94 protein-coding genes, 2 tRNA genes and 2 other annotated features (1 of these 98 running past the window's edge) are annotated in these 115343 nt (G+C 47.0%); of the genes, 58 read left to right on the top strand and 38 right to left on the bottom strand.

Features of this window, described 5'->3' with window-relative positions; genetic code table 11:
* The 5 genes from T494_RS0102955 to T494_RS0102935 all read left to right on the top strand — a co-directional run.
* On the top strand, nt 1-932 hold the 3' portion of the coding sequence (locus tag T494_RS0102955) for a metallophosphoesterase (RefSeq protein ID WP_028505004.1). The gene continues 259 nt to the left of window position 1, outside the view; 932 of the gene's 1191 nt are visible here — the last part of the coding sequence; the start codon falls outside the window, past its left edge; it ends in the stop codon at nt 930-932.
* A 45-nt stretch (nt 933-977) separates the two neighbouring features.
* Nucleotides 978-2471, top strand: a complete 1494-nt coding sequence (locus tag T494_RS0102950; RefSeq protein ID WP_028505003.1) for a diguanylate cyclase — start codon at nt 978-980, stop codon at nt 2469-2471.
* A 19-nt stretch (nt 2472-2490) separates the two neighbouring features.
* The gene (locus T494_RS12120) at nt 2491-3768 is read left to right on the top strand and encodes an ABC transporter substrate-binding protein (protein WP_051539966.1); all 1278 of its coding nucleotides are present in this window, start codon (nt 2491-2493) and stop codon (nt 3766-3768) included.
* 70 nt (nt 3769-3838) lie between these two features.
* Nucleotides 3839-4060 (top strand) — a binding site (T-box leader).
* 43 nt (nt 4061-4103) lie between these two features.
* A complete protein-coding gene (gene ilvA / locus T494_RS0102940; RefSeq protein ID WP_028505002.1) occupies nt 4104-5306 on the top strand; it encodes a threonine ammonia-lyase in 1203 nt (400 codons plus the stop codon).
* Between the two features lie 19 nt (nt 5307-5325).
* The gene (locus T494_RS0102935; protein WP_028505001.1) at nt 5326-5700 is read left to right on the top strand and encodes a RidA family protein; all 375 of its coding nucleotides are present in this window, start codon (nt 5326-5328) and stop codon (nt 5698-5700) included.
* A 346-nt stretch (nt 5701-6046) separates the two neighbouring features.
* Here the strand turns inward: T494_RS0102935 and T494_RS14260 are convergent, their stop codons facing one another.
* Together T494_RS14260 and T494_RS0102925 are read right to left on the bottom strand one after the other, a co-directional pair.
* Nucleotides 6047-7315, bottom strand: a complete 1269-nt coding sequence (locus tag T494_RS14260; protein ID WP_051539964.1) for a 2-hydroxyacyl-CoA dehydratase — start codon at nt 7313-7315, stop codon at nt 6047-6049.
* Nucleotides 7305-10265 (bottom strand): acyl-CoA dehydratase activase-related protein, encoded by a 2961-nt coding sequence (locus tag T494_RS0102925; RefSeq protein WP_028504999.1) that lies wholly within the window; start codon nt 10263-10265, stop codon nt 7305-7307. The genes T494_RS14260 and T494_RS0102925 overlap by 11 nt, the downstream gene beginning before the upstream one ends.
* Before the next feature lie 242 nt (nt 10266-10507).
* On the opposite strand from T494_RS0102925, the gene T494_RS0102920 reads away from it, so the two are divergent.
* The 5 genes from T494_RS0102920 (at nt 10508) to rpiB (ending at nt 15135) form a co-directional block, all read left to right on the top strand.
* On the top strand, nt 10508-12178 hold the full coding sequence (locus tag T494_RS0102920; protein ID WP_028504998.1) for a formate--tetrahydrofolate ligase: 1671 nt from the start codon (nt 10508-10510) through the stop codon (nt 12176-12178).
* 157 nt (nt 12179-12335) lie between these two features.
* The gene (locus T494_RS0102915) at nt 12336-13553 is read left to right on the top strand and encodes a DUF3810 domain-containing protein (RefSeq protein ID WP_028504997.1); all 1218 of its coding nucleotides are present in this window, start codon (nt 12336-12338) and stop codon (nt 13551-13553) included.
* 13 nt (nt 13554-13566) lie between these two features.
* A complete protein-coding gene (tsaE, locus tag T494_RS0102910) occupies nt 13567-14022 on the top strand; it encodes a tRNA (adenosine(37)-N6)-threonylcarbamoyltransferase complex ATPase subunit type 1 TsaE (RefSeq protein WP_028504996.1) in 456 nt (151 codons plus the stop codon).
* Nucleotides 13991-14698 (top strand): tRNA (adenosine(37)-N6)-threonylcarbamoyltransferase complex dimerization subunit type 1 TsaB, encoded by a 708-nt coding sequence (gene tsaB / locus T494_RS0102905; RefSeq protein ID WP_028504995.1) that lies wholly within the window; start codon nt 13991-13993, stop codon nt 14696-14698. The genes tsaE and tsaB overlap by 32 nt, the downstream gene beginning before the upstream one ends.
* Nucleotides 14695-15135, top strand: coding sequence for a ribose 5-phosphate isomerase B (rpiB, locus tag T494_RS0102900; protein WP_028504994.1), 441 nt, complete (start codon nt 14695-14697; stop codon nt 15133-15135). Before tsaB ends, rpiB begins: the two co-directional genes overlap by 4 nt.
* Nucleotides 15136-15171: 36 nt before the next feature.
* On the opposite strand, the gene T494_RS0102895 is transcribed toward rpiB, so the two are convergent.
* Nucleotides 15172-15531 (bottom strand): hypothetical protein, encoded by a 360-nt coding sequence (locus T494_RS0102895; RefSeq protein ID WP_028504993.1) that lies wholly within the window; start codon nt 15529-15531, stop codon nt 15172-15174.
* 422 nt (nt 15532-15953) lie between these two features.
* On the opposite strand from T494_RS0102895, the gene T494_RS0102890 reads away from it, so the two are divergent.
* The 14 genes from T494_RS0102890 (at nt 15954) to T494_RS0102825 (ending at nt 29638) form a co-directional block, all read left to right on the top strand.
* On the top strand, nt 15954-18086 hold the full coding sequence (locus T494_RS0102890) for a cell wall-binding repeat-containing protein (RefSeq protein ID WP_028504992.1): 2133 nt from the start codon (nt 15954-15956) through the stop codon (nt 18084-18086).
* Nucleotides 18087-18401: 315 nt separating this feature from the next.
* Entirely contained in the window at nt 18402-18713 is a 312-nt protein-coding gene (locus tag T494_RS0102885) for a hypothetical protein (protein WP_028504991.1), read from the top strand.
* 254 nt (nt 18714-18967) lie between these two features.
* Entirely contained in the window at nt 18968-19801 is an 834-nt protein-coding gene (locus T494_RS0102880) for an amino acid ABC transporter substrate-binding protein (RefSeq protein ID WP_028504990.1), read from the top strand.
* Nucleotides 19802-19927: 126 nt separating this feature from the next.
* The gene (locus T494_RS0102875) at nt 19928-20239 is read left to right on the top strand and encodes a hypothetical protein (RefSeq protein ID WP_028504989.1); all 312 of its coding nucleotides are present in this window, start codon (nt 19928-19930) and stop codon (nt 20237-20239) included.
* Nucleotides 20240-20278: 39 nt separating this feature from the next.
* A complete protein-coding gene (locus tag T494_RS0102870) occupies nt 20279-20596 on the top strand; it encodes a TfoX/Sxy family protein (protein WP_028504988.1) in 318 nt (105 codons plus the stop codon).
* A 19-nt stretch (nt 20597-20615) separates the two neighbouring features.
* Nucleotides 20616-20996 carry a TIGR04076 family protein gene (locus T494_RS0102865; RefSeq protein WP_028504987.1) on the top strand — a complete coding sequence of 127 codons (381 nt, stop codon included), beginning with the start codon at nt 20616-20618 and terminating at the stop codon, nt 20994-20996.
* Nucleotides 20993-22219 carry a class I SAM-dependent rRNA methyltransferase gene (locus T494_RS0102860; protein WP_028504986.1) on the top strand — a complete coding sequence of 409 codons (1227 nt, stop codon included), beginning with the start codon at nt 20993-20995 and terminating at the stop codon, nt 22217-22219. Before T494_RS0102865 ends, T494_RS0102860 begins: the two co-directional genes overlap by 4 nt.
* A gap of 2 nt (nt 22220-22221) precedes the next feature.
* On the top strand, nt 22222-23373 hold the full coding sequence (locus tag T494_RS0102855; protein ID WP_028504985.1) for a metallophosphoesterase: 1152 nt from the start codon (nt 22222-22224) through the stop codon (nt 23371-23373).
* A gap of 83 nt (nt 23374-23456) precedes the next feature.
* Nucleotides 23457-25229, top strand: a complete 1773-nt coding sequence (gene iorA / locus T494_RS0102850; RefSeq protein ID WP_028504984.1) for an indolepyruvate ferredoxin oxidoreductase subunit alpha — start codon at nt 23457-23459, stop codon at nt 25227-25229.
* Nucleotides 25230-25247: 18 nt separating this feature from the next.
* Nucleotides 25248-25826, top strand: coding sequence for an indolepyruvate oxidoreductase subunit beta (locus T494_RS0102845; RefSeq protein WP_028504983.1), 579 nt, complete (start codon nt 25248-25250; stop codon nt 25824-25826).
* Between the two features lie 15 nt (nt 25827-25841).
* On the top strand, nt 25842-27074 hold the full coding sequence (locus T494_RS0102840; RefSeq protein ID WP_028504982.1) for a phenylacetate--CoA ligase: 1233 nt from the start codon (nt 25842-25844) through the stop codon (nt 27072-27074).
* A gap of 9 nt (nt 27075-27083) precedes the next feature.
* Complete coding sequence (locus T494_RS0102835; RefSeq protein WP_028504981.1) at nt 27084-27554, top strand: hypothetical protein; 471 nt, start codon at nt 27084-27086, stop codon at nt 27552-27554.
* 168 nt (nt 27555-27722) lie between these two features.
* Nucleotides 27723-28949, top strand: a complete 1227-nt coding sequence (locus T494_RS13305; protein WP_028504980.1) for a DUF975 family protein — start codon at nt 27723-27725, stop codon at nt 28947-28949.
* Nucleotides 28946-29638: a putative ABC transporter permease gene (locus T494_RS0102825; protein ID WP_028504979.1), complete on the top strand. Its 693-nt coding sequence runs from the start codon at nt 28946-28948 to the stop codon at nt 29636-29638. Before T494_RS13305 ends, T494_RS0102825 begins: the two co-directional genes overlap by 4 nt.
* A gap of 42 nt (nt 29639-29680) precedes the next feature.
* On the opposite strand, the gene upp is transcribed toward T494_RS0102825, so the two are convergent.
* Nucleotides 29681-30310 (bottom strand): uracil phosphoribosyltransferase, encoded by a 630-nt coding sequence (gene upp / locus T494_RS0102820; RefSeq protein WP_028504978.1) that lies wholly within the window; start codon nt 30308-30310, stop codon nt 29681-29683.
* Between the two features lie 204 nt (nt 30311-30514).
* Nucleotides 30515-30741: a binding site (T-box leader), on the top strand.
* Between the two features lie 64 nt (nt 30742-30805).
* On the opposite strand from upp, the gene sstT reads away from it, so the two are divergent.
* From sstT to T494_RS0102800, 4 genes are all read left to right on the top strand, one after another.
* Nucleotides 30806-32083 (top strand): serine/threonine transporter SstT, encoded by a 1278-nt coding sequence (gene sstT / locus T494_RS0102815; protein WP_028504977.1) that lies wholly within the window; start codon nt 30806-30808, stop codon nt 32081-32083.
* A 50-nt stretch (nt 32084-32133) separates the two neighbouring features.
* A complete protein-coding gene (gene asnS, locus T494_RS0102810) occupies nt 32134-33504 on the top strand; it encodes an asparagine--tRNA ligase (protein WP_028504976.1) in 1371 nt (456 codons plus the stop codon).
* Nucleotides 33505-33754: 250 nt separating this feature from the next.
* Nucleotides 33755-34768, top strand: coding sequence for an aspartate--ammonia ligase (gene asnA / locus T494_RS0102805; protein WP_028504975.1), 1014 nt, complete (start codon nt 33755-33757; stop codon nt 34766-34768).
* A 10-nt stretch (nt 34769-34778) separates the two neighbouring features.
* Nucleotides 34779-35435, top strand: coding sequence for a deoxynucleoside kinase (locus T494_RS0102800; RefSeq protein ID WP_028504974.1), 657 nt, complete (start codon nt 34779-34781; stop codon nt 35433-35435).
* 35 nt (nt 35436-35470) lie between these two features.
* Here T494_RS0102800 and T494_RS0102795 read toward each other — a convergent pair whose 3' ends face one another.
* From T494_RS0102795 to T494_RS0102785, 3 genes are all read right to left on the bottom strand, one after another.
* Nucleotides 35471-37072, bottom strand: a complete 1602-nt coding sequence (locus T494_RS0102795) for a hypothetical protein (protein ID WP_155984020.1) — start codon at nt 37070-37072, stop codon at nt 35471-35473.
* Nucleotides 37069-37545 (bottom strand): RNA polymerase sigma factor, encoded by a 477-nt coding sequence (locus tag T494_RS0102790; protein ID WP_028504972.1) that lies wholly within the window; start codon nt 37543-37545, stop codon nt 37069-37071. The genes T494_RS0102795 and T494_RS0102790 overlap by 4 nt, the downstream gene beginning before the upstream one ends.
* 130 nt (nt 37546-37675) lie before the next feature.
* Complete coding sequence (locus tag T494_RS0102785; protein ID WP_028504971.1) at nt 37676-38863, bottom strand: reverse transcriptase domain-containing protein; 1188 nt, start codon at nt 38861-38863, stop codon at nt 37676-37678.
* Between the two features lie 397 nt (nt 38864-39260).
* Here T494_RS0102785 and metG point away from each other — a divergent pair, with 397 nt between their 5' ends.
* The 4 genes from metG to T494_RS0102765 all read left to right on the top strand — a co-directional run bounded on the left by metG (nt 39261) and on the right by T494_RS0102765 (nt 42793).
* Complete coding sequence (metG, locus tag T494_RS0102780; protein WP_028504970.1) at nt 39261-41216, top strand: methionine--tRNA ligase; 1956 nt, start codon at nt 39261-39263, stop codon at nt 41214-41216.
* 43 nt (nt 41217-41259) lie between these two features.
* Nucleotides 41260-41333: transfer RNA gene (locus tag T494_RS0102775), tRNA-Arg, on the top strand.
* A gap of 63 nt (nt 41334-41396) precedes the next feature.
* Nucleotides 41397-42587 carry a hypothetical protein gene (locus tag T494_RS0102770; RefSeq protein WP_028504969.1) on the top strand — a complete coding sequence of 397 codons (1191 nt, stop codon included), beginning with the start codon at nt 41397-41399 and terminating at the stop codon, nt 42585-42587.
* A 124-nt stretch (nt 42588-42711) separates the two neighbouring features.
* Nucleotides 42712-42793: transfer RNA gene (locus T494_RS0102765), tRNA-Leu, on the top strand.
* Between the two features lie 166 nt (nt 42794-42959).
* Here the strand turns inward: T494_RS0102765 and T494_RS0102760 are convergent.
* From T494_RS0102760 to T494_RS0102735, 7 genes are all read right to left on the bottom strand, one after another.
* Nucleotides 42960-44171 (bottom strand): site-specific integrase, encoded by a 1212-nt coding sequence (locus T494_RS0102760; RefSeq protein ID WP_028504968.1) that lies wholly within the window; start codon nt 44169-44171, stop codon nt 42960-42962.
* 101 nt (nt 44172-44272) lie between these two features.
* Complete coding sequence (locus T494_RS0102755) at nt 44273-44473, bottom strand: helix-turn-helix domain-containing protein (protein ID WP_028504967.1); 201 nt, start codon at nt 44471-44473, stop codon at nt 44273-44275.
* Nucleotides 44474-44573: 100 nt separating this feature from the next.
* Nucleotides 44574-44720 carry a hypothetical protein gene (locus T494_RS14100; protein ID WP_242836372.1) on the bottom strand — a complete coding sequence of 49 codons (147 nt, stop codon included), beginning with the start codon at nt 44718-44720 and terminating at the stop codon, nt 44574-44576.
* A gap of 96 nt (nt 44721-44816) precedes the next feature.
* Nucleotides 44817-46139 carry a relaxase/mobilization nuclease domain-containing protein gene (locus tag T494_RS13300; protein WP_051539961.1) on the bottom strand — a complete coding sequence of 441 codons (1323 nt, stop codon included), beginning with the start codon at nt 46137-46139 and terminating at the stop codon, nt 44817-44819.
* Entirely contained in the window at nt 46139-46450 is a 312-nt protein-coding gene (mobC, locus tag T494_RS12105) for a plasmid mobilization relaxosome protein MobC (RefSeq protein WP_051539958.1), read from the bottom strand. The genes T494_RS13300 and mobC overlap by 1 nt, the downstream gene beginning before the upstream one ends.
* A 369-nt stretch (nt 46451-46819) precedes the next feature.
* Nucleotides 46820-48697 carry a hypothetical protein gene (locus tag T494_RS13295; protein WP_051539956.1) on the bottom strand — a complete coding sequence of 626 codons (1878 nt, stop codon included), beginning with the start codon at nt 48695-48697 and terminating at the stop codon, nt 46820-46822.
* 1237 nt (nt 48698-49934) lie between these two features.
* Nucleotides 49935-50609: a hypothetical protein gene (locus T494_RS0102735; RefSeq protein ID WP_155984018.1), complete on the bottom strand. Its 675-nt coding sequence runs from the start codon at nt 50607-50609 to the stop codon at nt 49935-49937.
* Between T494_RS0102735 and T494_RS14320 the strand changes: the two genes are divergently transcribed.
* Together T494_RS14320 and T494_RS14315 are read left to right on the top strand one after the other, a co-directional pair.
* Nucleotides 50586-50873 carry a metallophosphoesterase gene (locus tag T494_RS14320; protein WP_347490850.1) on the top strand — a complete coding sequence of 96 codons (288 nt, stop codon included), beginning with the start codon at nt 50586-50588 and terminating at the stop codon, nt 50871-50873. The two genes, T494_RS0102735 and T494_RS14320, sit on opposite strands and share 24 nt — an antisense overlap.
* Before the next feature lie 9 nt (nt 50874-50882).
* Nucleotides 50883-51320 (top strand): hypothetical protein, encoded by a 438-nt coding sequence (locus T494_RS14315; RefSeq protein ID WP_347490847.1) that lies wholly within the window; start codon nt 50883-50885, stop codon nt 51318-51320.
* Nucleotides 51321-51752: 432 nt separating this feature from the next.
* Here the strand turns inward: T494_RS14315 and T494_RS12090 are convergent, their stop codons facing one another.
* From T494_RS12090 to T494_RS0102695, 7 genes are all read right to left on the bottom strand, one after another.
* The gene (locus T494_RS12090; protein ID WP_242836371.1) at nt 51753-52739 is read right to left on the bottom strand and encodes an AraC family transcriptional regulator; all 987 of its coding nucleotides are present in this window, start codon (nt 52737-52739) and stop codon (nt 51753-51755) included.
* 28 nt (nt 52740-52767) lie between these two features.
* Entirely contained in the window at nt 52768-55020 is a 2253-nt protein-coding gene (locus tag T494_RS0102720) for an ABC transporter permease (protein WP_028504965.1), read from the bottom strand.
* On the bottom strand, nt 55020-55721 hold the full coding sequence (locus tag T494_RS0102715; protein WP_028504964.1) for an ABC transporter ATP-binding protein: 702 nt from the start codon (nt 55719-55721) through the stop codon (nt 55020-55022). The genes T494_RS0102720 and T494_RS0102715 overlap by 1 nt, the downstream gene beginning before the upstream one ends.
* Nucleotides 55722-55916: 195 nt before the next feature.
* Nucleotides 55917-57755, bottom strand: coding sequence for a ferrous iron transport protein B (gene feoB, locus T494_RS0102710; protein ID WP_028504963.1), 1839 nt, complete (start codon nt 57753-57755; stop codon nt 55917-55919).
* Nucleotides 57752-57979 (bottom strand): ferrous iron transport protein A, encoded by a 228-nt coding sequence (locus tag T494_RS0102705; RefSeq protein ID WP_028504962.1) that lies wholly within the window; start codon nt 57977-57979, stop codon nt 57752-57754. Before T494_RS0102705 ends, feoB begins: the two co-directional genes overlap by 4 nt.
* A complete protein-coding gene (locus T494_RS0102700) occupies nt 57979-58164 on the bottom strand; it encodes a FeoB-associated Cys-rich membrane protein (protein WP_028504961.1) in 186 nt (61 codons plus the stop codon). Before T494_RS0102700 ends, T494_RS0102705 begins: the two co-directional genes overlap by 1 nt.
* Nucleotides 58165-58251: 87 nt before the next feature.
* The gene (locus tag T494_RS0102695) at nt 58252-58866 is read right to left on the bottom strand and encodes a TetR/AcrR family transcriptional regulator (protein ID WP_028504960.1); all 615 of its coding nucleotides are present in this window, start codon (nt 58864-58866) and stop codon (nt 58252-58254) included.
* A 332-nt stretch (nt 58867-59198) separates the two neighbouring features.
* Between T494_RS0102695 and T494_RS0102690 the strand changes: the two genes are divergently transcribed.
* Genes T494_RS0102690 through T494_RS0102665 form a run of 6 tightly spaced genes read left to right on the top strand, consistent with a single transcriptional unit; the run spans nt 59199 to nt 66376 of the window.
* On the top strand, nt 59199-59765 hold the full coding sequence (locus T494_RS0102690) for an MptD family putative ECF transporter S component (RefSeq protein ID WP_028504959.1): 567 nt from the start codon (nt 59199-59201) through the stop codon (nt 59763-59765).
* Nucleotides 59762-60736, top strand: a complete 975-nt coding sequence (locus T494_RS0102685) for an AraC family transcriptional regulator (RefSeq protein WP_051539953.1) — start codon at nt 59762-59764, stop codon at nt 60734-60736. Before T494_RS0102690 ends, T494_RS0102685 begins: the two co-directional genes overlap by 4 nt.
* Nucleotides 60736-62487 carry an ABC transporter ATP-binding protein gene (locus T494_RS0102680; protein WP_028504957.1) on the top strand — a complete coding sequence of 584 codons (1752 nt, stop codon included), beginning with the start codon at nt 60736-60738 and terminating at the stop codon, nt 62485-62487. The genes T494_RS0102685 and T494_RS0102680 overlap by 1 nt, the downstream gene beginning before the upstream one ends.
* Nucleotides 62480-64213, top strand: a complete 1734-nt coding sequence (locus T494_RS0102675; RefSeq protein WP_028504956.1) for an ABC transporter ATP-binding protein — start codon at nt 62480-62482, stop codon at nt 64211-64213. Before T494_RS0102680 ends, T494_RS0102675 begins: the two co-directional genes overlap by 8 nt.
* Before the next feature lies 1 nt (nt 64214).
* Complete coding sequence (locus T494_RS0102670; protein ID WP_051539950.1) at nt 64215-64958, top strand: energy-coupling factor transporter transmembrane component T; 744 nt, start codon at nt 64215-64217, stop codon at nt 64956-64958.
* Complete coding sequence (locus T494_RS0102665) at nt 64955-66376, top strand: ABC transporter ATP-binding protein (protein ID WP_028504954.1); 1422 nt, start codon at nt 64955-64957, stop codon at nt 66374-66376. Before T494_RS0102670 ends, T494_RS0102665 begins: the two co-directional genes overlap by 4 nt.
* 68 nt (nt 66377-66444) lie before the next feature.
* Here T494_RS0102665 and T494_RS0102660 read toward each other — a convergent pair whose 3' ends face one another.
* Genes T494_RS0102660 through T494_RS0102650 form a run of 3 tightly spaced genes read right to left on the bottom strand, consistent with a single transcriptional unit; the run spans nt 66445 to nt 70571 of the window.
* Nucleotides 66445-68208 carry an ABC transporter ATP-binding protein gene (locus T494_RS0102660; RefSeq protein ID WP_197021112.1) on the bottom strand — a complete coding sequence of 588 codons (1764 nt, stop codon included), beginning with the start codon at nt 68206-68208 and terminating at the stop codon, nt 66445-66447.
* Nucleotides 68195-70000 carry an ABC transporter ATP-binding protein gene (locus T494_RS0102655; protein ID WP_028504952.1) on the bottom strand — a complete coding sequence of 602 codons (1806 nt, stop codon included), beginning with the start codon at nt 69998-70000 and terminating at the stop codon, nt 68195-68197. Before T494_RS0102655 ends, T494_RS0102660 begins: the two co-directional genes overlap by 14 nt.
* Nucleotides 69993-70571 (bottom strand): TetR/AcrR family transcriptional regulator, encoded by a 579-nt coding sequence (locus T494_RS0102650; protein WP_242836370.1) that lies wholly within the window; start codon nt 70569-70571, stop codon nt 69993-69995. Before T494_RS0102650 ends, T494_RS0102655 begins: the two co-directional genes overlap by 8 nt.
* A gap of 253 nt (nt 70572-70824) precedes the next feature.
* Between T494_RS0102650 and T494_RS0102645 the strand changes: the two genes are divergently transcribed.
* Genes T494_RS0102645 through T494_RS0102635 form a run of 3 tightly spaced genes read left to right on the top strand, consistent with a single transcriptional unit; the run spans nt 70825 to nt 74996 of the window.
* Nucleotides 70825-71442, top strand: a complete 618-nt coding sequence (locus T494_RS0102645; protein ID WP_028504950.1) for a TetR/AcrR family transcriptional regulator — start codon at nt 70825-70827, stop codon at nt 71440-71442.
* Nucleotides 71443-71499: 57 nt separating this feature from the next.
* On the top strand, nt 71500-73263 hold the full coding sequence (locus tag T494_RS0102640; RefSeq protein ID WP_037343769.1) for an ABC transporter ATP-binding protein: 1764 nt from the start codon (nt 71500-71502) through the stop codon (nt 73261-73263).
* Complete coding sequence (locus T494_RS0102635; RefSeq protein ID WP_028504948.1) at nt 73263-74996, top strand: ABC transporter ATP-binding protein; 1734 nt, start codon at nt 73263-73265, stop codon at nt 74994-74996. The genes T494_RS0102640 and T494_RS0102635 overlap by 1 nt, the downstream gene beginning before the upstream one ends.
* An 89-nt stretch (nt 74997-75085) precedes the next feature.
* Here T494_RS0102635 and T494_RS0102630 read toward each other — a convergent pair whose 3' ends face one another.
* Entirely contained in the window at nt 75086-75907 is an 822-nt protein-coding gene (locus T494_RS0102630; RefSeq protein ID WP_028504947.1) for a class I SAM-dependent methyltransferase, read from the bottom strand.
* A gap of 109 nt (nt 75908-76016) precedes the next feature.
* On the bottom strand, nt 76017-77318 hold the full coding sequence (eno, locus tag T494_RS0102625; protein ID WP_028504946.1) for a phosphopyruvate hydratase: 1302 nt from the start codon (nt 77316-77318) through the stop codon (nt 76017-76019).
* A gap of 302 nt (nt 77319-77620) precedes the next feature.
* Between eno and T494_RS0102620 the strand changes: the two genes are divergently transcribed.
* Entirely contained in the window at nt 77621-78235 is a 615-nt protein-coding gene (locus tag T494_RS0102620) for an L-2-amino-thiazoline-4-carboxylic acid hydrolase (protein WP_028504945.1), read from the top strand.
* A 75-nt stretch (nt 78236-78310) separates the two neighbouring features.
* Here the strand turns inward: T494_RS0102620 and T494_RS0102615 are convergent, their stop codons facing one another.
* The 3 genes from T494_RS0102615 to T494_RS0102605 are packed head-to-tail and all read right to left on the bottom strand — an operon-like array spanning nt 78311 to nt 82415.
* Complete coding sequence (locus T494_RS0102615) at nt 78311-80047, bottom strand: ABC transporter ATP-binding protein (protein ID WP_028504944.1); 1737 nt, start codon at nt 80045-80047, stop codon at nt 78311-78313.
* Complete coding sequence (locus T494_RS0102610; protein ID WP_028504943.1) at nt 80044-81786, bottom strand: ABC transporter ATP-binding protein; 1743 nt, start codon at nt 81784-81786, stop codon at nt 80044-80046. Before T494_RS0102610 ends, T494_RS0102615 begins: the two co-directional genes overlap by 4 nt.
* 2 nt (nt 81787-81788) lie before the next feature.
* Nucleotides 81789-82415 carry a TetR/AcrR family transcriptional regulator gene (locus T494_RS0102605; RefSeq protein ID WP_028504942.1) on the bottom strand — a complete coding sequence of 209 codons (627 nt, stop codon included), beginning with the start codon at nt 82413-82415 and terminating at the stop codon, nt 81789-81791.
* Between the two features lie 249 nt (nt 82416-82664).
* Here T494_RS0102605 and T494_RS0102600 point away from each other — a divergent pair, with 249 nt between their 5' ends.
* The 8 genes from T494_RS0102600 to T494_RS12080 all read left to right on the top strand — a co-directional run bounded on the left by T494_RS0102600 (nt 82665) and on the right by T494_RS12080 (nt 92542).
* A complete protein-coding gene (locus T494_RS0102600; protein WP_028504941.1) occupies nt 82665-83276 on the top strand; it encodes a class I SAM-dependent methyltransferase in 612 nt (203 codons plus the stop codon).
* Nucleotides 83269-84288: an alpha/beta hydrolase gene (locus tag T494_RS12085; RefSeq protein ID WP_051539948.1), complete on the top strand. Its 1020-nt coding sequence runs from the start codon at nt 83269-83271 to the stop codon at nt 84286-84288. Before T494_RS0102600 ends, T494_RS12085 begins: the two co-directional genes overlap by 8 nt.
* A gap of 12 nt (nt 84289-84300) precedes the next feature.
* A complete protein-coding gene (locus tag T494_RS0102590) occupies nt 84301-85008 on the top strand; it encodes an ABC transporter ATP-binding protein (RefSeq protein ID WP_028504940.1) in 708 nt (235 codons plus the stop codon).
* 18 nt (nt 85009-85026) lie between these two features.
* Complete coding sequence (locus T494_RS0102585; protein ID WP_028504939.1) at nt 85027-87324, top strand: ABC transporter permease; 2298 nt, start codon at nt 85027-85029, stop codon at nt 87322-87324.
* Between the two features lie 299 nt (nt 87325-87623).
* Nucleotides 87624-88241 carry a TetR/AcrR family transcriptional regulator gene (locus T494_RS0102575; protein WP_028504938.1) on the top strand — a complete coding sequence of 206 codons (618 nt, stop codon included), beginning with the start codon at nt 87624-87626 and terminating at the stop codon, nt 88239-88241.
* 164 nt (nt 88242-88405) lie between these two features.
* Nucleotides 88406-89107 (top strand): ABC transporter ATP-binding protein, encoded by a 702-nt coding sequence (locus tag T494_RS0102570; RefSeq protein WP_028504937.1) that lies wholly within the window; start codon nt 88406-88408, stop codon nt 89105-89107.
* Between the two features lies 1 nt (nt 89108).
* On the top strand, nt 89109-91823 hold the full coding sequence (locus T494_RS0102565) for an FtsX-like permease family protein (protein WP_028504936.1): 2715 nt from the start codon (nt 89109-89111) through the stop codon (nt 91821-91823).
* A complete protein-coding gene (locus T494_RS12080) occupies nt 91820-92542 on the top strand; it encodes an ATP-binding protein (protein ID WP_051539945.1) in 723 nt (240 codons plus the stop codon). Before T494_RS0102565 ends, T494_RS12080 begins: the two co-directional genes overlap by 4 nt.
* 426 nt (nt 92543-92968) lie before the next feature.
* On the opposite strand, the gene T494_RS0102555 is transcribed toward T494_RS12080, so the two are convergent.
* The 5 genes from T494_RS0102555 to T494_RS0102535 all read right to left on the bottom strand — a co-directional run bounded on the left by T494_RS0102555 (nt 92969) and on the right by T494_RS0102535 (nt 98891).
* Nucleotides 92969-94156 (bottom strand): site-specific integrase, encoded by a 1188-nt coding sequence (locus T494_RS0102555; protein ID WP_028504935.1) that lies wholly within the window; start codon nt 94154-94156, stop codon nt 92969-92971.
* A gap of 103 nt (nt 94157-94259) precedes the next feature.
* Nucleotides 94260-94787, bottom strand: coding sequence for a helix-turn-helix domain-containing protein (locus tag T494_RS14095; protein ID WP_242836369.1), 528 nt, complete (start codon nt 94785-94787; stop codon nt 94260-94262).
* Nucleotides 94788-95517: 730 nt separating this feature from the next.
* Nucleotides 95518-96816, bottom strand: coding sequence for an AAA family ATPase (locus T494_RS12075; protein WP_037343765.1), 1299 nt, complete (start codon nt 96814-96816; stop codon nt 95518-95520).
* A gap of 157 nt (nt 96817-96973) precedes the next feature.
* A complete protein-coding gene (locus tag T494_RS0102540) occupies nt 96974-97579 on the bottom strand; it encodes a sigma-70 family RNA polymerase sigma factor (RefSeq protein WP_028504933.1) in 606 nt (201 codons plus the stop codon).
* A 175-nt stretch (nt 97580-97754) separates the two neighbouring features.
* Nucleotides 97755-98891 carry a site-specific integrase gene (locus T494_RS0102535; protein ID WP_028504932.1) on the bottom strand — a complete coding sequence of 379 codons (1137 nt, stop codon included), beginning with the start codon at nt 98889-98891 and terminating at the stop codon, nt 97755-97757.
* Nucleotides 98892-99155: 264 nt separating this feature from the next.
* Between T494_RS0102535 and T494_RS0102530 the strand changes: the two genes are divergently transcribed.
* The 5 genes from T494_RS0102530 to T494_RS0102510 all read left to right on the top strand — a co-directional run bounded on the left by T494_RS0102530 (nt 99156) and on the right by T494_RS0102510 (nt 107449).
* A complete protein-coding gene (locus T494_RS0102530; RefSeq protein WP_028504931.1) occupies nt 99156-101000 on the top strand; it encodes a toll/interleukin-1 receptor domain-containing protein in 1845 nt (614 codons plus the stop codon).
* Nucleotides 101001-101035: 35 nt separating this feature from the next.
* Nucleotides 101036-102880: an SPFH domain-containing protein gene (locus tag T494_RS12070; RefSeq protein ID WP_037343762.1), complete on the top strand. Its 1845-nt coding sequence runs from the start codon at nt 101036-101038 to the stop codon at nt 102878-102880.
* Nucleotides 102881-102882: 2 nt separating this feature from the next.
* A complete protein-coding gene (locus T494_RS0102520) occupies nt 102883-103575 on the top strand; it encodes a hypothetical protein (protein ID WP_028504930.1) in 693 nt (230 codons plus the stop codon).
* 5 nt (nt 103576-103580) lie between these two features.
* Entirely contained in the window at nt 103581-106526 is a 2946-nt protein-coding gene (locus T494_RS12065; protein WP_037343760.1) for a DUF6273 domain-containing protein, read from the top strand.
* A 71-nt stretch (nt 106527-106597) separates the two neighbouring features.
* Nucleotides 106598-107449 (top strand): DUF2971 domain-containing protein, encoded by an 852-nt coding sequence (locus T494_RS0102510; RefSeq protein ID WP_028504929.1) that lies wholly within the window; start codon nt 106598-106600, stop codon nt 107447-107449.
* A 501-nt stretch (nt 107450-107950) separates the two neighbouring features.
* Here T494_RS0102510 and T494_RS0102505 read toward each other — a convergent pair.
* From T494_RS0102505 to T494_RS0102490, 4 genes are read right to left on the bottom strand one after another with little or no spacing between them, the layout of a single operon-like run.
* Nucleotides 107951-110845 carry a S8 family serine peptidase gene (locus T494_RS0102505; RefSeq protein ID WP_028504928.1) on the bottom strand — a complete coding sequence of 965 codons (2895 nt, stop codon included), beginning with the start codon at nt 110843-110845 and terminating at the stop codon, nt 107951-107953.
* 26 nt (nt 110846-110871) lie between these two features.
* Entirely contained in the window at nt 110872-111663 is a 792-nt protein-coding gene (locus tag T494_RS0102500; RefSeq protein WP_028504927.1) for a zinc ribbon domain-containing protein, read from the bottom strand.
* Nucleotides 111664-111708: 45 nt separating this feature from the next.
* A complete protein-coding gene (locus T494_RS0102495; RefSeq protein ID WP_028504926.1) occupies nt 111709-113061 on the bottom strand; it encodes a hypothetical protein in 1353 nt (450 codons plus the stop codon).
* An 8-nt stretch (nt 113062-113069) separates the two neighbouring features.
* Nucleotides 113070-114479, bottom strand: a complete 1410-nt coding sequence (locus T494_RS0102490) for a helix-turn-helix transcriptional regulator (protein WP_028504925.1) — start codon at nt 114477-114479, stop codon at nt 113070-113072.
* Nucleotides 114480-115171: 692 nt separating this feature from the next.
* Here T494_RS0102490 and T494_RS12060 point away from each other — a divergent pair.
* Nucleotides 115172-115343: transposase (locus T494_RS12060; protein ID WP_037343757.1), on the top strand; the 172-nt coding region annotated here is incomplete at its 3' end.

Below are 115343 nucleotides of genomic sequence, written 5' to 3'. Positions count from 1 at the left end.
TGTTTGAGGTGCTGCATCTTATCGCAAAGCACACAAAGCTGAAAAATACCAGGCTCTTTTCCAGAGGCGGAAAGATAACCGTAGGGTCTTTGCTTACGATCCTTACCGTGCTTGTGTGCATTTTCGGAGGCGTAAACGCAAGAAATATCAGAACGACCAAGTATGAGGTGAACGTAAATAAAAGCTGTGAGGGCATAAGCGATATGAACGTAGTCCTTGCGGCAGATCTTCACCTTGGCTACTCCATTGGCGTGAACCAGATGAAGGTGATGGTGGACAAAATAAATGAACAGGATCCGGACCTTGTGGTTATTGCAGGGGACATCTTTGACAACAGCTATGACAGCCTTGACGACCCGGAGGGGATCAAGGAGCAGTTTCACAGAATAAAAAGCAAGTACGGCGTTTATGCCACAATGGGAAACCATGACATCGAAGAAAAGATACTTATGGGCTTTACCTTCTCCTGGGGGGAGTCACCAGCATTGTCCCGTCAGATGCAGGACTTTGTTGAGGACTGCGGAATAAAAGTGCTTTATGACGATCACGTGCTTGTGGACAACAAGTTTTATCTTGTGGGCAGACGGGACAGAGATAAGCCAGGCACCGATGACGGAAGCAGAGCATCTATTGCAGAGCTGACAAAGGATCTTGATAAAACAAAGCCTGTATTTGTTATTGCCCATGAGCCGGACGAGCTTCAGGAAACTGCGGACGCAGGAGCGGACATAGATTTCAGCGGACATACCCACGACGGACAGCTGTTCCCTCTGACGGTCATAGTGAGAAATATATGGGAAAATCCATGCGGCGTGCTCCAAAAGGGGGATATGACAAGCGTGGTAACATCTGGCATGGGTGTTTACGGACCGTATATGCGTGTGGGCACCCGTGCGGAAATATGTTCGGTAAAAGTCAGATTCAAAGGATAGAACAAATCGGAGAAGGGCTATATCTGCGTAAAGGGGAGAGGTGTGATGAAAAGCAATAAGGCTAAAGCGGTGAGCGCAGTTGCATCTGCAAGACGGCGCACGGGCATCATCAGCGGTACGATCATAATCCTTGCCTTTGTGGCAGCTGTGATCGTGGCGGTGTACTTTGTGCTTGACCAGAATACAAGTATAAGCCGCCAGAATGTCTATACCATGAACTCCCAGCTTTCCAACGGGATCCAGAGCAGACTTGAAAAAATGGAAGAGGTCACCACCCGAGTGATCCAGAGCGAGAGTTATAAAAATTTTGAAGAGTCGGTCTATAAAGGCAATAGCAGAAACTATGATATCCGTATGGAAAACGAATTGAAAGAGTTTATGCTGTATATGAGCACTACGGATAATTATAACGACTTTTTCCTGCTGTATGACGACAACCATACTGTGGGCAGAGTGTCAAACGCTACCAACAGTTCTTTTGAAAATGATATATATTCCAAGCTCAGCGGCTATCTTAAGGATCAGCAGAAGCTTTGGCTCACAGGAGTTAAGGGGGACTATGACAGATTGTATTTCGTGCGCCGGCTTAATTCGGGAACGATACTGGCAGGATCCATTTTTACAAATGCCCTGAAATCTGTTTTCCCGGAAAATGATGCAAAGCATCTTAGCTTTATACTGGTGGACGACGGCGGAAACGAGATATTCTCCGTGAACAGGTCCTCCGTTACGGACGAAGCTGTGAAAAATCTGAAAGCAGTGTGGAGCGACGGCGAGCCTGTGGCAGTGGATAGTCTGAAGTATGCCGCAAGCTCTGCAAGGTGTGCAAACAACTGGCACATTATCTCGGTAAGTGATTTTTCATCACGAAACAGCCGCTATCTGAGAATACTCATATATTGCACAAGTATCCTGGGTGTTGCGGTGGTGATAGTGTTCTTTGTGGGCTTACTGCTTTCGTCGTCAAAAATGCCGGATAATATAATCTACCGTGGACATTATTCTACCGAGAGTATTGATAAGCTCACCGGGCTTATAATGAATGAAGCACTGGAAAATGTGATCGTAGAAAAAATAGACAGATGTATAAACGGAACCACCATGGTGCTTATGCTTGTGAGCATTAAGAATTACGACCTTATAAATGAAAACTACGGAGAAAATGCTGTGGATGAAGCTCTGGTAAAGGTCTCGGGAGTGCTGCGTGAGTTTTACGGAAAGAAAAACACCGTGGGCAAAACAGGTGAAAACGAGTTTGCCGTGCTTGCGGACTTTACCGATTTTGACCTTTTCAAAGCCCATGACAGAATAAAGGATAACGCACGTCAGCTGGAGGGAGAGCTTGATAAGCTGGAGCTGGAAAACGAACGTGGAATTATAATGTGTGCCGTGGGCGCAGCCATATATCCCGACGACAACGACGATTACGACGTGCTCTACGAGCAGGCAAAGACCGCCCTTGAGGACAGTATGAAGACCCGTGCCTGCAAGTGCAGGTTCTATAAGGACCTTCCTAAGGAAAAACAGGGAGATAAGTGATACAAAGGGGGAAACGGACATGAAAAAACGAGTGTTGAGCATTCTGATCGTGTTTGCTGTTCTTGTGTCCTTTTCCTCTTGTGAACTTGTGGATCAGACTAACGTCACCAAGCAGAGCCACAATACCGGCATATCCTTCAGCTGGTGGGGCAACGATATGAGAAGCAAGTACACCCTGGAGTCGATAAAAATATTCGAGAATAAAAATAATATCGTTGTAAAGCCCAGTTACTGCGAGCTCTCCGGATATAAAAGCTGGCTCGATGCAAAAATCATCTCCGATGAGATACCGGATGTTATGCAGATAAACTACAACTGGCTGTATGAGTATAACTCACAGGGATACGAGTTTTATGACCTTGAGACTTTGAAAGACGAAATAAGACTTGATAATTACACCCCACAGCAGCTTGATCTGGGAAGGGTCAACGGTAAGCTCCAGGGGATACCTATTTCCCTTAACAGCATAAACTTTTTCTATAATACCAATACGCTGAGAAAGTACGACATTGCTGTGCCCACCACATGGGATGAGCTTTTCCTGGCGGCACAGAAGCTGAAAAAAGAGGGAGTATATGTGCTTGAAATGGGAGAAAAAGCTTTCTGGCTGAGCTGTGTGGCATATGCCGAGCAAACAACAGGCAAGCCTCTTTTTGACAGCTCAAACCATATGCAGTATACAGCGCAGGACTTTAAGATAATGCTGGAATTCGGCAGGAAGCTGCTTGACAGCGGCGTTACCCCCCGTCCCGACGGTTTCAGACATACAGACTTTTTTAACGGTAAAACGGCAGGACTGGTATGCTGGATATCGGACGCAAAAAGCTATTTCAACGATAACTCCGGAGTAAACGCCCGGCCGGTGAATATTTCCCTTGGGGATCTTATTACCGTAAACAAAGGCAAGTCCATAGGGTGGTATAAAAAGCCAATGGCTCTTTACTGCATAAGCAAGAATACCAAGGAGCCGCAAAAGGTTGCGAAATTTGTGGACCATCTGCTCAACAGCGAGGAAATGGCAAAGCTTCAGGGTACCGAAAAAGGCATACCTCTGAGCAAGTCAGCCCAGGAGGTGCTTGAGTCAAGGGATATGCTCAGCGACCTTCAGGCGGTGGCGGACAGAAAAATGAACGCCGATACCTCAATAAAAGCAATGAGCAGTCACCTGGAGAACGAAAGCTTTTTCAAGCTGTTTTTGTCAAAATGCTATGATGTGACATATAATGGCTCTGACCCTGCGGAAAAGAGTGAGGAGTTTGTGAAGGAGATAAGATCCATCAAGGTGCTCTTCAAATGAGAATGATGATGTTTTTTGTATGGTGAGTGCTTGACAATTTCCCTCTGCGGTGATATAATCTTAGTATATTTGAAAGACTTTGACGGAAAAGGTGTAAGGGCAGTGCCTTTCAGAGAGCGGCGGGTCGGTGCAACGCCGTAAGGAAAACCCATGCAGGATCATTCCCGAGTCGGTCTGCCGAAATAAAGTAAGCGGGCACGGTAACTCACCGTTATGGAGTTTGAGCGGCAGAGAATACGGATTTTCTGCAATCAGAGTGGTAACACGGAGAAACTATGTCTTCGCCTCTGTAATAGAGGCGGAGATTTTTATTTTATTAAAAAGAGGTTGGAAATATGTTGACATTAGACAAGGTTTTTGACGCATCAAAGGTTCTTAAAGAGGTCATCAGACCTACCGCCTGCATCTATGCGCCCCAGATCAATCCCCAGGTGCATACCTACCTGAAAACCGAGAATCTTCAGGTTACAGGATCTTTTAAGGTGAGAGGCGCTTATTACAAGATATCTCAGCTCACCGAAGAGGAAAAATCCCACGGTGTTATTGCCTGCTCCGCAGGAAATCATGCCCAGGGCGTTGCTCTTGCCGCTACAAAAAACGGCATCAGCTCCGTGATCTGCCTGCCTGACGGCGCACCTATCTCCAAGGTAGAGGCTACAAAGAGCTACGGCGCACAGATCTGCCTTGTGCCCGGAGTTTACGACGATGCCTATGCCGAGGCAATCAGACAGCGTGACGAAAAGGGCTATACCTTTATCCACCCGTTTGACGACGAAAATGTTATCGCCGGTCAGGGAACTATCGGTCTTGAGATACTTAACGAGGTATCCGACTGTGATGTGGTAGTTGTACCGGTTGGCGGCGGCGGACTTATCTCAGGCGTTGCCTTTGCCATTAAACAGCTCAGACCAAGCATCAGAGTTTACGGCGTCCAGGCAACAGGTGCACCTTCAATGGTGGAATCCCTTGAAGAGGGGAAGATAAAGTGCCTTGACAATGTCCACACCATTGCAGACGGTATCAAGGTAAAGGAGCCGGGTGTGAACACGTTTGAGTACTGCTCAAAGTATGTTGACGGCATGGTAACAGTTACCGACGATGAGGTTTCCTCGGCAATACTCCACCTGATAGAGAACCAGAAGCTTATTGCTGAGGGCGCAGGCGCAGTTTCCGTTGCGGCTGTAATGTTCAATAAAGTCCCTGATATAAAAGGCAAGAAGGTAGTCTGCCTTGTTTCCGGCGGAAATATCGACGTTACTATCCTTTCAAGAGTTATCAAGAGAGGTCTGCTCAAGTCCGGCAGAAGCGACACGATGACCATTCAGCTTGAGGATAAGCCGGGTCAGCTCAAGGGCGTTTCGGCTATCATCTCCGACATGGGAGGAAACGTTGTTTCTATCCACCACGAAAGAGCAAGCGAGGACAGCGACATTACCGACTGCCTGCTTCGCATTGTGCTTGAAACAAGGGATTACGAGCACATCAAGGAAATAAGACAGTCACTTGCCGATAACGGCTTTAAGATAGTTAATAAATAAGATAAAGGAGTAATGTAAAATGGCACAGACGATCTACACAAAAAATGCCCCGGACGCTATCGGACCTTATTCGCAGGCAAAGGTAGTTGGAAACCTTGTTTTCACATCGGGACAGATAGCTATCGACCCCGCAACAGGAAATGTTGATGCGGCAACTATCCAGGAGCAGACACATCAGGTATGCAAGAACCTGAAAAACCTCCTTGAGGCAGCAGGCAGCGACATCACCAAGGCTGTCAAGACAATATGCTTCCTCAAGAATATGTCAGACTTTGCAGCTTTCAACGAGATCTACGGTGAGTATTTCACCTCAAAGCCTGCACGCAGCTGCGTAGCAGCAAAGGAGCTTCCAAAGGATGTTCTTGTTGAGGTCGAGGTCATCGCAGAGCTTTAAAACTGATAACAGAAAAAAACAGACAGTGCTTTTGTGTAAGCATTGTCTGTTTTTTGTGTTAGTGCTATGCTGTTTTTTTGAGGGCAACCCTCTTGAAAAGAATTTTTCTTAGATTCTCTCGGTGCCCTTACTCATTTTCGGCGGTCGGGAGCAAAGCTCCCAGCCGCCGAAAATCAATAAAAGGTTTCTGAAAGGGGGATAAGCGACCTTTGGTCGCTTGCGAGGATACCCGTCGGGTATCCTCGGGGGGAACAGAGTAACCGTTACCACGGTTACTCTAAAAAAATGGAGAAGTCAAAAAGACTTCTCCATTTTTTGCTTCTTCCAAAAGAGTTGCCCTCAATAATTACAGCCTTGCGTTTGCAAGCATCAGCTTGATGCGGTTTTCCTGGTTTACCTTTGTTGCGCCCGGGTCATAGTCGATAGCAACGATGTTTGCGTTGGGGTACGCCTGCTTGATAACTCGTGCGCTGCCCTTGGCAACAATGTGGTTAGGCAGGCAGCCAAAGGGCTGTGTACAGATGATATTTTCTGTGCCCGTTTCGGCAAGAGCTGCCATTTCAGCGGTGATGAGCCAGCCCTCACCCATTTTTACGCCCTGGTGAATGTACTTGTCGGCACATCTGCGCAGGTGCTCGAAATCGTGGGGAGGCTGGAAAACGCCGTGCTCCTCAATGACCTTTATCTGCTGCTTCTGGAACTTGTAAAGGATATCGTAGCCGATAGTGTAAAGCACAGTTGACTTGTCAAAGATGCCGTACAGCAGGCGGTCGTTTATCGGGTCGGATGCGCAGTAAAGCACGAAATCCAGCAGTCCAGGAACGTTCGGCTCGCAGCCCTCTTCAAGCAGAAACTCGTTGAGGTGATTGTTTGCAAGGGGGGAGTACTTTACGTATATCTCGCCCACAATTCCTACCTTTGGCTTTTTCTCGCTTGTTCTTTCAAGTGCCGCAAAATCACGCAGCATCGCCTTGTAAATGCGCTTCGTGTGAGTGTATCCTGTCTTTGTGTCAAACAGCTTTCCCATTCTGTGCTGCCAGCGGGCAAGCAGCTTGTCTGTGGAGCCGGGCACCACTTCATAGGGCTTGCACTGGTTGTAAAGCAGCATGAGCATATCGCCGTAAAGCACCGCATAGATAAGCCTCAGAGCGATGGCAGGTGTCATGGGGAACGCAGGGTTCTTTTCAAGACCGCTGAAGTTAAGTGACAGCACCGGCACCTGTGGAAACTGGCTTGAAACAGCCTTTCTGATAAGGTGTATGTAGTTTGATGCACGGCATCCGCCGCCTGTCTGCGACATTATAAGTGCCACCTTGTTAAGGTCATACTTGCCGCTTTTGAGAGCGTCCATAAACTGACCGATAACGATAAGTGCAGGATAGCAGGTATCGTTGTGGGTGTTTTTCAATCCCTCGTCGATAACGTTGCGTGAGGTGTTTGTGAGAAGCTCCATTTTATAGCCGTACTTTTCATATATCTTGATAATGAGCTTGAAATGTATGGGAAGCATATCCGGCACAAGAATGGTGTAGTCCTTTTTCATCTCCTCGGTGAAAAAGGTCTTTTGAACTCTTGTTGAAGGCTCTTTAGGAGCGAGCTTTTTCTTATCCGACATATACCCTTTCCTCCTTTTCCTCAAGAGCCGCAGCCAGTGAACGCAGCCTTATCTTTGCCGCACCCAGGTTGGTTATCTCGTCTATTTTCAGCTGTGTGTACAGCTTGCCTTTTTCCTCAAGTATCGCCCTGACCTCGTCGGTGGTCACCGCATCGATCCCACAGCCGAAGGAGACCAGCTGTACCAGCTGCATATCCTCATTTTCGCACACATACTCCGCAGCCCTGTAAAGTCTTGAATGATATGTCCACTGATTTAGAACGTCAACGGAAGGTGTGTCCACCAGTCCCGAAACGCTGTCCTCGGTGACGACTGCAAATCCCAGCGAAGCGATAAGCTTGTGGATACCGTGGTTTATCTCCGGGTCGATGTGGTAAGGTCTGCCTGCAACAACGATTATCTTCTGTCCCTTGCTGCGTGCATCGGCGATTATCTCACGAGCTTTCTTTTCAATGTTCCTGCGGTAGCGAAGCTGTGCGGTGTATGCCTTGTTGAGCACGCCCAGCACCTGCTTTTCGGTAATGCCGTATCTTGCAAGGCACTTTGACACAACGTGGGCAACGTGCTTTTTCATGTTGATGTCAAGATAGGGGGCGATAAAGTTTTTGTCGTTGAGCTTGTCGTTGTTAGCCTTCAGAAGCTCCGGATAGTAAGCAACAACAGGGCAGTTGTAATGGTTATCCGAGCCGCCCTCGTCAATGTTATAGCTCATACACGGGTAGAATATGAAATCCACCTTCTTGTCCAGCAGACTTTCAATGTGTCCGTGGCAAAGCTTAGCAGGATAGCATACCGTGTCCGAAGCGATAGTCTGCTGTCCCTTGTAGTAGGTATCCCTTGTGGATTCCTCTGAAAGCACTACCTCAAATCCAAGCTCGGTGAACAGCGTGTGGAAATACGGCATCAGGTCGTAGAAACTCAGTGCGAGAGGGAATCCTACCCTTGCCTTCGGCTTGCCCTGTGGCTTTGTCAGCTCGTAGTCCTTTATCAGCTTGTATTTGTATTCTATCATGTTCTCTGCACGGTCGGTGACTTTTATGCCTGCACCCTTTTCGCAGCGGTTGCCGGAAACGAAGCGGTGACCGTCATTGAACCTGATTATCGTAAGGTTACAGTGTGCGCCGCAGCCCTTGCACTGAACAGCGGTTGAGTTGTATGCAAACTCTTTGAGCTGCTGCGGGGTAAGAATACCTGAGGTGCAGTCCTTATGCTTTGTCTTTTCCATGGCAAACAGTGCACAGCCGAAAGCACCCATAAGTCCTGCTATTGCAGGTCTTATAACGTTTCTGCCAAGCTCTGTCTCAAACGAGCGCAGCACCGCATCGTTGAGGAACGTTCCGCCCTGAACGACGATGTTCTTTCCAAGCTCCTCTATGGTTTTTGCTCTGATAACTTTGTAGACCGCATTTTTGATTATGGATGAGGACAGACCTGCGGAGATGTCCTCCACCGTTGCACCGTCCTTCTGTGCCTGTTTTACAGAAGAGTTCATAAACACTGTGCACCGTGAGCCAAGCTCCACAGGAGCCTTTGCGAAAAGCCCCAGACGTGCAAACTCGGATATGTCGTAGCCCATAGCCTGAGCAAAGGTCTGTATAAACGAGCCGCAGCCCGAAGAGCAAGCCTCGTTGAGCATAATGCTGTCAATGGCATTGTTCTTTATCTTGAAGCACTTGATATCCTGTCCGCCAATGTCGATGATAAAGTCAACATTCGGGCAGAAGTATGCCGCCGCCTTGTAGTGCGCCACTGTCTCAACTATGCCGTAGTCCACTCCCAGACCTGCACGGATAAGGTCCTCGCCGTAGCCTGTAACTGCGGAAGATTTTATGTTAAGTCCCGGACCGGCAAGATTATATATCTCCTCAAGCTTTGCTGCAATAATATCCAGAGGCTGTCCCCTGTTGGAACAGTAATGCTGATAAAGCAGCTTGCCCTCGGGTGTTACCAGCACCAGCTTGGTGGTGGTGGAGCCGGCATCTATTCCCAGGTATGCGTCGCCCTCGTAGGTGCGTATATCCTCGTATTTAAGGTCGGACTGTCTGTGTCTGTCAACAAAAGCAGCATAGTCATCCCTTGACTCAAACAAAGGCTTGCCTGTGGTTATGCTGTCGTTGGTCTTTGCGTTTGCAATACGCTCAAGGGTCTCCTCAATGGTCGCCTCCTGGGCAAGGGTATGTGCGTGCAGCGCAGCACCGTATGCCACATAGCAGCTGGACTTTTCCGGGAGTATAGCGTGTTCGTTGTCAAGAGAAAGTGTTGTTTTGAATGCCTTGCGCAGTGCGCTGAGATATGTAAGCGGTCCACCCAGGAACAAAACCTTTCCTGCTATCTTTCTGCCCTGTGCCAGTCCCGATACCGTCTGGTCAACAACAGCCTGGAAGATAGATGCGGAGATGTCCTCTTTCTTTGCGCCCTGGTTCAGCAGCGGCTGAACGTCTGATTTAGCAAAAACGCCGCAGCGTGAAGCTATCGGGTAGGTCTTTGTGCTTTGCAGCGCAAGCTCGTTCATCTCGTCGGGAGTGATGTCCAGCAGGCTTGCCATCTGGTCGATAAATGCACCCGTACCGCCTGCGCAGGAGCCGTTCATTCGCTGTTCCACACCGCCGGTGAGGAAGATTATCTTTGCGTCCTCACCACCCAGCTCTACCACAACGTCAGCGTCGGGATATGTCTTGTTGACCGCAACAAAAGCCGAGTATACCTCCTGCACAAAAGCGATGTCGCTTGCCTGGGCGATACCCAGACCCGCCGAGCCGGTTATGGCGATCCTGAACCTGTCGCCTTTGAATTTTTCGCCGATAAGCTTCAGCTGCTGTGCAACAGTTTCACGCACCTTTGAAAAGTGCCTTTCGTACTTGTTGTAAATGAAGTTTCCGTCGTCGTCAACAATGACCGTCTTGACGGTAGTTGAGCCAACGTCTATACCTAAATCGTAAATCTTTTCCATAAAAATCTCCCTTACAGAAATCATGCTCCTTTGCGGTTTTTCGTCAATATCCGCAGGATAGAACGTATACATAGATAGTATAGCATATTTGCTGCAAAAATACAAGTGCTTTTTAGAGGTAAGATGTAGGAGGTAAGAAGCAAGAGATTTGACGGCAAATTTGCTATTGCAAAAACCGGGGGTTTGTGGTATAATTTATTCGTCGATTATTTCATTATTATTACTGAAAGGATTTGATTGAAATGCTGTCAGATATCGAGATCGCAAAGCAGGCGAAAATGCTGAAAATAGGCGAGATCGCCGCTAACCTCGGCATAAGCGAGGAGGACTTTGAGCCTTACGGTCACTATAAGGCAAAGCTGAGTGAGAGCCTTTACGAAAAGACCAAGGATAAGCCCGACGGAAAGCTCATTCTTGTCACCGCTATAAACCCTACCCCTGCCGGCGAGGGCAAAACAACTATTTCCGTAGGTCTTGCAGAGTCTATGGCGAAGATAGGCAAAAACGCTATCCTTGCGCTGCGTGAGCCGTCGCTGGGACCTGTGTTCGGAATAAAGGGCGGTGCCGCAGGCGGCGGATACGCACAGGTAGTGCCTATGGAGGACATAAACCTGCATTTCACGGGCGATATGCACGCTATAACAGCGGCTAACAACCTGCTGTGTGCGCTGATAGACAACTCTATCCACCAGGGCAACCCCCTGCGACTTGACCAAAGACGCATTCTCTTCAAGAGATGTATGGATATGAACGACCGTGCGCTGCGTGAGGTAATTGTGGGTCTGGGCGGAAAGATAAACGGTTTCCCAAGACAGGACGGATTCCAGATAACCGTCGCTTCCGAGATAATGGCTATCCTTTGCCTCGCAAGCGACCTCGACGACCTCAAAAAGCGACTGGAGAGCATTCTTGTGGGCTATGACCTTGATGGAAATGCGGTGTATGCAAAGCAGCTCGGCGGCTGCGGCGCAATGACAGCTCTGCTGAAGGATGCCCTCAAGCCTAACCTGGTGCAGACGCTGGAAAATACCCCTGCTATAATGCACGGCGGTCCGTTTGCAAATATCGCTCACGGCTGCAACTCGGTAAGGGCAACAAAGCTGTGCCTTAAACTTGCTGATTACACTATCACCGAGGCAGGCTTCGGTTCCGATCTGGGCGCAGAAAAGTTCTTTGACATCAAGTGCCGTTTTGCAGGGCTCAAGCCAAGCTGTGTGGTTCTTGTTGCAACTATCAGGGCGCTCAAATACAACGGAGGAATGGCAAGAGCAGAGCTGACAAATGAAAATGTGGACGCTTTGAAAAAGGGCGTTGTTAATCTTAAAACGCATATTGAGAATATGCAGAAATTCGGCGTGCCCGTAGTTGTGGCTATCAACCGCTTCCATACAGATACCGATGCCGAGATAGAGGTCATCAAGCAGACTTGCGAGGAAATGGGCGTTGAGTATTCGCTGGCAGAGATATTCGCAAAGGGCGGCGAAGGCGGAAAGGATCTGGCACAGAAGGTTTGCGATACTATCGACAGCAAGCCTTCAAACTACAAGCCGCTTTATGACGAAAAGCTGCCTATAAAGGAAAAGCTGGGCATACTTGCCAAGGAGATATACAGAGCCGACGGTGTTGTATATACCTCCCAGGCTGAAAAGGCTATCAAGGAGATTACCGAGCTGGGCTTCGGAGATATCCCCGTGTGCGTAGCTAAGACCCAGTATTCTCTTTCCGACGACCCTGCAAAGCTGGGCAAGCCGGAGAATTTCGAGATAACTGTCCGTGACGTAAGACTTTCCGCAGGCGCAGGCTTTGTGGTGGCTTACACAGGCGATATAATGACCATGCCGGGACTTCCCAAGCACCCTGCTGCTTTTGATATCGACTGCGATAACAAGGGAAATCTCTACGGACTGTTCTGATAACTGCTGTAAATATCACCTATCCGGCGAGGGCATTTCTCTGTCCTCGCTGTTTTGTGTCCATACTTTCCCACTGCCTGCTGTTGTTGACAAACTATGCGGTGCGTGGTATATTTATAGTTGTAGAAAAACACATAAACACCGCAGGAGAACGCATATGCCGACCGATACCGAGCTTATCACTGCCGCCGAGGAGCAGCTTGCGCAGGAGGAAAACTGTGCCGAGGAAAGCTCTGCCGAAAAGGCGGAAAAGAAAAAACGAAGATATCCCTTGAGCATACAGACCTGCGTCTGCCTGGGGCTTATTCTCGGTGCGGTCATACTGGAAATAACAGCCGTAAACAGCACCGCTTTCAGCGACTGGTACCGTGAGCATATCTTCCCGTTCTGGGTGAGTACATACGGCAGACTGACATCGGTTTTCCCCTTTTCTTTCGGCGAGATACTTATTATGATAGCCGTTTTCGGCATACCTGCGTCGCTTGTGGCAATGATAGTTCTGCTTGTGATAAAAAAGGGCAGACGCAAAAAGATCGGCAAGGTGTTCGGCTATATTTATCTGTGGATAATAACCTTTGTGGTGGTGGTCCAGGTGAACAACTGCTTTGTGCTTTACAGAACCTCCAATTTTGCCAAAACCAACGATATACCGGAAAACACCCATACCAATGAGCAGCTTGAACAGCTGGGAGATGCAATAGTTGCTGAGATTAACAAGGCAGCCGAGAAGGTGGACAGGGACGAGAAAAACCGCATAGTCATGAAGTGCGACTATGACCGCACGGCTAAGGAAGCGATGCAGGCGCTTGGCAAGGAATTCAAGAACCTTGACGGCTATTATGTTACACCAAAGCCTGTTGCCTGCTCCTTTTTTATGAGCCAGATGAACCTTACGGGGATATATTTTCCCTTTTCCATGGAGGCTAACTATAATAACCACTGTTACAAGGCAAAGCTGCCCTGCACCGTCTGTCATGAGCTTGCCCATACAAGGGGTTACATACAGGAGGACGAGGCTACCTTTATTGCCTACCTTGCCTGCATAAGGAGCGACGACCCTTATTACAGATACGCAGGCTATCTTACCGCTCTTTCCTATGTGCGAAATAAGATATTTGAGTATGCAGACGATGAGAAAAAGATAAAGTTCGATAACACCATTTCGGATAAAGTCTGGGCGGATATAGATGCCAACAGAGAGTATTGGGACAGTGTGAAAAAAGCAGAGGACACCGTTTTTGATACCCAGACCGTGAGCAAGATATCCTCTGACTTCGTGGACGGCAACCTTAAACTCAACGGAGTGCCCGACGGGAGCAAGTCCTATGGCAGAATGGTGGATCTGATGCTTAATTATTATATAGACAAAAAGTGAGGTATAGCTTTTGATATACGAATTTGAAACTGCCTCTGCCGCACAGACTATCGCCCTTGGTGAGGAGATAGGAAGACGCCTCACAGGGGGAGAGGTCATCGCATACAGCGGAGGACTTGGAGTGGGGAAAACCACCATTACAAGAGGCATCTCTCTGGGAATGGGACTGGGCGACGAGGTCACAAGCCCCACCTTTGCCCTGGTGAATGAATATGCCGGCAGGGACAGAAGCCTTTGCCATTTTGATATGTACCGGATAAACGGAGGCGTGGATCTGGAAACAACAGGTTTTTTCGATTACCTTGACGGAAACAACGTCCTTGCGGTGGAGTGGAGCGAGAATATCGCCGACGAGCTGCCGGGGGACTGTATAAGGATAAACATTGAACGTGTGGACGATAATACACGCAGGATAACATTGGACGGAGATGAACGATTTGCGGATATTGGGGATAGATACCAGCGGTAAGGTGGCGTCTGTGGCTGTAATGGACGGTACACGGCTGCTGTGGGAGAAATCTGTGTATACCACCCTTACCCACTCCCAGGTGATACTGCCAATGGTCGAGCAGGCGCTTAAAGAAAGCGGGCTTGAGCTTTGCGGCATAGATTGTGTGGCTGTTGCCAACGGTCCCGGGTCTTATACAGGGCTTCGTATCGGCATAGGTGCAGTAAAGGGAATGTGCATGGGGTGCGAAACATTAAGATGTGCAGGGGTCTCAACGCTGCTTTCACTTGCCTACAACTGCGCTGCGTTCAAAGGGAGAATAATCCCGGTCATGAGAGCAAGACCGGGTATATCCTATGTGGGAGTGTTTGAAAGCGACAGCAGGAGAGTTACAAGAATAAGCGAGGATACCGTGGCAAAGGACAGCGACATCTTTGAAAGCCTTGATACCTCGGTGCCTGTAATGCTTACCGGAGATAATGCTCAGGCTGTAAAGCAACAGTTTTTTAAGGACAATGATAATGTGCTGACTGCAAACGCTGCCTGCGAGCTGCAAAGAGCAGGTTCTCTCTGCCTTGCGGTAAATGACCACATTAGCCTTATTACGGAGGCGGACAAGCTTGAAGTGTCGTATCTTCAGGCTACAAAAGCAGAAAAGGATAAAGCCCATTCAGATAAACAGGAGGAAGAAAAATGAAGATAGCAATAGGAAATGACCACGCAGGTCCACAGTTAAAGCAGGAGCTTATCGGGTATTTTCAGGAAAAGGGAATAGAATATGTTGACCTTGGAGTGGCTGAGGGAGAAAAGTGTGATTATCCCGACAAGGCGGCTCAGGTCTGCGAAAAGGTTACAAGCGGTGAGTGCGATATGGCGGTGCTTGTGTGCGGAACAGGAATAGGAATGTCCATGTGCGCCAATAAGATAAAGGGCATAAGGGCAGCCTGCTGCTCCGACTACTTCTCTGCAAAGTTCACAAGAGCACATAACGACGCAAACGTCCTGTGTCTGGGCGCAAGGGTCCTGGGAGCGGGACTTGCTGCGGAGCTTGTGGATGTATTTCTTAACACCCCATTTGAGGGCGGAAGACACCAGCGCAGAGTGGATAAGATAACCGAATTGGAGAACAGATAAGCATAAAAATAGTCCGGGAGCTTTCCCGGACTTTTTCTATCGTCTGAAACGAGTGAATATATACACGCCCACCAGCAGCAGGATAAATCCCCAGACAAAAAAGATTATCACCTTTTTGAGTATTCTCCATACCAGCCACAGCACCAGCAGCATGATTATCATGGTAAGCACACCGACCAGCTTTATGCCAAATGGGGTGGACAGCAGACCTCTGCCCTTGCTTACGGCAATTACCTCCCCGTCCTCCACCGTAATGTGTACCGTGTCGCCTACGCTGACCTTTATTCCGCTTGGCGGAAGGGATGATATCTGAACAAAGCCTGCTGTATCGGCATATTCGTATGTGACCTGTGTGTCGCTTGCGCTGATTATCCTTGCTTTGTAGATCCTTTTCATGCTATCCTCCTTGAAAGTTCTATCCTGCCTTTATTGTAACATATTCCATGCGTTTTGTATATACCTTTTTCAGGAAATCTTCAACTGGGCAATTTGACGGACAATTAGGGCATCCGGCACCCCTCAAACCCTTTATTTATAGGTTTTCGGCAAAATGTAAAATTTTTTCTGTATTTTTTACTCATTTGAAAATTTTTCCGCCGCCCTATATATTGTGGTAGAAGTGAAACAAAAGCCTATAATTAGCAGTTGCCGAAATTGCGGTTTTGAATTGCCCCCTGTGCAACGGCAAAAGGTTACAAATTGATAACAAATCGTCGATTTGCTCTATTGACAAATCAGACAATTATTGTTATAATGTTATAAATAATCGGATTATGCGTAGTTTTTTTGTTAAATGATACACAAATCGGAGGGTGACTATGAATATCGGTAAAAAGATATTGGGAACTGTATGTGCAGCAGTTCTTAGCATACAAGCTGCCGCAGCAGTCACCGCAGCAAGCGAAAAAGACTATAGTACAGGCGGAGCTGCGGTGGTAAGCGTTGACGGTGAGGTGCAGGACACAAGTGCCGCACTTGAAAAACTGGGCATTGATGAGGACTATGCTGAAAAGTACCTGGACGAAAATGTTGCTCAGGACCCCACGTACTCAAAGCTTATCAATGAACGTGGAAGGGTGGGTCTTACGGACTTTAATTCCCTGGTAACTCACCAGAGCAGATTCAACAGCTTCAATAAGATATACGGCATAGACGTTTCCGTGTTCAACGGAGATATTGATTTCAATCAGGTCAAGAAAGAGGGCTATAGCTTTGTTATCGTCCGTGCAGGTGCAAGAGGATACGGAAGCGCAGGCACGCTCATTGACGATTCAAGGTTTGCCGAGCACGTGGATAATGCTCATAAAGCCGGACTTATGGTAGGCGTTTACTTCTACACTCAGGCTGTTAATAAGACCGAGGTAAAACAGGAAGCAGACTATACTCTCAAAAAGATAGCCGGCAGAAAGCTTGAGCTTCCCGTTTACTTTGATATCGAGCCTGCATACGACTACCCCACAGGACTTCCCGGAAGACTGGTTGCAGCAAAGCTTTCAAAGGCACAGAAAGCAGATCTTTGCGATTATTTCTGTACATATATAAAGAGCAAGGGCTATGATGCAGGTCTGACCTCATTCTACTCCTGGTTCTATACCGATATTGATATGAGCAGACTTGAAAACAAGCATGATATCTGGCTGGCTCATTATGTAAGCAATACCAATTACGGCGGACAGTTCAATATGTGGCAGTTCGCAAGCACAAGAAAAGTTCCCGGCGTTGCGTCACCAAGCACCGACCAGGACGTAAGATATGTTGAGGTTAAGAAGCCTACCGGCGATCACAATCTTAGATACGAGGTAATTGGCAATACGGTTTATCTCAGATGGACAGCAACAAATAACACCACTGGCTATTATATCTATGAGGTAGGGAGTGATGGAAAAGCAAAACTTCACGGACAGACCACAGCGACGAGGACATCAACTGCTCTAAAGGATGGAACAACCAAGTATTATGTGGTTTCATACAATGTGAGCGGTGGAAAAATCTATTACTCTGCGAATTCCAATATTGTAAGCGTTACAAAGTATAAGGTTTCCGACAACGCAAAGAAGGTAGTCCTTGCAGGACTTAACGAGTTCACTACTGCGACCGCTGTTTCCAAGCAGGCATATCCAAACGGAGCATACAGCGTAGTGCTGGCATCCAATACTTCTTTTGCAGATGCACTGGCAGCTGTACCTCTTGCAGACGGATTGTCAGCACCTATACTTCTTACAGGGCCCCAGTCCCTGCAGCAGGATACAATGAACGAGATCAAGCGTCTTAAAGCTCATTCAATATTTATTATGGGCGGAACGCTGGTTGTTTCCAAGGACATAGAGGACAGCCTTAAAAAACAGGGTTATGATGTGTTCAGAATAGGCGGAGAAACAAGATTTGCAACAGCTGCACTCGTTGCGGAAAATACCGACTATGTGCGCAAGAATAACGGCAAATCGGAAGCCAAGGAGCTGTTCTTCGTAAGCGGTGAGAATTTTGCCGATGCACTTTCACTTGGTAATATCGCCGCAAGAAGAAATGCAAACATCCTGTATATGACCAAGTCGGCACAGTACGACGGAAAAACTCAGCAGTACCTTGAAAAGATGAAGGGTAAGCTGACAAATATCTATATCGTGGGCGGACCTCTTGCTATATCCGAGGACGCAGAGAAGGTGCTTGCACCGTATGCGCCGAAGATAACCCGTATCGGCGGAGTAAACAGATTTGAGACAAGCGTTAAGCTCAACGAAGCTTTTGCATCCGACCTTACAGGCGACGCTCTTTGTACCACCACAGGTCTTAACTTCCCGGATGCGCTGGCAGGCGGAGTCCTGGCAGCAAGCCTTAAAGCACCGATCGTTATCGCAGATAACGGATATACCAGCTGGCTGGAGAATTACAGCAACAAGAGAAAGCCAAAGACAGTCTATGTTTTCGGCGGCATAACCAAGGATATTATCTGATCTTAATATGATATCAGCAGAGCGGGCAGGTCGTCCGCTCTGTTTTGTTTTCAGTATTCTTTCTTTGGACTTTCACCTGTTTATCATATTAAAAGGGTAATATATGTACAAGGTTACAGGGACACCGCAGAAAAGCTTGGACAAACAGTCAAAGAGATTTTGAAAGCTCCTGTCAAATAATAAGATTCACCTTCATATAAATACGGTTTGCTGTTCCCGGAGCCCCGGGGACGGTTATGCCGTAGAATCTCCACAAAGGCAGCAAGGAACGTTTGCTCCTTTTTCATCTTATACTTCATTGTGGGAAGCAGGCTGTTGATACAGCCGCTTTCTTTTTTGTTATTAGCAGATATCGAAAATTTCGTAAAGTACAGAAAAGAACTGCGGTTTTTTAAGGCGGTAAGATCATCCACCGAAAAAGCGTTTTCGGTGAATGTCGGTCATTTTCAGATGTTACAAAAAGGTAACAGGAGATTTTTCGGACAGTTGAAAACCCGGGCAAAAGCATACAGTTTTGTTGAAAACTCGGTTGAAAATGTTAAAAATGCAGGTTTTCAAGGCTCTTTTTGCCCAAATTCTTCAAAGTTTTCAACATTGGTACTGTTTTTGACACTGTTTTTTGTTTGAAAACGATGATTTAATATCTTCGATGTGTACGTTTTTTTGTATCTCAAAGAGTTGGGAGAGCAGCGAAATTTTAAAGGCAGCATTTTCGTAATTGAGAAGAATGTGCAAAGTGCGCAAACATAATTTGAAAATACAGAAAAAATTGCTAAAAGAGTGGAAAATGGCAGAGCGCTATTTACAATATGTGTTTTTTATGTTATCATATCAGTGTATTAAAGTGCCGTGTTAACGGCGTAAGAAAGGACAGTAAGAACATGAAAAAGAGTATTGTGAAGAAAATAGCTTGCGCAGCTATGGCAGCAATGATGCTGTTTTCTGTAGGCTGCGGCAGCTCTTCCAGCAGCAGTGACAGCAAAAGCAGCTCAGGCAGCGACGATTCCCTGAAGAAAGTTCAGGACGCAGGCAAGCTGGTTCTGGGTCTTGATGCTACATTCAAGCCTATGGGCTACACCGACGAGAACGATAAGATCGTGGGCTTTGATATCGACCTGGCGGAAGAGGTCTGCAAGAGAATGGGCGTTAAGCTTGAGACCTACAACGTAAACTGGGACACCAAGGAGCAGGACCTTAATGCAGGTACCATCGACTGCATCTGGAACGGTCTCTCTGTCAGTGACGAGAGAAAGAAGCAGATGCTTATGAGTGAGCCTTACATGAACAACAGCATGGTATTTATGGTGAACAAGGACAGCGGCATCAAGTCCAAGGACGACCTGAAGGGCAAGAAGGTTGCGGTACAGAACGGCTCCACCGCACAGGAGATATTGAAGGATTCAGATATCGGCAAGGAAACAACCATGACAGAGCTGGCAACCAACGTTGAAGCTATCCAGCAGCTGGAGCTGAAAATGGTAGACGCAGTATTTCTTGACTCTGTTGTGGCAAACTACGAGATAACATCAACCGGCAAGAGCTTTGAAGTGCTTTCCGACGGGCTTTCTGAGGAACAGTACGCTATCGGCTTCAAGCTTGGCGCAAACGAGCTTTGCAAGAAGATCGAGGAGACACTCAAGGAGATGAAGAAGGACGGCAAGGTAGAGGAGATCTCCAAGAAGTGGTTCGGAAGCGACGTAACTACTATCAAGTAATATTTGAAGATAAAACCGTTCGGGCTTGTGCTCGGGCGGTTTTTTTGTGCGCAAATCGTTGACAATAAAGCCGCAGGCGGTTATAATTGTATTATTACAAATCGGAATTTGTGGGGAGGGATGAATATGTGGTTTAAATTACATCCATGGGTTTTTCCCGCAATTTTAGGTGCTATTGGCTTATTCTATCTTTTGGTACAGATCCCTTTGATTTTCGGAAAAACAAAAGATGGTCATAGTCATTCCGCTGTACCTTTTATTGGCGGTATCCATTTTCTGATAGCAGGTCTTATATCACCTTGCAAATGGCTCGCATTACTTTGTTTATTAGATTATTATGTTATTGGGTCTATATACTGGCATTTTAATCCGGACGCATTAAATTGTAATGATGAAACGAATAATGAAGACGATGAGCAAAGTGACTCTTCGGAATAACTGAACAAATTCTGATCTATGTGCTTGGAGGTTAAACATATGGCATCAAAGAAAGGCTACCTTGACTTTATACTTGAACAGCTTTCGGGACTGGATGGCATCACTTACAAGGCGATGATGGGGGAGTTTATCCTTTACTATCAAGGCAGGATATTCGGCGGGGTGTACGACGACAGATTTCTCGTCAAGCCCACCCGGTCAGCCAAAAGGCTGATGCCGACAGCACCGCTTGAGCTTCCCTACGAGGGCGCAAAGCCGATGTTGCTCGTTGATGATATAGACGACAGAGATTTTCTGTGCGGACTTGTCAGGGAGATGTACCCCGAGCTTGACGAACCGAAGAAAAAGAAGAAATAGCAGCGCAAAGGAGACAGCTATGAAAAAGTGGTATGATGAAGAATACGAGTTCACCGTTGAGGTAGCGGGCTTTCTGCACGGTGACAAGACCGAGAGATACTGCCGCAACGGCGAGGAGATAGGCGATGTATATACCTGCACCTACGGCTGTCCCGTGAATAAGCAGGGATTTGGTATCTGCTCAAAGACGATGATGATGCTTTATCCGCTAATGGAAGCGGTGAGAAGCGGCGGCGACCTTGAAAATCTCGGCGGCGATGGAAAGTACAGCAAAACTGTCGTCTGCCCCGACGGGTGCGTGATATTCAGGCTGACGGCAAAGCCGCTTGGCAATGAGAATTTCCACAAGGGCGGGTTCTGGGATTACCCCGACGATAAAACTCAAGGAGAGGACAAATGAAGATAAAAAGAGAGTTCCCTGCGTTCACCGTTTCAAAAAAAGGCGAGCGTGAAATAAAGAGCGGACACCCGTGGGTGTACGACAACGTGATAACCGACCAGCCGGGCGAGTGCGAAAACGGCTGCATCGCCGATGTTTTCTCACAGGGCGGAAAGTATCTGGGCAGCGGTTTTTACAGCGAAAAAAGCAAGATACGCATTCGTCTGCTTTCAAATAATACAAACGAGACTTTTTCCGACAGCTTTTATCAGCGCCGTGTGCAGTACGCCATTGACTATCGAAAGACTGTTATGGGCGATGACTTTTCGGCGTGCAGGCTTATTTTCGGTGAAGCCGACGGACTGTGCGGACTTACCGTGGACAAATACGGTGATATTCTCGTTTCCCAGGTGCTTTCCTTTGGCATGGACAGGAAAAAAGATGTGATATACAAAGCGCTGTGCGACTGCCTTTCCAAAGATGGGATACAGGTAAAAGGGATAATGGAGCGCAACGACGTGGCTATCCGTGAGCTGGAGGGCTTGCAGCAGTATAAAGGCTGGTATAAGGCGGATTTTCTTCCCCAGCCGCCCTCACCGGTCACCGAGATGACAGAGAACGGGATAGTGTATACCGTTGATGTGGAAAACGGACAGAAAACAGGCTTTTTCCTTGACCAGAAGTATAACCGCCTTGCCGTTGCAAAAATCGCAAAGGGCAAGCGTGTGCTTGACTGCTTTACCCACACAGGCTCCTTTGCTCTGAATGCCGCAAAGGGCGGTGCGGCGCACGTTACTGCGGTGGACGTTTCGCAGTTTGCCGTTGATACCGCAAAGGAAAACGCTGTGAAAAACGGTCTTGACGGAAGCATGGATTTTTTGTGTGCAGACGTGTTTGACCTGCTGCCGCAGCTTGCGCAAAAGGGAGCGGACTACGATTTTATAATACTCGACCCGCCTGCATTTACCAAAAACCGCAAAACGGTGGACAGTGCCAAAAGGGGATATAAGGAAATAAACTACCGTGCAATGAAACTGCTGCCAAGGGGAGGATACCTCGCCACTTGTTCCTGTTCCCACTTTATGGACAATGAGCTGTTTGTGAAAATGCTTATGTCCGCAGCTGCCGACGCAGGGGTCAGCCTTAAAATGATAGAGTCCAGAAGACAAAGCCCCGACCACCCGATAATGCTCAACGTTCCGGAAACGGACTATCTCAAATTCTATCTCTTCCAGGTGGTTTGAGAATGAAAAAAGGGGTATATATTATGGTGTTTGTGATTTTCGCAGCAGTGGTATTTGTCCTTGGGATAGGCGTTGTGAGCTGCCTTGACTGGTGGAAAAATAACGTTGCGGCATCAAAGGTCTATTTCTGGCTTATTGTAACATTGCTGATAACAAATATGTTCTACACTGTGTTCAACATAAAGAGCATAACTTTCAAGCCGCTTAAAGAGGTAATGATATTCCTGTCGGCGGTGACATTCATCGTGCTTATCTACACCTCGGTCATTATGCTGCTCAAATACGTTTTTGGCTTTTTGCTTGGTGCATTCCTCAAACCGGAAAACCGCTTTCTTCACTTTATCAAGGAAACCAGGATAACCGTCCCGGTGCTGCTTATCGCCACAGCTTTGCTTGGCGTGGTGGGTTATATAAACGCAGGCATAGTACGCACATCAGATCATGAGATAAACGTTCAGAAGGCTTCAAAAAACAAGAGTCTGACCGCTGCGGTGGTGTCCGATACCCATATAGGCATCTCTGCCCACAAAAGTACAATAGATACTATCGTGGAAAAGATAAACGGAATGCAGCCCGACGTTGTGTTCCTGCTGGGTGATGTTTTCGATGAGAACACAACCACAGATGAAATGGAGTATTTCAGCGAGAAGTTCAAAAGCGTAAAAAGCAAATACGGCTCTTTCTATATCCTTGGCAACCACGAGGGTATGCAGGGGGGCGATACAACAGAGTATTTCACACAGGCAGGTATCAGGGTGCTTCAGGACGAAAGCGCAGTTATCGCCGAAGACATAACTCTGGTTGGTATGCGCTCGGAGTACGACACCGTGGGCTATTCCATAGACAAACTGCTTGAAAGGACAAAAGCGGATAAGACAAAGCCTCTTATCGTACTTAAACATGAGCCTCACGGTATAAAGGAGATCGCTGCCGCAGGTGCAGACGTTTCCATGCACGGGCATACACACGGGGAGCAGTTCCCCCTTACCTATCTGCCGTTTTCATTTATGAACGATATGATGTACGGCACACAGCAGTTTGGCGACATGACTGCATTCACCACACAAGGTGCAGGCGGCTGGGGCTTTCATTTCAAGTTTCCTGCAAAATGCGAGGTGGCAAAAGTAACTATAAATTTTGCAGAGAAAAAATAAAAAAGCGGCAATGAATAACGCTTATATACAATACAGAATACCATGAAACGGTGGGATAAAAATTGAAGGTCAAAAAATTCTTAATGGGTAACGAAGCTATCGGACTGGGTGCTATCCACGCAGGTGTGAACCTTGTGGCAGGCTATCCCGGTACTCCCTCTACGGAGATACTTGAAACTGTGGCAAAAAACAACGACGGCTCTATCCATGTGGAATGGAGCGTAAACGAAAAGGCAGCTCTTGAGGTGGCTGCAGGAGGAGCCTATGCAGGGGCAAGGGTTCTTGTCACCATGAAACAGGTGGGACTGAACGTGGCATCCGATCCGCTTATGAGCCTTGCCTACGTGGGCGTCAAGGGGGCAATGGTCATAGTTTCCGCCGACGACCCGGGTCCGATATCTTCCCAGACAGAGCAGGATACAAGGCACTTTGCACACTTCTGCAAGCTGCCTGTGTTCGACCCCTCCTCGCCCGAGGAGGCATACGAGATGATAAAGGATGCCTTTGACTTCTCGGAAAAATACCAAACCCCTGTCCTTTTCAGACCTACCACAAGGATATGTCACGGATGCGCTGACGTGCAGGTGGATGAAAGCTATGAAAGGCATATCCCCGATGGATTTGTAAAGGACACCATGCGCTGGGTTATATTCCCCAGAACATCTTTCCTCAATCATCAGAAAATCGAAAAACGCAATCCGCTGATCGGTGATGAGTTTTCCTCTTACCGCTTCAATACCCTTACAGGCAGCGGTAAAAAGGGTATCTGCACCCATGGGGCAAGCTACGGATATGTAATGGAAAGCCTTGAGGACAGCGGACAGGAGGTCAAGGTATTTAAAGTTGCAACGCCGTTCCCGTTTCCCGAAAAGCAGGCTCTTGAGTTCCTTGAGGGACTGGATGAGGTAATGTGCTTTGAGGAGCTCGACCCTGTGCTTGAAAGAGAGCTTGTATACATCTGCGGAAAGTACGGACTTAACGTTAAGATACACGGAAAGATAGATTCCTGCGTTCAGAGCGCAGGTGAGAATTCTGCCGAATCAGTGGCTAAGGTGCTGGAAGGCTTTTTGGGTATCAAGCCCGCAGAAAGCTCTTTCCCAAAGCCGCCTGAGCTTCCCGTAAGACCCCCTGTGCTTTGCGCAGGCTGTCCCCACAGAGCTTCCTTCTATGCGGTAAAGCAGGCTGTAAAGGGCAGAAAAGCCGTGTTCAGCGGCGATATCGGCTGCTATACCCTTGGCAACGCAATGCCCCTTGATATGGTGGATACCTGTCTTTGCATGGGTGCAGACGTGACTATCGCCCAGGGACTTCATATCGTGGAGCCGGATACTCTGAACTTTTCATTTATCGGCGATTCCACATTTTTCGCCTCGGGCATTACCGGCGTGATAAATGCGGTGTATAACCAAAACGATATGATCCTTATTGTCCTTGACAATTCCACCACCGCCATGACAGGTCATCAGCCACACCCTGGTACAGGAGTCACTATGATGGGGGAGGTGGCACAGAAGGTGTCCATTGAAGCCATACTTAAAGCCATAGGTCTTACAAGCGTTGAAACTGTGAACCCCCTTGACCTTTCCGCAGCCACTGCGGCTGTTCAGAGAGCGGCTGAAAAAAGCGGCGTAAGAGCAGTCATCTTCAAGTCGCCCTGTATCGCCGTTACAAAGTCTGCAAAGCAGTACGAGATAACCGACAAGTGCGTGGGCTGTAAAAAGTGCATAAGCCAGCTTGGCTGTCCTGCAATAGTTATAGACGACGGCAAGGTCACTGTGGAAAAGAGCCTTTGCTTCGGCTGTTCCCTGTGCGCACAGGTCTGCCCTGTGGGTGCAATAGAAAAGCGTGAGGGATAATGAAAGGGGTGGCTTGAAATGAATAATACACTTTTGTGCGGAGTAGGAGGACAGGGTACGGTCCTGGCTTCGAGAATAATAGCCCTCTCGGGCATGGAGGCAGGCTTTAATGTGAGAACTGCCGAAACTATCGGAATGTCCCAGCGGGGCGGCTGTGTGGTCAGCCATGTGAGAGTTTCCGACAAGCAGATAAATTCGTCCCTTATCCCAAAGGGCAAGGCGGACGTGATAATCGCCTTTGAGCCTGCTGAGGCGGTAAGGTGTATAGACTATCTGAAAAAGGACGGCACAGTTGTGGTGAACACCAAGGCGGTCCGACCGGTCACCGCATCACTTTCCGGTTCCTCATACGACGGAAGTGAGATGCTTGAATACCTCAAAGCTAACGTTAAGAACCTTACCGTGATAGACGGGGAGGAGATATGTGCACGCTGCGGCTCGCCAAAGGTGCTGAATATCGCCCTGCTGGCAGGTGCGGCAAAAACAGGTGCTCTGGGCATAGACATCCAAAGTCTTAAAAATGCCATAAAAAAGCGTGTCCCCGAAAAGTTCCACGAAATGAATTTAAAAGCGGTCGACGCTGTGGTAAACGGGTAAAGGGAGGAAAAGACAATGAAGATGAAAGAAGAACAGTTCAGATTTATAAAGCAGCAGCTTAAAAAGCTGACCTCGCAGGATTGCTTTTACAAGAGAAAGCTGGAGGGCATAGACGTTGATTCTATACAGTCACAGGAGGACTTTGAAAAACTGCCCTTTACCTGGAAAGGGGACCTGCGTGAGGCTTACCCTCTGGGACTTATGGCAGTGCCCGAGGAGGAGATAGTGCGCATACATTCCTCATCAGGAACTACCGGCACGCCCGTTATAATCCCCTACACAAGACAGGACGTTGAGGATTGGGCGGAAATGTTTGCAAGGTGCTATAAGACCGCAGGTATAACTGATCTTGACAGGATACATATTACCCCGGGATACGGACTCTGGACAGCAGGCATCGGCTTTCAGAACGGTGCGGAAAAGCTGGGTGCAATGGTAATTCCTATGGGTCCGGGAAATACCGATAAGCAGCTGCGTATGATGGTAGATATGAAGTCCACTGTGCTGTGTGCAACCTCAAGCTACGCTCTGCTTCTGGCAGAGGAGATAGCAAAACGAGGAATAGGCGATCAGATATGCCTCAGGAAGGGCGTTATCGGCTCCGAGCGCTGGGGCAAAAAGATGAGAAAGCGTATCGCTGATGAACTTGGCGTTCAGCTTTACGATATCTACGGTCTTACCGAGGTTTACGGTCCGGGAATCGGAATAAGCTGTGACTATGAGTGCGGAATGCATATGTGGGACGATTTTGTATACTTTGAGATAGTTGACCCCAAGACAGGAGAGGTACTCCCTGACGGACAAGTGGGAGAGCTTGTTATAACCACGTTGAAAAAGCAGGGTGCCCCGCTTATAAGATACCGTACCCACGACCTTACAAGGATAATCACAGGCGACTGCCCATGCGGAGACCCGCACCCGAGAATAGATACTATCCTGGGCAGAACGGACGATATGGTGAAGGTCAAAGGCGTAAATATCTTCCCAAGCCAGATAGAGGAAATGCTCTCCGGGGTTGACGGCGCCTCAAGCGAGTACCAGTTCATGATAGACCATATGTACGGCAAGGATATCTGCACGCTGTTTGTTGAGATAAATCCCTACGCAAATGCTTACAATATGGAAATGGCTATACAGTCTGCATTCAAGTCAAAGATAGGCATAACCGTCAACGTTAAGCCTGTGGCTATCGGCGACCTGCCAAGAAGCGAGAAGAAGTCCACAAGAGTGTTTGATAACAGATATTAAGGAGAAACTATGGCACATATAGATAATCCACGAGAGGAGTTTACCAATAGCACGGGCATAGGGATCCCCATATTGATAATGGCGATATTCTATATTTCCAACATCGCCATGGTGGTGTTTGCCGTGCTGGCTTTTTTCAGCTTTAAAAGCGACTACAACTGCCAGCAGGAGCTGATGTTTTCCACCATGAAGGGGGAGGAAACAGCACTGTCCCGTGCCATTGAAAGTGACGGCGGAAGATACAGCGTAAACTACGATAAACTTGACCAGGAGTATCAGAAGTATTTTGATAAGGATAAGCTCAGCTCAAAACGTTCCGATGAAGGACAGTCACAGCAGGCGTTCATTATCTCTCTTCTGGAGGATAAAGACATCTATTCGCCCATAAGCACCAAGACTACCGTTTTTGGTGTAATAAGCGTAGGACTGCTGGCATGGCTCATACTCCGCAGCCTCAGACAGATACGTGCTCTTTATTAAAAACCGCAAAAAGCCTACCCGGAAAGGGCAGGCTTTTTTTGTGCGGAAAATATGGCAAAAGAGGCTCAAAAGGGAGATTTGCTTGACATTTTGTCTGTATTTGTATATAATAACTGTGTGTATGGTTGAAACGAGGTAAAATGAATTACAAAAAACAGAGGGGAAGAAATGAAGGATAGGGTTTTGAATCGCAGGGAGCTGAAGAAAAAAGCCCGCAGTGCGCTGAAGCTGAATTATTTTGCCTGCATTGCGGTGTGTTTTATAATGGTCTTCCTTGCCGGTGAATACAGCACTACGGTGCAGGGCATATCCATGTGGGATATGACCCACGTTGCCGACCTTAAATACAGTCCCGAACAGAAAAAAGAGATTGTGCAGGATATGGTCGCCAACGGTCTGACTGCCGAGGAGACGGACAAAAAATGGCATATAAATAATGTTGATGCGGTAAAGAAGTGGAAAAAGACTTTTGAGGATTTCGGACTTGAAGGGCTGAACTCAAAGGAGGTCACGTTCTTTGGCACAACAGGCGATGGCTCAACGATAAACACCCTGCTTGGTGCATTTTCTATAACCAAGAGCGCAAAGGAAAGGCTGGACCAGCTGACAAGCAACAGCTTTTTTGAGAACCTGCCGGACAATGCGATATTGTATATTGACGGGCTTACAAGGAGCAAGTCGTACAAGTTTACATTTGTAGCGTCCATTGCTGCTGCGTTTTCGGAAAATAAGTCCTTCAAGGAATCCTTTGACATTTTCGCAAACTTCCTGGTATCCCTTTTGAGAGCACTGTTCGTTACAAATCTTCTTGTGGTGTGCGAGTGCAGATTTTTTATGGAAAGCAGAACATACCACAAAACAAAGGTGGGACGGCTGGGATTTCTGTTCCGAGAAAGGACCCTGCACCCCATAAAGACAATGCTCATCAAGGATCTGTTTCTTACACTGTGGACGTTTACTATCGGCGGATTTTTTGTAAAACAGTATTCCTATGCTATGGTGCCCTGTATCCTGGCAGAGAATCCCAATATGCCCTCAAAAGAGGCGATAACCCTGTCACGGAAGATGATGGACGGGCATAAGTGGGAGCTTTTCAAAACGGACTGTACCCTTCTGGGTTGGACCATGCTTTCCATGCTTTCTCTGGGTGCGGTGGGAATATTCTTCTCAAATCCCTATCGTGCAGCCATATACTCCGAGTATTATATCGCTTTGAGGCGCAAGGCAAAACAGGAGGGGATCCCGGGTGCGGAAAAACTGAACGATGAGTATATCGACCTTGAACTGCTGCGTGAGGAGATAAAAAACAGCGGCGAGGAAAAGATGTTCAAGATAAGCATTCCCGACAGCAGCGATGATACGCCTGAAGGAGAGAAAGGGGGCGCACAGCTTTGACAGAAAAAACTTATACCATTGATGAATTGTGCCAGCTGGACGAGTACCCCGGGATCGCCTACGAGCAGAAATATCACTTCAGCCGCTTTACCGGAAAGGTCATCAAACACCGGGATTATCACAGGGATTATACTATTCTGGGATATATCCTTCTGTTTTTCTCGTTCTCTATCGGCGGCTGGATCTGGGAGGTGGGTATCCACGTTATCGAAGACGGGGTGTTCATTAACCGAGGCACCATGCACGGTCCATGGCTTCCTATCTACGGCTGCGGCGGCGTAAGCGCAATACTGGTTTTCAAAAAGCACGTGGACAAGCAGGTAGCTGTATTTGTGGGCTCGGTGGTAATGTGCGGTATTGCCGAGTACATAACCAGCGTGGTCATAGAAAAAATGCAGGGGCTGAAGTACTGGGACTACAACGGATACTTCCTCAACATTAACGGCAGGATCTGCTTTGAGGGAATGGTAGTGTTCGGGTTTGCCTGCATACTGGTGATATATCTGCTTTCACCGTTTCTGGATAATATTTTCCAAAGGGTATCCAAAAAGCTGCTTACGGTGGTTGCGATCATACTGTGTGTCGGGTTTGCCATAGACCTGGTCTACTCCGTAAAGGTACCAAACCAGGGCAAAGGAATTACCGATTACAGCGCAAGCATTGTTCGGCAGATAGATATTGACAAATAAAAAAACCAAATGTTCCCCAAAGGAGCATTTGGTTTTCTCTTTTTATTTTGTGCCGAAGATCCTGTCGCCTGCATCTCCCAGCCCGGGAACGATATAAGCGTTTTCGTTGAGCTTTTCGTCAACACAGCCCACATAGATCTTTATGTCCGGGTGTGCCTCTTCAAGCCGTTTCAAGCCCTCCGGTGCAGCGATGATGCACATGAATCTTATGTCCTTGCAGCCCTTTTCTTTAAGCATATTTACTGCGTCCACCGCAGAGCCGCCTGTGGCAAGCATAGGGTCGGGCACGATGGTAAGACGCTCGTCCATATGCTCGGGAAGCTTGCAGTAATACTCGTGGGGTTCGTGAGTGACCTCATCACGGTAAAGACCGATATGACCAACCTTTGCCGAGGGACACATTGCAAGTATGCCGTCAACCATACCCACGCCTGCACGCAGGATAGGTACAACAGCCAGCTTTTTTCCCGCAAGAACAGGCTGCATAGACTGGGCGACCGGGGACTTTACAAGGACAAGCTCTGTGGGCAGGTCACGCAGTGCCTCGTATGCCATAAGGCTCCCTATCTCGCCAACAAGGGTGCGGAAATCCTTTGTGCCGGTGCGTTCGTCTCTTAAAAGGGTGATCTTGTGTTTTACAAGAGGGTGATCCATGATAAATGTATTGCTCATTTTTTAAGCTCCTTTGAGATTATTTTACAATAACCATTATATCACAGTTTTATGCGTTTTTCAACTCGATCAGCCATAAAAATCCCATTGTATTTGTGGGAAAAGACAAAAATGTGTTTTCAAGCCCGGCGCAGGCTGTGTTATCTGTATAAAAAACAGCAACGTCTTGACTTTTTTGTGACGAAGTGATATAATGTGTCCATGATAAATGCCATGACGAAGAGAAGTAGCATGAGATTTCGTTCAAAGTGAGTGCGGGACAGTGAAAACCGCATATCAGAGCTTGTGTGAATAACACTTCTGAGCAGCGACCTGAACCCGTTAGCAAGTAGGGAAGACGTTTACCGTGCGTTAAGCGGTGAGAGTGACCGCAGAAAATGCGGTAATTCAGGTGGTACCACGGGTTTTTGTATATTATCCCCGTCCTGTGTAAATGCAGGACGGTTTTTTTATTGCACAAAATTGGGTATCAGACGAAGAAAGGGAGTGTATTCAGTGCAGAAGAAAAGTTTTCTTACAAGGGTCGTTTACCGCTATACCCATATAAGTTTGATACTGCGCATATTTATCGGACTTGTGATAGGCGCATTGCTGGGCATTGCAGTGCCAAAGGCAACGGCGATAGGACTTTTCGGGACGCTGTTTGTAAGCGCGCTCAAAGCGATAGCACCGGTGCTGGTGTTTATCCTGGTCATTTCGTCGCTTGCAAACGGACAGTCAAAAATCGACAGGCGGTTCGGGTTTGTAATATTCGAGTACCTGTTTTCAACACTTATGGCAGCGCTTGTTGCTGTGGGATTCAGCTTTGCTTTTCCTATAACGCTCAAGCTGTCAGGCGAGGCTTTCAGCGCGGAATCGGTACCGTCAGACGTGGCGCAGGTGCTTGAAAATATATTGACTAATATGCTTACAAATCCTGTAACTGCTATATCTTCGGGCAACTACATATCCATACTTTTCTGGGCGGTCATCTTTGGCATACTGATGAAAAAGCTGGGCTCTGATCCGTCAAAAAGACTTTTCAGCGACCTGTCGGATATCCTTTCAACAACAGTCAAAGGAGTAATACATCTTGCTCCGTTTGGAATAATGGGACTGGTGTTCACAAGCGTTTCGGAAAACGGAGTTTCCATATTCTCCGATTACGGTATGCTGATACTGGTCCTTGTGGCATCAATGGCAACGGTAGCATTGATAGTAAACCCGCTGATCGTATTTGTCGCGCTGCGGAAAAACCCGTACCCGCTGGTTTTCAGATGTATCCGCGAAAGCGGTATTACGGCGTTTTTCACAAGGTCGTCTGCGGCGAATATCCCTGTGAATATGCGTTTGTGCGAAAGGCTTGGGCTTGACCCGGACATCTATTCGGTGTCCATACCCCTTGGCTCCACAATAAATATGGACGGCGCAGCGGTTGTGATAACGATAATGACGCTTGCAGCGGTGCACACACTGGGCATCTCGGTGAGCCTGCCGTCAGCGATCGTTCTTTCGGTGCTCAGCACGCTGGCAGCCTGCGGCGCATCGGGCGTTGCTGGAGGATCGCTGCTGCTGATACCAATGGCGTGCTCCCTTTTCGGGATACCGACCAATACTGCCATGCAAGTGGTGGGTATCGGATTTGCCATAAGCGTTATTCAGGATTCAATGGAAACTGCGCTTAACTCCTCGGGAGATGTGCTGTTTACCGCAGTGGCAGAGTATCGCAGCTGGCAAAAGCGAGGCAAAAGCCTGCCCACATTTCTGGGCGGAGAAACAAAGGTCGATATATGACCTGTTATAAACAAAATTTATAAACATAAAATAAACGGAGGTAAGGGCTTATGAAGCACATGGACATCAAGGAAGTATTTGCCCGCAAGGAGCTTGCAGGGGAAAAGGTCACGGTTTGCGGTTGGGTAAGGACTGCACGAAATTCAAAGAATGTAGCTTTTATCGAGCTTAACGACGGCACAAGTCTGAAGCATATACAGATAGTTGTGGATAAGGAATCGGGAATAGATTTTGAGGATGCTCTCAAGCTGGGCAGCTCTTTGAAGGTAGAGGGAACTGTGGTCGAGGGCAGAAACGGCGTGCCGGAGATAAATGCGCAAAGCATTACCGTAATAGGCACCTGCCCTGCGGAGTATCCTTTGCAGAAGAAAAGACATACCCTTGAGTTTTTAAGGACCATGCCTCACCTGCGTGGCAGAACAAACACATTCAATGCCGTTATGAGGGTGCGCTCGGTGCTGGCACAGGCTATACATAACTATTTCAAAGACAGAAACTTTGTATATGTGAACACCCCGCTTATCACAGGCAGCGACTGTGAGGGCGCAGGAGAGATGTTTCAGGTAACGACCATAGGCTACTCCACCGAGTATAAGAACGAGCAGGAGTACTATGAGAACGACTTTTTCGGCAAAAGAGCCGGTCTGAGCGTTTCCGGACAGCTGGAGGGCGAAATGGCTGCTATGGCAATGGGTAAGATCTATACCTTCGGACCAAGCTTCAGAGCTGAAAACAGCAACACTCCAAAGCATCTTGCGGAGTTCTGGCACGTTGAGCCTGAGATAGCCTTTGCAGAGCTTCCCGAGGTCATAGAAACAGCTGAGGATATGATAAAAACAGTTATAAGGACCCTGCTTGATACCTGCCCCAACGAGATGAAGTTCTTTGACGAGCATTTTGAAAAGGGACTTATCGACAGACTGGAGGAGCTTATCAGCCATGAGTTCGGCGTAGTTACCTACACCGAGGCTATAAAGCTGCTGAAGGAGTCGGGAGAGAATTTCGTTTACCCTGTTGAGTGGGGCTGCGACCTGCAAACAGAACACGAGAGATATATCTCCGAAAAGGTGTTCAAAAAAGCAGTGTTCGTAACCGACTATCCCAAGGAGATAAAGTCTTTCTATATGAAGCAGAATCCTGACGGAAAGACCGTTGCGGCAGTTGACCTGCTGGTTCCGGGTGTGGGCGAGATAATCGGCGGAAGCGAAAGAGAAGCTGATTATGACAAACTGGTGGCTACAATGAAGGAAAGGGGAATGAACCTGGACCTTTACACAGACTATCTTGAACTTCGCAAGTACGGAAGCGTACCCCACGGCGGTTTTGGTCTTGGCTTTGAAAGACTGATAATGTATGTAACAGGTATGCAGAATATAAGAGATGTTATCCTGTTCCCGAGGACTGTTGGAAGCATCAGATAAACCACAAAGGCTTGCTGACAGTTGAGGGAAACCCTTTTGAAAAAGGGTTGTCCCTCAAGCTCCCTTCCTAAAACTTTTAATGATTTTTCGCCATCGGGGTCAAGACCCCGATAACGAAAAATAACCAAGGGCTTCAAAAAGAGAATGAAGAAGAATCCTTTCTCATAAGGATAGCCTTAATTATCAACAAACCTTGGGGTTCATTTGATGTTCCAAGGTGCTTGAAAACAGATAACAAGGAGTGAGTATTATGTCAAAAGAATTATATATACCAAAGGGCTATAAGTCCAAGCTGACACTGAGGGAAACTCAGCACGCAATAAAATATATCAAGGACGTTTTTCAGCAGGCTCTGGCGTTTGCACTGACGCTGGACAGAGTTACTGCGCCGCTTATCGTGCGCAAGGGAAGCGGTATAAACGATGACCTTAACGGCGTTGAGCGCAAGGTGGAGTTCACTATCAAGGAGATAGATGACGGCGAGGCTGAAATAGTCCAGTCACTTGCAAAGTGGAAGAGAATGGCTCTTTACCGTTACGGCTACAAGGCAGGCGAGGGTATCTATACCGATATGAACGCCATTCGACGTGATGACGATACAGACAATACCCACTCTGTTTTTGTGGACCAGTGGGACTGGGAAAAGGTCATCACTCGTGAACAGAGAAACGAGCAGTTCCTTAAAGATGCTGTAAAGTCCATTGTAAAAGCAGTGGCTTACACCAAGCGCAAGGTTGGACTGCGCTACGGCGTGCTGGAGGGGAAGATATGCGAGGAGCCTTTCTTCATCACCACTCAGGAGCTTGAGGATATGTACCCCGATAAGACCCCAAAGGAGCGTGAAAGGCTTATCACCAAAGAGCACGGCACGGTGTTCCTTATGCAGATAGGCGGCGAGCTTAAAAGCGGGAACAAGCATGACGGCAGAGCTCCGGACTATGACGACTGGTCCCTCAACGGCGATATCCTTATCTGGGACCAGGTGCTTGACAACGCTCTGGAGATTTCCTCAATGGGCATAAGAGTTGACGAGAAGTCCCTTGAAAAGCAGCTGGAAATATGCGGTGCACAGGGCAGGATGAAATACGACTACCACAAGATGATAGCAGACGGCACACTGCCTCTGACGATAGGCGGCGGTATCGGTCAGTCAAGACTTTGTATGCTGCTGCTTGAAAAGGCGCATATCGGCGAGGTGCAGGCATCTATCTGGTCTGACGAGATGACTACAAAGTGCAAAGAAAACGGCATTATTCTGCTGTAAAACGGAGGATATGATGAAAGGCAGGCTTATTGTTATCGAGGGACTTGACGGCAGCGGAAAGGCTACCCAGGCAAAGCTTCTGGCAAAGACATTGCAGCAGCAGGGGGAAATGGTCAGGGAGATAACCTTTCCCGACTATGAAAGCGATTCCTCGGCGCTTGTAAAAATGTATCTCAAAGGCGAATTCGGAAGCCGTCCGGGGGACGTGAACGCCTATGCGGCTTCGGCATTTTATGCCGTTGACAGATACGCAAGCTACAAGAAAGACTGGGGTGAGCTTTACCACAGCGGTGCGACCATAATCGCCGACAGATATGCCACCTCAAACGGCATACACCAGTGTTCAAAGCTTGAACGTGAGCTGTGGGACGAGTATCTTGAGTGGCTTGATGATTTTGAGTATAAAAAGCTTGGTATCCCCGCACCTGACCTGGTGATATATCTCAAAGCGGACACCGACGTGAGCCAGAAGCTTATGACAGGCAGATATAAGGGCGACGAAAGCAAAAAGGATATCCATGAGGGCGATATCGAGTACCTGAAGCGCTCGCAGCAGGCTGCGGCATACTGTGCACAAAAGCTGGGCTGGAAAACGGTGGAGTGCGTCAAGGACGGACAGATGCGCAGCATAGAGGATATCCACGCAGAAATAATGACGCTTATATAACAGAAAAAACCACCTCAAACGAGGTGGTTTTTTGTTCATTGCGGTGTGTATTGTGTTCCGTTAAAGGTCACGGATACGACTTTATCGGCGGCAATATCTTTTTCAAAGTATATTGTTGCACTTGTTCCTTTGTTATTTGGGTTATCGATACTGCCTCCGAGCATACCGATATCAGTATCTGTCAGAGTAGTTCCGTCTGCATATTTTACGGTTATGTTTTTCACAGAGATCGTTGATCTGATATTATGTGCTGTCAAATGGAAATCGGAAAGGAAGAGGGTCTTGCCGTCTTTGGAACGCAAGGTTCTTTCTTTTTTGTTTTTGTTTATGGTTATTTCTATATGTCTTCCCTCTGCTGCCATCGCTGATTCCATACTTTCACTTGTGCCCTGTGCATCAGCACCGGTGATCGGGAGTCTGAACAAAGCGCTCACCGTGTCACCGTTTGCGACCTTATCGTTTTCATCATGACCGGCAAAGCCCACGTTTGCTATCAGCGTATTATCAGACACAATGTCAACGTTGCATCCTATCAATCTGTTCATCAATGCGTCGTTTGATGCCTGATAGCTAACACTAAGGTCTTTATTCATATATTTTTTAGCCTCGTCGTTCAAAGCAGTAAGCTTGACAGTTGCGATCATTCCGTGGTCAGATGCTTTTGTCTGGACAAGCTCTGTCTTGAACTTCTCATTTCCCTGCTTTGCAGGCTTGAACTCAATGCCATCATAGGTGATGCTTTCAATGTCTGCGGTGTTCAGCTTTACTCTGAAATAGCTCAGCGTATAACTCAGATAGTCTGAAGCTCCTGCGGCGTTGATGTTGTCACTATCGGTGAGTTCTTTGACCGTGCCGTCCTTGTATTTTATTGTATACAGATACCTTTTCTGAGAATCGTTAGGATTGTGTCCCGATGCAATATATTGATCGGTGAGCCAGATTTCTTCTCCCTTGTCGCTTGTGAAGCGCTGTTCACAGGGTGTGAGAGGAATGTTAAACGATACTTTTCTTCCCGGATCGTTTATCTCACCCTTTGGATCGGAGGGGAACCTTAAAAATATATCCACTCCAAGGTTGCTCTCAAATCCCGTGAATTTCTGCGGCACAAAGCTTACCTGCATGGTGCAGCTGTCGCCGCTTGCAACGGGAGTGGAAAAGGACATAGCTGCTATGCCTGTGCCAAAAAAGCTCTGATCCGATGAGAGCTGGTCGCCCTGCTCTTTGATAAGCGTCTTTCCCTTTTCGGTAAGTCCCGTAAGCTTCAATGTGGCGCACATACCGTGGGTGCCGCCGATAATATCGGTGACCTCTGTCCTGAAGTCACCCTGAGCTGAGGGAGTTATGCTGGCGGGCTGCTGAGCCGTTGTTACCTTCGGGGTAGCTGCGCCGGCAGAGGGCGAGCTTTGGGTGTCATCTGAACCGAAAGACGAAAAACCTATCCCTGCACATATTGCGATAGCAGCTGCGGCAGTGGTCACGGCAGCAACTTTACCTGTGGAGTGGTGCTTTATCCTTGCACCGGGGTTTACAGGGCTTCTTTCGCCGTTAAGCAAGCTTTCCAAAGCTGTGCTGTCGGCGTGGATGTCTGTGATATATTCTTTATACATCTGTTCTGCACTTGTTTGTTTGTTCATCATAATTCCTCCTTTTCATAGGCTTTCTGAAGCAGCTTTTTTCCCCTTCTTATAAGGGACGCAGTGGTGTTCATGCCTTTGCCGATGATTTTTGCGGTGTCTGCGATAGTTCGTCCTTCACCAAGGTGCAGCATAAGGGGTATGCGGTACTTTTCCGGCAGACAAAGCATCGCTCTTGCGGCTGCACGGCGTGCAAGCACAAGCCCGTCGGTCTGCCCGTCCACAGCCTGCTCGTCAAAGGGATCGGTGCATTTTCTGTGAGATGATTTCAAAAGGTTTTTGGCTATGTTCACCGTGACACGTATAAGCCAGGGAAGTATCCGCTCATCAGGCATATCCTCCTGAGAAAGCAGCCGCAAAAAAGCTTCTTCGGCACAGTCCTGTGCGCTGTGCATATCGCCTGTGTAATGCCATGCGGCACGCACTGCGGTATCGGAGTAACGTTCATACGCCTGTGCTACACGCTGTTTATCCATTGTGCTTTCTCCTTCCTTGAACCCGGTTCACTATATATACAACTCACAGGGCAGAATTTGTGCATAATAAAATTAAAAAATTCAAAAAGACCGAAAGTTGAAAGATGCCGGGCATCCCTTTTCGGTCTTTTTATCCCTTTCGGTACTTGTAATATTCGTTCACAAGGCTGCGCAGCCCCAGGGCTTTCAGGTGCCCGTAGCTTATCCTGTAGTTGCCTTTGTAATGCCGCCCGGTGTAAATATAACGGATATATTCCACAAGATACCTGTCTATCTCCTCAAGCCCCTTGTGTGTGGTGAGCACAGGGAAGAACCAGCGGCTCCAGGTAAAATCTTTTTCGTCCGCAGGGGCAAAGAACTTGCGGTCAAATATCTTTATCATGTTTTTTGCCGCCTTGTCATCCGCTGTGCCACGCCGGCATTTGCGGCGGTATACGGCGGCAGCCTTGCGCTTTATCTTGGCTTTCATTTTGTCCACTGATGCCTGCGAAAGGTCTATCTCACCATTGTGATATTTAAAGCCGAGAAATTCCCACGGTTCCCCGGGAGGGGTGAGGGAGAACTTCTTGCTGTTAAGGGTCAGTCCCTTGCTTTCAACGTGCTGCTTTATCGTCCGGTAGTATTGCATGGCAAGGCTGCGGCTTTGGGCAAAGACAAGAATATCATCGGAATATCTGAAATATGGCACGCCCATACTTTCAAAAAGCCTGTCCAGGTCGGTGAGATAAAGATTGGCGCAAAATGCCGACACAGGCACGCCTGCCATCGCTCCTCGGTCCTCGGTGATGACCTGTCCGCCGCACATGGATATATCTGCGGTGAAAAGATCCGTGAGGAAGCTCAAAAGCTGCGGGTCGTCGGTTATGACCCTCTCAAACTCCTTTACCAGCCTTTTTGACGGCATGGAGTTAAAGTAGTTGTGGATATCCAGCTTCAGCACCCACAGACTGTCTTTGTTTTTCAGCCCCATAACGTCTTCCATTGCCATCCGGGCGGTGATGCCCTTGCGGAAGGAATAGCAGCTTTTACAAAATGCCCCGTCATATTTATACAAAAGGTGAGTGAGCAGCTTGAGCACCTGGGTCTGCTGGGGCGGGAACATATATATCACACGCTTTTTCTGTGTGCCGCTTTTGTTTATGGTCTTTTTTTCAGGCGGTGAAAAGCAAAGGTCCTTTGCGGTGGGAAGATAGAGCCTTCGGCTGATAAACTCCTCCAGCTCCTGCTGTCTGCGGGGAGAGATATGCCCGTGGGAAAGCTTGTACTGTTTGTATTCCTCCCATGTCTGCGGGTCGTAAAGACTGTCGAGCAAGGACACGCTGCCACCTCCTTAAAAAATAAAAAGAAGAAGAGAATATGCTTTCAATTAAGCATCGCTTAATGTACCGGGCTGAACGTGCAACGGCTGTCTGCAAAGCCTTTTTAAACGAAACACGCTTCACCTTTCGCAGACGCAGCAAACGCTGCTTTCTCTTCTTCTTATTTACCGCTTTATTGTAGCACACAAAAAGTACGCTGTCAATAGCATTTTGCGTATTAACCGCTGATCCATGCACCCCGAGCCAAAGAAAATGAGGAGTATGTGCCGTACCTATTGGCGAGGGAATTGCGTTCCGCCGCAGCGGTGCTTGACTATGGCGGTAAAAAGGTGTATAATACAAAGAGTGTTCTGCAAGCTTGTTTGCAGAAAAACAAAAAAACAGGAGGAATAGAAAATGTCCAAGAAACCCTATTATATCACCACGGCTATTGCCTACACCTCAAAAAAGCCCCATATAGGCAACACATATGAGGTAGTGTTCACCGATGCGATAGCGAGGTTCAAGCGAATGCTCGGGTATGATGTTTTCTTCCTTACCGGTACCGACGAGCACGGTCAGAAGATCGAAGAGCTTGCCCAGCAGGAGGGCATAACCCCCAAGGAGCACGTTGATAAGGTAGCTGGAGAGATCAGAGAGATCTGCGACCTTATGAATACATCATACGACAAGTTTATAAGGACCACCGACGAATATCACGAGAAGGCTGTACAGAAGATATTTAAAAAGCTGTACGACCAGGGAGATATCTATAAGTCCGAGTATGAGGGTATGTACTGTACCCCGTGCGAGAGCTTCTGGACACAGAGCCAGCTGGTGGACGGGAAGTGCCCCGACTGCGGTCGTGAGGTAAAGCCGGCAAAGGAGGAAGCATATTTCCTGAAGCTTTCCAAGTACCAGAAACAGCTTGAAAAATATGTCCTTGAAGACAACCCGGAGTTCATATATCCCGAGTCCAGAAAAAAAGAAATGTACAACAACTTCATCAAGCCGGGTATCCAGGATCTTTGCGTTTCAAGGACAACTGTAAAGTGGGGAATACCCGTAACCTTTGACGATAAGCACGTTATCTATATCTGGATAGATGCCCTGTCAAACTATATCACCGCACTTGGCTATGACCCCGACGGCTCGGGAGAGCTTTATAAAAAATACTGGCCTGCGGACTGCCACGTTATCGGCAAGGACATAATGAGGTTCCATACCATTTACTGGCCAATAATCCTTATGGCACTGGGCGAGCCTCTGCCTAAAAAGGTGTTCGGACACCAGTGGATGCTTTTCGGCACAGAAAAGATGTCCAAGTCAAGGGGCAACGTTATCTATGCCGAGGACGTTGTAAAGGAGTTCGGCGTTGACGGCGCAAGGTACTATCTGCTTTCGGAGATGCCTTACAGCTCGGACGGCTCGGTGACATATGAATCTCTTATCGAAAGATACAATACCGACCTTGCCAACACCCTGGGCAACCTGGTGAACAGAACTGTGGCAATGCAGAAAAAATACTTCGGCGGTAAAATAATGCCTCCGTGTGCAAAGCAGCCGCTTGACGACGAGGTCATCAGTAAGTGTGAGCAGACACCTAAAAAAGTGGAGCAGCTCCTTGAGCAGTACAGAATGGCTGAGACCATGGACACAATTATGTCGCTTGCCAAAAGAGCAAATAAGTATATCGACGAAACAGAGCCATGGGTGCTGGGCAAAGACGAGGCGCAGAAAGACCGCCTTGCAACGGTGCTTTATGTGCTGCTTGAAACAATAAGATATCTGGGCGTGCTGTTAAAGCCCTTCCTCCCGGAGACCAGCGAAAAAATAATGCAGCAGATAAACTGCGATATCGACACATGGGAGAGCCTTGAAAGCTTCGGAAGATTACAGGTGGGCGTAACGGTAAACGACCCTGTTCCGCTGTTTGCAAGAATAGACGGAGAAAAGCTCCTTGAGGAGATAAACAAGAGGATCCAGGAGGCTAAGAAGGCAGCCGGAGAGACAGATGAGCCGCAGGCGGAGGTGCTGCCCCAGCTTGACCAGATCACCATAGACGATTTTGCAAAGGTGGATCTTAGGGTCGCTCTTGTAAAGAGTGCCGAAAAGGTCAAGAAAGCAAAGAAACTGCTTTGCCTGCAGCTGGACGACGGAATGGGCGGAAGACAGGTAGTTTCAGGCATCGCCAACTGGTATGCTCCCGAGGATCTGGTGGGCAAAAAGGTTATTATTGTTGCCAATCTCAAACCTGTGACCCTGTGCGGCGTTGAGTCCCAGGGCATGATCTGCGCAGCAGATGCACCTGACGGTTCGGCAAAGGTGATCTTCCCCGACCAGTCACTGCCCTGCGGTTCAAAGATAAGGTAATATGTTTTATTCGGAGTACAGCTTCGGCTGTGCTCCGTGATATGTGCCTGTAGCTCAGCTGGATAGAGCGTCAGACTCCGACTCTGAAGGTCGTGCGTTCGAATCGCATCAGGCATATCAAGCCCCGCAGCATTAGCTGTGGGGTATTATTGAATATACATCTGTGGAGGATGGATAACTGTGTATTTAAGAAAGAAGCTTATAACCGCACTGCGGATAAAAAACGTGCTGCTTATACTCTTCAGCGCTTTTGAGTTTGTTCTCAGCACCACATATATAATCTCTGAGTTTTCTACATACAGCGATAAACCCGAGTATGCCTGGGGTGCAGTGTCAATGAAAAGCGCAATAGTAATGACCTGTGTGGCTGTGGTGCTGCTGATAGCTGCGCTTTTGTCTATTAAGCACGTCGGCAATGCCGTGTTCTATTCGAGCTTTTTAGAGGGTGACCTTGACGGCTTTACGACCTATGCGGACTTGTCGCAGGTAATGGGCAAAAGCCGGGCTGCTGTGCGCAGACAGATGCATATCTACCGTGTGCTGTATATGAAAAACTTTAGCTTTGTCCAAAGCAGCGGCGAAGAAATAATTGAGCTGTACAGCAAAAAATGCTTGTGCGAGTGCCGCAGCTGCGGTGCCCACATAGAGAAAAGAGTTTTCTTTACAGGCACCTGTCCTTATTGCCACAGCAGTGACCTGCACGCAAAGGTGCTTTCCGATGACCATTTTTACAGCGTTTCAAACCGGCTTGGCTCGGGAAACGGCAGACCTGATTTCTATAAATCCCCGACAACAGGTCTGAGAAAAGGTCTGTACTTTGTTCTTTCGATAATAGGGCTCTCGCTCGGCGTCATCTTTCTGATATACACACTCAGTCAGGTCAGCAACTATTTTGATGAGGAGTATCAGAAAAAGATGCTGCTGGACCCATCGAACCACCTGTTTTCATACAAGCTGATCAAAGATCATATCCGTGACGGCATCATCTACGGAGGAGCATTTGCACTTGTACTTTTACCGCTGGGTCTGCTGCGCTTCAGAAAGACGATGGCACTGTTTTCCGCTGCGGATTGGGCAAATTATTTCTCACGTTCGACCAAGCCGTTCGTCAACGCAAATACTCTGCCTGATCTGGGCTTTGCATCAAGCGGAAAAAGTAAGCTCAAGCGCATAAGATATGCCATAAAAAACGGATATCTCAAAAACTGCACTCTTGAGGTGCATGATGGGCAGCTTGTTGTAGCACTTGCAAAAATGGTCGTGAAGGACAGATGTCTGTCCTGCGGCGCACCGCTTACAGGTGTTACGGACGAAAACAGCAGGTGCAGCTATTGCGGAAATCTCATCATGGGCGTGCTTGAAAAACGTTAGTGATAAGCCTCGGAAACGTGTTTTCGGGGCTTTTTAATGAGGATAAGATTTTTCATAAAAAAGGCTTGACAAACATAAAGAGAAGTGATATAATAATTAAGCTGACTACATCAGCGGAATATATGCGGCAGTGCTGGAACTGGCAGACAGGCACGTTTGAGGGGCGTGTGTTTAACGACGTACGGGTTCAAGTCCCGTTTGCCGCATAAATGAAAAGCTCGCAAACACGGCGTTTGCGAGCTTTATTTTTGTCCAAAACTGCCCTGTGGACCTTATGATGGACCTTATTGATAAAAGTCAAACGACGGGAGACTACGCATCTGCGCAGTTTCCCGTCTTTGTTTTGGGTGCTGTCTGGGTGTTATTTGTATTTTACCCTGCCGTTTTACCCTCAATAATGTCCGCTATGACGTTGCTTGCCCTGCGTTTGCTATCGGCAAAGAAGTGGCTGTAAGTGGTCAGCGTGGTCTGTGGGGTGCTGTGACCTACCATAGCTGCTATGGTGGTCGGGTCAATGCCTGCCTCGATCTCAAGCGATACGAACAGATGCCTGAATGTATGCACTCCGTAGAACGGAAATCCTCTGCGTTCACATTCCCGCATCAGCCATGAGTACGGAGTGTTTGGATGCATCGGCTCGCCGTCCCATTTGGTGAACAGCCTGTCGTGCTCGTGCCACTTGCTGCCCAGCTCTGCCTTGTAGTAGTCCTGATCGTGCTTGTATGCTTTGAGCAGCTCGACCACTGTCGGCGGCAGGTCTACAAGCCTTGTGCTTTTATCCGTCTTGGTGATATCTGTGTAAATTCCCTTGCCTGCTGTGTAGTTTGATGTGTGGTCTATCATCAGCGTTGCTTTTTCAAGATCTATGTTCTTCCACTCAACACCGAGCAGTTCACCTCTGCGGCAGCCTGTGTAGATAGCGAGCGTGAAGAACACCTTGTATTTCATCGGAGCTTCAGCGAGGATCTGCATGAACTCCCTCGTTTCCTCTTTGGTGTAGATGTGTTTCTCGGGCTTTTTGTAGACATTACCGTTGGCATCTATCTTTGGTATTGTGACTCGTGAACAAGGATTTGTTGTCACCATATCGAGTCGTATCGCATACTCGAATATTGAAGATATGAACGACAGGTGGTGCCGCATTGTCTTTTGAGACAGTGGCTGACCTGTCCTTTTGTTTGCACCCGGTTGTGCAAGTGAGTTTATGAATTTCTGAATGTCACGAGCTGATATTTTGTCGATACGAAGATGACCGAGTGCAGGATAGACCCTTGATGCTATGAGGTGTTCTCTCTGCAATGTCGTGCTGCGGTGGTTAAGTTCAGCGTACTCACTGAACCATTGCTCACAAAGTTTTTGTAGCTTTACCGCCGCCGTGACCTGTCCGTGTGAACATTCCTCATCGAACAGAACTGCAAGCCGTTGCACTTCTTTCTCTGCCTGACGAGGAGACATATCCTTTGGCGGCGTCCAGCTTTTGTACTGCACCATCTGCTTGCCATTGACATCGTATCCGCTGTACGCACGAATTCGGTATCCAGCGAACTCACCCTTGCGATTTTTTCTCTTTTCAATATACGCCATATATTTCACCTTTCCTTTCTGTATACTACCTGACAGCTTACCACATACTTACGGGCATAGCTATCAGGCAGCCATACATTTCATTTCTACAACATACTTTTCTACCTAACCGCCATACCTCCGCTGAGGAATTTGTACAATGTATCTTTGTTTATCAAATACTTTTTGCCCGCCATTATGCAAGGCAGCGCACCCGTCCTGCACAGCTCTCTGACTCTGAACTCTGTAAGTCCCTGAAAAAGCTCGGCAGCTTCCTTAATGGTAAGCATAGTGATTTTCGTTTCTGTTTTGTTTTCAGCCATTCTATTATCGTTCTCCTTCCTGATTTGATGTTGTTCCGATTTCTGATTGCATTGTTCAATTTAATCTGTCCTTTCGATTTAGATTTTTACCCACCTTATTTCAGGTCGGGTCGCTGTGGGATACCATATGCGTACCCCATATCCATACGGTGAACAATTCGTTCACCGTCAATGGGGTGTCCGTTTTGTCCACTCCCTTGGACGAGGTGGTGGTTTGCCACCCCATGATGACGGGATGTTCTGTCACGTCATGGTGAGAGATGTAGTCCTGTTTTGGGGCTCCACTGATACCGAAAGCCCGTTTCGGGAACTCGGTACCGTTTCGGTATCGAGTCACGTTTCGTTACCCCATATGCATTCCCAGCGACTCTTTCTTTTCCCATTCCTCTTTGAGCCGCTTGCGGTCAACTGCGGAGTAGTGCTTGTCCTCGTCCTCATCGCTGTCCTCTATCAACGTAGCCAGAGCAGTAATCCCGTCAACAAGCCCAATTGTATCAATTGCGAAGCTATCAGAATTTTGCACAGCTTTGAGCTTACTTTCTGCCGCCAGCTCTCTTGCTCTTTCAGCTTTGATGAGTATTCTGCGCTCATGCTCCCAACCTGTTTCAGCAGGTCGCTGCTCATTTCTTTCATCTCCTGATGTATCTGCTGACGGTTCTGTTCGCTCTCCTGCTGGTATCTGCCAAGCAGTATCGACTGGTTCTGCTCGTACCTCGTCATCTGTTTGCCGGTCGGCAGCTCTTTTAATTCTTCTCTGACCTCGTCCTGCGACTGACAAATCGAACTGAGGATTTTCAACACCGCCGTCCAGTTCTGCTCCTGAACTACCACCATAGGAGCGGTTTCCGAAGCCTCCCGAAAGCTCTCCTTGTTCTTCTCCATTAAAGATTCTATCTCTGATCTCGAATTCATATTCCATCATCTCCTTTGTAAATCTTCTGTCGTGCAGTTTATTGCACCTGCATTTCTTTCCTTTGGGCGTGGTGTAGGTGATGTACTTTCGCTGCTGCTCCCACCGCACATGGTAACCTTTGCGTTTCATCAAAGCTATGAACTGCTTTTGGGACTTTGCTTGTTTCATACAGTCTGTGATTGCGTTCATCAAAGCGAACTTGAAGCTCTCGCCACGCACAGCACTGCGGTACTCCTTGTCGCCGAGTATCTCTTTATGACTATCCTTACTAAAGGTAGGCTCTTGCAATGTGTGAACACCATACTTTTCACAGATCTCATCGGACAGTTTCATTAGCTGTTTGACATCATTAAGGTTGGAATGGAACTTTCGTCCGTTCTGAAAGCTGACCGAGTTGAACACTATGTGGCTGTGGATATGCTCTCGGTCTATGTGAGTTGCCACGACACATTCAAAGTTTTTGAGGGCTTTCTCTGCAAGTTCAACTGCAATTTTGTGTGCAAGCTCTGGCTTGATGTCATAGCCTTTCGGGAAACTCTGCACCAGATGATAGTACAGTCTGCCGCCTGTCTTTTTGTGCATCTGCTTGGTTAGCATCATTTCGTTGTAGGCATTCTCGGTTGAACAGTTCACACCCGACACAAACCGCCTGTCCTCCAGCTTGGTTTTCTTCTCTCTGCTGACATACCCGAGCAGCTTTTTCAAGCCGCCCGTTGTCTGATTCTTGCTGTTTGCAAAGTGGATTATCGGCATCACTTCACCTCCTTTAGCATTTCGCCCAGCCGACCGTAGATGTCCATAAGCAGACCTCTGCACTCTTTCAGCTCGGCAACTTTCACTCTGCCCTCGTTGCAAAGCCTGGTCAGCTGATTGAGATTGTTGCCCACAGCTTTGAGCTGCTTGCTCAACTCGTGGAAGCCGTCAAGCACAATTATCTTCTTTCCAAGCGCCGACCGCAGAACGAAATCGGACAGCTTCAGCCCTCGGCTTGCAGCTCGCTCTCTGATCTTTCTCCGCTCGTCCTCGGTACATCTGACTGTGATAGTTACATCTCTTGTTCTCAATTTCATCACTCCTTTCTTTTCGCTATGAGGGGGTCCGGGGTCCTCCCCGAGCCGGCAATGCGGGAGGCAAGTTCGAGCCAGCTTGCTGGGTTGTGGACTGCCGCCTGCGATGCTGGCGTGTCCGAATCCCTGCGGTTTTCGGACTGCCGTTTGCATCCCTCAATTTGACCTTTTCTTCTTTCGCTATCATTGGCAGAAGAGAGAAAAATACTGTGTGGCTTGACCTGCCGACTGATACTTGGAACAGTTTAATTCAGCACCTCTGTGCCGCAAAGCACTCATTCTCGGGCGTTTGTCTTTTTTTGCAATTTTGGAGTTACTATACAGATAGTAAACTCTGCGGCGAGAGTTCCTTACTCTGCCATTCGCTCACACTTGCGCCACGTTGCCCTGTGGGGCGTTCTGTGTCTGCGGCTCGGGTAAACTCTCCACCGAGGTGGAGGGCGGGCACAAATCGCGCGACAGTCGCTGGGCTATCTTCTCCTTGTCGAGCATAGTCACATTGATGACCCCGCCGCTATCTCTTATCGAGACAGTGTTGCGGTTGGTCTTTGAAACTATCAGACCGTCTTTCCTCATCTGTTTGAGCAGCTCTTTCTTGCTTATCGTGAACTGCTCACCCTGATTGCTGCACAGCTGTCTGACCTCAGAGTGCGCACTGTCCATGAACAGATAGTAGTATCTGTCGTCCTGAAGTCCTATGCAGTTCTTCTGTCTTATTGAGTAGTCAGAGCCTCTTGTTTCAACATAGCACCTGCCGCTGTCGAGTAGACTGGTGAGCTTTTCGCAGAACTTTGTCACAGGATCTTCCTCAAGGATAAGCTCGGCGCTGCTCTGAACATTCTCAATGAGTATCTCATCAAGGTTGTCAAGATACCTCTTCTGATCATCGCTGCCTATGAACTCTGTATCGAGCAGGAACTCAAGCAGCATCACAAGTCCTATCCGCAGATGCGAAAGCATATCCGGAACTCTGCTGTGGAATGCTATCTGTTTCTCAGTCAGACTGACAAGATAGTCTTTCCTGAATTCCAGGAACATCTCCGAGAGTTTCGTTTCAAAGCTGTCTGCGTCTTTCAGATATTTCTCCTTGAGCCAGTCAAGGTATGTCATCATTATTCCCGAGAGTATGTTCTGCTCTGCGCACCGCTGGTACACCGACAGCTCTTTAAGGTCAACATCATCGCTGTTGAGTTCAAGGCAAAAGTATCTTGCACTGCCCGAAACAGAGATGCTCGGTGCGAACTCAGCAGTGATGACTGCGTTGCCTGCCGGCGGCTTTGAGGCTTGTATCTCAATCTTTGAGTTGAGCCTTCCTCTGCCTGTGCGGTCACCGTAGTATCTTGAAATGTTCTGTGCGATAGTGTTCATTTCTTTTTCCTGATAGCTGCTTGACGGGTGAAAGTCATCTATGCAGGTCAGCACATCTTTGAGATAATAGCTGTTGGCAAGTATGCTGTTTGCGGTGTCGTGGAAGGACATCGGCAGGTCGCTCGCCGTGAACCTTCCGAAGAAGGACAGGAACAGTGCTGCGAGTGTTGACTTTCTCGAGCCTGTCTTGCCTATGAGTGCAGTAACAAACTTTGGTTCACAGCCAGCGTTTTTGAGAAAGTGTCCGAGCGGGGAGAGGAAAGTAACCGCTGTCAGAGGCAGCATAACTCTCTCGGGTGCAATAGTGTTGTCGAGCATATCACAAAGCAGCACAGGCTCATCGGGCGTACACTTTGAAACAAAGCGGTACCGTTTGAGCTTGCCTTGAAGTTCAACAGTGTACTTGCTGTTCTCATTCGGCATCAGGAACACATACTCTCCGTCGATAAGTTTCCAGCCTGTCTGTGTGTATATCGATTCACGGACTGGTTTTTCTTTGGGTGACATTATAGCGTGGCATATCTTCTGATGCACATTCTGTCTTGGCTGTGCAGCGCCCTGCTGCCCCCACCTTTGCAGCAGCCATTTCATCGTCTGCATATCGTCAGCAGATACCAGCTGCTCGGTGAGAACATCACCGCTTTTGTGAACAGCGGATATGAGGAACTTCTTTTTTTCTTCTGTTCCGTCATCGTAGGTGACCTCTGCTTTGAGCACGGGAACGAAGTCGGCGAGCTTGACATACTCGGTCTTGTTTTTGATCTTCACCTCCTCGTAAAGACAGCCGTCCTTTACAAGATAGGGCTGCTCATAGACGGTGTCGTCAATCTCGCTTAGGGTTTGTTCGATCTGGATTTCGTTCAATGTTTCATTCATTCTATCTCCTCCTATTCTTTTTACGCATTACACGCATTACAACTGCCGCAGAGTCAATAACCAAAGGGCTTTGCGGATTTTTCCTCGTATTACACACAGCATACGCTCGCATTACAGGTATTACACGCATTACACACGCATTACAGCTTTCAGCTCGAAACTACGCCGTTTGCGATGAGTGTAAGGCGTGTAAGACGAAATTGAGAGCAGGGTAGCTGCTTTTGTCGCACTCCACTATAGTTCCTGCCGATTTCTTTCGGCGTATTGTCCCGACTTGGTACGCTCCGAGTCCTCCAGGCTCATCATGGCTGTACTTCCCCGTGGGGTATCCTTCGTGTGTGCGGATTCAATTTTCAAGATGCTGAGATCTTTCTTCCTACTTGTATAAGGGAGAGATGTTGGGGTTTTGATAACCTTATTTTTGAGATCTGTAATAAATTTTGTTGGCTTGCACAGTAAACCGTACTTTCATTTAGTGAAAAGCACAACAGTTTTTGTTTTTTGCACATTCCTCCTTTGATCTGTCTATGGTTGTTGGCTTGTGGTTTTCATTTTACATTGGACTCACTCCTTTGACGATATATGTAGATCGTTTATTGCAAACAAAAAAATCCTTCCTCCGAAAACTTCGGAAGAAGGATCTGATATCAGTATTCAATTCTTTCAAGTAGCGGAGTTAAGTTGTCTTACTGTCATCAGGGTATAACAACCCCTTGGTTCAACCGGACACATTTTTGTCCATTGGTGAAGTAAAACATTTTGCGGTCACAGTAGTACTCAGTCAAATTGACCGGTCTCCGTATACTCGATTTGACGGCAAGCTGCTTCGTCACATAAATGCAGCTGTGTTATTCGTCAGTGTATACTTCACACGTTGACAGATAAAACACCTATGCGTTGCTTTGTGAATCAACACCCTTTCGGATGCCGCCCCCGCTTGGTAGCCAGCCTGGCGATACCTACCCGCTGCTCCGCTTGCTCGTTTTGTTAAGATTCCTGTTGTATCTGTGATTAAGTATAACCGATTCTGTGACCGATGTCAATACCAAAATGACCTATGTCACAAAATTTCAGCGCTTTAACAATAAAACCGAACATTGAAAAACGACACCGTGTTGATTATCTGTCACATTGTCACATTCTAAACGCTGTGAGACATCCGTCGTTTTGACGAAACATATGGTCGGGAAAAGTTTGGGCGGGAGAATTCTTTTGGATACTCAATAAAGTATAAATACTAATCTCTCCACTTTATCTCGCCTCTTTTGATTTCTTTACCATGGTAGTAGGAACACCACCACATCTTTTCTGGTATATTATCCTTTGTAATTCTTAGTTTTTGACCTGGCTTGATTTGAGATAAGAATTGTTTGTAATCTCCTATAGAGAACGAATCGACTGTGGCAAACTCTATCCCCGTAATAATATTTCCGGATTCGTCATACTTAGTTTCATTTTGATCATACAGGCGTATATTATTAAGGTGTTTTTTTAACTCGTTTTGTTTAGTTTTATCTGGAATGGGTTTCTTTAGTGATTCAAAAGATACGAAACTTTTGTGCGAAATGCTAATTGGTTTGTCAACCCAGTCGGGCCTTTTGCCCAGCGTAGGTTTTTCATAAACTTCTACCCCATATAGTTTTTTTACAAGTCTTGAATACTCTTGGTCATATTTATCTGAATCAGTTAAATCAAAATGTAATCTGCTTTGTAGATAAGTTGGTTTACAAATGTTGCCGTTCTCATCACGTTTCATTATTATAGGAATAAATCTATCTTGTGAAACCTCACTATAAACTCTGGCTGAAATAATCTGTGTTTCAGTCCCTACACCTCCACTATGATTGTCTGCTTTTTGTGCATATAGTGGATCAAGTAGCATTAATACATTTGTGATAGAATCATCATTCACACATTTTTCCATGAAAGCATCTACATTACAGGCGACACGCACGGCGATTTCAGGCGGGTGCATGAGTTCTGCCGCAGGTTTGAAACAACACAGGACGACATTCTTATTATCCTCGGCGACGCAGGCATCAACTACTATGGCGGAAAGAGAGACCAGAAGCTGAAAGCTATGCTTTACTTTCTGCCGATAATACTCTTCTGTATTCACGGCAACCATGAGATGCGGCCGCAGAACATCGACACATATAAAGAGGTGAAGTGGTAGGGCGGCACGGTGTATCGTGAGAACGAGTTCCCCAATATCCTGTTTGCAAAGGACGGCGAGGTGTACGACCTTGACGGCATCAGTGCGATCGCTATCGGCGGCGCATACAGCGTTGACAAAGAGTACCGCATTGAGAACGGCTGGGGCTGGTGGGCAGACGAACAGCCGAGCGACGAGATAAAGGCTCGTGTTGAAAAGACTCTTGCGGAAAGGGACAATAAGATCGATGTTATCCTCAGCCACACCACGCCGCTGAAGTACGAACCGACAGAGGTGTTCTTGTCCTGTATCGACCAGTCAACAGTTGATAAATCCACGGAGCAGTGGCTTGACAAGATAGAGGAGAACGTAGAATACAAGAAGTGGTACTGCGGACATTATCACACCAATAAGAAGATCGACAAGGTCAGTATTCTGTTTGAGGATATTGCTGCGTTCGGGGTTTAAAACTTAAAACGTACCCTCGGAACCTTAAATTTTACTTTAAAAACTTAGAATATCGACTCTAAAACTTAAAATATGCGCTTGAAACTTTAAATTTCGACTTTAAAACTTAAAATTCAAACCCGAAACTTTAAATTTTAGCATTAAAACTTAAAATTCTCGGTTGAGGTTTAACACTTGGATATAACGGGGAGCAATGTTATTGCTGCTACCGATTTCAGAACCTGACGTTTATTTGACGCTTATCGGGTTTTCAAATCGGGTAAAATTCAGCAGAGATCACAACAGGCAGGCAATCGGGAAACTTTGCAAAACCGCTGTATTTGCGCTATTTGACGGGTTTCGAAAAGCCCTCGGACGCTGTTCAAGCCCGTTTGCCTCACAAATCAAAACGCCTTGCAAATAGAGCGACTGCACAGCTTGCAAGGCGTTGTTCTATTGCCGGTTCGGAGTGGTCTTGTTATGTTCGGAATACTTTCGGTAATCGAGCGGCGTGCTGCCTGTTTTCTTGCGGAAAGCCGCCGAGAATTTGCCTGCGCTTTCGTATCCGACCGCTGCCGCAATATCAGCGACCTTCATCGACGGCTCGTTTTTCAGCAGATATGCCGCACGGTCAAGGCGGCAGTTTTTCATATAGGTATATATCGGGCTGCCGTAAATGCTGCTGAAACACTTTTTCAAAGCGGTCGGTGCGATATCGAATCTGTGCGACAGCTCTTCTATGGTGTATGATCTTGTCAGGTCAGATGTCATCAGTTCGCAGATGGCGTGTATCTTTTCGACCTGACCTTTGTAGAAATACGGCTTTTCGGTCTTGTACCTGTCTATTTCCAGTGCATCGAGAAACAGCAGCAATTCGAGTATCTTGATGCGGAAATAATCACGCCTTATCTTTGAGGGCACATTGTAAAGCTCGGAAAAGATATGGGCTATTTCGGGACACGAGGATATGACATACGGCTCTTTGTCGGTGCAGTATTTTTGCGAGATATCCGAGAGCCTGACTTTGAAATCGCTGATGTAGCTGTCAAGGGCAGGCTGGGCTGTATCAAGGTCAAAGGCGATAGTCAGCCCGTAATAGTGCTTGAGAGGAAATCTTGCTGTGCCGTTGTTGTGTCTGCCGTCGTCGATCCGCAGTTCGCCCGATGACAGACAGCAGACCGAATCGTCCTTCACGCTCGTTTCGATCCTGCCCTCACGGCAATGATCTATGCAAAGGAAATTGCCCTTTGCTGCAAAGTCAGAATCACAGCTTTGCATATGAAAGTTGTTGTGCATGATTATAACGCCGTCAAAAACATGATACAGCGTCATTACGCCTTCACCTGTTTCAGAGGTCATGCGCATTATGCGGCAGTCCTCTTTTTCAAAAACATCGGCAACATTTGTGCCAAAGGCAATGCCGTTCATATCGTGATCCACACTATCACCCTTTCGCAAAAAATCAGTATCATTCTCTGTTTTTCAGCACCTCGGCAGGTGTTATCTTATTGAGCTTTCTTGTCAGCAAGGTACTGCTGATAAAGTACACCGCCAGCACTGAAACATAAACCGCCAGATATATCAGCGGGGAAAATTCAAGCACCATCGAGCAGGCGACATTTGACACGAAGCTTGGGTAGATGCCGTCCATAACGAGCTTTGCGAGCGGTATGCAGACAAGTGCGCCTATTGCAACGATCATCAGGTTGCCGCTCGTGTAGAGCTTGCGTATCTCGCTGCGGCGGTAACCGAATATCTTTATCAGTGAGATGCCGAACGAGCTTCGGTCTATCATTACGCCCATCATCAGATACATAACCACGATGAATATCACCACGCCGACGATAAGCATAGTCCAGATGAGCGAACTCATCTGCTGTACAAAAACTCCTGCGCTTTTTTCAATGTCGGCTTTGCTCGTTGTGCTGTAAAGTCTGCTTTCGTCGATATCGAGCTTTTCGCCCGAGAACACGGCATTGAAATAGTCCTTATCCTCACCGAAAAGCTCACGCATAGAGCCGATGTCCATAAATATCGTGAAACCCGGCGAATACTGCGCTGTGCCGCTGACAGTAAAGGTGTAGTCTTTGTCGTTTGCAGTATCTGTGAATGTCACCTCGTCGCCCGTTTTATAGCCAAATCGTTCAACAAGCGAGTTGTTCACGACGGCTTTGGTTTTGTCCTTTTCGGGACGGGCATCAAAGTATCTGCTGCCATCGGTCAGACCTATCACGGTCACATCGAGAGTGTGCCCTTTGCACTCTGTGGAAAGCGTCCTGACAAATGCTTGCTCGCAGCCTTTGGGTATCTCTTTATCGGGGAATTTATACAGGTACATATACTCATAGTGGGTATCATCTGCGTTGTCAGTTTTTAATGCCGAGCACATAACGAGGCAGTCAAGCCCGAGCATGACCACAAGCATCGAGACAAACATTCCGAGCACAACGGTTATCGCAGAGCGAAGCTCACGCACCGTCTGCCTTATGCGGAAAACGGTGATAAAGCTCTTTGAGCGTATGTTGAACCGGCGATAGCTCGATGCGCTTTGTTCGTTCTTTATAAGCGAGAGCGCAGTGCGTGAGAGCCTTTTGTTTATGACTATCGCATTGACGGCTGCTGAGATTATCGGCGGCAGGATAAGCCCGTATATCAGCAGGTAAGGAGCATAGTATATGTCATACTGCGGCAGTGAGAAATGGTCGTATGCATCGTGCAGCTTTGAGCCTATGCCGATAGGTGAAAAGCCCATGCCCGTGCCGATAAGTCCGCCGATGAAAGCGACTATCGTAGGCAGTGTGATGTAGTGGCGCAGCAGGTCTTTCTTTTTAACGCCGAGCGAATAGAGTGCGCCAATGACAGACGATTCACTATCAATACGGTGAACGACAAAGACCGAGATGACATAGCCGAACAGTATCAGAATGATTATGCCTGCGGCAAGACCTGCACTGCGGTGCATCAATCTGTTGCCTGCGGCAGCCTCGATGCGCTTGTTGTCATCGGCAGTCACAAACGAAAGCAGATTCTCGCTGCCCGTGTCGGTCTTTATCGACTTAAGCTTTTCTTTGAGTTCGCTGCCGGTCACGCCGCTGCCCAGCTTGTAGGCGCAGACATAGTCCTGCGCAGGCATTCCGTCGTGAGAACGCACATTTTCATAGCACTCGTCAGTTACAAAGATAAGCCCGAAATACTCCGACTGAACCGCCGTGTCGGAAAGCTTGTCCTTCGGCTGTTCATAGTCGGATACGCAGCCAATGCCCGTGACGGTGAAGCTGATGCCGCCTGCGGTCAGCTCATCACCGACGGATATTTTGTTGCACTCGGCATAGCGCTTTTCAAGCACGCACTCGCCGTCCTTTTCGGCAAGCCTGCCATCGCTGAGTATCAGTTTGTCGATGTTCTCACGATTTTTGAACATGCGAAGTTTCGTTTCGTGATTGACTGAAAGGTCGGTCGAAAACTCTTCCTGAAGCTGTGTGCCGTCTTTTGTAAGCTCTTTGATATCATTGTCGCTCAGCGGTTGGAACACTGTGAAAAAGCCGTCCTGTGTGTTGAATTCCTCACGTTTTTCGTCTGTGCCGTGAATAACCGTTTCAGCTGCACCGACGATGCCTATAACGAGATAGATTCCCATGGCTATAACAAGCGTTAATGCCAGATAGCGTCCCCAGCCTGCCTTTAGAACACGGGGCAGGCGCTTTCTCAATACCTTTCTCATCACAGATCCTCCAGCTCGGCAGCGGGTATGCGTTCCTCGTTTTCGTAGTCCTTGAGTATCTGCCCGTCCTTGACGATGATGACCTTATGTACCATATTCTTTATGGAGTTGTTGTGGGTGACTATCAGCATCGTTGTGCCGTATTTGCGATTTATCTTTTCCAAAAGTATCAGAATATCCCGTGAGGTCTTTGAATCGAGCGCTCCCGTCGGTTCGTCACAAAGCAGCAGCTTGGGGTTCTTGATAAGTGCTCTTGCTATCGCACATCTCTGCTGCTGACCGCCCGAGAGCTGAGCGGGGAACTTGTTCTGGTGTTCGGTAAGACCGAGCACATCAAGCAGTTCGTCAATATCCAGAGGCGAGTCGGTGAGGTACTCGCAGACTCTGATATTTTCCCGAACGGTCAGGTTCGGCACAAGATTGTAAAACTGAAAGATAAAGCCGAGATAGTCACGGCGGTAGTCTGACAGCTCTGCAGGCTTCAAGCCGGATATCTCCTTGCCGTCAACTTTTACAGAGCCGGAGTCCATCGTATCAAGTCCGCCAATGCAGTTGAGCAGGGTCGATTTGCCCGAACCGCTCGTGCCCAGAATGACGCACATCTGACCTTTGCCGACCACTGTGCTGACACCTTTGAGCACCTGTATGTAGCTTGTATCCTTGCCGTAGCTTTTCTTCACATTGCTTATCTGCACAAACATAATATCTGCTCCTTTTCACAAGTTAGAAATGACTAACCATTTGCTTTGATATTGACATTATACATTACTGTTCGCAGATATTCAAGAGCCAAAAAGACAAAACTGTTCCATTTGGTCAGAAATGTGCAGGGGAGCGATTAATACGCCAAACAGCCCGACAGATTATCTTGCCGGGCTGCTGAGGCCGGTTAGGTTTTATAAAAAGATAGATGCGACGTGGTAAACGATGCAGGAGAGCAGCAATGCGCACACGATATAGAACGCTGCGACTTTTGCTGTCCATTTGAGCGAGTGAGATTCTCTGTATGTCGTGGAAAGTGCCATAACACAGGGAACGTTGAATGTTATCGCAAACATGAATGCAAGTGCCTCTGCCTGAGAGATAACTCCCTTCATACTTTCTGCAAGCGTTGCGCTGTCAACACCCGAATGTGCGCCGAATGTTGCATCGAGCATAGAGTGCTCACCGACAAAAACAGAGTTCAGAACGCCGAGCACCGATTCCTTTGCAAATGCAGAGCCGATAAAGCCTGCAAATGTTCTCCAGCCCATACCGAAGAATTTGGTCACAGGCTCAATGGCAGTTCCTATCTTGTAAAGCAGACTGTCCTCAATGTTTCCTGTGCTTGTGTACTGCAGCAGCCAGAAGATGAATGAGATGATAAACACAGTTCGCAGCGCTCTTTTGAAGATGTCCAGCGACTTGAAGCCTGCCTCTTTGAAGATGTGCTTCCAGTGTGGCTTGTGATATGGAGGAAGCTCCATTATCATTCCCGTTCTTGTCTCGGCGGGAGCGAGCTTTTTGCCGAATATCTTTGATACTACCCACATCATAAAGAACACATAGACAAGTATGCCGAGTATCACCAGAGCCATTGCCCATGCAGGGAAGAACATTCCCGAGACAACAGGGATGATAGACCATATAGATGCACAGGGAACTGCCCAGACGACAGCCATTGTGAGCATCTTCTGTCCCCAGTTGTCCATGACTCTTGTTCCGCTTGTTGCACCAATGGTACAGCCAAAGCCCATAAGCATCGGAGCTACAGCTTTGCCCTGAAGACCGAGCCTCGAAAGCACTCCGTCAAACTGATAAGCCATTCTTGCGAGGAAGCCTACTTCTTCAAGATAGCCGAAGACTATGTTGACCGCCAGAACAAATCCGCCCATTGCAACGCAGAAATACAGCGTGTTTGGTATGATGAGGCTGAACACCGAGATGAGCCACGGGTGAACATTCAGGCTGCTCAGACCGTTTGATATCGGCTCGCTGAGCAGTTTCGGTATCATTGCGCCAACGCCCATTATAGGTGCAGCGGCGAACATCGACACGATAAAGGCAAGAAGAACGATGCCTATGCAGGCTATCTTTCCCTTTCGGGGACTTGTTATCATCTTGTCGAATTTCGACAGCTTGTATTCTTTCTGTTTTGTTTCGCAAACGCCATCGAGCTGTTTGCTGATCCATTCGTACTTTGAATTTACTGCATCTTTGATATCATCATTGCTGCCCGTTTCGGGAACGCTGATGAGCTTATGGGGGTCTTTAAGCTCGGATACTATCAGCGACTTAAGCTTGTCATAATCCTTGTCATCGGCTGCCGTAAATGGCAGCACGGGTATGCCAAGACGCTCAGACAAAAGCTCGGTGTCTATCGTTACTCCCTGCTCTTTTGCAACATCCATCATATTCAGTATAAGCGCCGCAGGTGCATCGAGCTGTGCGAATTCGGCGAGCATGAACATACTTCTTTCGAGCTGTGAGGCATCTACCAGCACGAGCACCAGGTCAGCACTGCCGTCCTTGATGAATTTCTCGGTGATGACCTCTTCGTCGGAATTGCCCGAAAGGCCGTAGCTTCCCGGCAGGTCGGTGATAGAATACTTTTCGTTGTTGTATGTGAACGTTCCGTCTTTCTTTTCGACAGTCTTTCCCGGCCAGTTGCCGACATGCTGTCTTGAACCTGTGAGGTGATTGAACACGGTGGATTTGCCCGAGTTGGGCTGTCCGAGAAGTGCTATGGAATTCATGCGCCTGCCTCCTCTATCTCAATCTTTTCACAATCGGCACGGTTCAGTGCAAGCAGTGTCTGCCTTGCGTAGATGAGCACAGGCATTTTCCTGTCATTTCTTACGACCTGAAAAACTGTTCCCTCTGTCAGACCGATAGATGTGATGCGGTTGAGAAAATGAGTATCGCTTCCCAACGCACACACCCTGCCGAGCTTGTCAGCTTTTAATTCACTCAGCTTCATTACTTTTCCTCCTTGTTTTTCTCTGTGCTGCAATGCGGACAGCGCCCCGAGCATCCCGGACAGCCGCAGCTGCAGCCTCCCTTTTTCTTCTGCCTTACCGCACTTCGCAGTGCCAGGGCAAAGATAATTATTACAACGGCTGCCGCTATGACAGTACCGATGTTTTCTGATAACCAGTCTATCATTGAACTGCTCCCTTCGTCAGTTAGCCGCAACTAACCAAACATCAATAATTATGCAGCAGTTTCCTGCTGCAGTGTGTATATTTCCGCTCAGAGCCCGAGTGCTTTGGATGCTCCTGCGGAAAAGAAGGTCAGTATGACCCGTATGTTTTCAAGCATTTCAGTTTTTTCGATGTTGTGCATAACAGCCTCGAACAAGCTGGAAACATAGGCGTGACATATGATGTGCAGCTGCCTTTCCGTTGGCAGGGAGATGTCACAGCCAAGCTCCTGCGCCAGACGCAGAACGCTCATTGAAACTCTTGTTTCCATACAGACAACATCGTCAGTAAAATTGCTGTAAGGCGTGCCGTTTGAACAGCACAGCAGCAGCTTTAGCGCATCGAAATTATCATATATAAAGTCAACGATGCTTTCCGCACTTACGGCTGACCACATCTGTGCTGCTCCGTCACTGCGAAGCCTGTTGGCGATATCTGTTTCTGCCTGGCTATACATCTTTTCAAGCTCATCGACAGTCGGCTGGACCAGTGCGGAGAACAGCTCCTCCTTGCTGGCAAAATGCCGATAAAGCGCACCGGTCGTAATGCCTGCATCACGGCACAGGTCACGCAGATTTGCTCGCTCAAAGCCGTTTTCAAGAAAGAACTGATAGGCGCTGTCGATTATTCTTTTGTGCGTTTCGTCATAAGTTCCACGAGCCATGATACAGCCTCCTGTTATAAGATAACATTGTTCGCTAACAGCGTTATCATTATAGCACACGAGTTTGGTGCTGTCAATTGGTAAAATGATATTTAACGATTTTTTCATAAAAGCAAATGCAGTCAGTTCGCTGCTTATCGACCATATTCAATCGCCTGAACTGCCGTATCATCGCATTATAATACCTTTTGTCAACTTGCGAACAAAATAGAGCTTTTGGAAACAAAATGGAGTTGAAATCCGCAGGAATATGTGATAGAATACTCATCGGGCCCGTAAACGGGCTTTAATTCAGAGTAGAGGTTAGAAAGAACTAACCGACGGAGGTAATTATGAAGGGAAAAGATCTTATCAACATCGGAATATTCTCGGCGATATATTTCGTTATCGTCTTTGTGGTGGCAATGCTCGGGTTTGTGCCGATATTGCTGCCAATGCTCGCAGTGCTCGTGCCGATCATCGGCGGTATACCGTTCGAGCTGTTTCTGACACGCACGAAAAAGTTCGGTATGATCTGGATAATGAGCGTTATAATGGGACTGCTGATGCTGCTCACGGGTATGAGCTGGCCGCCGCTTGCTGTGTCGGCTGTTACGGGTCTTCTCGCAGAGCTTGTATTCAAAGCTGGCAAGTACCGCAGCGCTGCTATGGCTGTGCTGACAAATGCGGTGTTCAGTCTGTGGGTGGCAGCAAACTATCTGCCATTGTTCTTTGCGGCGGAGAAATACTGGGAGTCACGCAAGGATTACGGACAGGACTATATAGACAAGGTAAACAAGCTTATGCCGACCTGGATGTGCCCTGTGATGTTTGCATCGGCTTTTGTGTGCGGCATCATCGGCGGACTGCTCGGCAGAAAGCTGCTCAAAAAGCACTTTGAAAAGGCGGGGATAGCGTGAATACAGATATCTTTGAGGCTCTTGACAAAGCGGGTTTCGGCTCGAACGTTCACGAGGTCGCCGCACAGGGCGAGTGTAGGGTACTGCGCCTGGAGGACGAAACGGGCGAGGGATTTATGACGATGTACCGGGTCTTCGACGGTGTTTATCTGATGTATAACGACTTTCATCTGAGAAAATGTGTTTCGGAGTATCAGAACGCCGAAACAGTTCTGTGCGTCGATCATTGCCGTGAGGGACGCATCGAGCACGAGAATCCCGAAGGGTGCCGATACTATATGGAGGCAGGAGATATCCGCATCGACACCCGTGTTCACCACGCAGGCAGAGTCAGCCTGCCGCTGTCGCACTATCACGGCATATCATTAGGATTTATAAAAGGTGCTGCAGACGAGTCGCTGAAAAATGAACTGCCGTTTTTATCACTGAGCCTTGAAAGTATTGCCGGAAAGTTCTGTCCCGACAGCAAGGAGTTCCTGCTGCGTGACTGCGAACAGCTGCAAACTGTTTTCTCACAGCTGTATCATCCGCCGAAAACAAACAAGCTTGAGTTTTTCAAGGTCAAGACTGCAGAGCTTTTGCTCTTGCTGTCAGAAACAGACGCACGCAGCCATACAAAGCAGCGGCAGTATTTCCCTGCAAAGCAGACCGACAAGATAAAGCAGATGCACGAGCTGATGACAGGTTCTCTTGATCGCTCGTTCACGGTGGAACAGCTTTCCGAGCGGTTCGATATGCCGCAGGCAACTCTTCGCAAAGTGTTCAGGGCGGTGTACGGCGTACCAGTTTATCAGTACATAAAAAACTATAAAATGAATGCGGCAGCCTCGCTGCTGATATCCGACCCGACACTCACGGTCTCGGACATCGCACAGCGCATGGGCTATGACAACGCATCAAAATTCTCTGCGGCATTTCGTGATGTTATGGGGTCGTCGCCGCAGGAATATCGCACTAAGGAGGAGACATAATGGGAAAGGACAAAAACGGCTCGTTCGGGTGGCTGCTCAGCCAGTCGGGTGAGCGAAAAGGAAAGTTCACGGCAAGCGTGATACTTGCGGCATTGAGCATGATATGCGGTATCGTGCCGTATTATTTCGTCGCAAAGATAGTCCGCATGCTGCTTGACGGCAGCAGAGACACAAGCGGATACATCATCAACTGTGTGATAATATTTGCGCTGTGGCTGGGTCACTCGTTGTTCCACGCAATCTCAACGGGCTGCTCGCACGTTGCGACTTTCCACACGCTCGCAGTTATCCGAAAGAAAGCTCTCGACAAGCTTTCAAGAATGCCGCTGGGCGATGTTATAAGTCAGCCGTCCGGCACGCTGAAAAGCACGATAGTCGAGCGAATCGACAGCATCGAAACGACGCTTGCACATATCCTGCCCGAGTTCACCACGGGCATCGGCGCACCGATAATCATTCTCATCTATGCGTTCTGCATCAGCTGGAAACTCGGTCTTGCCGCACTTATCACCGTGCCGCTGGGTATCGTGTGCTATGCGCTGATGATGTTCGGATACGAAAAGAGCTATAACAGAACGGTCAAAGCGACTAAGGAGCTTAATGCCGTGACTGCTGAATATATCGGCGGCATCGAGGTCATCAAGGTGTTCGGCAAGGCGCAGTCGAGCTATGACAAGTTCGCAGATGCCGCAAAGGAAAGCGCCGCAAGCTTTGTTGACTGGATGCGCAGCTGTAATGTGTATATGACATTTGCAATGTGCATAATGCCTGCAACGATGATTTCTGTTCTGCCGATAGGTGGTATAATGGCTATGCACGGCACTATCCGGGCAGCCGATTTCATCACGATGATAATTCTCACCGTCGGGCTTATCGAGCCGCTGCTGAGAGTTATGGCGTATTCCGATGACATCGCACAGATGGATACTATCGTCAGCGAGGTCAGAGGCATCATCGACGCACCCGAGATGGTGCGCCCCGAAAAGCTGACAAAGCAGTTTGACGGCGGCGACATCGTGCTTGACGATGTGCATTTTGCATATAAGGACACAGAGATACTGCACGGCATCTCGATGGCGATAAAACAGGGTGAGTTCGCCGCACTTGTCGGTCCGTCAGGAAGCGGTAAATCAACAGTCGCAAGGCTTATCGCAAGCCTGTGGGATACAGGCTCGGGCAGCATAACCTACGGCGGCGTGAACATCAAGGATATACCGCTTGACGATTACAACGACAGGATAGCTTTTGTTTCGCAGGATAACTTCCTGTTCGATATGACGGTGCGGGAAAATATACGTCTCGGCAGGCAGAGCGCCACCGATGCAGAGGTCGAAGAAGCTGCAAAGCGCTGCGGCTGCCACGATTTCATCATGAGCCTTGAAAACGGATACGATACCGTCGTCGGCACAGGCGGCGGACATCTCTCGGGCGGTGAGCGCCAGCGCATCTCTATCGCAAGGGCGATGCTCAAAAACGCAGATGTTATCATTCTCGATGAGGCAACTGCATATACAGACCCCGAGAACGAAGCGATAATCCAGCGCAGCGTTGCAAAGCTTGTTAGCGGAAAGACGCTTATCGTTATCGCTCACAGGCTCTCGACGGTAATGAACGCAGACAATATATTTGTTATCAAAGACGGAAATATCGAGGAGCAGGGAACGCACGGACAGCTGCTTGAAAAGCAGGGGCTTTACAGCAGAATGTGGACTGCACATATCAGCGCAAAGGACGGTGAGCAGGATGTTTAAGATACTTAAAAACTTCTTCGCTTTCTGCGATGAGGGCGACAGGAAACGCTTTTATGTCTCCATCGTTCTCAGTCTTGTGCAGGCGATGTTCGAGGCGCTGAAAATACCGGCAATCGCAGTAATGGTCAGGGCACTTATCGACGGAAACGTCACATCAAAGACCTGTCTTGCCTGCCTTGGCATAATGCTCGTGAGCATCATCGGAGCAGGCATCGCAAAGAGCAAGGCGACGATGCTTCAGACAGAGGGCGGATACAACACCTGCGCACAGAAGCGTATGAAGCTTGCCGAGCATCTGCGCTATCTGCCTATGGGCTACTATAACGAAAACAGCCTCGGGCGCATAATGTCGGTTACGACAAACACGATGCAGAACCTTGAAAACGTAGCGACAAGAGTCGTTATGATAGTCTGCTCGGGACTTCTCTCGACAGCTGTCATCACGCTGATGATACTCTTTTTTGACTGGCGCATCGGGCTTATCCTCTGCGCAGGTCTGATAGTCTTTTTCATCATCAACACGGGACTGATGAAAGCAAGCGCCGAAATGGCGAAGAAAAAACAGCAAAAGGACAGCGCACTTATCTCAAAGGTCATCGAGTACATTCAGGGCATCTTTGAGGTCAAAGCTTTCAGGCTTACGGGCAAGCGCAGCGGCGAGCTCAACAGAGCGATCGACGAGAACGAGCATGCAAACTCCTCAATGGAACTCAGACTTATACCGTTTATGACACTGCAAAGCTTCTGGCTCAAGGTGCTCGGCACGGTGATACTTATGACATCGGTGCTGCTTTACCTCGGCGGTTCGATGGACCTTTTCACCTGCATCATAATGATAATCAGCTCATATCTCATCTATGCACAGCTTGACAATGCAGGCACATATTCGGCACTTCTTCGCTCGGTCGATGTCTGTGTAAAGCAGGCAAACGAGATACTTGCCACACCGCAGATGGACATCAGCGGCGAGGATATCAGACCGCAGAGCTTTGACATCTGCGCAAATAATATTTCTTTTGCATACGAACAGAGAAAGATAATCGACGGCGTAAGCCTTTCGATCCCGCAGAGGACAACGACCGCAGTTGTCGGTCCTTCGGGCGGCGGAAAGACCACGCTCACCTCGCTGCTCTCACGTTTCTGGGACGTTGACGAGGGCAGCGTGACGCTCGGCGGAAAAGACGTGCGCAAATACAGTATGGATTCACTGATGAAGAATTTCAGCTTTGTGTTCCAGCGTGTGTACCTGTTTGAAGATACGGTAGCAAACAATATCCGTTTTGGTCAGCCCGATGCGCCGATGGATAAGGTCATCGAGGCTGCAAAGAAAGCTTGCTGCCACGATTTCATCATGCAGCTTCCCGACGGCTACGATACCGTGATCGGCGAGGGCGGTGCATCGCTTTCGGGCGGTGAGAAACAGCGCATCTCAATTGCCAGAGCGATAATGAAAGATGCACCGATCATTGTGCTTGACGAGGCAACTGCAAACGTTGACCCCGAGAATGAGGCTGACCTTATGAACGCTATCGACGCACTGACAAAAGAAAAGACGATAATCATGATCGCACACAGATTAAAGACCGTGCGCAAGGCGGATAACATCGTCGTTATCGAGTCGGGCAAAATTGCACAGCAGGGCACTCACGAACAGCTCATGCAGCAGGGCGGCATCTATAAGTCATTCGTCGAGAGCAGGCGTGAAGCGGCATCGTGGAGATTGTAAAATGAAAGGTATGTTTTCGACAGACATCGAGAACCGTGGGCTTGTCCTTGACCCCAGGACAAAGCTCACGGTAGTGATCGCACTGGTCGTGTTTTCACTCGGCGGTGCAGGCAGCGGCTTTTATTGCGTAAGAGCCGCTGTAATTGCGTTGTGCCTGCTGCCGATAGTTTTGCTGTTCACCGCAAGGCGATATAAAAAGGCGCTGTTGCTCGCTGCATTGTTCGTACTTGTCAAATCGGCTGAGATATGGCTCGTGCCGCAGTTTACAGGTGCGGCGCTGAGCATATCGAGCATCGTGTGCATGTTCATCGTGCGCCTTATGCCGTCGCTTGTTATGGGCTCATATATGCTTTCCACCACAACGGTCAGCGAGTTCACCGCCGCAATGCAGCGTATGCATATACCGCAGAACATAACGATACCGCTTTCGGTGATGTTCCGATTTTTCCCGACCGTGACAGAGGAGTTTTCCTCGATAAATGCGGCAATGAAAATGAGGGATATCCGCATAGGCGGCAAGGGTGCAGGCAAGCTGATAGAATACAGGCTCGTGCCGCTGATGGTCTGCTCGGTCAATATCGGCAGTGAGCTTTCGGCTGCGGCTCTCACACGGGGTCTTGGCACAAAAACAAAAAGAACGAACATATGCAAAATAGGATTTCGCCTTCAGGATTTGACAGTGCTGCTGCTCGTGCTGTCGGTGTTTGTCCTGTGGGTGCTTGGCATGGCAGGAGTGATAAAATGACAGACATCGCAGCACAGTTAAAGGGCGTTTGTTTTCAGTATGCAAACGGCGACGGCGGTGCGCTCAGCGGTCTTGATATGGATATAATGAAGGGCGAGTGCCTGCTTTTGTGCGGCAGCTCGGGCTGCGGCAAGACCACGGTGACGAGACTGCTCAACGGGCTTATTCCGCACTTTTTCGAGGGCGAACTGAAAGGTGATGTGACCGTGTTCGGTAAGACGATAAAAGACACGCCGATAGAAGACCTCGCCGGCGTTGTGGGCAGTGTGTTCCAGAATCCGAGGAGTCAGTTTTTCTGCGTCGATACCACATCGGAGATAGCATTCGGCTGCGAAAATCTCGGGCTGCCTGCCGATGAGATACGCAAAAGGATAAGCTCTGCCGCTGATGAAATGAACATCACAAAACTGCTGGGCAGGAGCATTTTCAATCTCTCGGGCGGAGAAAAGCAGAAGATAGCCTGCGCAGGCGTGGCGGCAATGCTGCCGCAGCTGATAGTGCTCGATGAACCGACCTCAAATCTCGACCTTGACTCGATAGAGGAACTCAAAAAAATACTGCTCGGGTGGAAAGCTCAGGGCAAAACGATAGTCATTGCCGAGCACCGACTCGGCTGGCTCGACGGCGTGTGCGACAGGGTGATATTTATGAAGCAGGGAACTGTATCGGCAGAGTATTCTGTGAAAGAGTTTTTCTCGCTTTCAACGCCCAAACTGAACGAAAAAGGTCTGCGTGCCTTTCGTACCGAAACTAACTATCTCGGATACCCGACAGGCATATACCCTGTAAAAGAGCATCGGAAAAGCGAAACGATAACGCTTGAAAATTTCACATACAGCTATGGAAAACAGGATGCGATAGACATCGAAAAGCTCGATATACCCAAAGGCTCTGTTACGGCTGTTGTCGGGCATAACGGCGCAGGTAAATCCACATTCATCAAGTGCCTTTGCGGTCTGCAAAAGAAATTCAGAGGCAGCGCCGTCATCGGCGGACAAAGATATAAGTCAAAGCAGCTGCTCGGACTTTCGTATATGGTCATGCAGGATGTAAACCACCAGCTTTTTGCAGATACCGTGCTTGACGAGGTACTACTTTCGGCAGGTGACGATGACAAACAAAAGGCGATTCAGCTGCTTGAAAAGCTGAACATCGCACAGTATGCAAAGCGCCACCCGATGTCGCTCTCGGGCGGACAAAAACAAAGAACGGCAATAGCCTCCGCACTGCTTGCAGGCAAAAAGCTGCTCGTCTTTGATGAGCCGACAAGCGGACTTGATTTTGCAAGCATGGAATGTACAGCACAGCTGCTTGATTCGATAGGAAACGATGTCACCGTGCTCATCGTCACGCACGATATGGAGCTTATCGAGCGCTGCTGTACGCATATCCTGCACATCGAAAACGGACGGATATGATATGCACAAAACAAAAGACAGGATTCTGTTCACAGAGCAGATCCTGTCTCTTTTTGATGTCCTGTTGATTATGCCAGCTTCCAGCTGCCTGCTGTCTGCTGTTCGTGCCAAAGTGAAGCATATCTTCCGCCTTTGCTCAGCAGCTCGCTGTGCGTGCCCTGCTCGGATATCATGCCATTATCAAGCACGATGATATTATCGCTGTTCATTACCGACTGCAAACGATGCGCAATGACAAGCACGGTCTTGTTCTTGACAAGTTCGTCTATTGCACGCTGTATCAGCAGCTCGTTCTCGGGGTCAAGGCTTGCGGTAGCCTCGTCAAGAAAAACTATCGGCGCATCTGAAAGTATCGCCCTTGCGATAGAAATTCGCTGCTTTTCACCGCCCGAAAGTGTTGACCCGCCTTCGCCGACCACAGTATCATAGCCGTCGGGCAGTGACATTATAAAATCGTGGCAGGCGGCTGCCTTTGCGGCGGCGAATATCTCATCGTCGGGAGCGTCGGGCTTGCCTATGCGGATATTCTCTGCAATGGTGTCCTTGAAAAGATAAACATCCTGAAAGACCATGCTTATCTTTGACAGCAGATGCTCCTGTGTCATTTGTGTTATCGGCACGCCGCCTATGCTTATCTCGCCGCCCTGAATATCCCAGAAGCGTGCGAGCAGCCTTGCGATCGTGGTCTTGCCGGAGCCTGATGAACCAACGAGTGCTGTTGAGCTTTTTTCGGGAATATCAAAGCTGATGCCCTTTATTGCGTCCTCTTTGCCGTCGTATGAAAAATGAACATCTCTGAATGAAATATCGATGCGGTCGGTGGTCTTTGACGGCTCACAGACAGCGAGTTCTTTTTCTTCCTTGAGTTTCACCAGTTTGTCAACGCACTGGTTTATCCTCGCCATGCTGATAACGAAAACGAAAAGCTGCATTATCGGCTCATAGACCTGCAGTGCCGCAAGCAGACACATGATGTAAAAGAACGGGCTTATCCCGCCGACCGACAGCAGATATGCACCGACACCCATAGTGATGCTTATCCCAAGGAAAAGTATCGCTCTGCCGTACATCGAGACTGCACCGCCTGCCTTTTCCTGACGCTTTGAATCGTCACGCATCTTAGCAAAGCTGTTTTTGAGTCCCTCAAAGCTGTTGCCTGTGCGGTCGTATGCCTGAAGAGTGGTGATGCCGCCTGCGTATTCGATGACCTTTGACGCAGTCTGCTGCTGTATAGAAATAAGCTCCGAACTTGTGTGTGCGACACGCTTGTAGCTTATCACGGCAAACGGCAGCGCAAGCGGTATCACTATAAAAACTGCAAGCGTCATCCTGACGCTGAAAATGCTCAGCACAACAAGTGCTATGAGCAGTCTTATAATAATTACTGCGCCGTTTGCGGCAATGCTCGATGAAAGATTCTCTATCTCTTCATAGTTGCGCATCATAAGCGTTGAAAGCTCGCCTGCATCGTGCGTCGCAAAGAATCCCATTGGCAGAGTCTTAAGCTTGTCGCCCAAGCGGAGCTTTTCTTCCTGCTGTGCGGAAACGTGTCCCACGCAGATGTCAAGATAGCTTTTCCTGCGCACTATCGCATAGGCTATCGTCTGAAAGGCAAGTATGCCGACAAGTATCCAGAACGGCTTTTGCTCATATGCCATACTGCTGTCAAGGATAGGTGACAGGAACAGGTACACCGCACACATCAGCACGCTCGACGGGATAGATGCCACAAAACTGTCAAGGAACAGCCACGCAATGAAACGCACATACTTTTTGCTGTCACCGTAGGTTATTATATCTTTCCATTTTCTGAACCGTTCACGCTTTGTCATATGATAACCTCCTCATTGTCCAGCTGTCACGGCGGTCATTGGCATTGACCATATCACGATAAAGTTCGCACTTGTCCATAAGCTCATCATGCTTTCCGACCGCAGCAAGCTTTCCGCCGTTCATAACAAGGATATTGTCGGCATTCTGAATAGTTTTAAGTCTGTGAGCTATCATAATGACTGTCTTGCCCTTTGAAAGCTTTGAAAATGCGTCCTGTATCTTTGCCTCGTTTTCTGCATCGGCATATGCGGTAGCCTCGTCGAGCACAACTATCGGTGCATTTTTGAGTATTGCTCTTGCGATAGCTATGCGCTGCTTTTCACCGCCCGAAAGCCCTGTGCTGTCGGATACGATAGTCTGATAACCGTCCGGAAGAGCCTCTATCGTTTCGGCTATGTTTGCAGCTTCTGCAGCAGCCCTGACCTGCTCAAAGCTCGCTTCGGTATTTCCCATTCGGATATTGTTTTCGATAGTGTCGCTGAAAACGAACGAATCCTGGAAAACATAGGCGATGTTTTTTACAAGCTCCGAATGAGTAACCTCACGGATATCCACGCCGCCTATCTTTATCGAGCCGCTTCCTATCTCGTAAAAATGCAGCAGAAGCTGTGCGATAGTCGATTTGCCTCCGCCCGACGGACCGACGAGCGCATTGCAGCTGCCTTGCGGTAAGTTGAGACTAACCTCATCGCAAGCTTTAATGCCGCTGCCATCATAGGCAAACGACACCTTGTCAAATCCAATATCAAATTGTGTCAGGGTCTTTCCCTCGCCGATCAGCGTTATCTCCGGCTGTTCAAGCAGGTCATCTATGCGTTTCAAGCCGACATTTATTTTTGTGCTGTCTATGCTTACATTCATCATGTTTTCAAGCGGCTCTTTCAGACCCGAGCATACCACGAGAAAGAAAAGTATCTTTGGCAGCACATCTGCATAGCCTGCCGAGCTGCCAAGCATTATTATCGCTGCGGGCAGCAGAAACAGCACCTGCGCTCCGAAGAATGCGTAATACAATCCCATTCCGTTTGCGTTGTAATACGCAGTGTCGTGTACGGACTTTGTAAAAGCATTCATATCTGTCTCATATCGTCTGAATGCTTTTTTCGTGCCGCCGAATATCTTTATCACGCTCATTCCGTGAATGTATTCGATGATCGTGCCTTCCATTTTAGCCTTGCAGTCAGCCATATTCTTCTGATGCTTTGCACCGTCGGGCTTCTTGAGTGCCATACCGAGTATCACGAACGAAAGCATTATCGGCAGCAGGGAAACAAGCGTCAGCCGCCAGTCAACGATGAAAAGAACTATTATCGTGAACAGCGGAGTAGCTATCGCAGAAGCGACTTCACACATACTGTGCGCAATAAACACCTCTATCTGCTCAACATCTTCTATGAGCAGCTTTTTTATGCTGCCTTGTGTGTTTGCGGTGTAATAACCCGATGATATCCGTCCCATTTTCTCCATCAGTTTCATTCTAAGTTCGTAAAGTATATCGAATGCTGCACCGTGAGAAAGCATAGCCGATGAGTACGCACAAATGCCGTAAAGCAATGCACTCACTGCGGTGATAATTACAAGCGTGCTTACGCTGCCGAAGGCGAATTTATCACCTGCGGAGTAACATCGTATTATCTCTTTGAGCACACCGTATATAGTAAAATAGGGTATGATCTTGAATACGCTTGAAAGAACAGACAGCGTGCAGGCGGCGGTAAGACCTTTCTTTTTGGTTCCCGCAAGCTCCATAAGGCGTGATATGCCCTCTTTTTTCTTTTTTGCTTTACTCATTGCCGCCCTCCTTAAAAATGCATTCGAACAGCAGAGCGAACAGTTTATCCTGCGTGCGCTGATATGCGCTTTCGTGCAGCGAACCACGGTTCTCTGCGGTTATGGCAAGTATCTTGAGCAGGTTGGATATTACCGCCGCATCAATATCCTCACGCACATTTTCAAACATCGAGAACAGGCGGTTGAGCGTTTTGCTCTCCTCGTCGATGTCAGTTTCGGCTTTCTGCGGCATTGCGTCGGAGAGCTTTTTCTCGTCCTCGGGTGTGAGATACTGATAAACGCTGTCCTGGTTGTTGATGATAGAGATGAGAACCTGCTTGCTCTCGCCGACGCTCAGCTTTTGACGCTCGCCCAGCATATCCTGCACGGCTGTCCAGAATCGCATACGGTTGAACTCGATGAGCTGGATAACAAAATCCTCTTTTGACATAAAGAAATTATAGAATGTGCTTTTGCCGATGCCCGCAGATGCAGTTATCTTCTCAACGGACATATGCGTCATTCCGTGCTGCTTTAACAGCTCAAGCCCGGAGTAGAACATTTTCTCTTTCAGCTCAGCTTTTTCGGTCATAGAAAACAGCTTTGGCGACATAGCTTTCCCTCCTTGCGAACATTTATTTTATATTATGCGACTAAAATATATAAAACGGTCGCAAAAGTAATATAGCATATTTCTTCCGGGCTGTCAAGGCTTTTTGCCAAAAAGATCATCAGGAGAGTTTGTAAAATGTTTGTAAACACTGTTTACTAATCTTGACTTTCCTGTCCTGCGGTGCTATTATGTTCTATGTTAGTAAACGGTGTTTACAAAAGGAGGCAACACTATGCCGAAAGATAAAACACAAATGCATGAGAGTCTGATGTGCGCTGCGAAGAAAGAGTTTCTTGAACAGGGCTTTGAAAATGCGTCGATGCGCAGGATAGCCTCGGAGGTCGGGCTGACTGTCGGTGCGCTGTACCGCCACTTTGCCAACAAAGAGGAGATGTTTGCCGCACTTGTTGAGCCGACGATCAACGGTCTTATGACGATGTATGACCAATACTGCGAACAGGGCTATGAGGTCATGAAGGGCGGCGATGTCAACAGGCTTTGGAACGAGAGCGAGAGCGAGACCAGGTGGCTGATGAGCTATATCTACGACAATTTTGACGAGTTCAGGCTTATCGTCTGCTGTTCGCAGGGGACAAGATACGAAAGCTTCGTTCACGATATGGCTATGCTTGAGGAACGTACCACGCTTGATTATTTCAAACGCATGAAAAAGTATGGAATGAGCGTGAAAGTTCCGTCAAAGCAGGAGTTCCATATGCTTGTCACCGCAAATGTCTCGGCAGTTTTCGAGGCAGTGATACACGGCTTTGGCAGAAAGCAGGCTATGCATTACGCCAGAACACTTGACGAGTTTTTCTCAGCAGGGTGGAAAAAAATACTCGGCATCTGATGCCGATATTTTTTGACATAGAGTTAGCTACAACTAACTATCGAAAGGGAGGATAATATGTCACAAAAGAAAAAGAAACGCAGCACGCTCAGCTGGGTGGCTGAGTTTGCCGGGCAGAAAAAGCCAAACTATATCCTTAGTGTGATTTTTGCCTTTGGCAAGGTGCTTTGCGGGATAATGCCGTATATCTATCTTGCGGATATAGTAAAAAAGCTTATCGAGCTCAACGAGGTCGGAGCAAAACCAACAATGAGCGATGTGTCAAAGGATATGATATTCATGGCGGTGTTCTGGGTGCTTTGCAGGGTTTGCCACAGCATTTCCACAACGCTTTCGCACGCTGCGACCTTTGAGGTGCTTGCAAACATCAGGCGTCAGCTGACGGTAAAGCTTTCAAAGATACCGCTGGGTTCGGTGCTATCGCAGTCAAGCGGAACATATAAGAACATCATATGCGAGCGAGTGGATTCTATCGAGACCACACTTGCACATATTGTACCAGAGGTCGTTTCAAATACATTCGTGCCTATCGCACTTATAATCTACATGATGACGATAAGCGTAAAGCTGACACTCATCTCGCTTGTGTGCGTGCCGGTCGGAATGGTCTTTTTCGCACTTATGATGAGAGGCAGCGGTGAAAGCTACAACAACACTATTGTCAAGACAAAGAAACTCAATGACACGGCTGTTGAATACATCAACGGTATCGAGGTCATCAAGGCTTTCGGAAAATCCAAAACGAGCTACGACAAGTTCGTCACCGCCGCAAAAGAGGGTGCAGACTGCTTTATCGAATGGATGCGCCGCTGCAATCTGTGGCAGAATCTTGCGCTGCTTCTGATGCCGTTCTTCCTGCTCGGACTTTTGCCGTTCGGTGCAAAGGCATATATGGACGGAAATATTTCGGGCAACGACCTGCTGATGCTGATAATTCTTTCCCTGGGACTTGTTTCACCGTTCCTGACGATATCGTCTTACTGGGACGGCATTACCAAAATGGGAACTATCATCGGCGAGGCGACAGAGATACTTGAACGAGAAGAGCTTGTGCGTCCCGATAAGCTTACCGAGAAGCCGAACGGCACGGACATCGTTCTCAAGGATGTCAGATTCGGCTACAAAGAAAAAGAGATACTCCACGGTATTGACCTTGAAATAAAGCAGGGCACTGTAAATGCGCTCGTCGGTCCTTCGGGGTCGGGCAAATCAACTATTGCAAAGCTGATCGCTTCCTTCTGGGATGTTGACAAGGGCAGCATCAGCATAGGCGGAGTAGACATCAGAAAGATACCGCTTGAAGAGTACAACAAAAACATCGCTTATGTTTCGCAGGACAACTATCTGTTCGATGAAACGATAATGGATAATATCCGAATGGGTGACCCGAATGCGAGCGATGAACAAGTGATAAACGCTGCAAAAGCCTGCGGCTGCCACGATTTCATAATGCAGCTTGAAAAGGGCTATGATACCGTTGTCGGCGGTGCGGGCGGACATCTTTCGGGAGGCGAAAGACAGCGTATCTCGATAGCGAGAGCGATGCTGAAAAACGCACCTATAATCATTCTCGACGAGGCAACGGCTTACACCGATCCCGAGAACGAGGCACTCGTGCAGTCGTCTGTTGCAAGGCTCGTTTCGGGCAAAACTCTGCTCGTGATAGCACACAGGCTTTCAACGATAGCGAGCGCCGACAAGATAATCGTCATCAATGACGGCGAGGTGCAGGCAGAGGGAACTCAGCAGGAGCTGCTTGGCAAGTCTGCGCTGTACAGACAGATGTGGGACGCTCACATCTCGGTAAAGGAGGGAGCATAATGTTTGCATCACTTAAAAGGTTCTTTGATTTCTGCGGCAGACAGGACAGAAAAAAGCTGTATACGGCAATAGGCCTTGGCGTTATAAAAGCGATATTTGCGGCAATGCGTATATCTGCGATAGCAGTTATCGTTATGGGCATAATCGACAAGGATATGACGAACAAAAACATTTACATCGCTCTTGCGATACTCGGTGCATCATTCTTCGGACAGCTGTTTATCAATATGAAAACGACGATGCTCCAGACAGAAGCGGGTTTTCACTGCTGTGCAAACAAGCGTATCGAGATAGCTGAGCACATGCGTTATCTGCCGATGGGATATTTCAATGACAACAGCCTCGGACATATAACAGGCGTTACAACCAACACTATGGAAAACCTCTCCGATGTTGCAACGAGAGTTGTAATGCTCACTACGCAGGGCATACTCACAACATTTGTAATTACGGCATTGGTGTTCGTTTTTGACTGGCGCATAGGTCTTATCCTCACAGCAGGCATCGCAGTTTATACCCTGTTCAATTCGCTTATGCAGAAAAGCACACGCAAGGGTGCGCCGAGAAGACAGAAAGCCGAAACGGAGCTTGTTGCATCGGTCATCGAGTTCGTGCAGGGCATAGCTGAGGTCAAGAATTACAACCTCACGCTCAGCCGTGCAAAAAAGCTTGAAAAAACTATCAAGGCAAAGCAGAAATGTGACACGCACCTTGAATTTGATGTTATCCCGTTCATCGCTTTGCAGGAGATAGTAACCAAGCTGACAGGCGTTATAATGTGTGCCGCATCGGTGTATTTCTACATAGACGGCAGCATGAGCCTGCTTTACTGCATAATGATGATGGTAAGTGCATTTATGGTCTACGAGAGCCTTGATATCATGGCGGGATACTCCGCACTGATACGAAGCGTTGATATCTGCGTCGGGCTTGCAAACGAGATAATGGCTATTCCCGAAATGGACATCAACGGCGAGGACATCGAGCCTGCTTCGAGAGATATCGAGCTTGAAAATGTGACATTTGCATACGACAACAGAATGATAATAGACGGGGTGAACCTGAAGATACCCGAAAAGACAACGACCGCTATCGTCGGTCCTTCCGGCGGCGGAAAAACCACGCTGACAAATCTTATTGCCCGCTTCTGGGATGTAAAGGGCGGCAGCGTTAAGCTCGGCGGCAGAGATGTGCGTGATTACAGCTTTGACAGCCTTATGAAAAACTTCAGCTTTGTGTTCCAGAGGGTATATCTTTTTGAGGACACGATAGCAAACAATATCCGTTTCGGCTCACCCGAGGCAAGCATCGACAGGGTCATAGAGGCGGCTAAAAAAGCACGCTGTCACGATTTTATAATGAGCCTGCCTGACGGGTACGATACAGTGATAGGCGAGGGCGGCGCATCGCTCTCGGGCGGTGAAAAGCAGCGTATCTCGATAGCAAGGGCTATAATGAAAGACTCCCCGATAATCATTCTCGATGAGGCGACCGCAAATGTCGACCCCGAGAACGAGGCAGAGCTTACGCAGGCTATCGAGGAGCTTACAAAGGAAAAGACTATAATCATGATCGCTCACAGACTAAAAACAGTTGAGCACGCCGACCGCATCATCGTCATCGACGGCGGCAGGATAGTCCAGCAGGGCAGGCATAGTGAGCTTATGCAGCAGCAGGGCATCTACCGGACCTTTGTTGAGGACAGACAAAAAGCAGTCAGCTGGAAGCTGTAACGATACCTATATGAAGAAAGCACCCGCAGGTCTTATGTCTGCGGGTGCTGTGCTTTATGCCGATTCTTTAATGATACCTGTTATCGGATCTAAGTGCGGTTTTCGGTGCGATCATGCTGAAACTTGAAAACAGCAAGTCTGTTCATTATCTTTCCTGCGAACAGGCTGCCTATCTTTCCTACAAGATGGTGTTTTCTCATCTCTGCAAAAAAGTTTGTTTCTTTTATAAGCTTTAAGCCGCTGCAATAGCTTTCAAGTTCTTTGCCGCTTTCTGTGCCAAAGGTGAATTTTGCATTTGTGCATTTGACTGTGTCATGGATCTTTTCATTCCCCATTGCGATCGGGTGCATAAGCTCGGCAAGCACGAATCCTTTTTGGAAATGCTCTGTGATCCTTTTCAAAAGCTCACGCACCTGCTGCTCGGTAAAGTACATCAGAAGACCTTCTGCGATAATGACAGTTACATTGTCATCAGGCAGGCTGTCTGTCCAGCTGTCAGCAGTCAGATCGGCTGCAACAAGTGTCTGCCTGTCGTGCGCTTCAAAAACTTTTCTGCGCACATCTATTGAGTCCGGCAGGTCGATGTGATACCAATGAGCAATGCCGTTGTCAACTCTGGAAAAACGGTCGTCAAAACCGCAGCCGATGTTAATGATATTTGCATCAGGGTACTTTTCAAGCAGCTTTCTGACCGTGTTGTCAAACATTATCGTTCTTGAAACAACGCCCTCATGGGAAAAGTATTTATCATATTTTTTAGTGTCTATCCCGAGTTCTTTTATGATCTCCACTGCCTTACCGTCGTAAATGCGGTTATTCTTTCGCAGGCTTTCGCTTGCCTTTATAGCGAGCGGTATCAGTGCAGTCTCCTGAACATCTCCGAGTGTTATGGCTTGATTGGTATCTGTCATATGCTTTCCCTCCGCTGTCATTTTACTGTTTGCTTATATCACGAAAAGTGAGCTGCTGCATAGTTGCAGCAGCTCTGCTTTTCATCAGGCGTTTTGTATTAATGGAGTCTTACTTTTTAACATTGAAAGCGCTCATCTGCGGATAGCAAGCAGAGTCGCCAAGCTCCTCCTCGATGCGAAGCAGCTGGTTGTACTTTGCAACTCTCTCCGATCTTGACGGAGCACCTGTTTTGATCTGGCAGGTGTTGAGTGCAACGGCAAGGTCTGCGATAGTAGTATCTGCTGTCTCTCCCGAACGGTGAGATGAGATAGCTGTGTAGCCTGCCTTGTGAGCCATCTTGATAGCCTCGAGAGTCTCCGAGACAGAGCCTATCTGATTGAGCTTGATAAGGATAGAGTTTGCAGCACCAAGCGCAATGCCCTTTGCAAGTCTCTCTGTGTTGGTTACGAACAGGTCGTCACCGACAAGCTGAACTTTGTGACCGATCTTTGCGGTCATTCTCTGCCAGCCTTCCCAGTCCTCTTCGTCAAGACCGTCCTCGATAGAGATTATCGGGTACTTGTCAACAAGGCTCTCCCAGTGTGCGATAAGTTCGTCCGAGGTGAACTCCTTGCCGCTCTTTGGCTGCTTGTAGAAGCCCTTGCCCTTTTCGCTCTTCCACTCGGAAGATGCAGCGTCCATAGCGATCATAAAGTCTTTGCCAGGCTCAAAGCCTGCAGCTTTGACAGCCTCGAGTATCTTCTCGATAGCCTCTTCATCGCTCTTGAGGTTGTTCGGTGCATATCCGCCTTCGTCACCAACAGCGGTAACATCGCCCATTTCCTTGATGAGCTTTTTGAGCGTGTGGAACACCTCTGCACACCAGCGCAGACCCTCTTTGAAGCTTGGTGCGCCAACAGGCATTATCATAAATTCCTGTGTGTCAACTGCGCTGTCTGCGTGAGCACCGCCGTTGAGAATGTTCATCATCGGAACGGGAAGCTTTGTGCCCTGGATGCCGCCGAGGAACTTGTAAAGCGGGATACCCTGTGCGGTGGCAGCTGCTCTTGCGCAGGCGATAGAAACTGCGAGGATAGCATTTGCACCGAGGTTAGATTTGTCCTTTGTGCCGTCAGCTGCAATCATAGCTCTGTCTATAGCGTAGATGTCGCTTGCGTCCATGCCTGTGAGTATCTCGTTTATCTTTCCGTTGATGTTTCTCACAGCCTGCAGAACGCCCTTGCCGAGATAGCGGCTCTTGTCGCCGTCACGAAGTTCGAGCGCCTCAAATTCGCCTGTTGATGCACCGCTTGGTGCTGTGCCTCTTGCGACTGTTCCGTCTGCAAGGAAAACCTCTGCCTCAACGGTCGGGTTTCCTCTTGAATCAAGTATCTCTCTGCCTATTACTTTTTCGATAATTGTGTATTCCATAGTGTACTCCTTCTGCCGATATGGCGGCTGTCTTTATTATTAACGCATCTCGCTGCGTTATTTACGCAGCAGGCTCGTTTGCAGCAAAGTTCGCACTTCTTTACTGTTATCTGAGAGGAGCCTGCTAATGAACTATTCTCGGTTAGGCATAACTAACCGTACTTATATTAGCACACACAAAACAGTTTGTCAAGCGTTTTTGGGCGCATAAAAATCTTTTTATCAAACCTGTTGACATTCTGCCCTGGGTGTGCTATAATTTTAGTTAGATATGACTAACCCAATGAAAAAGAGGGATAACAATGAACGAAGCAGAGGCATCAAAAATACTCAACAAATCAAAGGCATCGTGCGTGATAAGACAGCATATCCTTTCGCAGACGGACGAAAAGACCACACGCCGTGTGTGGAAAAGGGCAATAGAGGAGCTTGCACAGATACACAACAAATTCCCTGATGTGCCAAAGAGCGAACAGATGCACACAAAGGCGATCTTCAATTCTGCGGCTATCTATTTCGCACTCAAAGCGGTCGTGCCCGAAAGAGCAAAAGCGCTTTTTGAGCAGGGCATGGCAGAGTATGCAAAAAAGTCCGCAAAGAAGTTTCAGAGAATGGTAAAGATGCCGCTGGGAAAAGGCTTCTTTCTGAAGATGTTCGCAACGGGTGCAAAGACAGCGTTTGGTGAAAAGGCGGGATTCCGTCAGCAGTTCCACACGGCAGACAGGAAAATGCTGCGATTTGACATACTCAAATGCCCGTATTACGATTATCTGAAAAAGCTCGGCTGCGTTGAGATAGCACACACATTCTGTGACAACGATATCTATTGTTACGGCGATCTTGAGGGCATCACGTTCGAGAGAACGCAGACGCTCGGCACGGGCGGAGCAAAGTGTGATTTCTATATGCACCGATAAAACAGCTATCACCAACCTACCCTAACATAACGGAATATCCGCAGAGCTTTCAAAACCCTGCGGATATTTTGTTTCTCACATTTTCCACATCGCAGCCTGCTGCCGCCTTTTCACAAAGCCGCAGTAGATACCGCCCTTTTGCATCAGCTCGCTGTGCGTGCCCTGCTCGGCGAGCTTTCCGCCCGAAATGACAAGTATCTTGTCGGCGTTTTCTATAGTGTTGAGACGGTGTGCGATGACGATGAGCGTTTTGCCCTTGCAAAGCTCGGAGATAGCTTCCTGTATATAGCTTTCGTTGTCTGCGTCAACGCTCGCTGTCGCTTCGTCGAGGATAACGATAGGGGAGTCTTTGAGAATGCACCGTGCGATAGAAATTCTCTGCGCCTGACCGCCCGAGAGCGATGTGCCGCCCTCACCGATAACGGTGTCAAAACCGTCGGGCAGCTGCATTATGAAATCATAGCAGCGTGCCTTTTTTGCAGCCTCGATGACTTCCTCACGGGTCGCTGTCGGTCTGCCGAGTGCGATGTTGTTATACACTGTATCTGCAAACAGATACACACGCTGAAAGACCATGCTGATGTTATCGAGCAGTGCAGAAAGCGGCATATCACGGATATCCGTTCCACGCAGGCGTATCTCGCCCGACTGTATATCCCAAAGCCTTGCAAGCAGACTTGCGATAGTCGATTTTCCTCCGCCGGACGGACCGACGAGCGCTATCATCTCGCCTTTGTCGGCGGTGAATGAAATGTCATGAAGAACGTCTTTCTTGTCGTATGCAAAAGTGACATTTCTGTATTCTATCTCGGGTGCAGAGCTGTCTGCATCGGTGCTCGTTCCGGTGTCGTCAAGCTCGGGAGCATCAAAAACTTCCTCTATCCTGTCCATGCAGGCACTCATCACGGTGAGTCTTGCAATCTGCCCGTAAAACGACTTCATCGGAATGAACAGGTCGAACAGGAAAAGCAGTATGCCGACAAAGTAATTGACAGGCATCACACCATAGTGATACAACAGCGCACACAGCCCGAACACTGCGATCGTGCCGAGTGCATAGGTGAGGTTTATCGAGATCTGCCAAGGCTCCTGCTGACGCTCAAAGCCTATGTTCACCTTGCAGTTCTCCTCGAAGCTGTTTGTAAGCTCACGGGACTTTTCACCGACTATGTTATAGCTTTTTATCAGACCGATGCCCTCGGTGAAATCAATGACAGACTCGGTGACCTTTTCGCTTGCACTCTGCCTTTCTGCCGAATGTTTGAGCGTGCTCGTCTTCATCTTCTCACCGATGAAAAGCATAATGAGCGAAATTATCAGCGAGGTGATGCCAAGGCGTATATCGAAGATGAACATGAATATCACCATTATTGCCTGCGAGCACAGATAGCTCATCATATCGGCAATAGTTGACATGCAGTTTTCCTCGATAAATACCATGTCCGTCGAAAGCACGGAGCTTATCTTTCCGATGTTGCCCTCGGTGAAATAGCCCATAGGCATTCGCCTGAGATGATTTCCGAGTTTCATTCGCATATCTGCAAATATCATATATCCTGCCGCAGACTGAAGCCTGTCCGAGCAGTTCTGGAGTATCGCCTGAACAGCAACGCTCACCACGAGTGCGACAGCCGCATAGATGCAGGCCGTCTTTGTTATCTCACCGTCGATAAAGGCAGTGATGATAAAATACGAAACGACTATCGGTGCTTTCATCAGCAAGTCCTTGAAAAATGCCAGAACGAAAGCTCCGTATATCCTGCCCTTGTAATTGCCCGATGCTGCGAGCATACGGTGTATAAGTCCTATCATGCCTTCACCTCATTTCCGATAGACCATGCGGAGCGTTCCTGCGAAAGCTCCCACAGCTTTTTGTAATCCTCACAGCTTTCAAGAAGTTTTTCGTGCCTGTCCGCAGCGACAAGTTCGCCGTCACGGAGCACGCATATCTTGTCAGCGTTGACGATAGTCTGCAAGCGGTGTGCGATGACAAGCACCGTCTTGTCCTTGATGATGTTAGCGATAGCGGCGTTCATCTTTTCCTCGTTCTCGGGGTCGATGAATGCGGTCGCCTCGTCAAGCACGATGATAGGTGCATTTTTGAGCAGTGCTCTTGCAAGCGAGATGCGCTGGCGTTCGCCGCCCGAGAGTTGCTTTCCACCGTCGCCTGCCATTGTGTCAATACCGTCGGGCAGTCTTTGCAGGAATTCATCGCACTGCGCTTGGTTAGCTGCAACTAACACCTGGTCACGAGAAGCCGCAGGGTTGCCGAGCAAAATATTTTCGTAAAGGCTCGTGTTGAACAGGAACTGCTCCTGCGACACATAGGATATCTGCTCGTTGAGGGCTTCAAGGCTCATATCGGTGATGTCCTGTCCGCCGATAGTTATGCTGCCGCCGCCGATATCGTAGTAGTGTACCAGCAGTTTTGCGAGAGTGGATTTTCCGCTGCCCGATTCGCCGACAAGTGCGGTCATCGTGCCTTGCTTTAGGTCGAGCGAGATGTTGTGTATGACCTCTTCGTCATTGTATCCGAAAGACACATTTTTGAACGAGATGTCTCTGCCGTTACCAATGAACTTGTTGCCCTTCGTTTTCAGAGGCTCAGCTTCCATTGCCTTTTCTATCTCGGCGACTTTGTAATTGAGCTGAGGGAATTTGCCTGCAAAGTTCATCGCTTTCAGAAGCGGCATGCCTACTGCAAGTGACAGGCAGACAACGAGAACAAGGTCTGCAAGCGTGCAGACACCGTTGATGACCAGCAGTGTTCCGACAGGAATGGTCACGAGTGCAACACAAGGGATAAGGGCACTGTAAAGAGCCATCCACGGCCAGCATATCCTGTACCAGTCGAGTGTGAAATCACGGTATGATTTTATGTCTGTCTCATAACGCTTGTATGACTCGCCGTCACGGCCGAACACCTTGACGACCTCCATACCGTTGACATACTCGATGATAGTGTTGTTCATCTTTGTCGCAGCTGTGTAGTAGTCGTTCATCTTTGCCATTCCCGACTTGAACATCATTCCCATAGCAAACAGACCAAGCGGCAGAGAGCCGAGCGACAGCAGTGCAAGCCGCCAGTCCACAAAGAACATACAAATTATCGCAATAACGGCTATTCCGAGATTTGCAATGCCCTCGGGGATAGCGTGTGCAAGCAGCAGCTCGACCTGCTCAATATCGTCGGTGAACAGCTTTTTGATCCTGCCGCTGCCTTTTTCCTGTATCGTTCCCAGCGGCTGCTTTTCCATTTTTCTCTGCAATGAGCAGCGGAGATTTTTAAGTGTGTTGTAAGCTGCGATGTGTGAAAACTTCAGCCCGAGAACATAAAGCACAGCGTGCAGCACAAGGCACACGGCGCTGATTCCAAGGCTTGCCGCAAGGAATGTTCCGCCGACGCTTTCACCTTCCGTCAGCGGTTTGATTATCCTGTAAACGAGATAGTAAGGCACCATACTTGCGATTATGGCGGTGAGCATAAACGCCGCCGCAAGATATGTGTACTTAGTGTAACTGCCCATATAGGGCTTGACTTTTTTGAACATATTTATCCGCCTTTCCGTGTGAGTCCGATGACCTTTGGCCAGTCAAAAAATCTGCATATCGCTCTGCAGTGGACTTCGATCTCTTCCCATGTCATTGCGTGAATGAACGGCTCATAGACCGATGTCCAGAATGACGAGCACAGAACATGAAGTTCCTTTGCTGAAAGGTCTGCCCGTGCAAGACCTCTCTTTCTGGTCTCGCTGAAAATAAGCTCGTAGGTTTTGCTCATCATCTCAACAAAATCGTGCCGGAAATTCTCATAGCGAGTGCCTGCGCTTTTATCGAGCAGAAGAACGAACCCCCGGCGCTGTTTCCATATAAGCTTGAAGGTCTCGAGCATTGCGGGTTCGTCCATCATCCACGACCTTGCGATCTGTGCATCGCTCATCGACGCAAAATCCGCATCCGACCGTGCAGCTATAAACTCAGTCAGCTGTTTTATTGTCGGTTCGACGACTGCACAGAACAGCTCCTCCTTGCCTTTATAGCGTTTGTACACCGCACCTGTCGTGATGCCGGCAGCATCGCATATGCTTTTGAGTGAAGCATTAAGAAAGCCGTTTTTCAGGAACTCTTTCTTAGCACATTCAAGAAGCTTCGGGTCGATGCTTTTATCGGGTGTTGACATAATATACCTCCTTTTCGATAACTGCGTTACTGATAATCCGATTATCAGTATATCCTGCTGATAGTGATTTGTCAAGCACTGCACATAAAACACGCACAGCTTTTGTAACTTTCAACAACGCAAAAGCAATTATTCACAATAGGTTAGTGAAAACTAACCAATTCGCATTAACCGCATTGACAAAGCCTTTATAAAGTGATAAAATCACAATGGTTAGTTATGACTAATTGCTATTGCGGAGGTATTGATATGAGCTTTACGGACAATTTTGGAAACCCCAAGGGCTTGCTCGGACGAATGATGCTGGTCAGCATGGACAGGGAACATCTGCCTATGGCTAAATGGGCATTTGAGCAGATCCGGCTGCCGAGTGAGGGATACATCGCCGACATCGGCTGCGGCGGAGGATACAACATCAGGCGTATGCTGAAAATGACAGACGGCGCTAAACTTATCGGTCTGGACATCTCTGACGAGAGCGTGAGAAAAGCGAAAAAAGTCAACAAGGACGAGCTTGGCAAGCGAGTGAAGATAATGCAGGGCAGTGCCGAAAAGCTGCCGTTCAAGCCGGACAGCATAAGCTGTGTCACTGCGTTTGAAACGGTGTTTTTCTGGAAGGACATCGCCAAGGGTTTTGCCGAGGTGTTCAAAGCACTCAGAGCGGGCGGCAGCTTTGCAGTCATAAACAATTACGGCGACCCGAAGATAGACTGGGAAAAGAAAGTGCCCTGCATGAAGCGTTACACCGCACAACAGATAAGCGCGCTTATGCAGCAGGCAGGATTTGAAGTCACCAAGGTAAGCGAAAAGGACACGCTGTTTCTGGTGATTGGCAGGAAAGGAAGTGCTGAGAATGTTTGATGCAAATGACAGAGTAGTCGCTGCACCCGATGCGAGATGGAGCGTTCTTTACAAGCTCACAAAAGCTGTAGTCAAAGCGGCGAAGATAAAGGACTCGCTTTCGGGCACAAAACAGGAAGTGCTTGAAAAGGCGGCAAAGATGAACGAGAAAAGACAGTTCGCAATGCCGACAGATAAAAAGGCGAACTATACCGATCACATGATATTCGGGCAGTATCACTGCCTTGAGGTCAACTCAAAGGATCGCAGAAAGAAAAGAGCGATACTGTTCGTGTTCGGCGGCGGAATGATACTCGGTTCGGACAGCAAAGACGTCGGGCTTTGTGCAAAGATAGCAAGGCAGACCGGCACAGATGTATGGTTTCCTTACTATCCGATGTGTCACGAGCACGATATGCTCGAAAATGTTCAGATGATTTTTGAGTGCTACAAGCTGATGCTTGAATGCTATGAGCCTCAGAACATCGTTTTCCTCGGTTTCTCGTCGGGTGCGGCACTTATACTTGATCTTATAACATATATAAACGAACTGAATGACGGCGGTGAAAACATACCAATGCCGGGAATGCTCATTCCTGTTTCGCCCGGCAGCGTACCTGTTACGGACGAGGAAAAAAAAGCTCTGCACAGGCTTGCAAAAACAGATATCATGATACCCGAGGATTATATGTATATCGCCCGAGAGATAATGCAGCACGGCAGGGACATCCCCGAAAAGTATCTTGCGACAGCACACGGCGATTTCAGGAATGCACCAATGACTCATTTTTACTACGGCAGTGCAGAGGCGCTTTACGCTTTTGCACCGAGCTATGCAGACAGCTTCAGAAAAGCAGGTGCAGAGTGTGTTATCCATGTCGGAAAGGATATGCATCACTGCTATGCACTTCAGTATTTCATACCCGGGTGCAAACCGGCATTTGAGGAGATAATGAATCTGATAAGATGCTACTATATCGGACTTATCGAGGACGAGAAAAGCAGAAGAAAAAATAATCAAACAGGATCATAGGAGGAGAGCAAAATGGGACAGACAGCAGTTGAATTCAAGGATGTCGTAAAAACATACGGCAAGGGCGATGGTATGCAGGTCGCAGTCGATCATGTCAGCTTTACGATAGAGCAGGGCGAGTTTGTGGTGATACTCGGCCGCTCGGGTGCAGGAAAATCGACGGTGCTGAATATGCTCGGCGGAATGGATCAGCCGACAGAAGGCAAGGTCATCGTTGACGGACAGGAGATATCGGGCTTCAGCGACAAGCAGCTTTCAAGCTACCGTGCCGATACGATAGGCTTTATCTTTCAGTTTTACAACCTTATCGCAGGACTTACTGCGTATGAGAATGTTGCACTCGTAAAGGATATCAAAAAGAATGCACTCGATGCAGGCGAGATGCTTGACAAGGTCGGATTGTCAGACCAGAAAAACAAGTTCCCGTCACAGATGTCGGGCGGTCAGCAGCAGAGAGTTTCGATAGCCAGAGCACTCGCAAAAGATCCTAAGATAATTCTCGGTGATGAGCCGACGGGCGCACTCGATTCGGAAACAGGTCTTATCGTGCTTGAGATGCTGCAAAAACTCTCAACTCAGGACGGTCACACGGTCATACTTGTTACACACAACGCCGATATTGCAAAGTGTGCAAACAGAGTGATACATATGCGAAACGGCAAGATAAAGTCGATAAAAACTAACGACTCCCCGATGTCCGTCAAGGACATAGAGTGGTAAGCACGGGGAGGTCTTGTTATGTTAAAGCGAAAGATGCTTCGTGACATCAAGGGCAACTTTGCACAGTTCTTTTCTATCTTTGTGCTGTCGCTCGTTGCCATGTGGTGTTACACAGGCTTTCAGTCAAATGTCATCGGCGGAACGAAAGCGAGAAAGGATTTCAATTCAAGCACTAACTTTTCTGACGGTTGGATATACGGTGCCGATATGACGCAGCAGCAAGCTGATAATGTCAGAAAGCTTGATAAGGTAAACGATGTTCAGCTGCGATCACAGACACTCGGCAAGGCTGACGAGGATCATAATTCTGCGGAGATATACTGCTATTTCCAAAGCGACAGCGTCGTTACCAGACCGTACACGATGAAAGGCGAGGACTATGACCCGAGTGACGAAAGCGGCGTGTGGCTGTTTTACCGCTTTGCAGATAAATGGGGATTGAAAGTCGGAGACAAATTCAGCGTTCATGTTTCGGGACAGGATATAGAAAAAGAAATAAAAGGACTCGTCATAACTCCCGAATACGAGTTTGCCTGTGCCTCGACCGATGCGGACACCGATTTTCACAATATCGGCTTTGCGTATTTTTCACTCGGCGTGCTGCCGCAGGACAAGCAAAGTTTCAACCAGATAGTTTTCACCTGCGAGGGCGACCCGCTCAAGCTGGAAAGTCAGATATCCGATGCGCTTGACGGCAACTATGCTTTTATCGGCGACAGAAAGAGCATCGACGGATACAACCGTCTCACCGATGAGCTTGACCAGCATGACAGCTTTTCGTATATCTTCTCGGGCGTGTTCGTTGCAATAGCACTGCTTGTCATCACAACGACGATGAAAAGAATGGTCGCTTGCCAGAGAACGCAGATAGGCACGCTCAATGCACTGGGAATGAAAAACCGAAAGATAATGGCTCACTATCTGAGTTTCAGTATCGTGTCATCGGTGCTTGGCTGTATAGCAGGCATACTGCTCGGCATTTTCACGCTCGGAAAGCTTATGGTCGATATGTTCGGCGGCGAGTATTACTCCGTTCCGAACTGGAGCGCAGGCTATGATATGAAGAGCATAGTGCTGTCATTGGTGATAGTCCTTGTCTGCACGCTTACCGCATATCTGAGCTGCCGCAGGATACTTAAGATACATCCTTCGGAGGCACTTCGTCCTGCCGCTACAAAGACCGCAAAGAGCTGCGTATTTGAAAAGCTGCCTTTCTGGAAAAAGCTCGGCTTCAACGCACGCTACAATCTGCGTGATGTTTCCCGTTCAAAGATGCGTGCGGTCATGGGCATATTCGGAACGATGATGGGAATGCTCGTTATGACGCTCGGTCTGGGTGCGTATGACACGGTCGGATATGTGCGCCAATGGTACTTTGAGGATATACAGAACTACAACACGCAGGTGCTTTTGAAAGATGATTGCACACTCGAACAGGCACAGCAGCTGCAGATAGAATTCGGCGGCGAACTTGTCGCAATGGATATGATATCTGTTGCTGCCGAATCCCACCCTGTTTCTGATGACATCATAAGCTGCAAGCTGGCGGTCACCGAGGGCAAGCAGCTTTTCAGAGTCTCAGACAGAGACCTCAATATCGGCTCACTTGAAAAGGGTAAGGTCGCTCTGACAATGAAACAGGCTGATAAGCTGAAACTGAAAGTCGGCGACAAGGTCTATTGGAAGACCGCAACGGGCGACAAGTGGATAGAGAGCGAGATAGGTCTCATCTCCCGCCACCCGTCGGTTACGGGAATATCCATGCTTCGTGAGGATTACGAAAAAGAGGGCTTTGAATTCAGACCGTCAATGCTCGTTTCAAAGGACGACTGTTCGGGCGCAAAGGGCAGAGACTACATAACCGCCGTTCACAGCATGAGCGATCTGAAAAAAGCCTTTGACAAGAGCATGGAGGTCATGGATCTTCTGGTGTACTTTATGATCTTCTTTTCATTGCTGCTGATAATCGTTGTGCTTTATAACTCGGGCAACCTGTCGTTCAACGAGCGTGAAAAGGAATTCGCAACGCTTAAAGTCCTTGGTTTCCAGAGCCGTGCGATACGCAGGCTCATCTCTGCGCAGAACCTGTGGCTGTCTGTCATCGGCGTTATCCTCGGCACTCCGCTGGGCAGCGTGGCATTGCAGGCAATGATGGATTCAAACGGCGATGCGATCGACTGGCCGTGCAGGATACACTGGTACACATATCTGCTCGCAGCAGCGTTTGTTATGGGCGTGTCAGTGCTTGTCGGCTTTATGTTCTCAAAGCGCATCAAGCGGATAGATATGGTCGGCGTACTCAAAGGCATGGAATGATCATTGCCTTGATGAAACAGTGAAAGGAGCGGTACTAATGAAACAGCATAAATTCTGGGCATATGCACTTGCAGTTTGTCTGATGATGCTTTTTATCACAGGCAAAAAACATAAATAACGCTTACATCTTGTTCTTCCCTTTCTTGAAGATACCCGCATGGAATCAGATCCCGTGCGGGTATTTATTTTTGCCGTTTTTCAAAAAAAATCAGATTTTTTTCTGAAAAGGTCTTGACAAACAGGAAGAAATGTTGTAACATAACATTGTTACGTAACGCTGTTATGTGGAGGACAAAAAGATGCCAATAAATAACGAGAGCCGTGAAAAGCTCATAGAATGTGCAAAAAAAGAGTTCCTTGAAAAAGGCTACGAGAAAGCGTCGCTGCGCAGTATCTGCACGCAGGCAGGGCTGACGACAGGTGCGGTGTACTTTCTTTTCAAGGACAAAAATGGACTGTTTCAAGCAGTCGTGGCGGGCGCACTGGACGAGTTTACCCAGCTGATGCAGACGCATTTTGCTGAGGAAGCAAACCTTGATATCTCGGCATATACGTTCGTTGCAGGCGAACACGACGAGTTTGCAAAGCAGATGGTCGACCTGCTTTACAGCCACTACGATGAGATGATGATACTGCTCGAAAAGTCGCAGGGATCGCAGTTTGAGGATCTGCCCGACAGAATAATAGAGATGCTCGACGCAGGCTATCTGAAGTCGGCGCAGAAGTTTGCAGATGCAGTGCCCGGCAAGCGTGTCAACAGGTATATGCTGCACTGGCTGAGCCATGTACAAGTCGATGCGTTCATTCACCTGCTGACGCACGAAAAGGACAGAGACAAGGCGGAGGAAAAGATAAAGCCCGTGCTTGACATGCTGGTCAAGTCGTGGCTTGAATTTGTGCTTGAAGACGACAAATAACTTTTTTATCAGAGCATATGTCCGAATGGGGCTAACCGTCCTGTCGGACACTTGGGGCGACCGGAAAGCCCCAAATGAAACAAAACGGTTTCAGAGCAGGATCTTCTGCTCTTGATATGACCATAGGTTAGTTGAAACTAACACAGACAAGGGAGGAAACAGCAATGTATCTTGAGGTAAAGAACTTAAAGAAAAGCTACGGTAAGGATCAGAGCTACATTCAGGTATTAAAGGGTGTGAACACATCTGTGAAGAAAGGGCAGATGTGCGTTATACAGGGCACGAGCGGCTCGGGCAAATCGACTCTGCTCAACTGCATCGGCGGACTTGATGAAATGGATTCGGGTTCGGTGACAGTTGACGGACAGGAGATATTCGGTCTGAAGCCTGCACAGCTTTCCGATTACAGACGTGACAATCTCGGCTTCATTTTTCAGTTCTACAATCTTGTGCCGAACCTGACGGTCAGGGAGAATATCCGTGTCTGCGAGTATCTGACAGATGACCCGCTTGATATGGATGAGCTGCTCGAAACGCTCGGGCTGACCGAGCACCAGAACAAGTTCCCGTCACAGCTTTCGGGAGGTCAGCAGCAGAGATGTGCTATCGCAAGAGCACTCATCAAAAATCCCAAGCTGCTGCTTTGCGACGAGCCGACGGGTGCGCTCGATTCAAAAACATCACGGGATATCCTCGTGCTGCTTGAAAAGATAAACGCAAAGTACGGTACAACGATGCTGATAGTTACTCACAACAACTCAATAAAGAATATGGTGCACAAGGTCATTTTCCTTAAAGACGGGCTTGTTATAAAAGACTACGAGAACGAGACGAGAGTTCCCGCAGCACAGCTGGAGGACTTGTAAAATGAACAGAGTACTGAGAAAAAGGCTGCTGCGTGACCTCAGAAGCAACCTCGGAAGATACCTTGCACTTGTGTTGCTCATCGTTATGGGTGTCTTTCTCGTTGTCAGCATGGTCGGCTCGGCAGATGCGATAATACAGGGAACAGATGAAAAAGGCAAAGACAGCTTTGTGCAGGACGGACAGTTCACCGTCTTTGTGCCGCTGACGGACAGCGAGCTTGAAAAGCTCTCGGAAGGAGACTGCGTGATTGAGCAGCAGTTCAGCACCGATATGCCAACAGACGACGGCAAGGTGCTGCGGCTTTTCAAAAACAGGGAAAAGACAGACCTTATACAGCTCACCAAGGGCAGAAACGCACAGAGCAAGGGCGAGGCGGTTGTTGAGCGCCGCTTTGCAGAGGTCAACGGATACGATGTCGGAGATAAGCTGACCGCAGGCGGCGTGGAGTTTGAGATAGTCGGTCTCGGAACAGTTCCCGACTACGATGCACCGCTTCGCAAGCTTTCGGATACGGGCGTTCAGTCGGAGGTGTTCGGTCTGCTCTTCGTCACATCTGATGAATATGATAAGATAGTTTCTGCATCTTCGCAGAAAGCACAGGAGTACACTTACTCCTACCGTCTTGGAAAGAATGTCACCGACGACGATATGAAAAGCAGGATAAAAGAGCTTGAATTTGACTATGAAAAAGTCGAGGACAAGTATTTCAAGGAGTCGATAGCTGAGTTCCTCGATGCGAAAAAAGAGATTGAGGACGGCGTTTCGGGAATACATTCAGGCTCAAAGGAGCTATCAAGCGGTCTCGGGAAGCTCGACAAAAGCAGCAGTGACCTTATATCATCCGCACAAAAGCTGTTCGATTCATATCTTGCGCAGGCAAACAAGGCAGCGGCAGCGTTCGGAATAAAGCAGACGCTGACAGAGCAGAATTATGCAGACGTTCTCGCTGCCGCCGCAAAGGCAGACACAACAGGTCAGGCTGCATCGCTGAAAGCAAGCCTTGACAGCATTGCGGCTTTCAAAAAGGGCATAGATGATTACACAAACGGCGTGGGAGAGGCTGCCAGAGGCTCGGGCGAGCTTTACAGCGGCGTTGACAAGATGAAAGATTTCACCGACGAGCTTGTGAAAAAAGAGTTCGTGCTCGATATCGACAATCTGACAAGCTTTATCAAGGCAGGCGACAACGCAAGGATAGCCGCTGCGGCTGGCGACGTCATAATGAACAAGGTCGGCGGTCTTGTTGCAGGTGTCATAGTGCTGATACTTTTTGCGTATGTTATCTCGGTGTTCGTCGTTCACCAGATAGAACAGGAATCGAGCGTTATCGGTTCGCTGTATGCACTCGGCGTAAAGAAAAAAGACCTTCTGCGCCACTATATCACGATGCCGACAGTTGTCGCATTCATCGGTGCACTGCTCGGCACATCGCTCGGCTTTACACCGTTCGGCATCGGCTCGCAGATGCAAAAGAGCTATACATATTTCTCACTGCCTGATGTCGATTATGTGTTCCCGCCGTATCTTCTCATCTACGGTCTGCTCATGCCGCCCGTGATAAGTGCGCTGGTCAACACGCTCGTGATAAACAAGCGCCTGGGCAGAACGGCGCTCTCGCTTATCCGCAGTGAACAGCGTGCAGAGGGTTACAAGCAGTTCAGAATAAAGTCGAACAACTTTGAAAGAGTTTTTCGTATCAGGCATATGGTCAGGGAGCTTCGCTGCTCGGTTGCAGTCGTGCTCGGAATGATGATATCTATGCTCGTCATCGTGCTCGGTTTCAACACATATTCGCTTTGTACCGATGTTCGAGACAGGAATACTGCCGACACCAAGTATGAGTATATGTACCTTTACAAATACCCCGAAAAGAAAGCGCCCGAGGGCGGCGAGGCGGCTTATGTCGAGGGACTCAACACAGAGGTCGGCGGCTATACTCTCGAGGTCAGCGTCATTGGTATCGACGGCGAAAGCAGATACTTTGATGCAAAGACCGAAAAGGGCAGCAATAAGGCTGTCATCAATGACTCTCTTGCAGAGCGCTTCGGTTACAAAGAGGGCGACAAGGTGACATTCACCGACCCTGCAAACGACATAGACCATACATTCACCGTCACCGGCATCGCCAAATATTCACCCGGCTTTACTGTCTTTATGGACAGGCAGAGCATGTGCGAACTGTTCGGAAAGGACAAGGACCATTTCAATGCCGTGTACTCGGATAAACAGCTCGACATCGAGCAGGGAAGGCTTTACAGCGTCACGACAAAGGACGAGATTAAAAAGAGCGCAGGCGTATTCATAGACCAGATGACCTCGTTCATCGTAATGCTGCTCGCCGCAGGCTCGGTAATTTTCTGCGTGGTGATGTATCTTATGATGAGCGTTATGATTGACCGCTCAAGCTTCGGCATCTCGCTTATCAAGATATTCGGCTACCGTCCGAAAGAGATACGCAGTCTCTACCTCAACGGCAACCTTATCGTTGTCGCTGTCGGCGGACTTGCAGCGATACCGGCGGCTAAGTTCATCATTGATCTTGTCTATCCGTCGTTCGTCGCAAATGTCGCCTGCTGTATGGATACATCTTATCAGTGGTATGCATATGTCCTGCTTTACTGCGTGATGATGCTCGTTTACCTCGTGATAAACAGACTGCTCGTCAGAAAGATATCAAAGATAACACCTGCCGAGGTGCTGAAAAACAGAGAATGATACTGATTTTTTTGCGAAAGGGTGATAGTGTGGATGCCTTTATAAAGCGCAACACAAAGCTGATGTGGAGAAAAACTCCGAATTCAAGAGAGAAATTCCCCGAGTATCAGGAAAGAGGATACTTTGAGGCGCTTGTAAATGCACTTATCCACCGGGATTATCTTGTTAACGGAAGCGAAGTCCATGTTGTCATTTTTGATGATCGGATGGAAATCTATTCTCCCGGCGGAATGCCGGACGGAACTATGATACAGGACAGAAACATAGAGCAGATTCCGTCAACAAGAAGAAATCCTGTCCTTGCTGATATTTTTGCAAGGCTTGGTTATATGGAGCGTGAAGGCAGTGGCATCAAGAAGATAAGAATGAGCAGTTTTTCCTCTCCTAATTTTACACCTGATAAAGAGCCGCAGTTCTATTCTGACAGAGTGCAGTTTGTGGTTACTTTTCCAAATCTGAACTATGGACATAAAACAGTTCAAGTCACGGACCAAGATACAGACCAAGTTACAGACCAAGTTATCGGAAGTGTAACATTAGCTGCTTTGGTAGCGTATTGTAAGACACCTCGCACAAGAAAGGAAATACAAGAGTATTGCGGATTGAGCGGAAGGACTAATTTCAGAATAAAGTATTTGAGACCTTTGCTTAACAACGGCACTCTCAAAATGACTTTACCTGATAAGCGGAACAGTGGAAATCAGAAGTATTATTCATGATATTATGATTGATAGATTCGTACCTGCGGACCTTATTTGGACCTTATTTCTGACAAAGGCTGCTTGAGATCACTTGAAACTGCGTGAATTGATGGTGTCAAAATCGGCGCAACAGCTGAGATCAGCACAGACCGGCAGTGAACGGTGCAGCACCTTGCCATCGTTCAAGTCCCGTTTGCCGCATAAAAGAAAAGCTCGCAAACACGGCGTTTGCGGGCTTTATTTTTGTCCAAAAGTGTGTTTTGGTCTTTGTTTGGTCTTTATTTTCACCAAACGATACTAAACGATATGCCACTTTACACAGTATCTGCGCCGTTTGCGCCTGTGACACTCTTGTGTCACTTTGGCCTTTATTTAGCTGTCAACTAAAATATGTATGAAAACAGCCCTGCAAGTCTGACCCGCAGGGCTGTTGCTTTTACGGCGTTAACCGCTCTTTTCAAGGAACTCTGCAACCGCATTGCTCGCTCGCTGCTTGCTCTGTGCGAAATAGTGACTGTATGTTGACATGGTGGTTATCGGCGTTGAGTGTCCAAGCGTTGCGGCTACGGTCGTCGGGTCGATGCCTGCCTCTATTTCAAGCGAGGCGAACAGATGCCTGAATGTGTGTATGCCGTAGAATGGGAAGTTGTTTCGCTCGCACTCCCGCATCAGCCAGGTGTATGGAGTGTTCGGGTGCATCGGCTCGCCGTTCCACTTGATGAACAGCCTGTCGTTTTCAACCCATTGGTCGCCGATGCTGACCTTGTATTTGTCCTGCTCCAGTTTGTACTCTTTGAGCAGCTCGCAGATCACCTGCGGCATATTGACCGTTCTCGTTGACTTTACGGTCTTTGTGCCGTCGGTGTACACGCCTTTTTCTGCGGTGTAGTTTGAGGTCTGATGTACATAGAAAACTTGCTCATCAAAGTTGATGTCTTTCCACTCCAGCCCGAGCAGTTCGCCTCGTCTGCACCCGGTGTACACAGCCAGCTTGAAGAACACTTTGTATTTCAGCGGTGCGGTTTCTATCATCTGCATAAACTCCTTGATCTGCTCCTTGGTGTAGATCTGCTTTTCCTTTTTCGTCATCAGCTTTCCATTTGCGTCGAGCTTCGGTATGACGACTTTTCTGCACGGATTCGAGCTTATCATATCAAGGTTCTTTGCGTACTCAAAGATAGATGAGATGAACGACAGGTGGTGCTTGATAGTTTTCTGCGACAGCGGTTTGCCGTTTCGCTTGTTCGCACCGTTTCGTGCAAGCGAGTTGATGAACACCTGAATGTCGTGTGCGGTTATCTTGTCTATCCATTGGTGTCCGAGTGCGGGGTAGACTCGTGATGCAAGCTGCCTGTCACGCTGAAGTGAGGTGCTGCGGTGATTGAACTGTGCGTACTCATCGAACCACATTTCCGCAAGACGCTGAAACTTGATGTTCTCTGTGACAGTTCCGTGTGAGCATTCTTCCTCAAACAAAGTGACCTGCCTGTTGAGCTCTTTTTTGACCTGGCTTGCAGACATTTCCTCGCTTGGTCGCCATGTCTTTGAGTGGGTTATCTGTTTGCCGTAGATGTCGTATCCACAGGAAACAACTATGCGGTATGACTTTCCTCTTTTCGTTATCGTTGCCATAATCTTTTCCCTCCTTTCGTATTGGTATTCTACACAATATCACAGACTTACGGGAATAGCTATCCCGGCTGTGATGAATTAAGTTTCACAACATATTTTTTGACTATTCAACTGATTCACCGTAGAGATATTTGTACAGATTGTCACGATTGATAAGAGTTTTCTTGCCGGCAAAGACGCAAGGCAGCTCACCCGATTTGCACAGCCTGCGGATCTGATATTCGGTAAATCCGGGAACTTGTTTTGCCGCTTCCTTGATAGTCAACATCGTAGGAAGTTTCTTGTTAGGCAGACAGCTTTCGTCAATGTAGTCTGACTTATCAAGTACAGGACGAGCCTGTCTGTAACCGAATTGACCGTCCTGCTCAAACATTTCAAACATCATTCTTGCACCGTTTTTAAACCCTGTTGAGTATGTCTCTCTGTTGACGATGTCGTTCTGCCGGAGCTGCACATTGAGCAAAGTGTCAAACATAATTCTCTGCTCATCGGTCAGATCTTTTGAGAGATTGGTGAACAGCTCACGCCATTTTTCATTGAGCTTGGCAAACTGTTCGGCTCTGTCGCTGTCATCTCTGCACGGCAGCATCATTTCAAATCTCTGCTGTGAAGTTAAGTTTTCATTTTTCATTTTCTATCATTCTTCCTTTCGTTTCTTTTTGATTTTTTTTCGCTGTTAAGAATTACAACACAACTGTTTTGTTCAGCTGAAAACTGCTCGTGACGCCAGTGGAACGCCTCGCAGCACCGCCGAAAGAGGCTGATTTTTCGATTTTTGACGCCTGTACTTTTGCAAATTTTCGATTTTGACTCCAATTCTCATTTTGCAGATTCTCTCGCAAACACGCCGAGCTTTGCTCGTCGAAGTGAGGCGTGCGGCGGCAAATGACGCCGTGCTTTTTCCTGCAAAGTACTAAATGGAGCCTTTCCGGTGCCAATTCCGAGGGTTGATATCGGTTGCCGTTTCGCAGGCAGACACACTTTGTTATCATCTTCCTCTGTCAATGATGCAAGGGGGTCCACGGGGTTCTCCCCGTGCCGGTAATGCGGGAGGCTGACCGCTTCAGCGGGACTGCCACCTGCGATGCTGGCGTGTCCGGAATCAGTGCAGGTTTCGGACTGCCGTTTGATACTGATACTTGGAACAGTTTTATTCATTACTCGTAAGCCGCAAAGCGTTCAAGCACGGGCTTTTGTCTTTTCTGCAAATTCAAAAGTTACTATACAGATAGTAAACTCCTGCGGCGAGAGTTCTTTGCCCTGTCATTCGCTCACACTTGCGCCACGCTGCCCTGTGCGGCGTTGTGTTCCTGCGGGTCGGGGAGTTTGTCCACCGAGGGAGAGTGTGGGCACAAATCGGCTCACAGTGAGGGGTCAAAATCGGGTACAACTATACCTCGCTCTCTGAAAATCTTCTCCCGAAGTCTGGCTGCGCTCTGCATCAGAATTTCATCAAGTGTATAACTTTTCACCTCAACTCTCTTTCCATTGATGATTGCATACTCAGGGTCAGCTCCGCTGCGAAAAGGGACAGCTAACTGCCTGACAGGGTCAGCTAACTTTTCACAAGTGTTGTTGATGCCTACACTCGCAGAGTCAATAGAATCAGTAGTTTGTGAGCTTTCAGATTTTCCGGCAGTGACAGCAGGGTCAGCATTTTGTGACGGCTCGGGCATCAGATTTTTGCCGTCACCGGTGTCACTGTCACGGTCGTACTCCAGCATAATCAATCGCTGTCCGTTGCTGCGCTTGTGAGAGAACTTAACTCCGTAGCTTTGCAGTTCATAGCCGTGCAGTGTCAGCTCTTTCTTCATCATATTTGGAAAGAACTCCCGAGAGTATTTCTCTGCCAGCAGACCGCACAGCTCTGTCGCCGAGCCTTTGAACGAAAGCAGCTCAAGCATCAGGTCGTGAATGGCAAAAGAAAAAAGGTCGGGCGGCTTATCCTCGCTCTCGTCTGTGACCGTCCAGCTTGCACCCTTCCGGGTTAGCAGCAGTTCCGTGTCCTCAATGTCTCGACCCGTGCAGTGCAAGGTCGCTTGGTTTGCACTCCGCTTTGCTTTCATCAGCACCAGCAGTCCGTCAACGCAGCCGTTCAGACCTGTGCTGCCTGAGACCATGTTGAACGGATCTTTGTCGGCGGCCTTGCGCAGATGATGTACAAGCACGATGCTGATACCGAGCTGTTGTGCGAGAGCTTTCAGCGGCAGAAGCTCTGCATAGTCACTGCCGTAAGTTGAGTCTGTTTCACTCCTTACCATTTGCAACGTGTCGATAACAACGAGGTGCAAGTCCTCATGTGCAGACTTGAACTTGGTTATCTGTTCCTCCAATCCGCAGCCGATAGAGTCAGCCATTATCGAAAAGAACAGATTGTCCGACGGCTCATCTGTCAGTTCATAGAGCCTCTTTTGGATACGCTCGTAGCCATCTTCGAGACAAAAGTACAGTGCAGTGCCGCCGTTTGTCTCACGCTCAAACAGCTTTTCTCCTTTTGCAACTGCGAGGCAAAGCTGCAAAGCGAGCCACGATTTCCCCGCCTTCGGGGAGCCTGCAAGAATGTACAAGCCTTGGGCAAGCAAGCCGTCAACGGCGAACTCTATCGGCTTGTACAGCGTGGTCATTATCTCCTCGCAGGACTTGGTGATCAGTTTGTTCATGTGATTTCTCCTTTCTTTTTGTGTTTGTTGAGAACGATCGCCCTCTATATACTTACCGATGAGAAACGACAAAAAGCGACATTTTTCTGCCGTTCACGAATTCTTTACATTTTACAAGGCAAAAAAAGACCGCACAGATCTCTCTGTGCAGTCGATTCTACGCTGCTTTCTTTCGTTTCTTCGTGGGTTTTGACCGGGCAAGATACTTGCAAAGCCGTTTGATATTGTACGGTATCTTTCCCGTGTATTCCTCGTGGCAGCCCATTGCAAGCCTTGCATACTCTGTGCGCAGTTTTTCAAGCGCTCTCTTTCTGAGCTTCCTCACATTGCCGGGAGTTGTTCCGACTGCTTTGGCGATCTCGTCAGTATTTCTGTCCTTAAGAAAAAGCTCAATGACTTGATACTGCTTTGGTGTGAGGGCTTTCATACTTTCGCACAGCAGCTTGTCCTCAAACCGATCTTCGATGCGTTTGATAAGCTTGTTCTCAACTCGCTTTTGGAACGGGTGCACACCGTAGAATTTGCTTTTTGAAGATACCATTTTGCTATGCTCGGACAGTGACATTTCTTTTCTGCCCTCGTAGTATCTTCGGTCTGAATTGAGATGCGCTCTTTCAACCTCCTGCCACTGCTCTGATTTGTAGAATGACACCAGCTGCTCGTACTCTTGTTTCGTATGCGTTTGCTTGAACAGTTCAAGCGGCGTAGGTAACTCTGAAACGACACTCTCATTATCTTTCTTATGGTAGTATTGGATCCTCATGAATACACTCCCTTCGGTTTGGTTATGTATCATGAGTGCCGTCAGGTCACGGCTTTATTCTATCATTCGGGGCAGGATGTGTCAATAGTTAACTGTACAATTGGTTGGACAGCTGCTGGACTGTCCGTTTCTTTGTTCTAACACTTTGTTATCAATTCAGATGTTGACTTTGCCACTAACCAGAGTTAACATACAACACCACAGCGGCGGCAGGGTTCGTATAATATATCAAAACAAGATAAGCCTCCCGAAACCGACGTATATACCTATCGAGCGTGATCTTGACGCTCGAATGCCCGAGCAGCTCGCTGAGCGTTTTTACGTCGACGCCGCTCTTGACGCACTGCTTAGCAAATGTGTGACGCAAGGCGTGAAAGTTGCGGTAGGGCACACCGATTCGCTTGAGAAACGACTTGAACCGCAGCGTGTAGGTGCGTGGCTCGGTCGGTCTTGGTGAGCAAGTCAGGATGAAATCATCGTCCGAACAGCACTGTTTGAGCATCACAATCTCACCCAGCAAAAAGCTTGGTATCGGCACATCACGCAGCGAGCTTTTGCTTTTCGGAGTGTCAATAACTATCGCTGTTTTCTGCGCAGAATCACCTTGATTTGCGATGCGAAACAGCGTCTTTCGCACATGAATAAGCTGCTCGGCGATGTCGATATCTTCCCAGGTCAGAGCGCACAGTTCACCTATTCGCAGACCTGTAAACAACGTCAGCACAATCCCAAGTTCAATGCTATTGCATAAATCCGCACAGTTCCGTATTCTGCAAATCTCAAATTTGCTGAACACCGAAATAGTATTATTTTGGGCTTTTGGCAAACTAATGTGCTTCGCCGCATTTGACAGTCCATACTCAAGTTCACCGTATTCAAGCACCGAGCGAAGCAGTATCATGATTGACTGCATTGTTGTCGGGGACAGACCAAGCCCTTTCTTTCCGCCGTTTGTGAGCATATCGTCAATAAAGCGGTTGAGCATAAAGGAGTTGAGATTTTCAACTTTTAGCGTACCAAATCGCTCACGCAGATAGTTGTTGTACAAGGTCAGGTAGTTGACAAATGTCGACTGCTTGACCTTGTTTTTGCGGCTCAGATGCCACGCTGCGAACAGTTCGTCAATAGTTATCGGCTTGCTGACGGGCAGCAGATCGCACCGTGCGAGTTTGAGTTTTTCCGAGCACTCGGCGTAAGAATGAGCGTATACGGATTTGTAAACCGCCTTGTCAAGCTCGTTTCTGCCTGAAATGTAGCGTCCTTCCCAGCGTCCGTCGCTGCGTTTGTGAATGTTATCTCCTCGTCTGGACATAGAATTACCTCCTCAAATTTGATAATTCAAGTATATCGCAGCGACCAGGATTTTGACCATATTCAAGCTGAAACAGCATCAGAAATGCAGCTAAAACAGCTGTAACTGCATTGCAGTTTAGTCAATTTCACAAACTAAAGTACATATTGCACAATGTTGTTTGTGCAATACTATCAAAAATGACAATTGAAAATTATGTCATTTAATGGTATAATATACGATAGATAATTTATTCATAAATTGGGAATATGGAGGATAACTGAAATGGCAGTATTTAAGTGTAAGATGTGTGGAGGCTCATTGGAAGTAACAGAGGGTATGACCGTCTGTGAGTGCGAGTATTGCGGAACTAAGCAGACTCTGCCAAAGACGGATAATGAGCAGGCTCTCAATATGTTCAACAGAGCTAACCACTTCCGTCAGCAGTGTGAGTTTGACAAGGCTGCTGAGATATATGAAAGAATGACAGCACAGAGAGATGACGCTGAGCTTTACTGGTCTATTGTTCTGTGCCGTTACGGTATAGAATATGTTGATGATCCGCTTACAAAGAAAAAGATACCTACCTGTCACCGTACACAATATAAATCTATTCTTGAGGACGCCGATTACCTTGAGGCTCTTTCACATGCAGACAGCGTGCAGAAAGAGGTGTACAAGCAGGAAGCTGAGTACATAGACAAAGTTCAGAAAGGCATACTTGAAATATCAAACAAGGAAAAGCCTTTTGATGTGTTCATCTGTTACAAAGAGACCGATGATATGGGCAGAAGAACGCCGGACAGTGTACTGGCACAGGACCTTTACTATGGACTTGTAAAGGAAGGCTTCAAAGTATTCTTCTCAAGAATAACGCTTGAATCAAAGCTCGGAACAGAGTACGAGCCCTACATTTTTGCTGCCTTAAATTCAGCAAAGGTAATGGTAGTTGTAGGCACAAAGCCTGAGTACTTCAACGCTGTCTGGGTACGCAACGAGTGGAGCAGATACCTTATGTTAATGCAGGAGGACAGAAGCAGGACACTTATCCCTGCCTACAAGGATATGGATCCTTACGACCTGCCTGATGCGCTTTCTATGTTCCAGGCACAGGATATGTCCAAACTCGGGTTTATGCAGGATCTGATCAGAGGTATCGGAAAAATAGCAAATGATCAACCGGTAAAAAGTGTTTCAGCCCCAGCAGAAGCATCTAAGCCCACAAATTCAAACATTGAGAATCTTCTGAAGCGGGGTGCACTCGCATTGGAGGACGGAGATTGGAGCGCTGCAACAGATTTTTATGAGCAGGTACTTAATGAAGATGTTGAGGAATACAGAGCTTACGTTGGTAAACTCTGTGCAGCCCTGAACATACATTTTGAGACTGAGCTTCCATCAGCCAAAAAGGATTTTTCACAGAACGAGAACTATAGAAGAGCTATCAGATTTGCTGACGATAATAACAAGAAAAAAATGGAGACTTATAATCTTGATTCTATGTATAATGAGGCTATGCAGGTATATGAACGCTCAACAACCAACAAGGATTTTGAAGCTGCAGCCGCTCTATTTGAAAGAACACCGGATTACAGAGACTGCAAGGAAATGATCGAAAAATGCAGAGAATGTGCCAATGAATGCATATACCAAAGAGCTGAACAGGCTTTGCGGGATGCTAATAACGATTCGTCTTTAGCACATGCTGCCAGTCTATTTGCTAAAATTAGCGGCTATAAGGACAGTGCAGAAAAGAGTACCGATATTCAAGCTAAAGCATTAGAGATCAAGAACGGAACAGTTTATGCTGAAGCTATTGAAAAAACAAAATACAGTGATCCTGATAATTTGAAATCTGCTGCTAAAATGTTTAGATCACTTGGAGCATATAAGGACAGTCAAGCTAAGGCTGATATAATTGAAGACAGGATAAATAAATATAAAGAACTCGAAGATGAAAGAGGCAAAATTAGTAATAGGAGAAAAGAGATATCTAAACAGCTTAAAAATTTAGGTGTGTTCTCAGGCAAATTAAAAAAGGCTTTAGACCAAGAATATACAGAGCTTGGGAGCAAGCTTCAATACATACACAAAACCGCCAGCGATCTGCTGAAAGAAAAACTTTTTTGACACCTAGATTATAAAATAGAACGGAGTTGAAACAAATGTCAAAATTTGTTATAGAGTGTCCGCAGTGCGGTAATTATGCAGAGGCATCAAACTTTATCTTTGCTAAAAAGCACATCAACTGCTCCTGCGGAAATGTGATAGATGTCCGTGCGGACAGAATGAGTTCCCGTGCCTGCCCCCATTGCGGCAATATGGTCGTGTTTGACCAGGCAAAAGGTGATAAGGCGCTGTGCCCTGTCTGCCACAATAAGATAAACACGATGGATCAGCTTGCGAACCTTGTGAACTTCCACTGTCCGAGCTGTTCGTGCAATCTTTCAGCAGACAAGAATGCCAAAAGCTACACCTGCCCGCTGTGCGACACTGTGATTGATGTTCAGAAGCAGGTCGCTAAAGAGACCGAAAAGAAAAAAGGCCTTGCCAGTGTTATCAAGTACGAGGGCGACAATCAGACTTTTGTCTGGAAGCACCCGATCGAAGATTTCAACCTCGGCTCACAGCTTATTGTTCACGAGTCTCAGGAGGCTGTGTTCTTTCGTGACGGACAGGCTCTTGATCTGTTCGGTGCGGGCAGATATACCCTTGCAACGCAGAATCTGCCGCTGCTTGAAAACCTGTATAAGTTCCCGACAAATGTTGATACACCATTCCACAGTGAAGTCTACTTTATTAACAAGACTGTGCAGATGGGTATCAAATGGGGAACAGACAGCAAGATAAGATTTTTTGATACGGTTTCAGGCCTTCCCATTGAGATAGGTGCAAGCGGTCAGTTTAACCTGAAAGTCAGCGATTCACGAAAGCTGCTCATCAAACTTGTCGGCACTGCAAGTGAATTCACTCAGGCAGATGTAATTGATGGCAGCTACGGAATGAAACCGACTATTGCAAAGTTCCGTGCGATGATAATGACCAAGGTCAAGAGCAATCTTGCCCGTGTCATCAAAGAAAAGAATATAAATATACTCGAGGTAGATGAGCACCTCGACGAGATCTCGACAACACTTTGTGATGTTATCAATGAGAACCTGGTTGAGTATGGTCTGCTCATGCCGGAGTTCTTCGTTACAAACATTGTCACCCCGGACGATGATCCAAATTTCCAGAGGCTCAAGCAGCAGCATGCGGATATGTACCTCAAGGTGCGTGAAGAACAGGTGCTCAAAGCTGAGGCTGAGGCAAGCGCTGAGCGTCAGGCTGTTGAGGCTGCAACTGCCGCAAGAATGAAAGTCATCGGTGCTCAGGGCGAAGCAGAAGCATACAAGCTCAAGGCTGAAGCAGAGGCTGCCGAGATGCGCATGAAGGGCTATACATACCAACAGGAAACTGCTCGTCAGGTCGGTCTTGCTGCTATGGAAAATATCGGCAGCGGCGGCGGTGCAGGCAGCGGTATAGGTGATATCGCAGGTCTTGGTGTTACACTCGGAGCTATGGGAAGCGTTATGGGTATGACAAGAGAGGCGCTTAATCCTGTTGCCGCTAATGCACAAGGTGCAGGACAAGCTATCGGAGATACTATCAATCCTACTGCAAACGGCTGGGATTGCGAGTGCGGGCACAGGAATATCACAACTAAATTCTGCCCTGATTGCGGAAAACCGAAACCAGAGCCTGCTACAAACAATAGCTGGGATTGTGCTGAGTGCGGAACAAAAGATATAACCTCAAAATTCTGTCCGAACTGTGGATCAAAGCGCCCGGAACAGCCAATCGGCTGGACTTGTCCTAACTGCGGAGCGCAAAACATAACATCTAAGTTCTGCCCTGACTGCGGTAACGCAAAGCCTTCAGAGCCTGAAAAGTGGGATTGTCCGAACTGCGGACATAAAGATATAACAAGTGGATTCTGTCCGGATTGTGGTCACAAGAAAGGAGAATGAATATGAGCAAGAGTAATAAAGCTGTAATCGTTTTAGTTGTTATTGCCGTAATGTTCTCCGTAGTGGCTTTTGCCGTTCCGTTCCCGAAAAACGCATCGTTCTGGATAGCATACGTTGCCGAGATCATTGCTATAGCACTGCAAGTGCCTATTTTCAAAGTTGCTTTCGGCGGAGCTGATGACCTGAAAAGTAAGTTTTTAGGCTTCCCGATCGCTCGTGTCGGTTATACATACCTCATTATTCAGACAATACTCAGTGTGATGTTTTTCTCTATGGGCTGGATCCCTGTTCCTGCATGGATAACCGCTGTTGTATGTGTTCTTGTTTTAGGCATAATGCTTGTGTGCAGCATCACAGCTGACATAGCAAGACAGACAGTTCAGAAAATAGAACAGACCACAAAGGCAGATACAAACCTTATGGTGAGTCTGCGTACACGCAGTTCACAGCTTGTAAACAGGACAAATGATCCTGCACTGAAAAAAGAACTTGAAAGGCTTGCTGAGAACATTCAGTACAGCGATCCTGTAAGCAGCGCTGCGATAGCTGTTGAAGAGCAAAGGCTTGTATCGGCTTTGACACAGCTTGAATCGGCAGTTATAAATAGTGACTCACGAGCTATTGATATGTGCAGAAACGTGCAGATAGCACTTGATGACAGAAATGCAGCATGCAAAATGAATAAGAGAGGATAAGAATTATGGCAGTATTCAAGTGTAAAATGTGCGGAGGTTCGCTGGAAGTAACAGAGGGTATGACCGTCTGTGAGTGCGAGTATTGCGGAACTAAGCAGACGATTCCGAAAAGTCACGATGATGTGCTCACCAATAACTTCAACCGTGCCAACAACCTTCGTATGAAAAATGAGTTCGATAAGGCACAGGAGCTTTATGAAAAGATAGTTTCTGCAAATCCAACAGAGGCTGAAGCCTACTGGGGTATCGTTCTGTGCAAATACGGTATAGAGTATGTTGAAGACCCTACAACACTCAAAAAAATACCGACCTGCCACAGAACACAGTATGAGTCTGTTGTATCGGATGTGGATTATCTTTCTGCCATTGAAAATGCCGATGCCGGACAGAAAGAACTGTTTGAAAAAGAAGCCGCAGAAATTGACAAGCTTCAAAAGAATATTCTTGAGATAGTACATAAAGAAAAACCCTTTGATGTGTTTATCTGTTACAAGGAAACAGACGAAAACGGCAAGCGTACATCTGACAGTGTTATTGCAAATGATATTTACTATCAGCTGACGCAGGAGGGATTTAAGGTCTTTTATGCAGCGATAACCCTTGAGGACAAACTCGGACAGGAATATGAGCCATATATTTTTGCTGCACTTAACTCGGCAAAAGTAATGCTTGTTATCGGCTCAGATCCTGAATATTTCAACGCTGTCTGGGTTAAGAATGAGTGGAGCAGATACCTCAAGCTGATGAAGAATGATAGGTCAAAGCTGCTGATCCCTTGCTACAAGGATATGGACGCATACGATCTACCGGAGGAGTTTGCACATCTTCAGGCGCAGGATATGAGCAAGATCGGTTTTATCAATGATGTTATCCGTGGAATAAGAAAGGTGCTTTCAAAAGAAAAGACTTCTGAAAGTAAAGCAGAAACCAAAACTGTAATCAAGTCATCAAGCGGTAATGTTGAAAACCTTTTAAAGCGTGGTAACATTGCGCTGGAGGACGGAAAGTGGAACGATGCCAAAGGTTACTTTGACCAGGTGCTCAACGAAGATGTTGAGGAGCACAGGGCTTACATAGGTTTTTTGTGCGCTGAATACGGCATAGCAAACGAGCAGATGTTGGTTCAGGTGAATGATGATTTCACACAGTCGGAATACTATCAAAAGGCTTGCCGCTTTGGCGGAGAAGAAGTAAAGAACAGGCTGTATGGCTATTATCTGCAGAGTAGATATAACCACGCATCCTATGTGCTGAGTGAGGCAAAAACAACTAAAGACTGCATTGCGGCTAAAGAGATCTTTGAGTGGCTCGGCGAATACTCCGATGCACAGAAAAAAGCAGAAGACTGTGAAGAAAAACGCAAGAGTATTATCTACTCACAGGCAGAAGAAATAATGAAGATCGCCGTGAATAATGATTCTTTCACACAAGCGGCAAAGCTGTATGAGTCACTGGGCGGTTACCATGACAGCGAGAAAAAAGCGGAACAATGCCGCAACAAAGCAAAAGCATTCATTGAAAAAGTTACGCAGGAAAAGAAACAAGGTATATACGACAATGCATTAAAAGCAATAAAGGATAAGGACAGTTACAGCGAATCTGATATAAAGTTACTCGAGAATTCGATCAAAGATCTAAAAGCTCTTGGCGATTTTAAGGATTCAAAGGAGCAGATAAAGAACTGCGAGGACAAGATATCGGAAATAGAAGATTATCTGGAAAAAGAAAAAGCTGCACAAGCAAGAGCGAGGAAGAAAAAGAAGAAGATCACTGCCATTGTTTCGGGTTCTGTTGTAGCGGTAGCGGCAGTTGTGATTGTATTTGTAACAGTTATTCTACCATTAATGAAATACAATGATGCAAAGAAGTTACTCGATGACGGCAAATATGATGAAGCAGTTGAAGCCTTTGAAAAGATGAAGGATTACAAGTATTCTGAGGAGATGATCATAGAGGCTAAATTCAGAAAAGCTGTTGCATTTAGTGAAAATGGAAACTATGATGAAGCAATTGAGGCTTTTGAAGAATTAGACGGATATAAAGACAGTACAATTCAGATTGCAAAATGTAAAACAGCTATCAATGATGGCAAATACAATACTGCACTCAATCTATACAACTCTGGGAAGTACGACGAGGCGATCACGGCATTTAATGCGTTGAACGGATATAAAGACAGTACAATTCAGATTGCAAAATGTAAAACAGCTATCAATGATGGCAAATACAACACTGCACTCAATCTATACAACTCTGGGAAGTACGACGAGGCGATCACGGCGTACACTGTATTGGATGGCTATAAAGATAGCGCTGAAAAAGCTGCTTCTTGTTTGTTTTTGAAACAGAAACCAGGTTTGACAAACATTTCTGTTGGTTCAACAATCAAGTTTGGCTTCTACGAGCAAGACAACAATACCTCAAACGGCAAAGAAGAAATTGAGTGGAAGGTACTTGCAGTAGAAGGAAACAAAGCACTCGTTATAAGTCAATATGCGTTGGAATGCCTAAGGTTCAACAGCACATATACAGATACTACTTGGGAAAAGTGCACGTTAAGAACTTGGCTGAATGGAACATTCTATAACACGGCATTCGGTTCGGATCATCAGAAAATGATAATAAAATCCACCGTTACAGCTGCTAAGAACCCGTCATACAACACTTCACCCGGAAATAACACAACAGATAATGTGTTCCTTCTCAGCATCACAGAAGTGAATAAATACTTCAGTTCGAACAGTAGGCAGTGTCAAGGCACTGCATACTGTTATGCAGAAGGCGCATATAAAGCCGGAAATGGTAACTGCTGGTGGTGGCTGCGGTCGCCAGGCAGTAATTCTAACTACGCTGCTTGTGTTAACAGCGGCGCCTCCGTCATAAACGGCGGTAGCTATGTCCACAACGATCGTGGTGCTGTCCGTCCCGCTTTGTGGATAAATCTGAAATAGTTCAAGCAAATGACTTTTGATATAATCATATCAAAAGATGAGCATTATTGAAGGAGCAAACAGGAGGGAAAATGAGCAATTCAAGGTTTAAATGGAATCAATTTGGCAGTTTATGTTCAGTAAAAGAATTAGCTAACTATATGCAAAGAGAGTATGATCATAGTAATTATTATCATTATACAAAGCTTTGTGTGATTGATTCAATATTAGAAAAGAATCAAATCTGGGCATCGTGTGTAAAGGGTGTTAATGATAAAACTGACAAAAAACAGTTTGGCAATGTGGAACAGCAACGAGAATACTACACACTTTGTTTCTCTACTGGCGTACATGAGAATCTTCCGTTATGGTATCTTTACAGTGGAAAAGATGGAAAAGGGGGGAGGATAAGGTTTACATCCCAAATGGTAAAAAAGCTAATAGAAGAAAGTACATATTTACTATATGAAAGTAATGGTAAAGCTCTTGTAGGAGAACCAATAACACTGCTCCCCAATAAAACCTTTACCTATAGTTTCAAAGATGTACTATATTGTCATCAAGAACAGAGTAATATCGCACTAAAGTATAATACTATGACAAACTATCATATTAGTAATAGTGAATTTGAAGAATTGAAGAGAGAGTTCAAGCATTTTGTCAAAGGATTGATTTGGTATTATGAGAAAGAAAGCAGATTAGTGATACATCTTGAAAATGAAGCTAAAAAAATAATTAAAAATAATCCTAAAAATGATTATAAGGTAGTAATAGCTTTTAATGATAAACTCAAAAAGAACATCTCGATTAATCTTGCTCCGAACATCGTTGATTATAAAGATGAAGAGATAAAGAAATTCAAACATATTTATTCTCATATCTTTGATACCTCAAAGGTACAATTAAGTATGTACAAAGGCGAGATAGACATGAAGTTAGATTAAGGAGTGACCATTATATCAAAATTTGTTGTTGAACAAACCATACTACATACTTAAATGTAATAATGTGTGCTCAAACTAAATACAACAAGCTCCCCTGCGGTTTGATTCGCAAGGGAGCTTTGTTCTATTCTGTTCGGTTGTTTGGATTTTCCTCTTTGAGCCTCACACATTGCAAACCTTGGTCTTTGTTTGGTCTTTATTTCGGCAAGATACTGCATGATATTACGCTATATTATGACATAGCCCCTTGTGACAGAATCGCCGCAGGAGCGGGCAAAGAAACACCTCAGATGCGTGGATTTTGGCAAGCGGCAGCGCTTCAAGTCCTGGTTATAAATGAAGAGCTCGCAAACAGCGTGTTTGCGAGCTCTTTTTATTCAATTCATAGCTAAAGCTTTTTTTCTCAGTAAGACTGGGGAATCGGATTACAATTAGGAACTATTGCTTACTTGTAACAGCCCCTTTTTTTGTTCTATTCCAATCGTGGCTCTGATCATTGTATCAGCTATATTTTTTTATCTTTTCAGCATCAGGATGGTCTGTCCATTCACAAATAAATCCGTAGGTCGAAAGATCCTCACCTTTGCCGCTTCCATCGGTATCGATCCAGCCTCCTTTGTTCATATACCAATCTTCATATGTTACACTTTTGCCGGCAATTCTTGCGTTGTATTCCCGATTCTCTAAATTATCGGGCTGCCAGAATTCTTTGCCTTTTGAGTTTTTCCACACATCCCAATGTGTATAAGAAAAATCACTTCCGTCGATCCAGTGCCAGCTATTGTTTTTCTTCTCAAGCCCGATCCAGTAATTATCCTTTGAGCCGAGCACACCAACAATGAAGTCTTGTTCGCTTTGTGAGTTGATAGATACAAGATGTCCGCCCATTTCCACACAAGCTTGTTCACTCTTGTAGGCATCGTATTTGTCCGGGTTTGAAAAGACCATATAATAATGTCCGCTGAACTCAACTACACCCTCCGGCAGGATTGCTTGTTTTGTATCTGTCCCACGATCCGATAAGATGATAAATTCTTTGGAAGCTTTATCAAACGTCATTTCGTGATTGGTCTGAATGTGACCACCACCTTCGTCTTTTATCTTCCGTTCAACAGCATATGCTTTTCCTTCTTTGGTGAAATCAAAGCCGCTGTATTTTCCTGACACGGAAGGCTCAAAGAATTTGTCTGCGTCTACTCCGAACACATACCCGGTCGTTGACCAAGTGCCGGCGTGAAGCGATATGCTGAAGAATTTCAAACCGTCTATTGTGTTTTGATAGGAATCATCATAATAACAATCAAGCCCATTGAACTTTTTTGCCTGGCTTATTTCACCTTTCGAGTTAACGAAGTAAATACTATCCAAATTATATATCTTTGATTTATCACGTATCTCTCCGCCTTTTGATACCACGACAAACAGCTCGGTTTTGCCGTCTCCGTCATAGTCAGCTTCTGCCCATAGAACTATTTTTCCGCCACTCATTTTTTCGATATTCTTTTTGAGTTCATCCTGCTTTGCGGGATCACTGTTGCCAGGACTTTTTAGATTAAGCCATTGAACATATTTTATTTCTCCCGCTTTAACACTAACCGTCTGATCATCTGATATTTTCTGGTCCTTTTCGGCTCTTATAATATATTCCCCTTCTGGAAGTATCAGTTCAAAATGTCCATTTACATCTGATGTATTACTATGCTCGTTTATTGACAGCTTGATCTCATCTGTTCCGTTTCTTTTATAGATTCTTATCGCTACATCAGGAATAGCAATAAGGTCGGTCCCGTTTGAAGCATCAGTAACATAACCGTATATCGCACCATAATCATTATGACTGCTTTGCTTATGGTTTGCCTGACTGGTAGATGCAAGAGAGACAGCAATGCTTGCATCCGCAAGATATTTAGAAGATTTATCCGGGGCGGTGTAAATCTGTTTATCGTCTTTATGAGATCTTAGTACAATGCTTTTTACCTCAGCGCCGGTCAGTTCATTGTTGATGCTCCATATGTCAGCACATATTCCTGCAATATGCGGCGAAGCCATTGATGTACCATACTTGACTCCGTATTTATTATCAGGTAAAGTTGAAAAGATTTTTTCACCGGGTGCGAAAACGTCTACACGATTGCCGGCATTTGATGAATTGGCAGCTCTGTATTTTTCATTCATATTGCCAACAACGATTATACGATCATATACATTTTTATGCTTTTCGGCTGAGATCAGATTCAGCCATGAGGAATACTTGCTTTCAAGATGTCCGATGGATCTGTCTGAATCATTTCCGGCAGCACTCACTAAAACAAAATCGTATCCTTTAACTAATAACCTGCTTAAAAAATCTCCAAGAACAGAAGCTTCGTTCTCAAAATCGCTGAAATCATTATTGGAAATATAGCTATGCAGATATTGATAGTTCGTTTTTTCTGTTCCTTCGATAAAGAATATTTCTTGTTTATAATAATTGAAACCCAATGATTCGTTGATTACTTTCACATCTCTTAGTATTAGTTCTCCAAGAGCAATTTTCTGAAACATAATCGACCTGTGGTTATTATTGCCTGCATATTTGCTGTCCAGATTAACTCCATAAAGATTATCGCTTGCATAAGGATAAATGCCGCATATACCATTACTATCCTTTGAATCAGCAGCCATTATACCGGCCACATGAGTTCCGTGTTCTGGCGATTGTCTTTTTTTTACATCTTCTTTGGTATATCCGTTCTGTCCTTCGCTGTTATAAAAGACACCGTTTCTGGCAAATTTAAGATCCTTGTGAGATTCGTCAAAACCACAATCTACGAGTCCGACTTTTACAGGTTTTATCCTGCTTTTGATTAAATCCATGGCTTTCCAGGCATATGGTGCATTTATTGCCTGAGCTCCCCATGCTCTTGAGCGTCGTATGTCAAGACTTGAAAAAGCTTCCTTTACCGGATCAGCTATCCATTCATTTCCGGTGTTAATATCGTTATTATCATTAGTCGTGCCCAGTTCTGCGATATAATTCAACGAGGCAGATTCAATTATTGTTTCTTTAGTAATAAGATCTACAAGCTTTTGCGGATCGTCATTATCAAGCCTGAGCTGATAGTCGCCTGTTTTTTCTATACACCCTACCACCTCTGCATTATAATTCGCTGCAAGCTCTTTGATGTCTTTCTTTGTAACATCCGGCTTAGCTACAATCAGTATTTCGTTATCCGCATAATATACTCCATTCCCTGAAGAGGCAATGTGGCTCTCATCTATCGGAGCACAATATATCTCTCCGATGTCTTCAACTTTTTTATCTGGTTTATCCGAGCCTTTGTGCAGGAATGAAAATGTTCCTATACCGACCGCAACAGCAACGGCTGATGCGATGATAATTATCAGCTTTTTCATTCAATACCTCCAAAATCAATAACTATTCACTCTTCTCTCTTGTGGTAGCAGCAGGTGCAGGACTTGTGCTTTTCGTCATTTATCTTGCCGCAGTTTGCACATTTCCAGTCGCCTGGCTTGATATTTCTGCCTTTAGATGAGGGGAGGTTTGCCAGCATTTCAGTTTTAGCTTGCTTCACGTATGGGTATGTCACTTTTTCAGCAAGCTTTGCTCCTCCAATGCCCACAACGATGAGCAGGACTGCAAAAATACTTATTCTGAACGAAACAAGTTCCATAGCCTTTGACAGTTCCTTGGTGCTCACGCCATACTTGCTTGCAGAACCTGAAATAGTTATATAATTAAAGGCAAATCCGGCGACAACGGCGAGTATTCCCGTGATCCCCATAAATACCAGTCCGCTTGTTGTTTTGTCAAGAGATTCGCTATATTTCGTGTTGACTTTTAACAGACCTGTAACTATCTTTGTCATACCGATACAGCCGGTTATCAGCATAGCAAGACATAATAAACAGAATAAAAAACCGAAATAGAATATAGTTCCGTGTGAAGCACTTACATATGTGAAAATAGCAAAGACATTACCGTTTGGTATCTCATTGCTTCGATTCATCAGCAACGGACAAAGAGACAGAATTATTGAGAGTATTCCTATTGCTGAAGCAGTATAATACTTATAGTCATGCTTTATCACCTTGTTGATGACCGAGTTGGTATGAGCAGCTGTGCTTATAGTTGATTCCTCAACAGATGCACCGCACTTGCTGCAAAACTTAGTACCCTGTGCTATTTCAGCACCGCATTTTCCACAGAACATTATTATTCCTCCTATTATCAAAATACAATTAAAATAGAATTAAAATCAATATGATTCCGGGATGGTAATTTTAACCGGCTTGTTCTGATTCGTTTCGGTCCCATTTCCAAGATTACCGCCATTGTTATTTCCCCACATATAAAGAGAGCCATCCTTATCAACATAGGCATTGCTCGAATAACCCATAACAAAATAATCAACATTGTCTGCAATTTTAGTGGGGGTTTTTAGCGCACTTTCTTTATAAAACAAGGCATCACCGGTGACATCAAATTCTGTTGCACCCCAGTACATTAATTCTCCTGAATCATTAAGAGCCATAAATTTGTAGTTGCACGCATCAACTTGTTTAATATTTTTTAGTAAGAGTCTTAACTCTACATTTTGATCTGCAAAGCCATTGAGGTTGTCGGTGCTTTTTGAACCTGCTGTGTAGAAATCTCCGTTGTTAGTCAATAGTCCGAGACAATCGAGGGTGTTACAAACAGAAGCTACATTGCTCATGATTTTTTGAGGTTTGCTCTTTTTTCCATCGTCTTTGGTGTCACCGCCAAGCGTGTAAACATCACCATCGTTAGTTAAGACAATTGAACAGTTATATCTACCTAACACACCATAATAGCCAAATATTACATCTTTTACATTCCCAATACTTGATTTTTTAGGTGTTGAGTGCTCTTCATAATCTCCAAGACCAAAACAGCCGCTTTTGTTGTCGCCAAAGAAATACAATTCATCAGACTCTGTAATGATAGCACACTTTTCATCTGTGAGTACTACTCTTTTTACTTTGCCCATTACAAATCCCTTTTCAAAGTTGTATCGCCGAGCGCATTCTCCATAAACATAAAGATCTCCATTGTTCATAATAACGGCAGTTGAATTACTTGAAAGAGAGACATCCTTTACATCACCCATTACTCGCACAGGAGTATCGTATGCGGATGAATCATATTTCTCTTTTCCCGGCATTTGTTTATTGTAATTTGAACCCCAAACTAATAAACTGCCATTCTCTAGAACTGCAGCTGAATGCGTTATTCCAAAATCAACATCAATCGTTTTATTTGATATTAACAAGTTTGGTTGAGTTACATTACCTATCAAATGTTTTACTCCAGATTGATGGTAATCATTTCTTCCCCAAACATACAGTTTGCCCTCATTGTCAATAAGAGCTGTATTCCTAAACCCAAGCACCAGTTTACTTATTGAATGATTATTGACCTTTTCAGTCGCCTCTGACTCCAACGAGCTGTCAGCAGCGCTTGTCTGTGAGCTGATCGTGCTATTGACGGTAGTTGTTTTTGCAGCCGTTGTTTTGGTTTTGGAGCTGCTGCAGCCACACATACTTATCGAAAGCACTATAGATATAATAACAGTCGGCATTCTTTTCATTACAATTCTCACTCCTCTTTTCCGTCTGCTCTTTTTTCAAGCTCTGTTTGTATATACTTTGCCGTTTCCTCTTTTGATGAAATCAGGTGATATTTTTTCAGCTCGTGCAGATATGCTATAACAGAGTCAGTTATACCTTTATCGCTAGCCACCACAACGAACGGCTTTTCATCAAAATCGTATACTCCTATGATACAGCCGTTTGCAAATATATTCATGCCTATGAACGGCTGCTTGTTGAATCCCGGGATACGCAGACCGAGCGGATGGTAATACGATTCGTGCAGAGTCACCATTGAATAATTAGTCAGGGTCTGTCTTCTGAATTGCTTTGACATTGATTTAGAGAAGTGTTTGCCCAGAAGATAATAGTCCTGCTCATCAAGAAAATCACGCATACCGTATACCGAGAACACATCGTAGAAGTTTTCTATGTTTGTAAACACATCTCTCAGAAAGATGCCGTACATATTTGCTATTTTGTCGCTTTCATCAGTATCCGTATAATCATATATGTCCGTTCTGGAAAGATCAAGACAGGTACAAGGTTGGTTGGATATTGTATAACAGTTGCTTTTATCAGCAAGAACTGTGGGTATTTGATTGTTGAGCAGTATAAGTGCGTCGTTTGCCTTGTCAAATGACATCATCAGCAGTTGTGATTTTTCTGCAAGACTTGAAAAACTTGTTGTATATATCTCTATTATTTGTCTGTCACAGAAAAACTGACCGTTGCGAAGCTCACTGTCAAATATCAAAAGCCCGTTTTCAGTTATCAAATAAAAGGGGAAAGGGGTGCTCTTCAGCAGGCTTTCAACATCATTCAGAGTTTTCATTACTGTACATGACTTAACGCACATGACCGACAGACAATTTGCCAATAGCGAGAAGTTCTGTGAATCTGAAACATCCTGTCTGTTAAATGGAGCCAGCCATTTTATGCCTGTACTTTCCGGTATGCAGTTAAAAGCCGAACTGATCCTTTCGGCAGCTTCGACCGTTATCGGAGAAAAGAAAAGCATCGGTTCAGTTTTGCTGTTTTTCATCATTGAGCATAATGAATCTAAAAGCTTATCTGCACCGATTATCTCAGAGTTAATGAGCTTGGTATGCATTTTATTATACTGTCCTAAGTGAGGGTATTGGAGAAAATACACCTGCTTGAAGGAGCGCCACATTTGTTTATTTTCACCGACAGATTTGCTGACCAGGTATGAATCCGTCAACATTATTTTTTCGTCAAGTGACAGTTCCATAGCCTCCATTATCTTTTCAACTATATCATATGAGGAAGGCAAAAGGTCACCGCTTAGCATTTTACTAATGTATGGTCTTTTTAAATTACTATTTCTGTGTATATCGGCTGCCTTGACATCATATTTCTCCATCAGAGCGTTCAGACACTCGTAAAATTCCATAACAACACCTCTTTTGTATATTTTACCACACAGACATTTTTGTTGCAACAATGTTTCCTTTTGGTATGGCAGCACTGGAAACACTGTCAATGGAGAAATTGAATCCCTGGTACATATAAAAAGATTATCTAACGTTTTCGTGAGATTATTTGACATTTTATTGCTTTCACAGTATAATTAAGGTAACCCTTCATGCATAGACGGAGAGGAGAATCGGCAATGGCAGTGTATATGCTTGGGTTTGGAAGCTATAGTGGGTTCATCGGTGAATAGTTCACTGGAAAAAGAAAACGAACCATAATGTTATAATTCGAGCAAATACTTTATGATTCACACTCTTGGTCTTTGTTTGGTCTTTATTATTGTATAAAACTACGCAATACTGCACGACGTTACGGTATAGCCCCCTATGACAGAATCGCCGCAGGAGCGGGCAAAGAAACACCTCAGATGCGTGGGTTTTGGCAAGCGGCAGTGCTTCAAGTCCCGTTTGCCGCATAAATGAAAAGCTCGCAAACAGGTTGTTTGCGAGTTCTTTTTATCCTGATAAAAAAACCACCTGCTATGCAGGTGGAATGTATAAACTTTAGTAAGAGCATAATCTGTCCCGCACAATAGACAAAAACGCCTCCTTGATATACAATGTAATAGGCTACCAACCGTATTACAAAAAACCAAGGAGGGATCACCAGATGGATAATAAATCTAATGATACGTATAGTTTAGCACATACGAGCTGGAAATGTCAATATCACATAGTATTTGCGCCAAAGTACAGACGAAAAGCTATCTACGGAAAGCTAAAACGAGATATTGGAGCAATACTGAGAGAGTTGTGCGAAAGAAAGCATGTGAGTATAATAG

The organism is Ruminococcus sp. FC2018 (assembly GCF_000621805.1).
Lineage (GTDB): Bacteria > Bacillota > Clostridia > Oscillospirales > Ruminococcaceae > Hominimerdicola.
This window is presented reverse-complemented; position numbering and strand designations above follow the sequence as displayed.

Coding starts and splice junctions, on each gene's coding strand:
- T494_RS0102640 (WP_037343769.1), top strand. CDS start 71,500: ATGTCACAAAAGAAAAAGAAACGCAGCACGCTCAGCTGGGTGGCTGAG.
- T494_RS0102630 (WP_028504947.1), bottom strand. CDS start 75,907: ATGACAGATACCAATCAAGCCATAACACTCGGAGATGTTCAGGAGACT.
- T494_RS12065 (WP_037343760.1), top strand. CDS start 103,581: ATGGCAGTATTCAAGTGTAAAATGTGCGGAGGTTCGCTGGAAGTAACA.
- ilvA (WP_028505002.1), top strand. CDS start 4,104: ATGTTGACATTAGACAAGGTTTTTGACGCATCAAAGGTTCTTAAAGAG.
- T494_RS13305 (WP_028504980.1), top strand. CDS start 27,723: ATGAAGGATAGGGTTTTGAATCGCAGGGAGCTGAAGAAAAAAGCCCGC.
- T494_RS0102915 (WP_028504997.1), top strand. CDS start 12,336: ATGCCGACCGATACCGAGCTTATCACTGCCGCCGAGGAGCAGCTTGCG.
- T494_RS0102855 (WP_028504985.1), top strand. CDS start 22,222: ATGAAAAAAGGGGTATATATTATGGTGTTTGTGATTTTCGCAGCAGTG.
- T494_RS0102635 (WP_028504948.1), top strand. CDS start 73,263: ATGTTTGCATCACTTAAAAGGTTCTTTGATTTCTGCGGCAGACAGGAC.
- asnS (WP_028504976.1), top strand. CDS start 32,134: ATGAAGCACATGGACATCAAGGAAGTATTTGCCCGCAAGGAGCTTGCA.
- T494_RS0102715 (WP_028504964.1), bottom strand. CDS start 55,721: ATGTTTGTGCAGATAAGCAATGTGAAGAAAAGCTACGGCAAGGATACA.
- T494_RS0102505 (WP_028504928.1), bottom strand. CDS start 110,845: ATGAAAAAGCTGATAATTATCATCGCATCAGCCGTTGCTGTTGCGGTC.
- T494_RS0102570 (WP_028504937.1), top strand. CDS start 88,406: ATGTATCTTGAGGTAAAGAACTTAAAGAAAAGCTACGGTAAGGATCAG.
- T494_RS0102610 (WP_028504943.1), bottom strand. CDS start 81,786: ATGTTCAAAAAAGTCAAGCCCTATATGGGCAGTTACACTAAGTACACA.
- T494_RS14260 (WP_051539964.1), bottom strand. CDS start 7,315: ATGTCGGATAAGAAAAAGCTCGCTCCTAAAGAGCCTTCAACAAGAGTT.
- T494_RS0102680 (WP_028504957.1), top strand. CDS start 60,736: ATGGGAAAGGACAAAAACGGCTCGTTCGGGTGGCTGCTCAGCCAGTCG.
- T494_RS0102860 (WP_028504986.1), top strand. CDS start 20,993: ATGAAGATAAAAAGAGAGTTCCCTGCGTTCACCGTTTCAAAAAAAGGC.
- T494_RS0102575 (WP_028504938.1), top strand. CDS start 87,624: ATGCCAATAAATAACGAGAGCCGTGAAAAGCTCATAGAATGTGCAAAA.
- T494_RS0102920 (WP_028504998.1), top strand. CDS start 10,508: ATGCTGTCAGATATCGAGATCGCAAAGCAGGCGAAAATGCTGAAAATA.
- T494_RS0102705 (WP_028504962.1), bottom strand. CDS start 57,979: ATGAAGCTGAGTGAATTAAAAGCTGACAAGCTCGGCAGGGTGTGTGCG.
- T494_RS0102555 (WP_028504935.1), bottom strand. CDS start 94,156: ATGGCAACGATAACGAAAAGAGGAAAGTCATACCGCATAGTTGTTTCC.
- T494_RS0102700 (WP_028504961.1), bottom strand. CDS start 58,164: ATGATAGACTGGTTATCAGAAAACATCGGTACTGTCATAGCGGCAGCC.
- T494_RS0102605 (WP_028504942.1), bottom strand. CDS start 82,415: ATGTCAACACCCGATAAAAGCATCGACCCGAAGCTTCTTGAATGTGCT.
- iorA (WP_028504984.1), top strand. CDS start 23,457: ATGGGTAACGAAGCTATCGGACTGGGTGCTATCCACGCAGGTGTGAAC.
- T494_RS12120 (WP_051539966.1), top strand. CDS start 2,491: ATGAAAAAACGAGTGTTGAGCATTCTGATCGTGTTTGCTGTTCTTGTG.
- T494_RS0102720 (WP_028504965.1), bottom strand. CDS start 55,020: ATGAGAAAGGTATTGAGAAAGCGCCTGCCCCGTGTTCTAAAGGCAGGC.
- T494_RS0102650 (WP_242836370.1), bottom strand. CDS start 70,571: ATGACCGAAAAAGCTGAGCTGAAAGAGAAAATGTTCTACTCCGGGCTT.
- T494_RS0102675 (WP_028504956.1), top strand. CDS start 62,480: ATGTTTAAGATACTTAAAAACTTCTTCGCTTTCTGCGATGAGGGCGAC.
- T494_RS0102690 (WP_028504959.1), top strand. CDS start 59,199: ATGAAGGGAAAAGATCTTATCAACATCGGAATATTCTCGGCGATATAT.
- T494_RS0102790 (WP_028504972.1), bottom strand. CDS start 37,545: ATGGATAAACAGCGTGTAGCACAGGCGTATGAACGTTACTCCGATACC.
- T494_RS0102660 (WP_197021112.1), bottom strand. CDS start 68,208: ATGACAAAGCGTGAACGGTTCAGAAAATGGAAAGATATAATAACCTAC.
- T494_RS0102620 (WP_028504945.1), top strand. CDS start 77,621: ATGAACGAAGCAGAGGCATCAAAAATACTCAACAAATCAAAGGCATCG.
- T494_RS0102795 (WP_155984020.1), bottom strand. CDS start 37,072: ATGATGAACAAACAAACAAGTGCAGAACAGATGTATAAAGAATATATC.
- T494_RS0102755 (WP_028504967.1), bottom strand. CDS start 44,473: ATGGCTGAAAACAAAACAGAAACGAAAATCACTATGCTTACCATTAAG.
- T494_RS0102520 (WP_028504930.1), top strand. CDS start 102,883: ATGAGCAAGAGTAATAAAGCTGTAATCGTTTTAGTTGTTATTGCCGTA.
- T494_RS0102590 (WP_028504940.1), top strand. CDS start 84,301: ATGGGACAGACAGCAGTTGAATTCAAGGATGTCGTAAAAACATACGGC.
- T494_RS0102565 (WP_028504936.1), top strand. CDS start 89,109: ATGAACAGAGTACTGAGAAAAAGGCTGCTGCGTGACCTCAGAAGCAAC.
- T494_RS0102935 (WP_028505001.1), top strand. CDS start 5,326: ATGGCACAGACGATCTACACAAAAAATGCCCCGGACGCTATCGGACCT.
- T494_RS12085 (WP_051539948.1), top strand. CDS start 83,269: ATGTTTGATGCAAATGACAGAGTAGTCGCTGCACCCGATGCGAGATGG.
- T494_RS0102695 (WP_028504960.1), bottom strand. CDS start 58,866: ATGGCTCGTGGAACTTATGACGAAACGCACAAAAGAATAATCGACAGC.
- T494_RS0102670 (WP_051539950.1), top strand. CDS start 64,215: ATGAAAGGTATGTTTTCGACAGACATCGAGAACCGTGGGCTTGTCCTT.
- T494_RS14095 (WP_242836369.1), bottom strand. CDS start 94,787: ATGAAAAATGAAAACTTAACTTCACAGCAGAGATTTGAAATGATGCTG.
- T494_RS0102880 (WP_028504990.1), top strand. CDS start 18,968: ATGAAAAAGAGTATTGTGAAGAAAATAGCTTGCGCAGCTATGGCAGCA.
- T494_RS0102535 (WP_028504932.1), bottom strand. CDS start 98,891: ATGTCCAGACGAGGAGATAACATTCACAAACGCAGCGACGGACGCTGG.
- T494_RS0102875 (WP_028504989.1), top strand. CDS start 19,928: ATGTGGTTTAAATTACATCCATGGGTTTTTCCCGCAATTTTAGGTGCT.
- T494_RS0102530 (WP_028504931.1), top strand. CDS start 99,156: ATGGCAGTATTTAAGTGTAAGATGTGTGGAGGCTCATTGGAAGTAACA.
- asnA (WP_028504975.1), top strand. CDS start 33,755: ATGTCAAAAGAATTATATATACCAAAGGGCTATAAGTCCAAGCTGACA.
- T494_RS0102615 (WP_028504944.1), bottom strand. CDS start 80,047: ATGATAGGACTTATACACCGTATGCTCGCAGCATCGGGCAATTACAAG.
- T494_RS13295 (WP_051539956.1), bottom strand. CDS start 48,697: ATGAATGAAACATTGAACGAAATCCAGATCGAACAAACCCTAAGCGAG.
- T494_RS0102895 (WP_028504993.1), bottom strand. CDS start 15,531: ATGAAAAGGATCTACAAAGCAAGGATAATCAGCGCAAGCGACACACAG.
- T494_RS0102655 (WP_028504952.1), bottom strand. CDS start 70,000: ATGAGTAAAGCAAAAAAGAAAAAAGAGGGCATATCACGCCTTATGGAG.
- T494_RS0102665 (WP_028504954.1), top strand. CDS start 64,955: ATGACAGACATCGCAGCACAGTTAAAGGGCGTTTGTTTTCAGTATGCA.
- T494_RS0102510 (WP_028504929.1), top strand. CDS start 106,598: ATGAGCAATTCAAGGTTTAAATGGAATCAATTTGGCAGTTTATGTTCA.
- T494_RS12080 (WP_051539945.1), top strand. CDS start 91,820: ATGATACTGATTTTTTTGCGAAAGGGTGATAGTGTGGATGCCTTTATA.
- T494_RS13300 (WP_051539961.1), bottom strand. CDS start 46,139: ATGCCGATAATCCACTTTGCAAACAGCAAGAATCAGACAACGGGCGGC.
- T494_RS0102865 (WP_028504987.1), top strand. CDS start 20,616: ATGAAAAAGTGGTATGATGAAGAATACGAGTTCACCGTTGAGGTAGCG.
- upp (WP_028504978.1), bottom strand. CDS start 30,310: ATGAGCAATACATTTATCATGGATCACCCTCTTGTAAAACACAAGATC.
- eno (WP_028504946.1), bottom strand. CDS start 77,318: ATGGAATACACAATTATCGAAAAAGTAATAGGCAGAGAGATACTTGAT.
- T494_RS0102950 (WP_028505003.1), top strand. CDS start 978: ATGAAAAGCAATAAGGCTAAAGCGGTGAGCGCAGTTGCATCTGCAAGA.
- T494_RS0102925 (WP_028504999.1), bottom strand. CDS start 10,265: ATGGAAAAGATTTACGATTTAGGTATAGACGTTGGCTCAACTACCGTC.
- T494_RS0102645 (WP_028504950.1), top strand. CDS start 70,825: ATGCCGAAAGATAAAACACAAATGCATGAGAGTCTGATGTGCGCTGCG.
- T494_RS0102585 (WP_028504939.1), top strand. CDS start 85,027: ATGTTAAAGCGAAAGATGCTTCGTGACATCAAGGGCAACTTTGCACAG.
- T494_RS12070 (WP_037343762.1), top strand. CDS start 101,036: ATGTCAAAATTTGTTATAGAGTGTCCGCAGTGCGGTAATTATGCAGAG.
- T494_RS0102800 (WP_028504974.1), top strand. CDS start 34,779: ATGATGAAAGGCAGGCTTATTGTTATCGAGGGACTTGACGGCAGCGGA.
- T494_RS0102540 (WP_028504933.1), bottom strand. CDS start 97,579: ATGAGGATCCAATACTACCATAAGAAAGATAATGAGAGTGTCGTTTCA.
- T494_RS0102835 (WP_028504981.1), top strand. CDS start 27,084: ATGGCACATATAGATAATCCACGAGAGGAGTTTACCAATAGCACGGGC.
- T494_RS0102760 (WP_028504968.1), bottom strand. CDS start 44,171: ATGGCGTATATTGAAAAGAGAAAAAATCGCAAGGGTGAGTTCGCTGGA.
- feoB (WP_028504963.1), bottom strand. CDS start 57,755: ATGAATTCCATAGCACTTCTCGGACAGCCCAACTCGGGCAAATCCACC.
- T494_RS0102495 (WP_028504926.1), bottom strand. CDS start 113,061: ATGAAAAGAATGCCGACTGTTATTATATCTATAGTGCTTTCGATAAGT.
- rpiB (WP_028504994.1), top strand. CDS start 14,695: ATGAAGATAGCAATAGGAAATGACCACGCAGGTCCACAGTTAAAGCAG.
- T494_RS0102840 (WP_028504982.1), top strand. CDS start 25,842: ATGAAGATGAAAGAAGAACAGTTCAGATTTATAAAGCAGCAGCTTAAA.
- T494_RS0102890 (WP_028504992.1), top strand. CDS start 15,954: ATGAATATCGGTAAAAAGATATTGGGAACTGTATGTGCAGCAGTTCTT.
- T494_RS0102600 (WP_028504941.1), top strand. CDS start 82,665: ATGAGCTTTACGGACAATTTTGGAAACCCCAAGGGCTTGCTCGGACGA.
- metG (WP_028504970.1), top strand. CDS start 39,261: ATGTCCAAGAAACCCTATTATATCACCACGGCTATTGCCTACACCTCA.
- T494_RS0102870 (WP_028504988.1), top strand. CDS start 20,279: ATGGCATCAAAGAAAGGCTACCTTGACTTTATACTTGAACAGCTTTCG.
- T494_RS12075 (WP_037343765.1), bottom strand. CDS start 96,816: ATGAACAAACTGATCACCAAGTCCTGCGAGGAGATAATGACCACGCTG.
- T494_RS0102500 (WP_028504927.1), bottom strand. CDS start 111,663: ATGTTCTGTGGAAAATGCGGTGCTGAAATAGCACAGGGTACTAAGTTT.
- T494_RS0102845 (WP_028504983.1), top strand. CDS start 25,248: ATGAATAATACACTTTTGTGCGGAGTAGGAGGACAGGGTACGGTCCTG.
- T494_RS0102490 (WP_028504925.1), bottom strand. CDS start 114,479: ATGGAATTTTACGAGTGTCTGAACGCTCTGATGGAGAAATATGATGTC.